This is a genomic window from Silicimonas lutimaris, from assembly GCF_047314965.1.
GTDB lineage: Bacteria > Pseudomonadota > Alphaproteobacteria > Rhodobacterales > Rhodobacteraceae > JAVJUV01.
Genome location: NZ_JBLBVK010000046.1, coordinates 1 through 113103 on the forward strand (window position 1 = coordinate 1; position 113103 = coordinate 113103).

General features: G+C 62.4%; 105 protein-coding genes (1 of these 105 only partly in view). 45 read left to right on the forward strand and 60 right to left on the reverse strand.

Annotation, left to right across the window (positions count from 1 at the left end; translation table 11 throughout):
- Positions 1 to 12: 12 nt before the first annotated feature.
- Together ACKLNI_RS08650 and ACKLNI_RS08655 are read left to right on the forward strand one after the other, a co-directional pair.
- Positions 13 to 135 (forward strand): integrase core domain-containing protein, encoded by a 123-nt coding sequence (locus ACKLNI_RS08650; protein WP_413716966.1) that lies wholly within the window; start codon positions 13 to 15, stop codon positions 133 to 135.
- 965 nt (positions 136 to 1100) lie between these two features.
- Positions 1101 to 1382: a hypothetical protein gene (locus tag ACKLNI_RS08655; RefSeq protein ID WP_413718665.1), complete on the forward strand. Its 282-nt coding sequence runs from the start codon at positions 1101 to 1103 to the stop codon at positions 1380 to 1382.
- 439 nt (positions 1383 to 1821) lie between these two features.
- Here the strand turns inward: ACKLNI_RS08655 and ACKLNI_RS08660 are convergent, their stop codons facing one another.
- The 11 genes from ACKLNI_RS08660 to ACKLNI_RS08710 all read right to left on the reverse strand — a co-directional run bounded on the left by ACKLNI_RS08660 (position 1822) and on the right by ACKLNI_RS08710 (position 12103).
- The gene (locus ACKLNI_RS08660) at positions 1822 to 3582 is read right to left on the reverse strand and encodes an FAD-dependent oxidoreductase (protein WP_413718666.1); all 1761 of its coding nucleotides are present in this window, start codon (positions 3580 to 3582) and stop codon (positions 1822 to 1824) included.
- A gap of 64 nt (positions 3583 to 3646) precedes the next feature.
- Positions 3647 to 4579, reverse strand: a complete 933-nt coding sequence (gene kce / locus ACKLNI_RS08665) for a 3,5-dioxohexanoate:acetyl-CoA acetone transferase (protein WP_413718667.1) — start codon at positions 4577 to 4579, stop codon at positions 3647 to 3649.
- Positions 4580 to 4583: 4 nt separating this feature from the next.
- Positions 4584 to 5591: a branched-chain amino acid ABC transporter permease gene (locus ACKLNI_RS08670; RefSeq protein ID WP_413718668.1), complete on the reverse strand. Its 1008-nt coding sequence runs from the start codon at positions 5589 to 5591 to the stop codon at positions 4584 to 4586.
- The gene (locus tag ACKLNI_RS08675) at positions 5588 to 6454 is read right to left on the reverse strand and encodes a branched-chain amino acid ABC transporter permease (RefSeq protein ID WP_413718669.1); all 867 of its coding nucleotides are present in this window, start codon (positions 6452 to 6454) and stop codon (positions 5588 to 5590) included. The genes ACKLNI_RS08670 and ACKLNI_RS08675 overlap by 4 nt, the downstream gene beginning before the upstream one ends.
- Positions 6451 to 7161, reverse strand: coding sequence for an ABC transporter ATP-binding protein (locus ACKLNI_RS08680; RefSeq protein ID WP_413718670.1), 711 nt, complete (start codon positions 7159 to 7161; stop codon positions 6451 to 6453). Before ACKLNI_RS08680 ends, ACKLNI_RS08675 begins: the two co-directional genes overlap by 4 nt.
- A complete protein-coding gene (locus ACKLNI_RS08685) occupies positions 7154 to 7882 on the reverse strand; it encodes an ABC transporter ATP-binding protein (protein WP_413718671.1) in 729 nt (242 codons plus the stop codon). The genes ACKLNI_RS08680 and ACKLNI_RS08685 overlap by 8 nt, the downstream gene beginning before the upstream one ends.
- Positions 7883 to 7888: 6 nt before the next feature.
- Positions 7889 to 9160 (reverse strand): ABC transporter substrate-binding protein, encoded by a 1272-nt coding sequence (locus tag ACKLNI_RS08690; RefSeq protein WP_413718672.1) that lies wholly within the window; start codon positions 9158 to 9160, stop codon positions 7889 to 7891.
- Positions 9157 to 10098, reverse strand: a complete 942-nt coding sequence (locus ACKLNI_RS08695) for a 3-hydroxyacyl-CoA dehydrogenase family protein (protein ID WP_413718673.1) — start codon at positions 10096 to 10098, stop codon at positions 9157 to 9159. The genes ACKLNI_RS08690 and ACKLNI_RS08695 overlap by 4 nt, the downstream gene beginning before the upstream one ends.
- Positions 10095 to 10880: an SDR family NAD(P)-dependent oxidoreductase gene (locus tag ACKLNI_RS08700; protein ID WP_413718674.1), complete on the reverse strand. Its 786-nt coding sequence runs from the start codon at positions 10878 to 10880 to the stop codon at positions 10095 to 10097. The genes ACKLNI_RS08695 and ACKLNI_RS08700 overlap by 4 nt, the downstream gene beginning before the upstream one ends.
- Positions 10877 to 11230, reverse strand: a complete 354-nt coding sequence (locus ACKLNI_RS08705) for a cupin domain-containing protein (protein WP_413718675.1) — start codon at positions 11228 to 11230, stop codon at positions 10877 to 10879. The genes ACKLNI_RS08700 and ACKLNI_RS08705 overlap by 4 nt, the downstream gene beginning before the upstream one ends.
- Before the next feature lie 33 nt (positions 11231 to 11263).
- Positions 11264 to 12103 carry a cyclase family protein gene (locus ACKLNI_RS08710; RefSeq protein WP_413718676.1) on the reverse strand — a complete coding sequence of 280 codons (840 nt, stop codon included), beginning with the start codon at positions 12101 to 12103 and terminating at the stop codon, positions 11264 to 11266.
- A gap of 179 nt (positions 12104 to 12282) precedes the next feature.
- Between ACKLNI_RS08710 and ACKLNI_RS08715 the strand changes: the two genes are divergently transcribed.
- Positions 12283 to 12984, forward strand: coding sequence for an IclR family transcriptional regulator (locus ACKLNI_RS08715; RefSeq protein WP_413718677.1), 702 nt, complete (start codon positions 12283 to 12285; stop codon positions 12982 to 12984).
- 172 nt (positions 12985 to 13156) lie between these two features.
- Here the strand turns inward: ACKLNI_RS08715 and ACKLNI_RS08720 are convergent, their stop codons facing one another.
- Positions 13157 to 14377, reverse strand: coding sequence for a LeuA family protein (locus tag ACKLNI_RS08720; protein WP_413718678.1), 1221 nt, complete (start codon positions 14375 to 14377; stop codon positions 13157 to 13159).
- Between the two features lie 211 nt (positions 14378 to 14588).
- Here ACKLNI_RS08720 and ACKLNI_RS08725 point away from each other — a divergent pair, with 211 nt between their 5' ends.
- Positions 14589 to 15251 carry a GntR family transcriptional regulator gene (locus ACKLNI_RS08725; protein ID WP_413718679.1) on the forward strand — a complete coding sequence of 221 codons (663 nt, stop codon included), beginning with the start codon at positions 14589 to 14591 and terminating at the stop codon, positions 15249 to 15251.
- On the opposite strand, the gene ACKLNI_RS08730 is transcribed toward ACKLNI_RS08725, so the two are convergent.
- The 6 genes from ACKLNI_RS08730 to ACKLNI_RS08755 are packed head-to-tail and all read right to left on the reverse strand — an operon-like array spanning position 15248 to position 20217.
- Complete coding sequence (locus tag ACKLNI_RS08730) at positions 15248 to 16114, reverse strand: dioxygenase family protein (RefSeq protein ID WP_413718680.1); 867 nt, start codon at positions 16112 to 16114, stop codon at positions 15248 to 15250. The genes ACKLNI_RS08725 and ACKLNI_RS08730 overlap by 4 nt on opposite strands.
- 11 nt (positions 16115 to 16125) lie before the next feature.
- Positions 16126 to 17433, reverse strand: a complete 1308-nt coding sequence (locus tag ACKLNI_RS08735; RefSeq protein ID WP_413718681.1) for a TRAP transporter large permease — start codon at positions 17431 to 17433, stop codon at positions 16126 to 16128.
- On the reverse strand, positions 17430 to 17972 hold the full coding sequence (locus tag ACKLNI_RS08740) for a TRAP transporter small permease subunit (RefSeq protein ID WP_413718682.1): 543 nt from the start codon (positions 17970 to 17972) through the stop codon (positions 17430 to 17432). The genes ACKLNI_RS08735 and ACKLNI_RS08740 overlap by 4 nt, the downstream gene beginning before the upstream one ends.
- A gap of 4 nt (positions 17973 to 17976) precedes the next feature.
- Entirely contained in the window at positions 17977 to 19059 is a 1083-nt protein-coding gene (locus tag ACKLNI_RS08745; protein WP_413718683.1) for a C4-dicarboxylate TRAP transporter substrate-binding protein, read from the reverse strand.
- Between the two features lie 25 nt (positions 19060 to 19084).
- Positions 19085 to 19567, reverse strand: a complete 483-nt coding sequence (locus ACKLNI_RS08750; RefSeq protein ID WP_413718684.1) for an OsmC family protein — start codon at positions 19565 to 19567, stop codon at positions 19085 to 19087.
- Positions 19552 to 20217: a malonic semialdehyde reductase gene (locus tag ACKLNI_RS08755; RefSeq protein WP_413718685.1), complete on the reverse strand. Its 666-nt coding sequence runs from the start codon at positions 20215 to 20217 to the stop codon at positions 19552 to 19554. Before ACKLNI_RS08755 ends, ACKLNI_RS08750 begins: the two co-directional genes overlap by 16 nt.
- A gap of 159 nt (positions 20218 to 20376) precedes the next feature.
- On the opposite strand from ACKLNI_RS08755, the gene ACKLNI_RS08760 reads away from it, so the two are divergent.
- Genes ACKLNI_RS08760 through ACKLNI_RS08770 form a run of 3 tightly spaced genes read left to right on the forward strand, consistent with a single transcriptional unit; the run spans position 20377 to position 22834 of the window.
- Entirely contained in the window at positions 20377 to 20763 is a 387-nt protein-coding gene (locus tag ACKLNI_RS08760; RefSeq protein WP_413718686.1) for a YciI family protein, read from the forward strand.
- A gap of 10 nt (positions 20764 to 20773) precedes the next feature.
- Positions 20774 to 22009 carry a malonyl-CoA decarboxylase gene (locus tag ACKLNI_RS08765; protein ID WP_413718687.1) on the forward strand — a complete coding sequence of 412 codons (1236 nt, stop codon included), beginning with the start codon at positions 20774 to 20776 and terminating at the stop codon, positions 22007 to 22009.
- A gap of 9 nt (positions 22010 to 22018) precedes the next feature.
- Positions 22019 to 22834: a glutathione S-transferase family protein gene (locus ACKLNI_RS08770; protein WP_413718688.1), complete on the forward strand. Its 816-nt coding sequence runs from the start codon at positions 22019 to 22021 to the stop codon at positions 22832 to 22834.
- On the opposite strand, the gene ACKLNI_RS08775 is transcribed toward ACKLNI_RS08770, so the two are convergent.
- On the reverse strand, positions 22814 to 23725 hold the full coding sequence (locus ACKLNI_RS08775; RefSeq protein WP_413718689.1) for a LysR family transcriptional regulator: 912 nt from the start codon (positions 23723 to 23725) through the stop codon (positions 22814 to 22816). The two genes, ACKLNI_RS08770 and ACKLNI_RS08775, sit on opposite strands and share 21 nt — an antisense overlap.
- A 104-nt stretch (positions 23726 to 23829) precedes the next feature.
- Between ACKLNI_RS08775 and ACKLNI_RS08780 the strand changes: the two genes are divergently transcribed.
- The 4 genes from ACKLNI_RS08780 to ACKLNI_RS08795 are packed head-to-tail and all read left to right on the forward strand — an operon-like array spanning position 23830 to position 28278.
- On the forward strand, positions 23830 to 24858 hold the full coding sequence (locus ACKLNI_RS08780; protein WP_413718690.1) for a type 2 periplasmic-binding domain-containing protein: 1029 nt from the start codon (positions 23830 to 23832) through the stop codon (positions 24856 to 24858).
- On the forward strand, positions 24855 to 25385 hold the full coding sequence (locus ACKLNI_RS08785) for a TRAP transporter small permease (RefSeq protein ID WP_413718691.1): 531 nt from the start codon (positions 24855 to 24857) through the stop codon (positions 25383 to 25385). Before ACKLNI_RS08780 ends, ACKLNI_RS08785 begins: the two co-directional genes overlap by 4 nt.
- Entirely contained in the window at positions 25382 to 26677 is a 1296-nt protein-coding gene (locus ACKLNI_RS08790) for a TRAP transporter large permease (protein ID WP_413718692.1), read from the forward strand. Before ACKLNI_RS08785 ends, ACKLNI_RS08790 begins: the two co-directional genes overlap by 4 nt.
- 5 nt (positions 26678 to 26682) lie before the next feature.
- Entirely contained in the window at positions 26683 to 28278 is a 1596-nt protein-coding gene (locus ACKLNI_RS08795) for an alkaline phosphatase family protein (RefSeq protein WP_413718693.1), read from the forward strand.
- Positions 28279 to 28797: 519 nt separating this feature from the next.
- Here the strand turns inward: ACKLNI_RS08795 and ACKLNI_RS08800 are convergent.
- The 13 genes from ACKLNI_RS08800 to ACKLNI_RS08860 all read right to left on the reverse strand — a co-directional run bounded on the left by ACKLNI_RS08800 (position 28798) and on the right by ACKLNI_RS08860 (position 38796).
- Positions 28798 to 29025, reverse strand: coding sequence for a hypothetical protein (locus ACKLNI_RS08800; protein ID WP_413718694.1), 228 nt, complete (start codon positions 29023 to 29025; stop codon positions 28798 to 28800).
- 14 nt (positions 29026 to 29039) lie between these two features.
- Complete coding sequence (locus ACKLNI_RS08805; RefSeq protein ID WP_413718695.1) at positions 29040 to 29765, reverse strand: Crp/Fnr family transcriptional regulator; 726 nt, start codon at positions 29763 to 29765, stop codon at positions 29040 to 29042.
- Positions 29762 to 30340, reverse strand: coding sequence for a c-type cytochrome (locus ACKLNI_RS08810; RefSeq protein ID WP_413718696.1), 579 nt, complete (start codon positions 30338 to 30340; stop codon positions 29762 to 29764). The genes ACKLNI_RS08805 and ACKLNI_RS08810 overlap by 4 nt, the downstream gene beginning before the upstream one ends.
- Positions 30330 to 30758: a copper chaperone PCu(A)C gene (locus ACKLNI_RS08815; protein ID WP_413718697.1), complete on the reverse strand. Its 429-nt coding sequence runs from the start codon at positions 30756 to 30758 to the stop codon at positions 30330 to 30332. Before ACKLNI_RS08815 ends, ACKLNI_RS08810 begins: the two co-directional genes overlap by 11 nt.
- A complete protein-coding gene (locus ACKLNI_RS08820; RefSeq protein ID WP_413718698.1) occupies positions 30755 to 31348 on the reverse strand; it encodes an SCO family protein in 594 nt (197 codons plus the stop codon). Before ACKLNI_RS08820 ends, ACKLNI_RS08815 begins: the two co-directional genes overlap by 4 nt.
- Positions 31345 to 32181 (reverse strand): ABC transporter ATP-binding protein, encoded by an 837-nt coding sequence (locus ACKLNI_RS08825; RefSeq protein ID WP_413718699.1) that lies wholly within the window; start codon positions 32179 to 32181, stop codon positions 31345 to 31347. The genes ACKLNI_RS08820 and ACKLNI_RS08825 overlap by 4 nt, the downstream gene beginning before the upstream one ends.
- Positions 32174 to 32839, reverse strand: coding sequence for a hypothetical protein (locus ACKLNI_RS08830; protein WP_413718700.1), 666 nt, complete (start codon positions 32837 to 32839; stop codon positions 32174 to 32176). Before ACKLNI_RS08830 ends, ACKLNI_RS08825 begins: the two co-directional genes overlap by 8 nt.
- On the reverse strand, positions 32839 to 33741 hold the full coding sequence (locus ACKLNI_RS08835) for an ABC transporter permease (protein ID WP_413718701.1): 903 nt from the start codon (positions 33739 to 33741) through the stop codon (positions 32839 to 32841). The genes ACKLNI_RS08830 and ACKLNI_RS08835 overlap by 1 nt, the downstream gene beginning before the upstream one ends.
- 67 nt (positions 33742 to 33808) lie before the next feature.
- Positions 33809 to 35179 (reverse strand): ABC transporter substrate-binding protein, encoded by a 1371-nt coding sequence (locus ACKLNI_RS08840; protein ID WP_413718702.1) that lies wholly within the window; start codon positions 35177 to 35179, stop codon positions 33809 to 33811.
- A 316-nt stretch (positions 35180 to 35495) separates the two neighbouring features.
- Positions 35496 to 36449 (reverse strand): HEAT repeat domain-containing protein, encoded by a 954-nt coding sequence (locus ACKLNI_RS08845; RefSeq protein ID WP_413718703.1) that lies wholly within the window; start codon positions 36447 to 36449, stop codon positions 35496 to 35498.
- Positions 36450 to 36457: 8 nt separating this feature from the next.
- Positions 36458 to 36700: a 4Fe-4S dicluster domain-containing protein gene (locus ACKLNI_RS08850; protein ID WP_413718704.1), complete on the reverse strand. Its 243-nt coding sequence runs from the start codon at positions 36698 to 36700 to the stop codon at positions 36458 to 36460.
- A 5-nt stretch (positions 36701 to 36705) separates the two neighbouring features.
- Positions 36706 to 38451 (reverse strand): fumarate reductase/succinate dehydrogenase flavoprotein subunit, encoded by a 1746-nt coding sequence (locus ACKLNI_RS08855; protein WP_413718705.1) that lies wholly within the window; start codon positions 38449 to 38451, stop codon positions 36706 to 36708.
- Between the two features lie 57 nt (positions 38452 to 38508).
- On the reverse strand, positions 38509 to 38796 hold the full coding sequence (locus tag ACKLNI_RS08860; protein WP_413718706.1) for a gamma-butyrobetaine hydroxylase-like domain-containing protein: 288 nt from the start codon (positions 38794 to 38796) through the stop codon (positions 38509 to 38511).
- 122 nt (positions 38797 to 38918) lie between these two features.
- On the opposite strand from ACKLNI_RS08860, the gene fdxA reads away from it, so the two are divergent.
- Positions 38919 to 39260, forward strand: a complete 342-nt coding sequence (fdxA, locus tag ACKLNI_RS08865; protein ID WP_413718707.1) for a ferredoxin FdxA — start codon at positions 38919 to 38921, stop codon at positions 39258 to 39260.
- 9 nt (positions 39261 to 39269) lie between these two features.
- Positions 39270 to 40064 (forward strand): ferredoxin--NADP reductase, encoded by a 795-nt coding sequence (locus tag ACKLNI_RS08870; protein WP_413718708.1) that lies wholly within the window; start codon positions 39270 to 39272, stop codon positions 40062 to 40064.
- Here the strand turns inward: ACKLNI_RS08870 and ACKLNI_RS08875 are convergent.
- The 7 genes from ACKLNI_RS08875 to ACKLNI_RS08905 form a co-directional block, all read right to left on the reverse strand.
- A complete protein-coding gene (locus ACKLNI_RS08875; protein ID WP_413718709.1) occupies positions 40054 to 40749 on the reverse strand; it encodes a DsbA family protein in 696 nt (231 codons plus the stop codon). The two genes, ACKLNI_RS08870 and ACKLNI_RS08875, sit on opposite strands and share 11 nt — an antisense overlap.
- A 175-nt stretch (positions 40750 to 40924) precedes the next feature.
- Positions 40925 to 41611, reverse strand: a complete 687-nt coding sequence (locus ACKLNI_RS08880; RefSeq protein ID WP_413718710.1) for a D-lyxose/D-mannose family sugar isomerase — start codon at positions 41609 to 41611, stop codon at positions 40925 to 40927.
- Between the two features lie 136 nt (positions 41612 to 41747).
- Entirely contained in the window at positions 41748 to 42566 is an 819-nt protein-coding gene (locus ACKLNI_RS08885; RefSeq protein ID WP_413718711.1) for an ABC transporter substrate-binding protein, read from the reverse strand.
- 31 nt (positions 42567 to 42597) lie between these two features.
- On the reverse strand, positions 42598 to 43353 hold the full coding sequence (locus tag ACKLNI_RS08890) for an ATP-binding cassette domain-containing protein (protein ID WP_413718712.1): 756 nt from the start codon (positions 43351 to 43353) through the stop codon (positions 42598 to 42600).
- Entirely contained in the window at positions 43346 to 44053 is a 708-nt protein-coding gene (locus ACKLNI_RS08895; protein ID WP_413718713.1) for an ABC transporter permease, read from the reverse strand. The genes ACKLNI_RS08890 and ACKLNI_RS08895 overlap by 8 nt, the downstream gene beginning before the upstream one ends.
- Before the next feature lie 255 nt (positions 44054 to 44308).
- Complete coding sequence (locus ACKLNI_RS08900; protein WP_413718714.1) at positions 44309 to 45079, reverse strand: SDR family NAD(P)-dependent oxidoreductase; 771 nt, start codon at positions 45077 to 45079, stop codon at positions 44309 to 44311.
- 115 nt (positions 45080 to 45194) lie between these two features.
- Positions 45195 to 45923: a PIG-L deacetylase family protein gene (locus ACKLNI_RS08905; protein WP_413718715.1), complete on the reverse strand. Its 729-nt coding sequence runs from the start codon at positions 45921 to 45923 to the stop codon at positions 45195 to 45197.
- A 131-nt stretch (positions 45924 to 46054) separates the two neighbouring features.
- Here ACKLNI_RS08905 and ACKLNI_RS08910 point away from each other — a divergent pair, with 131 nt between their 5' ends.
- Positions 46055 to 47215, forward strand: coding sequence for a LysR family transcriptional regulator (locus tag ACKLNI_RS08910; RefSeq protein WP_413718716.1), 1161 nt, complete (start codon positions 46055 to 46057; stop codon positions 47213 to 47215).
- 13 nt (positions 47216 to 47228) lie between these two features.
- Here the strand turns inward: ACKLNI_RS08910 and ACKLNI_RS08915 are convergent, their stop codons facing one another.
- Genes ACKLNI_RS08915 through ACKLNI_RS08930 form a run of 4 tightly spaced genes read right to left on the reverse strand, consistent with a single transcriptional unit; the run spans position 47229 to position 53065 of the window.
- On the reverse strand, positions 47229 to 47972 hold the full coding sequence (locus ACKLNI_RS08915; protein ID WP_413718717.1) for an SDR family NAD(P)-dependent oxidoreductase: 744 nt from the start codon (positions 47970 to 47972) through the stop codon (positions 47229 to 47231).
- 13 nt (positions 47973 to 47985) lie between these two features.
- A complete protein-coding gene (locus ACKLNI_RS08920) occupies positions 47986 to 49632 on the reverse strand; it encodes a hydantoinase B/oxoprolinase family protein (protein WP_413718718.1) in 1647 nt (548 codons plus the stop codon).
- Positions 49629 to 51707: a hydantoinase/oxoprolinase family protein gene (locus ACKLNI_RS08925; protein ID WP_413718719.1), complete on the reverse strand. Its 2079-nt coding sequence runs from the start codon at positions 51705 to 51707 to the stop codon at positions 49629 to 49631. The genes ACKLNI_RS08920 and ACKLNI_RS08925 overlap by 4 nt, the downstream gene beginning before the upstream one ends.
- The gene (locus tag ACKLNI_RS08930) at positions 51707 to 53065 is read right to left on the reverse strand and encodes an NAD(P)/FAD-dependent oxidoreductase (protein WP_413718720.1); all 1359 of its coding nucleotides are present in this window, start codon (positions 53063 to 53065) and stop codon (positions 51707 to 51709) included. Before ACKLNI_RS08930 ends, ACKLNI_RS08925 begins: the two co-directional genes overlap by 1 nt.
- Before the next feature lie 15 nt (positions 53066 to 53080).
- Between ACKLNI_RS08930 and ACKLNI_RS08935 the strand changes: the two genes are divergently transcribed.
- Together ACKLNI_RS08935 and ACKLNI_RS08940 are read left to right on the forward strand one after the other, a co-directional pair.
- Complete coding sequence (locus ACKLNI_RS08935) at positions 53081 to 53488, forward strand: rhodanese-like domain-containing protein (protein ID WP_413718721.1); 408 nt, start codon at positions 53081 to 53083, stop codon at positions 53486 to 53488.
- Between the two features lie 139 nt (positions 53489 to 53627).
- Positions 53628 to 53948, forward strand: a complete 321-nt coding sequence (locus tag ACKLNI_RS08940; RefSeq protein ID WP_413718722.1) for a hypothetical protein — start codon at positions 53628 to 53630, stop codon at positions 53946 to 53948.
- A gap of 183 nt (positions 53949 to 54131) precedes the next feature.
- On the opposite strand, the gene ACKLNI_RS08945 is transcribed toward ACKLNI_RS08940, so the two are convergent.
- On the reverse strand, positions 54132 to 54770 hold the full coding sequence (locus ACKLNI_RS08945) for a pyridoxamine 5'-phosphate oxidase family protein (RefSeq protein ID WP_413718723.1): 639 nt from the start codon (positions 54768 to 54770) through the stop codon (positions 54132 to 54134).
- Between the two features lie 333 nt (positions 54771 to 55103).
- Between ACKLNI_RS08945 and ACKLNI_RS08950 the strand changes: the two genes are divergently transcribed.
- Both ACKLNI_RS08950 and ACKLNI_RS08955 read left to right on the forward strand, forming a co-directional pair.
- On the forward strand, positions 55104 to 55469 hold the full coding sequence (locus ACKLNI_RS08950) for a DsrE family protein (protein WP_413718724.1): 366 nt from the start codon (positions 55104 to 55106) through the stop codon (positions 55467 to 55469).
- Between the two features lie 190 nt (positions 55470 to 55659).
- Positions 55660 to 56001 (forward strand): DUF1330 domain-containing protein, encoded by a 342-nt coding sequence (locus tag ACKLNI_RS08955; RefSeq protein WP_413718725.1) that lies wholly within the window; start codon positions 55660 to 55662, stop codon positions 55999 to 56001.
- 139 nt (positions 56002 to 56140) lie between these two features.
- Here ACKLNI_RS08955 and ACKLNI_RS08960 read toward each other — a convergent pair whose 3' ends face one another.
- Positions 56141 to 56629 (reverse strand): DUF805 domain-containing protein, encoded by a 489-nt coding sequence (locus ACKLNI_RS08960; RefSeq protein WP_413718771.1) that lies wholly within the window; start codon positions 56627 to 56629, stop codon positions 56141 to 56143.
- Positions 56630 to 57054: 425 nt separating this feature from the next.
- Here ACKLNI_RS08960 and ACKLNI_RS08965 point away from each other — a divergent pair, with 425 nt between their 5' ends.
- The 3 genes from ACKLNI_RS08965 (at position 57055) to ACKLNI_RS08975 (ending at position 60271) form a co-directional block, all read left to right on the forward strand.
- Complete coding sequence (locus ACKLNI_RS08965; RefSeq protein WP_413718726.1) at positions 57055 to 57927, forward strand: glucosamine kinase nucleotide-binding domain-containing protein; 873 nt, start codon at positions 57055 to 57057, stop codon at positions 57925 to 57927.
- 148 nt (positions 57928 to 58075) lie between these two features.
- Positions 58076 to 59209, forward strand: a complete 1134-nt coding sequence (gene nagA, locus ACKLNI_RS08970; RefSeq protein WP_413718727.1) for an N-acetylglucosamine-6-phosphate deacetylase — start codon at positions 58076 to 58078, stop codon at positions 59207 to 59209.
- 174 nt (positions 59210 to 59383) lie between these two features.
- Positions 59384 to 60271 carry a substrate-binding domain-containing protein gene (locus ACKLNI_RS08975; RefSeq protein ID WP_413718728.1) on the forward strand — a complete coding sequence of 296 codons (888 nt, stop codon included), beginning with the start codon at positions 59384 to 59386 and terminating at the stop codon, positions 60269 to 60271.
- A 4-nt stretch (positions 60272 to 60275) separates the two neighbouring features.
- Here ACKLNI_RS08975 and ACKLNI_RS08980 read toward each other — a convergent pair whose 3' ends face one another.
- Complete coding sequence (locus tag ACKLNI_RS08980) at positions 60276 to 61193, reverse strand: dihydrodipicolinate synthase family protein (RefSeq protein WP_413718729.1); 918 nt, start codon at positions 61191 to 61193, stop codon at positions 60276 to 60278.
- An 82-nt stretch (positions 61194 to 61275) separates the two neighbouring features.
- Entirely contained in the window at positions 61276 to 62304 is a 1029-nt protein-coding gene (locus ACKLNI_RS08985; protein ID WP_413718730.1) for a LacI family DNA-binding transcriptional regulator, read from the reverse strand.
- Between the two features lie 166 nt (positions 62305 to 62470).
- Between ACKLNI_RS08985 and ACKLNI_RS08990 the strand changes: the two genes are divergently transcribed.
- From ACKLNI_RS08990 to ACKLNI_RS09020, 7 genes are all read left to right on the forward strand, one after another.
- A complete protein-coding gene (locus ACKLNI_RS08990) occupies positions 62471 to 63496 on the forward strand; it encodes a sterol desaturase family protein (RefSeq protein WP_413718731.1) in 1026 nt (341 codons plus the stop codon).
- The gene (locus ACKLNI_RS08995) at positions 63493 to 64500 is read left to right on the forward strand and encodes a Gfo/Idh/MocA family oxidoreductase (protein ID WP_413718732.1); all 1008 of its coding nucleotides are present in this window, start codon (positions 63493 to 63495) and stop codon (positions 64498 to 64500) included. Before ACKLNI_RS08990 ends, ACKLNI_RS08995 begins: the two co-directional genes overlap by 4 nt.
- 27 nt (positions 64501 to 64527) lie before the next feature.
- A complete protein-coding gene (locus ACKLNI_RS09000) occupies positions 64528 to 64836 on the forward strand; it encodes a MocE family 2Fe-2S type ferredoxin (RefSeq protein ID WP_413718733.1) in 309 nt (102 codons plus the stop codon).
- A 101-nt stretch (positions 64837 to 64937) separates the two neighbouring features.
- Entirely contained in the window at positions 64938 to 65921 is a 984-nt protein-coding gene (gene iolG, locus ACKLNI_RS09005) for an inositol 2-dehydrogenase (RefSeq protein WP_413718734.1), read from the forward strand.
- Positions 65922 to 65948: 27 nt separating this feature from the next.
- Complete coding sequence (locus ACKLNI_RS09010; protein WP_413718735.1) at positions 65949 to 67841, forward strand: bifunctional 5-dehydro-2-deoxygluconokinase/5-dehydro-2-deoxyphosphogluconate aldolase; 1893 nt, start codon at positions 65949 to 65951, stop codon at positions 67839 to 67841.
- Between the two features lie 78 nt (positions 67842 to 67919).
- Entirely contained in the window at positions 67920 to 68726 is an 807-nt protein-coding gene (iolB, locus tag ACKLNI_RS09015; RefSeq protein ID WP_413718736.1) for a 5-deoxy-glucuronate isomerase, read from the forward strand.
- 82 nt (positions 68727 to 68808) lie between these two features.
- Positions 68809 to 69645 carry a bifunctional allantoicase/(S)-ureidoglycine aminohydrolase gene (locus tag ACKLNI_RS09020; protein WP_413718737.1) on the forward strand — a complete coding sequence of 279 codons (837 nt, stop codon included), beginning with the start codon at positions 68809 to 68811 and terminating at the stop codon, positions 69643 to 69645.
- 81 nt (positions 69646 to 69726) lie between these two features.
- On the opposite strand, the gene ACKLNI_RS09025 is transcribed toward ACKLNI_RS09020, so the two are convergent.
- The gene (locus ACKLNI_RS09025) at positions 69727 to 72096 is read right to left on the reverse strand and encodes a methyl-accepting chemotaxis protein (RefSeq protein WP_413718738.1); all 2370 of its coding nucleotides are present in this window, start codon (positions 72094 to 72096) and stop codon (positions 69727 to 69729) included.
- Between the two features lie 112 nt (positions 72097 to 72208).
- A complete protein-coding gene (gene bhcR, locus ACKLNI_RS09030) occupies positions 72209 to 73039 on the reverse strand; it encodes an HTH-type transcriptional regulator BhcR (RefSeq protein WP_413718739.1) in 831 nt (276 codons plus the stop codon).
- A 160-nt stretch (positions 73040 to 73199) separates the two neighbouring features.
- Here bhcR and bhcA point away from each other — a divergent pair, with 160 nt between their 5' ends.
- From bhcA to bhcD, 4 genes are all read left to right on the forward strand, one after another.
- On the forward strand, positions 73200 to 74390 hold the full coding sequence (gene bhcA, locus ACKLNI_RS09035; RefSeq protein ID WP_413718740.1) for an L-aspartate--glyoxylate aminotransferase BhcA: 1191 nt from the start codon (positions 73200 to 73202) through the stop codon (positions 74388 to 74390).
- A complete protein-coding gene (gene bhcB, locus ACKLNI_RS09040; RefSeq protein ID WP_413718741.1) occupies positions 74390 to 75361 on the forward strand; it encodes a beta-hydroxyaspartate dehydratase BhcB in 972 nt (323 codons plus the stop codon). Before bhcA ends, bhcB begins: the two co-directional genes overlap by 1 nt.
- An 11-nt stretch (positions 75362 to 75372) precedes the next feature.
- The gene (gene bhcC / locus ACKLNI_RS09045; protein WP_413718742.1) at positions 75373 to 76536 is read left to right on the forward strand and encodes a 3-hydroxy-D-aspartate aldolase BhcC; all 1164 of its coding nucleotides are present in this window, start codon (positions 75373 to 75375) and stop codon (positions 76534 to 76536) included.
- Positions 76537 to 76616: 80 nt separating this feature from the next.
- The gene (gene bhcD / locus ACKLNI_RS09050) at positions 76617 to 77582 is read left to right on the forward strand and encodes an iminosuccinate reductase BhcD (RefSeq protein ID WP_413718743.1); all 966 of its coding nucleotides are present in this window, start codon (positions 76617 to 76619) and stop codon (positions 77580 to 77582) included.
- Here the strand turns inward: bhcD and ACKLNI_RS09055 are convergent.
- Positions 77579 to 78376, reverse strand: a complete 798-nt coding sequence (locus tag ACKLNI_RS09055; protein WP_413718744.1) for an N-acyl homoserine lactonase family protein — start codon at positions 78374 to 78376, stop codon at positions 77579 to 77581. The genes bhcD and ACKLNI_RS09055 overlap by 4 nt on opposite strands.
- A 146-nt stretch (positions 78377 to 78522) precedes the next feature.
- On the opposite strand from ACKLNI_RS09055, the gene ACKLNI_RS09060 reads away from it, so the two are divergent.
- From ACKLNI_RS09060 to ACKLNI_RS09070, 3 genes are read left to right on the forward strand one after another with little or no spacing between them, the layout of a single operon-like run.
- The gene (locus ACKLNI_RS09060; RefSeq protein WP_413718745.1) at positions 78523 to 79617 is read left to right on the forward strand and encodes an isocitrate/isopropylmalate dehydrogenase family protein; all 1095 of its coding nucleotides are present in this window, start codon (positions 78523 to 78525) and stop codon (positions 79615 to 79617) included.
- Positions 79614 to 80642 carry a Gfo/Idh/MocA family protein gene (locus tag ACKLNI_RS09065; RefSeq protein WP_413718746.1) on the forward strand — a complete coding sequence of 343 codons (1029 nt, stop codon included), beginning with the start codon at positions 79614 to 79616 and terminating at the stop codon, positions 80640 to 80642. The genes ACKLNI_RS09060 and ACKLNI_RS09065 overlap by 4 nt, the downstream gene beginning before the upstream one ends.
- Positions 80639 to 81304, forward strand: a complete 666-nt coding sequence (locus tag ACKLNI_RS09070; RefSeq protein WP_413718747.1) for a GntR family transcriptional regulator — start codon at positions 80639 to 80641, stop codon at positions 81302 to 81304. Before ACKLNI_RS09065 ends, ACKLNI_RS09070 begins: the two co-directional genes overlap by 4 nt.
- Here ACKLNI_RS09070 and ACKLNI_RS09075 read toward each other — a convergent pair.
- From ACKLNI_RS09075 to ACKLNI_RS09095, 5 genes are all read right to left on the reverse strand, one after another.
- On the reverse strand, positions 81301 to 82605 hold the full coding sequence (locus ACKLNI_RS09075) for a TRAP transporter large permease (protein ID WP_413718748.1): 1305 nt from the start codon (positions 82603 to 82605) through the stop codon (positions 81301 to 81303). The genes ACKLNI_RS09070 and ACKLNI_RS09075 overlap by 4 nt on opposite strands.
- Positions 82606 to 82607: 2 nt before the next feature.
- Positions 82608 to 83105, reverse strand: a complete 498-nt coding sequence (locus ACKLNI_RS09080) for a TRAP transporter small permease (protein WP_413718749.1) — start codon at positions 83103 to 83105, stop codon at positions 82608 to 82610.
- A gap of 13 nt (positions 83106 to 83118) precedes the next feature.
- Entirely contained in the window at positions 83119 to 84090 is a 972-nt protein-coding gene (locus ACKLNI_RS09085) for a TRAP transporter substrate-binding protein (RefSeq protein ID WP_413718750.1), read from the reverse strand.
- Positions 84091 to 84209: 119 nt separating this feature from the next.
- Positions 84210 to 85619 (reverse strand): vanillate/3-O-methylgallate O-demethylase, encoded by a 1410-nt coding sequence (ligM, locus tag ACKLNI_RS09090; protein ID WP_413718751.1) that lies wholly within the window; start codon positions 85617 to 85619, stop codon positions 84210 to 84212.
- A gap of 22 nt (positions 85620 to 85641) precedes the next feature.
- A complete protein-coding gene (locus tag ACKLNI_RS09095) occupies positions 85642 to 86376 on the reverse strand; it encodes a GntR family transcriptional regulator (protein WP_413718752.1) in 735 nt (244 codons plus the stop codon).
- A 201-nt stretch (positions 86377 to 86577) separates the two neighbouring features.
- Here ACKLNI_RS09095 and ACKLNI_RS09100 point away from each other — a divergent pair, with 201 nt between their 5' ends.
- The gene (locus tag ACKLNI_RS09100; protein ID WP_413718753.1) at positions 86578 to 87213 is read left to right on the forward strand and encodes a nucleoside/nucleotide kinase family protein; all 636 of its coding nucleotides are present in this window, start codon (positions 86578 to 86580) and stop codon (positions 87211 to 87213) included.
- 244 nt (positions 87214 to 87457) lie between these two features.
- On the opposite strand, the gene ACKLNI_RS09105 is transcribed toward ACKLNI_RS09100, so the two are convergent.
- Both ACKLNI_RS09105 and ACKLNI_RS09110 read right to left on the reverse strand, forming a co-directional pair.
- Positions 87458 to 89887, reverse strand: a complete 2430-nt coding sequence (locus tag ACKLNI_RS09105) for a GcvT family protein (protein ID WP_413718754.1) — start codon at positions 89885 to 89887, stop codon at positions 87458 to 87460.
- Between the two features lie 18 nt (positions 89888 to 89905).
- Entirely contained in the window at positions 89906 to 91291 is a 1386-nt protein-coding gene (locus ACKLNI_RS09110; protein ID WP_413718755.1) for an MmgE/PrpD family protein, read from the reverse strand.
- A 159-nt stretch (positions 91292 to 91450) separates the two neighbouring features.
- On the opposite strand from ACKLNI_RS09110, the gene ACKLNI_RS09115 reads away from it, so the two are divergent.
- Together ACKLNI_RS09115 and ACKLNI_RS09120 are read left to right on the forward strand one after the other, a co-directional pair.
- A complete protein-coding gene (locus ACKLNI_RS09115) occupies positions 91451 to 92359 on the forward strand; it encodes a LysR substrate-binding domain-containing protein (protein ID WP_413718756.1) in 909 nt (302 codons plus the stop codon).
- Positions 92360 to 92391: 32 nt separating this feature from the next.
- On the forward strand, positions 92392 to 93327 hold the full coding sequence (locus tag ACKLNI_RS09120; RefSeq protein ID WP_413718757.1) for a hypothetical protein: 936 nt from the start codon (positions 92392 to 92394) through the stop codon (positions 93325 to 93327).
- Here ACKLNI_RS09120 and ACKLNI_RS09125 read toward each other — a convergent pair.
- From ACKLNI_RS09125 to ACKLNI_RS09135, 3 genes are read right to left on the reverse strand one after another with little or no spacing between them, the layout of a single operon-like run.
- A complete protein-coding gene (locus ACKLNI_RS09125; RefSeq protein ID WP_413718758.1) occupies positions 93324 to 93974 on the reverse strand; it encodes a 4'-phosphopantetheinyl transferase family protein in 651 nt (216 codons plus the stop codon). The genes ACKLNI_RS09120 and ACKLNI_RS09125 overlap by 4 nt on opposite strands.
- Positions 93974 to 98578, reverse strand: a complete 4605-nt coding sequence (locus ACKLNI_RS09130; RefSeq protein ID WP_413718759.1) for a MupA/Atu3671 family FMN-dependent luciferase-like monooxygenase — start codon at positions 98576 to 98578, stop codon at positions 93974 to 93976. Before ACKLNI_RS09130 ends, ACKLNI_RS09125 begins: the two co-directional genes overlap by 1 nt.
- A gap of 60 nt (positions 98579 to 98638) precedes the next feature.
- On the reverse strand, positions 98639 to 105013 hold the full coding sequence (locus tag ACKLNI_RS09135; protein ID WP_413718760.1) for a type I polyketide synthase: 6375 nt from the start codon (positions 105011 to 105013) through the stop codon (positions 98639 to 98641).
- 1026 nt (positions 105014 to 106039) lie between these two features.
- Between ACKLNI_RS09135 and ACKLNI_RS09140 the strand changes: the two genes are divergently transcribed.
- The 7 genes from ACKLNI_RS09140 to ACKLNI_RS09170 form a co-directional block, all read left to right on the forward strand.
- Positions 106040 to 106804, forward strand: coding sequence for a tyrosine-type recombinase/integrase (locus ACKLNI_RS09140; protein ID WP_413718761.1), 765 nt, complete (start codon positions 106040 to 106042; stop codon positions 106802 to 106804).
- A gap of 253 nt (positions 106805 to 107057) precedes the next feature.
- Positions 107058 to 108200, forward strand: a complete 1143-nt coding sequence (locus ACKLNI_RS09145) for an NAD(P)H-dependent glycerol-3-phosphate dehydrogenase (protein WP_413718762.1) — start codon at positions 107058 to 107060, stop codon at positions 108198 to 108200.
- A complete protein-coding gene (locus ACKLNI_RS09150) occupies positions 108197 to 108976 on the forward strand; it encodes an HAD-IIB family hydrolase (RefSeq protein WP_413718763.1) in 780 nt (259 codons plus the stop codon). Before ACKLNI_RS09145 ends, ACKLNI_RS09150 begins: the two co-directional genes overlap by 4 nt.
- A gap of 10 nt (positions 108977 to 108986) precedes the next feature.
- Positions 108987 to 110480 (forward strand): glucosylglycerol-phosphate synthase, encoded by a 1494-nt coding sequence (ggpS, locus tag ACKLNI_RS09155; RefSeq protein ID WP_413718764.1) that lies wholly within the window; start codon positions 108987 to 108989, stop codon positions 110478 to 110480.
- A gap of 87 nt (positions 110481 to 110567) precedes the next feature.
- Positions 110568 to 111452: a UTP--glucose-1-phosphate uridylyltransferase gene (locus tag ACKLNI_RS09160; protein WP_413718765.1), complete on the forward strand. Its 885-nt coding sequence runs from the start codon at positions 110568 to 110570 to the stop codon at positions 111450 to 111452.
- 246 nt (positions 111453 to 111698) lie between these two features.
- Positions 111699 to 112007 carry a hypothetical protein gene (locus ACKLNI_RS09165; RefSeq protein WP_413718766.1) on the forward strand — a complete coding sequence of 103 codons (309 nt, stop codon included), beginning with the start codon at positions 111699 to 111701 and terminating at the stop codon, positions 112005 to 112007.
- 296 nt (positions 112008 to 112303) lie between these two features.
- On the forward strand, positions 112304 to 113103 hold the 5' portion of the coding sequence (locus tag ACKLNI_RS09170; protein WP_413718767.1) for a zinc-binding alcohol dehydrogenase family protein. 178 nt of this gene lie beyond the right edge of the window; 800 of the gene's 978 nt are visible here — the first part of the coding sequence; it begins with the start codon at positions 112304 to 112306; its stop codon lies off the right edge, out of view.

The window sequence follows — 113103 nt, forward strand, 5'->3', positions numbered from 1 at the left end:
GCTCAGATCGTCATCAATCACTGGCTCAGGCAGTACAATCACACCCGGCCGCATCAGGCACTCAACATGCGCCCGCCCGTTCCTGAAACCCTATTAGAGAAACCCCTGATCAGTGGCCCATACACAGGGGGCTAGACAAGAGCATCAAAGGTATTTTGGTGAAATGCCCCATATTCAAAAAGCTGGAACGGCAAGGCAATTATCGACTGTCGAGATCTCATGCGTTCGCGCGTACGGCGCTACCGTTTCCGGCGTGCGCCTAAACTACTGCAGTTAAAATGTGCACGAAGCCGCTGTTCTTGCCAGAAAACCTCGGCAACTTCGTAAGCAAAGCGAACCTGCATGAAGCCCACTTCAAACGGCTGTTTTCAGCAGGAGATGTAACTCCTGCGAACGAGTCATTCTCAAATGCTCGCCCCCGACGAACACTATGAGGCTCCGAAAAGCCCAATCTTTGCCAAAGCACAGAAATGCTCACGATGCAGTGCGAAATCACGCGATCGAAACATAAACACGCATTGCACACGACGCCTGTCAAGAAATTGAAATTAATGCCTAATCTCCACCATCCATCATCGGAGAAGCAGCCAACAGCGCGGTCCCGGTGGCTGCGCTTTCAGGCAATCAGCGTTCTGCTCAGGTGCGCCCTCTACCGGAACGGACCCGCTTTGCACACCATACGCACCGAGGATGCACTTCGCCACCCTGCCCCGCGCAAGAACATGCAGGCGCGGTTGCTTGGTGCGTCTGACATCTGCCCCATCTGAATACTGAATTCGGTCCGGTTCCAACGCTGGACGAATTTCATCACCCGCAGGCTCAGGACACTTAGCCTTTAGAAGACGAGTGCCGAGAGCACTATCGCCGACAGAAAGACCTTTGGATGGCGGTCATACCGTGTCGCGAACGAGGACCGTCCTGATCACTGACCCAAAACAGAGGGCTGAACCGATTAAAGCGGACCAGACCATCGTGATGGCAAGAGCAATGCCGGCTTTGCGTCACGGACGAAGCAGACGTTCATGGACGCACCGCTGATACATAAGCACGGCACCCCATCGGACAGCGTTCGCTTGCCGATGGGCTCCAAAAGGAAATCGATGGCCTTGAAGAGGGTCCGGGGCACAGCCGTACTGATGCTCACGGCTTCGATAGCGATTACGAACTACTGGTACTTTGGCATCTACCGAGCGTCTGAGGTAAGGCTTTTCGTCTCGAACGGTCTGTCTCCCCTTGGAGATGCCTGGAAAATCTTGTGCATCCTTGGCGCCTATTCGCACGACAACAGTACCGCAAAAGAGGTCACGGGCATCGAGATCGAAAGCCGTGGCAGAAGCGTCAAGTACGACACGCATTCTCCAATGGTCACAATCAACGACTAGGACAGCTATCGGCTGTTCGATGTCACCGGTCATCCTTCAGACTTCGCAAAATTGCACTCGGCGTGCTGACCATATGAAACGGAGTTCCTTGTCGATCCCGGGGGTCTTGGCACTAAGTGCTTCCTCCTGGCGGCAATTGAGTGCGCCCTGCAACCTTCCCGAGTTCCGGGTCGGAGTGTGGTCACCAGCTTCAACCTTCCCCTAACCTCAAGGATGCCTTTGAAGCGCGGGCCATCCCTGCGATATTTTCCGGGATGATTCAGGCTACTTTCGGCCCAGGCTGGGCGGTATCGATCTGCTTGAAGGAGAACATCTGGTTCCGCATTCGCCGCTGAAAGAACGAATGACAGCTGCGAGGAATTGGTGTGTCGTCTCACGCAAACCGGCCCAAGCAAGGCGACAAGAACAAACTGGACAAGAGGACCTTCCGGGTAACGCGTCAGCTCCGCGCAAGAACCTTTTTCAGAACCCGGATGAGGTCACCAGTTGGATCGTCCGTCTTGGTTCGGGCCCGCCACGCGACATGGTGGTCGGGCCGCACCAAGATGCATCCGGTATCGCTTACCTCGCGCGCCCGCGCCCAGTCGCCCACGTGATCGGCGTGAGCCTGGCGCGGGCCGATAACATGACAAACGATGTCAATACCCATCGACTTCCCGACTTCCGCCGCCGCATTGCACCAGTCTTCGCCGCCGATCCCGGTGATAAGGGTGAACCGTCCCTTCCCGCAGAGGTCGAGCGTCGACACCTCTGCACCGGTCGCGTTGTCAAAGACCCAGACATGCGGCAAACGCGCGCCGGGCCATGTCGTCGGCTGATAGTGCAGTTCGGCATCACGCTCGAAGGCCGGCTCGGGGTCACCGTCAGTCACAACCGCGTCTGATTTGTATCGCTGGTTCATCTCGACACCGTGCGCGTCGAATTCGTACTTCTTGAACGCGATCGCCTGGCGCAGCGCCTCGCGCTGTTTCTCCCCCGCCGCACTTGGATCGCAGCGCGCGTCCATGCTTGCTCTGATTTTCTCGATATCCGCGCCACCGGTCATGCCGAGTGCCGCAAAGATCGGGCCGAATTCGCCAATGGACTGGTTGGCGCGAGTGACGATCTGCTTTGCGATCGGCGCCCGCTCGCTGGTGTAGGTGTCGAGCAGCGCCTCGCCGGCCTGCCCCTTCAACACCGCCGCCAGCTTCCATGCCAGATTGAACGCATCCTGGATCGAGGTGTTGGAGCCAAGCCCGTTCGACGGAGGGTGCCGATGCGCGGCATCTCCCATGATGAAGACCCGGTCCTTCTGCAGATTCGTCGCGTAGGCGTCGTTCACGGTCCATGTATTGGCGGAGAGAAGCTCGATCTCCAGGTCCGGGTCGCCGACCAACTGGCGGGCGACATTGGTCGCCATCGCCTCGTCGACCTCCGGCGCAGGTTCATTGATGTCGTAACCCCAGACGATCAGCCATTCGTTCCAGGGCCGGATCATCCGCACCAGCCCCATGCCGATGCCGCCCACATCGGCACCCGGCTGCATCACCCAGTAGAGGACGCTCGGACGGTGCGCGACGTACTTCGAAAGGTCCGCGCGGAACAGGATATTCATAGACCCGCCGACACCCATCTTGCCCTCGATGGGGGCGCCGATGTGGTCTGCAACCAGTGAATTGCCGCCATCGGCGCCGACAAGATACTTGGAGTACACCTGAAATTCGCGCCCCGACAAGCGGTCTCTCAATGTCGTTGTCACGCCTTCGGCATCCTGTTCGTGGCTGACATACTCGGTCGACATCCGGCCCTGCGCCCCGCGTTTGCAGGCCGTGGAATAGAGAATCGGCTCCATGAAAGTCTGCGGAAGATCATTCATGTGGCTGGGTGACGACAGCATGTGCTCGGCGCGGGAGAGCGGGTGCTTGCCCCAACTCTTCATTCGCCCGATTTCCTCGCCCGCAAGGCTCTCGCAGAAGACATTCTCGCCCATCAGATCCTGCTCGGTCGCATGCAGATATGCTTCTGCCTCCACCTCGTGGCCGAGGTCGCGCAGCACCTCCATCGTCCGTTGGTTGGTGATATGCGCCCGCGGGGTATTGGCCAGCCAACGGTAGCGGTTCACCACCATGTTCTCGATACCGTAGCTGGCCAGCAGCGCCGCCGTGGCCGAACCTGCTGGCCCCGTGCCGATGATCAGCACATCGGTTTCGATTTCCGCCATGTCCTTTTTCTCCTTGTCGTCCGGCTCCGCGTCCGGCCCATCTCATCAATCCAACGTGCTTGCCTCAGAAACCTACTCGGTCGCCGCCCTTCAGATCGAGGATCTCGCGCGCCTCGTCGGGCGACGCGATCTCGGCACCCAAGTCTTCGATGATCCGACGGATCTTCTTGACCTGTTGTGCGTTCGATGTCGCCAACTCGCCGCGTTTGATGAAAAGGCTGTCCTCCAACCCGACCCGCACATTGCCGCCCATCTGGCTCGCGGTCGTCGCCATCGGCATCTGCGCGGCCCCTGCGGCCAAAACCGACCAGCGGTAGTTATCTCCGAAAAGCTTGTCGGCGGTCTTCTTCATAAAGACGAGGTTCTCGATATCCGAACCGATACCCCCCAGAATGCCCATCACGAATTGCAGGAACACCGGCGGCTTGAACAACCCGATATCCATGCAAAACTTAAGGTTATAGAGGTGACCGACATCATAACACTCATGCTCGAACTTGATGTTATGGGGTGCCAATCGTTCCGCCGCTTCCTTAATGTCGGCGAAGGTGTTGCGGAAGATGTTCGCCTCCGATCCCTCGATATATGCCTTTTCCCAGTCGTATTTGTAACTCTCGTAGCGTGCGGCGAGTGGGTGGAAGGCGAAGTTCATCGACCCCATATTGAGCGAACACATCTCGGGGCTGAATTGCTCCGCCGCGCGCAGCCGTTCCTTGATCAGCATCGTAGGCGCCCCGCCCGTGGTGATGTTGACGACGGCGTTCGTCGACTGCTTCACGCGCGATAGGATCGAGGTGTAGTGCTCCGGCTCTACCGAGGGCCGGAAGTCCCCGGGATCTCTTGTGTGCAGGTGCAGAATCGCCGCGCCTGCCTCGGCCGCCTCAATGGCCTGATGTGCGATGTCGTCCTGCGTAATCGGAAGATGCTCTGACATTGTGGGGGTATGAATGGCCCCGGTGACAGCGCAGGTGATGATCACTTTCGGCGTTTTCGCCATGGTCTCAGTCCTTTTCTCTGACGCGGTAACTGAGCGGGAAAAGTTCAAGGTCAAACCGCTCGCGTATCAGTCCCCAGACACCCTTCGGCGCCTTCAGCATCACGACGATGGCAACGGCACCCAGCACCATCAAATAGATCGTTCCGTAGTCGGCCAGCAGTTCGCGAAGCGCGAAAAACATAAGAGTGCCGATAATCGGCCCCTCCAGTGTGCCGATCCCGCCGATCACGACGATGAAAATGACAAACGCCGTCCAGTCGTTGACACTGAAGGCGGCATCAGGCGAAATCCGGAGCTTTTGCAGAAATATCAATCCACCGATGATCGCCGTGAAGGCCGAGGTCACGACGTAGACCGCCAGTTTCGTGCGCCAGATGTTGATGCCAAGGCTGCTGGCGGCAATCTCGCTGTCCCGGATCGCCGTCAGAGCGAGACCGCGCCGCGACCGCAGGAAGACATAGACCGCCAGCAGTACGAGGACGGCCGCACCCAGCGCCAGCCAGTAGGACGTCGCTTCCCGAGCCGCTTTCTTTTCGCCCAGTTCCCTGACCACCGCGACCGGCAACGACGACCCCGACCCGCCACCAAGCGCGTGGATCTGCGCGAAAGACAGCCTGAAGACTTCCGCCACAACCCATGTCCCGATTGCGAAATACGCGCCTTTCAGGCGGAAGATCAGTGTCGCGATCGGCACCGAAAGAACCGCCGCGAGGACCCCCCCCAACAGGATCGCGACCACCGGGTTCAGGCCGCCGAATACCGTCAAGGCAAAAAGCATGTATCCGCCGAAGCCGACATATGCCTGCTGTCCGACACTGACGAGTCCGGCGTAACCTGCCATGAGGTTCCAGAGGCAAGCCAACGAAAGATAGAGAAAAATCTCCCCCAGTAGCCGCATCTCGGAGCTGCTGGCCCACCAGGGGGCGGCGGCAAGCAGGACAACGGCCAGTGCGCCCAGAAACATCGCGACCCGCGACGTTGGCGTCGACCGGGTGACCGTGGGCGCTCTCAATGCTCCACCCTCGGGAAAAGACCGTTCGGACGGATCGCCAGCACGATCAGGAACGCGACGTGTCCGGCAAGGATCTGAAAGCCCGGATCGATCTTGGCGCCGATCGTTTGCGCCACGCCAAGGATCACGCCACCCGCCAGCGTGCCCCAGAGGTTTCCAAGCCCGCCGATGATCACTGCCTCGAACCCGAAGATCAGACGCCCACCGCCGATGGCCGGATCGAAACTTGTGCGCATACCCAAAAGTATGCCCGCGATCGCCACCACCGCCAGCGCAAGCGCCATCGCGAGGCCGAAGAGATGCGCCTTGTTCAGCCCCATGAGTTGCGCGATGTCCTGGTTATCGCTGACCGCCCGGAAGCCACAGCCCAGCGACGTACGGTAGAAGATGAACTGCAGCCCCGCGATCACCACGACCGCGATGGAGAAGGTAAGAAGCGGCAACACGCCCACCGCGATGCCGCCGAGATCAAGGCTGGCGGTTTCGATGGCCCCGCCGTTCAGCTTTTGCGGATCGGCAGTGTAGGCCTCAAGAAGCACGTTCTGAATGATGACGGAAAGGCCGAAAGTCACCAAGAGAGGCGGCAGGATGTCCGGCCCCAGGGTCTGGTTCAAGACCAGACGCTGCAATGCATAGCCAAGCGCCGCCATCGCGGGCATCACGATCAGAAGCGCCACTAGCGGATGCAAGCCCAACATCACAGTCGTCGAAAGCCCCAAATAGGCCGCCAAGACGATCAGGTCGCCATGCGCGATGTTGACAAGCCGCATCACGCCGAAGATCAACGACAGCCCGGCGGCGAAAAGAGCGTATAGTCCGCCAAGCAGCACCCCCTGCACGATGACGCCGGTCCACTCGATCATGCGTCCATCCCGAAATAGGCCTTCGTGATCTGATCGTGAGTAACGTCGCCTGTTGCGGCTTCGAGAGAGATGCGGCCTTCTTGCAGGCAATAGACGCGGGACGATACTTTCAGCGCCTGCGCAATATCCTGCTCGACGATCATCGCGGTCATCCCCTCGCCCACGATCCCCGGCATCGCCTCATAGATCTGACGGATGACAACAGGGGCGAGGCCGAGGCTGATCTCATCGAAAAGGATCAGTTCAGGGTTCGCCATCAACGCACGCCCGATGGCAACCATCTGCTGCTGTCCGCCTGACAGCGAAGTGGAAGCCTGTTGGCGCCGCTCTTTTAGAATGGGGAAGAGATCATACACCGAGGACAGCGACCATGGGCCTGCCCGTCCGACCTGGCCACCGATCAGCAGATTCTCCTCGACCGAAAGCGACGGGAAGAGTTGCCGCCCCTCGGGCACCAGCGCGATGCCGCGCGCGGCCACCTGATCTGCCCGCAGCGCGCCGATGGGTTCGCCCCGAAACCTGATCGCGTCAGCCCGGTTCTTCAACAGCCCGGAAATCGAGCGCATTAGTGTCGTCTTGCCCGCCCCGTTCGCTCCGATGATGGCGATGACCTCGCCGTCCGAAACCGCCATGTCGAGTCCATAGAGCGCCTGGAAATCTCCGTAGTGGGCGTCGAGGCCGCTGATTTGAAGCCGGGCCTCAGGCATCGGGGTCCACGCCGAGATAAATCTCTTTTACTTCAGGACTTTCCATGATGGTCTTCGGGTTACCTTCTGCAATCTTCTTGCCGAAGTCGATGACGATGATCCGCTCGACCACGGCCAGAAGCGCATGGATGACGTGCTCGATCCAGATGATGGTGGTACCTCGTTCGTGGATGGTCCGGATCGTCCCGATCAATGATTGGCACTCTGCTTCCGTCAGCCCGCCCGCGATCTCGTCCAGAAGCAGCAGCTTCGGCTTCGCGGAAAGCGCCCGTGTCAGTTCAAGCCGCTTGCGCTCAAGGAGCGTCAGCGTCCCGGCGCGCACGTTTGCCTTTGACAGCAACTCCGTTTCTTCCAGCACCGACAGGGCAAGGTCTTCGGCTTCCCGCCCATTGAGTCCTGCACCCTGCGTGGCGCCGACCAGCGCGTTCTCGAAAACTGTCATCCCCCCGAACGGTTGGGGGATCTGAAACGACCGCGCGATGCCCATCTTGCACCGCGCGGCCGCTGTTTGCGTTGTGATGTCACGTCCTTCAAACCCGATCCGGCCAGCATCGGCCCTAAGCGTTCCGGTGATCAGGTTGAAAAGCGATGTCTTGCCCGCGCCGTTCGGACCGAGGATGCCCACCGCCTCACCCCTCGCGACATCGAAGGAAGTGGCGTCGGCGACCACGATGGCGCCGAAGGACTTTTTCAGTCCAGTGACGGACAGGAGCGCAGACAAGTCGCCCTAGCCGAGCAACTGCAACTCGCCGCCGACCGGGATCTGCGGCGCGTGGCTGTTGTTGGTGATCACCAGTTCGACGCCGTCGCCCGCCTTCTGCCACTGGCCCGAGACCAGCGGCGTCTTCGACACGTTCGGAACCGGCCCGGACGACCAGTTTACGTCGCCGACGATGGTAGACATGTTGGTACCCTTGATCGCAGCCGCGACCGCTTCAACATCATCGAGATCCTCGGACCGGGCGATCACGTCAGCCACGACCTCGAACAGCGCGTGCTTGAACCCGATGGGCTGGGTCCAGGGTCGTCCGGTGGCGCGTGAATATCCGCCCGCCAGATCGCCCGCCGAGATGCCGGTTAGCGATGAGTTGAACGGATGGTTGGGAGACCACCAGATCTCGGTCGTGAGCCCGACACCCCGGTCACCCAGCGCCTCTATCGCCGACGGGAACAAGAGCGCCTTGCCGATGGTAGCGACCTTCGGGTTGAACCCCTGCTGGGCCGCCTGGCTCCAGAAAGTGCCGAAATCGGGCGGGATCATCACTCCCGTTACGATCTCGCAGCCCGCATCCTTGAACGCGCTGATGTAATTCGAGAAATCGTCAGACAGCGGCTGGAACCGACCCGGATCGATCAGTTCGAACCCCTGCTCGGCCAGCGGCTTCGGCAGGCCAAGCTCCGCGTCACCCCAGGCATTGCCATCAGCATCGTTCGGGAACAATCCGCCGACCTTCTTGGCAACCCCGCTATCGTTCCAAAGGCCCGTGAAATTGGCAATCACGTCCTCCAGCCCCCAAAAGAAGTGATAGGTATAGGCGAAGCCTTCGGCTGGGTTACCGCCCCTCCCAAAAAAGTAGGGCTGCCACGGAGCGTCGGTGGTGATGCAGGGGATCTCGTTGATCTCGGCCTGGTCCGCGACAGGGTTCGTGGTGTCCGGCGTCGCCGCGGCGGTGATGATATCGACTTCATCATCAAGGATGAGTTCGGCAGCGACTTCAGCCGCTCGGTTCGGGTTCGACTGGCTGTCCTTCTTGATAATCTCGATCTGGTAGGACTTGCCATTATTCTCGATGCCCCCCGCGAAATGAGCGCGAAGACCTTCGAGAATGTAGTCATCCGCCTCGGCAAAGCCGGCGAGCGGCCCGGTCGATGGCGTGACGAAACCAACCTTCAGGGTTGGCGATTGTGCATAGGCCCGCGTCGAACGCAGGATGGCCGGTGCCGCGACACCAGCAGCAATGCCGCCCAATACGCGGCGGCGTGTCGTCGAACGTTTCATGTTTTTCCTCCCATGTCGGACCTGTCAGGCAATATTGCCTCCAGCTTTCTCAGGTGATCCGCAACCCGTTCCTTCGTTGCTGCAACATCACCGTCTTTCCAATCGCGGAACCCTGCCCCGGCCGCCATGCCGGTCCGCCCCGCGTCGCGCAGCTTTTGCAAATACTGCGAGGGTTTCGTACTTCGATCCAGATCAAAGAGGACCTGGTCGTGAATGTCCTGCGTCAACTCGATCCCAACAAGATCGGCGTTCTCCAAAGGTCCCAACACAGCCAGCCGCCGCCCGAAACTGGCTTTGACGACGTCATCGACGGCCTCGGCTGTGCAGATGCCGTTCTCGACCAGGCTGATCGCTTCGCGCCATAGGGCATGCTGCAAACGGTTGCCGATGAAGCCCGGCACATCTTTCTCGACCATCACTGGCGTCTTGCCGACTTCGGTCAGCAATGCGTGCATGGCGTCTGCAACGCTCGCTTCGGTCCATGCGGTTTTGACCACCTCGACCAGCGGGATCATGTGTGGCGGGTTCCACCAATGCGTGCCAAGCGCACGGTGGCGGCTGGAAAGACCAGACATGATCTTGGTGATCTGAATCACGGAGGTGTTGGACGCCAGGATCGCATCTTGCGGAGCATGAGCTTCTATCTCGGCAAAGAGAGCCCTCTTGAGATCGAGTTTTTCCGGCGCAGCTTCAAAGACATAGTCCGCCGCCTTCACGGCATCCGGGATCCCCTGAAAAGTGGCGATACGGTCCAGCGATGCCGCGACTTCATTCACAGGCGCCCCAAGAAGCGTCAGGCTTTCGCGCACCCGATCCTCGAGGCTTTCCCGCATCTCGGCGACCGGCTCAACCACGGATACGTCGTGGCCGCCGCGCGCAAAGGTAAGCGCGATACCGTGCCCCATGAGGCCGCCGCCGATGACAGCAATCCGGCTCATCCTGCGGTGTACCCGCCATCGGCATAGAGAATGTGACCGGTATAAAAGTCACTGGCCCGGGATGCGAGAAACAACAAAGGCCCTGCCAGGTCCTCGGGCTCTCCCAAACGCCCCTTGGGCACGCGCGCAAGAAAGCCGGTCCGCACAGTCTTCGCGTGGTCGTCATCCCCAAACATCCAGGCCGTCAGTGGCGACCGGAAGACTGTCGGCGCAATCGCATTGACGGTGATCCCCGTCGGACCAAGCTCACATCCCAGCGCCTTGGTGATGCCGTCCACAGCCGCCTTTGAAGCGCAGTAGGCCGTATAGCCCGCCGGGTGCCCCAGCAGCCCGCGAGCCGAGGACATGAGTACGATCTTGCCCCCGTCGCCCTGCGCTTTCATCTGCCCTGCCGCGGCGCGCGCCATCAGCCAGGACTGGGTGACATTGGCGTCCATGATGCCCTCGAACGTCTCGGGCTCCATGTCGTTGATCAGGGCCACCTTGTTCATGCCGGAGGCCACGACAAGGATATCGAGGCGCCCGAACGCCTCAACCGCTTTCGCCACCAGCGCATTGCAAGCCTCTTCGCTGTCGGGACGGGCATTGACCTGAACGACCTCGCCCTTGCAGCGCTCTGCCACCTCGGCCATGGCATCGGCATTGCCCGCAGCCAGCACCAGCTTGCAGCCCGCGCCGGATAGCGCCTCGGCCGCCACCGCGCCAAACGCACCTGAAGCGCCGGTGATCAGGGCCACCTTACCGGTGACATCGAACATTTTCAGAGGATCGGAGAGGCTCATTTCGGACGTCCTCCCTCGGGATACGGGATCACAACCAGCATCTTGCAGACGTGGTTCGATTTGTTTTCGATCCGTCGGACCTGACCCGGTGGAACCGTGCAACTGTCCATTGGCCGAAGCACCTCGGTCTGGCCGTCCCACTCGATGGTCATTTCGCCTTCAAGCACGACATAGACCTTCTCGAACGGAGTGCTGTCAGGTCCGGCCCCGCCGCCGGGCAGAAACTGGCTGAACCCGATCCACTGGTTCTCGGGGCCGCCATCTTCGAACCCCTGAAGCCGCAAGCCGGTCACGCCCCAGTGGTTCGGAGCCTCATAAACCTCGGCCTCTTCAAATCGCTTGATCAACATCGCGGGCCCTCCCAAACCGGCGATGGCGAGGGCTTAGAAGCTCTCGCCCGCTTCGATCCGGTACTTCTGCCCCCTGTCGATCATCGCGACCAACCGGATGATGCAGCCATCGCCACGATCCCAATTCCACGGGAAGAAGGCGAATGTGCAGCGCTTGCCGGTTACGGCATCCAGATCACCGCCCACGTTTTCGATGCCCAGAATACCGTTCTTGAACAGGATATTGTGCACTGGCTCCCATTCCGGGAAAGCCTCATCCCACGGAATGCCCCCGGACCATTTCTTGTATTCCTCTGCGAGGTGCGGATGAAGCGGACCGTTCCGGTGCGGACCAATGGCGGTGGCAAGAGGATGGTCGTTGGCTTGTGTGTCGTGGCCGACGACCTTGATCCCTTTTTCAACCATCCATTCCCCCGCCGAAGGCACAAGTCCCGGGCAATGCGTGAAATAATCGCCGTCCTCGTACTGGTGGTGCCAGCCGGTGTTGATGATCAGCACATCGTTCTTCCGGATCGCGTGACCGCAGGCCTTCTCCAGATCGTCGGCGGTGATCGGTTCCCACATCTTTTTCGGGATCGAGACCACGAGGCCCGATCCGAAGAAATGCGGAAGCGGAACTTCGTCGATAAATGGCGTGCCCTGAACCACATGCGCCGGGGCGTCGATATGGGTGGTGACGTGCATCGTGGTGGTAAGTGTCTGGCTCAGGACGCCCGACTTTGCCATGTAATGCATCCGCTCGATCTGAACGTCACGGAAATAGGGCCAGTTCGGGCACTGGAAACCATAGCGGTGGCTGAGGTTGTAGAACTCCAGCCCCATGTCGTTGTCGGTGTTGTCCTGAAATTCAATCCCACGAACTGTAATCGGCATCGTCGCTGCCCTCCCCGCTGCGTCATTCGTCCTGCATCATGGTGCAACTGTATCGTAATTCGGTCAATGGTTGATTTGCACCGCATTGCGGGTTACCGTGAAACTCACATGAACCCCAGAACGGATCGGAGCGGAAGCGCGTGAGGCCGGAAAAAACATCCGAAAAATCAAACATACAAGTGATTTCTAGAGCGGCTGACATCCTTCGCGTTCTCGCGTTGCAGTCCGATGGATTGAGCCTTGGTCAGATTGCAAATCGGGTCGAACTGCCCCGTTCTACGGTACAAAGAATAGTGAGCGCATTGGTCGCCGAAGGCTTCGTCCATTCAGACGGGTCCAGTCGCAGCCTGCGGCTTGGTCCAGAGATTCGCAGCCTCGCCCAGGCCTCGGCAGGCGACGTTAAGGAACGGATGCGACCCATCCTGCGCGACATTGCGAACAGGACGGGGGAGACCGTGGACCTGGCCGTTCTGAAACGCGGACGGATGCATTTCATCGACCAGATCGTCGGCAGCCATCGTCTGCGCACTGTTTCGAGTATCGGCGACAGTTTCCCATTGACCACGACAGCAAACGGCAAGGCAGCGCTGGCCTGCCTCGATCAGGCTGAGGCCGCTCGACTTGTCCTGTCGGAGCTGGAGTCGGAGGGCGACGAGAACCGGCTGATGCCGGTCCTTGCCGAGCTTGAGACAATTCGAAGTGGCGCTTTGGCAACTGACGAGGACGAGCACACCGAGGGTGTATCGGCGATCGGGTTCGCCGTTCGCGACACGGCGGGCGACGTCATCGCTGTTTCGGTCCCCGTTCCGACCAGCCGCTACCCAAAAGTCAGGGAAAAGCTTGCGCGCGTGCTTTCGGAAACGAAATCACTGCTCCGATAATCACCGCCTCCGGGAAATGAGCTTTTGCGTTTCGGCAGGTGCGTCACGCTGGATGAGGCCATAAATCAGAACGAACCCATTCAAGCCGGCCACCAAAGTGGCCAGCCTCGATGCATGCGTTCGACTTATTCCCGCGCCTGCCAGAAATCGCTGCGTCCGGGAAGGCCTCGGCTCAGGCGGCGTCCTGCGTTCGCACGGCCTCGACGATTTCCCGGAATTCAGCGTCACTCAGGATATCGCGCTTCTCGATGCCCTTGGCCTTGACCTGGGCGAGAACCTCGGCCGCCTGATCATCGTTCAAGTCACCCAGGCCCAATTCTTCCATCTTGTAGGCGATCGAGGCCTTGCCGCTCTTCTTGCCCAGGACGACCTCGCCGGATCGACCGGTCAGCGCCGGATGCGTACCGAACATCACCAGCGGATCGTGCATCACATACTGGATACCGATGCCGCTTTCGCGGATGAAATTACCATCGCCCAACACCGGTTTGTTTCGGGCAATCGGGATGTTCGAAAGTTCCGACAAGAGCGCACCAAGTTCGGGCAGCTTATCAAGGCGGTAGCCCGTCTCGTAGCCATAAAGCAGATCGAGCCCAAGCATCAGTTCCTCTAGCGCCGCGTTGCCGGTGCGCTCCCCGAGACCATTGCCGCAAGAATGCACGCATTCGGCGCCAGCCGTTACGGCGGCAAGTTCGGTTGCGACACCCATCCCGAAATCGTTATGCGTGTGAATCTCAATGGGTAGGCCGGTCATGCCCTTGACCCACTTGACCATGTACTTGATCGCCTCTGGCGTCGCGCAGCCCATGGTGTCGACGATACCGATGGCGTCGGGCGGGCTTTCCGCCATAATGGCATTGCACAGGTTGGTCAGATCGTCAGGCCGGGCCCGGGTCGTGTCGTAGGGAAAATAGACCGCGTGCAATCCGTTTTCGCGAGCGTAGTTGATCACGTCACGGCTTTTCTTGAATACGTCTTCCCAGGTCCATCCGAATTGCGTGACCAGTTTGGGATAGCCGATGGGCACCTCGATGATCACGCCCTGCGCGCCACATTCGAGCGCCATGTCGATATCGGCCTTCATTGCACGGGCGAAGGTGTAGATTTTCGATTTCAAGCCGAGCTTCGAAATCTCCTTGATCGCCTCGGCGTCCATGGGAGACACTGCAGGCATGCCCGCCTCGATCCGGTCGACGCCGATTTCGTCCATCTTTGTGGCGATACGGATCTTGTCATCGATCGAGAACACAACGCCCGGTGTCTGCTCGCCGTCGCGCAGCGTGGCATCGTGGATTTCGACTTTTGGTGGCAAGTTCAGCGATTGGCGCACCTCATCGACGAAATTGTATGGGCTCACCCAGTATTTACCGTCTTCAAAATGCGTGCTGCGCATCAGCTTGACCCCTTTGAGAATTCTAAACTTGAAAAAACTATACCCATTTTTTTCCGTGTTCCAACAAAAAACCCACTTTTTTTTCGCTCAAAAATGACCTGGCAACCATCCGCAGCGGCCATCAACATCAATCGGAGGTGGCGACAAATATATGACACTCGAAAAACCGATATTATTTGCCTATTGGCCAGATCGGTGGCAATTTCGGTGCATGGATAATTCTGTCACTCCCCAAACATCGTCGCAGTCTTCGACGCAACGCGCATATCTCGCACTGCGCAACGACATCATTTTCGGTCGCATCCCACCGGGCCAGCGTCTGAAGATCGACACGCTGAAAGAAAGCCTCGATACCGGAGCGTCACCTGTGCGCGAGGCGCTCAGCCTGCTGACATCGGATCAATTGGTCGACCGCATCGATCAGCGCGGCTTCCGCGTAGCCGCCACCAGCCGCGAACAGTTCCAGGAGATCCTCGATCTGCGCTGTCGGCTCGAAGAGCTTGCCGTACGCGACAGCATTGCCCACGGTTCAGCGGGATGGGAAGAGGCGCTGGTGCTGTCGCATCACTATATGGTCCGTGCCCGGAAGACTGACCTCGAGACATTCGAGACTTGCCACAAGGAATTCCACATGGCCTTGCTGGCGGGCTGCAAGTCACCGATACTGCTCAGGTTTTGCAGCCAGCTCTACGATCTGAACGTGCGCTACCGATATCTTGCCGGAAAGTCCAAGAGCTATGCCCGGCGCGACGTGGACGCCGAACACGCGGCAATTCTCGAAGCCGCGGTCAACCGCGAGACGGAAACGCTCTGCACCCTCCTGATGGCGCACTACAGGAATACGGGTGCGTTCCTCGCAGAGCAAATCGACTAAACGGGTACCAACTTCAGGTCGAAATCGGCGACAAGGTAGGGCTCGTTCACCTTGCCCGAGAGCGCATATCCTTCGGGGAAGGTTTCCGGCGGTTGTTCGACATACTTCATCACGAGATCTTCACGCACGCCGAAGACGGTATCTTCGTCCAGATAGGGATCGTCGTCGGGGAAAATTTCAGTCACCAGCGGCCGATATCCTTCGGCTTTGATGACGTAGTGAAGGTGCGACGGCCGCCATGGATGCCGCCCCGTCGCTCGCAGAATATCGCCCACCGGCCCGTCGGTCGGCACCGTGTAGCTAACGGGTTTCACTGTCGTAAAACCGTAAGTGCCGTCCGCCCTCGTTGTCTGGATTCCGTGAAAGGAATACGTGTCCTGATCCGGGTCCTGACTGGAATAAAGTCCGTTCGGCGCCGTCTGCCAGATGTCGATCTTGGCGCCCGCGATCGGGTTACCCTGCGGATCGGTGACCCGGCCCCGCGCCAGAAGTATGTCACCTTCGTAATCCCGTTTCATGTCGAAACCGAACGGGATATCAGGGGCACCAGAGATGTGGAACGGGCCAAGAACGCTCGACGAAGTTCCTTCGGGCACAGAATTGATCATGTCGATCAGGGATGACAGGCCAAGTACGTCCGACAGAAGAACGAACTCGTGCCGCTCCTTATCGGATATGTTGCCCGCCCATTCGAGAAACTCGATTCCTTTCTGCCACTCGGCATGGGTCAGCTTCACTTCCTTTGCGAAGGCGTGCAGGTGATCAGCGAGGCTCTGCATCACCTCGCGCAGGCGGGGGTCGGTGTCCGGCCCGAAATACCCCATGAATACTTCGGTGATGTTGTCCTTGGTGACGGTGCGCATACCGGGATCTCCTAGTTCAGAATGGCGGTGCTGAGCGACGGGAACCGGATCAGCAGGATAAGGACTATCAGCATGACGACAGCGAAAGGAAACGCGCCCACGAAGACATCCCTGAGCGTGATCCGGTCGTCGTTCAACGTCGCCTTGATGACGAAACAGCTTATGCCAAGCGGCGGCGTAAGCAAGCCAATCTCGGCTCCGACGACAGTGACGATCCCGAACCACACGAGGCTGAGGCCCATCGGCTCGATCAGCGGCAGGAAAAGCGGAACCACGATCAAGATAATGGAGGTTGTGTCGAGGATAGTTCCGAGAAAAATCATCAGCAGGACGTAGAATACCATGACCCAGAAATAGCCAAGCTGGCTCTGTTCGAGGTAGTCGCCGAGTTGGTTCGGCAGGCCGGCAAGACCCAGCATCCGCGAATAGATCGACGCCGCCGTGATCAGGAACAGGATGGCCGCCGTGATATGTCCGGTCTCGAGCAGCGCTTCCCAGAAGCCCTTGAGCGTCATGCTGCCGCGCGCCACGGCAATGACAAGACCCAGGAGTGCACCCGCCGCGCCGGCCTCGACCGGGGTCAGCCAGCCGGTGTAGATTCCGCCGAGGACCACAGCGATCAGACCAGCCGTGGGCAGCGTCTTTGCCGCGATTTCGCCCGGGCTCATCCATTCGAGATCGTCGCTTTTTCGCCCACCGACATACGCCGGAGCGAAACGTCCCATCGCCCAGATCGCGATCACATACGCCACAGCCAAAAGGATGCCGGGAACGATGCCAGCCAGAAACATGTCACCGACTGACTGTTCAGCCACGAAGGAATAGATGATCAGCATCGCAGAGGGTGGAATGATCATGCCCAGCACGCTCGATCCTGCGACGACGCCCACGGCGAATCGCGGGTTGTAGTCATAGCTCAGCATCTGCGGAACCGAGACCTTGGAAAACACGCTGGCCGAGGCGATGGACGATCCGGTGACGGCGGCAAAGACGGCGTTCGCCCCGACGGTTGCCATTCCGATGCCGCCCTTCACCTTGCGAAACCCCGAATTCATCACCTGATAGATATCGGCGCCCAGGCCCGCCTTCGACACGATCAGCCCCATGAACGTGAACAGCGGCACCGTCGCGAAGGTGTATTCCATCACGCTATCGCTGACGGCGACTTTCAGCAGCGCCATCGACAGGTCGAAATTGTCCCGCATCAGCCAGATCGAGACAAAGCTGACCACGCCAAGCGCGATCGGGATGTATAGGCCGATATAGACAAGGACGACTATCGCGGCGACGGAGGCCATTCCGATTTCGACCGGTGTCATGCGTCGTCCCCTTCGGGAAGCCGAACCGGCGGGACGTCCTCGTGGGACTTCAGGACTTTCAGGAAAAAGATCACGGCGCAAAGCGCGGCGCCGGCGAAGATGGCAAGCTTGATCGGCCACCATGGTGCGGTAAAGACGCCGGGCACACCGAAATAGTCCTGCGTTTCAAACATCTTCAGGAACTCGGGCCAGATCGCTATAGCGATCAGCGCCATAAAGACGGCCGATACGAAATTGATTGCATGCCGCAGCGCATTTGCCGTCCTTGGGCGGCGCCCGCCAAGGATGGTCAGAAACCCATCCGAGCTCGTAAGCCGGTTGACCCGGCAGACATCGGGCAGTTGCAGGAAGACGATCAGAACCATTGAGAATTGAACGACCTCGACAGCCCCCAGGAACGGCGCGTTGAAAAGGCTGCGTGCGATGGCGTCAAAGTTCACCACGCCCACCAGCGCCAGCACCACAAGCGTGCCGATGGCATTCGCGAAGATCGCGATGCCATCGACCAGTCTGGAAACCGCAGTGAGCGCGGAACCCATCACCTCAGTTGGTCGCCGCTGCCGACCAGTCGCGCACGGGCTTAAAGCCTGCCGCTTCCAGCTTCGCGATATACGCCTTCAGCATCTCGCTGCCCGGCTCGCCCCTGCCGTCGAGTTCGGCTGCCCATTCGCCAGCGATATCAGGCATCGAAGCCGCGAATGCCGCGCGTTCTTCGGGCGACATTTCGACCACGGTGCCTCCGCCATCGACATAGGCCTGCAGGCTTTCGGCGGCCTTGCCCATCGCCAGCCCTGCCACGTGGTCGCGGTAAAGCACGGCGACCTCCTGGAGAACGCCCTTCACTTCGTCCGGGAGACTTTCCCAGTAGTCCTTGTTGACCGTCACGGTCTTCGAGTTCACCGCGCCCAGGTCTGCCTTCAGCATGTAGGGCGCGACCTCGGCGATCTTGAAGGTGGCTGCGGACTCGGGCCACAGCATTCCGCCATCGGTGAGACCGGTCTGGATCATGTTGTAGAAGTCCGTCAGTCCGCCGCGCACGCCCGCGGCGCCCGGAATGCCTTCCAGATACCGCAAGTTCATGCCCGCACCCGCAATTTTCCGGCCTTCAAGATCGGCCAGCGAATTGACCGGCTCCTTCGTGAAGATCTGATAGGAGTCGAGTACGACACCGGTGGCCAGATAAACCTGGTTCTGCGCATCGAACTCCTTCTGCATCGTTGGGAATTCCTTGGCGATCTCGTCGACCGCCTTCGCGACCGCGACAGAATCGGCCGCGATCATCGGCGTCACCGCCGAGATCGACTGGCTCGGCAGCTTGGAGCTGTGGAAGATGGTCGTCACGATGCCAATGTCGCCGAGGCCAAGCTGGATGCCTTCCAGCACGCCGCCCGGCTTGACGATAGAACCGCCATAGCTCTCCTGCCATTCCATCTTGTAGTTGCCGGTCTCGGCCAGCCGCTTGTCGACTTCCGGAATGAAGAAGTTGGTAAACTCCTGCACCCAGAGTGCACGCGCCGGATAGCCGTCAATCACCACCGCCTTTATCGTCTCGGTAGCCATCGCGGGCGCCGCGACGACGGCCAGCGAAAGCGCAAGTGCGGTGCGCCGTGTCAGTTGTGCAATCATTGCAAGTCCTCCCATTTCGGCGCAGTCAAATTTTGCGCCATGTCACTGTTAGGTTGGTTCCAGATCGTTCGTAAAGCTTTGATATCGGACAAAATTTCTCTGTCTCCTGCGCCACGCGGGCGAGTTCTTCCTCGCTCGCCGCTCCGTCGGACGTCACTGTCAGACGGATCGCCTTGAAAGGCACCTCGACCTCTTCCATCAGAAGCACACCCCGGCGGTCGAAGTCCACTTCCATAGCGAAGCTGAGGTGCCCGATATCGACACCCAGCTTGTCGGCGCATTTGTTGCCGATGACGTTCGTACAACCGATCAGCGCAGAATAGGCGGTGACGGTAGGCGACGGGCCTTCGTTGGTGCCGCCGCGCGCAACCGGTTCGTCGATGACGATTGTAAGCCCGTCTGCCTCGGTCTCGCTCCGGGTATGGCTGTTGCCGCGCCCGGTCAGCTTGATCGTCATTTCGGTCTTTTGCCGGATCGCCATGTCACTGGACCTCACGCAAAGGAGCATACCTCGTCGAACGTGAAGCGCGGCAGCTTTTGGAAAAGCGCAGTCTCATCCGCGTAACCGAGATTGATCAGGAAGTTTGACTTGTGGCTCGTACCCGCAAAAAACTCCTCGTCGACGACCTCGTTGGAAAAGCCCGACATCGCTCCGACATCAAGGCCAAGTGCGCGTGCTGCAATCATGAAATAGGCGCCCTGAAGGGTACCATTCCGGAACGCTGTGCTTTCGATGAACGCAGGTTTGCCTTCGTACAAATGACGGCGGTCCTCGTGCGGGAAAAGAAACGGCAGATGCGTCCAGAATTCGAGATCGTGGGCGACGATTACCGTGACCGGAGCAGTCTGCATCTTCACCACGTTGGCAGGCTTCAGAGCCTTGGCCAGCCGCGCCTTGCCCTCTTCGGACGTCACGAAAACGAAGCGGCCCGGACAGGTGTTCATGCTTGTCGGCCCGGCGGCGACGATTTCGTAGATCACCTCCAGAATCTCGCGGGCAACCGGACGATCGCTCCAGGCATAGTGGCTGCGCGCCTCGCGCAGAATCAGATCGATACTCTCATCATCCAGAGTGGACTTTCGCGCGCGCAGATCGCGGACAACCTCTTGCGCCTTTTCCCGCAGTGCTACGAGATCGCGCTCCATCGCTGAGCTCACTTGACTCATCCTAACCTGAAAGGCCGGTGGCGGCATTGGACATGGTGCAGTGACTCCTCGACTTGGACTTGATGTCTTGAAATAATTTTTGCCGACGTTTCTTTTGCTTGTCAAATAAAATCGATATTTTAAACTGGCACAGCAAATCTGGAGGGAAGAATGGTTGCCTGGACCGATTACAAGGCCGTCGCCCGCGACCGGGGCGCTCTGGCATTCGAAGTATTCGTGGCGGAAAGCACACCGCAAAAGTCCCCCGAGGAGGTCAAGGCGGTGCTGCCCGACCACCTCGCCTACGTGAAGGGTCTGGAAACCTCTGGCAAACTGATGTTGGCCGGTCCGCTTTCGGACGACAGTGGCGAGGAAATGCAGGGCGCCGGCATGCTGGTCTTCCGCGCGGCCTCAATCAATGAGGCGCGCGAACTGGCAGAGAACGATCCCATGCATAAATCCGAGGCCCGTACTTTCCGGCTTCGCAAGTGGCTGATCAACGAGGGCAGCCTTTCGATCACCGCCGGACTGTCGTCGGGACATATCGTCATTAGTTGAGTAAAGAATCATGATTGCGACCAAACCCCTGAGCGAATTGCTTTCGACACTGCTTGAACGCCGAACGTTCGGCCGCAGGCCAGCGGACGGTCGCCGCATAAAGGAAGATTGCCAGAAACTGCTTGCCGAAAGGGCCGAGATCACGGGGTTGCAGCTCGCTTCCGACATATTCGGACAGTACCACGCACTCAGTGACGCGGAGCGTGTCGCGTTCTTCGAATTCCTGAACGAAGATCTCGATATCGACCCGACTTTGATCGCGACTCTTGCGAAAGCTTACGGCGAGACGCCCTCGCCCGAAAATTACAGGGCACTGTCGCGAGCTGGCGAACCGGCGCGTCAACGCCTGTTCCGCCGCCTCAACGAAGCACCAGGCGCGACGGCCGAGATCGTCGCAATGCGACAGCATCTCCTTGGACTCCTCAAGGATCATCCGGACCTTGCGCGCACAGATCACGATTTTCGGCACCTGCTCAGGAGCTGGTTCAATCGGGGCTTCCTGGTGATGCAGCAGATAACTTGGGACAGCCCGGCCACGATCCTCGAAAAGATCATCGCTTATGAAGCAGTTCACGAGATCCGCAACTGGGACGATCTGCGCCGTCGCCTGCAACCCCAGGACCGCCGCTGCTTTGCCTTCTTCCACCCCTCGATGCCAACCGAGCCGCTGATTTTCGTCGAGGTCGCGCTCACCAAGGGGATACCTAACTCGATCCAGGCGCTCTTGGCCGACGACCGTCATCCCATGAATTCCGCCGACGCCGACACTGCCGTATTCTATTCGATTTCAAATTGTCAGTCCGGGCTGGCGGGCGTCTCGTTCGGCAATTCGTTGATCAAACAGGTGGCGCGAGACCTTTCGCGCGATCTGCCTAAACTCAAGACTTTCGTCACGCTGTCGCCCATCCCGGGCTTTTGCCGCTGGCTGAAATCGGAAGGGAAAGAAAAGGAAGACGCGGAGCCTGCGAAACTGGAGCAGCTTGCCGCGAAATACCTGCTGACCGCCAAGGATGCCCACGGGCGGCCAATAGATCCGGTTGCACGCTTCCACCTTGGCAACGGGGCGCAGGTCCATGCCGTTCACCATGGCGCGGATATCTCCAAGCGTGGACAGGACCAGTCGGCCAGCATGATGGTCAACTATCTCTACGATCTTGCGCGCATTTCCCAGAACGCAGTGCAATTCTCCCAGCATGGCGATATCGCGGCCTCGGCCGCGGTCAAATCCCTCGTCAAACGCGCATGAAAGGGACCTATGCTTACACTCTATAACGCCGCAACGAGCGTCTGTTCGGTCAAAGCCCGGATTGGTCTTGCCGAGAAGGGGCTCGACTGGGAAGACGTGCTGCTCGTGCTGCCCAATGGCGACCAGCACCAGCCGAAATACCGCAAGCTCAACCCGAACGGCGTGGTACCAACGCTGGTCGATGGCGACACGGTGGTGATCGAATCAAGCGTCATTCTGCAATACATCGACGATATCGGCGATGGGACACGCCTGATTCCCGATGACAAGGCGATGCGTGCGGAGACACTGGTCTGGCTGCTGCGCTGCCTTGAAATACATCAGGCGATCAACACGATGAGCTTCGCCACTGCGAACCGCGACAAATGGCTGAAGTCGAAGACGCCTGAAGAAATCGATGCCTTGATCGCAGCGATGCCGAACCCGCGCCTCGCCGCCAAACGACGCGACCTGATCGACAACGGCGCCGCCTCCGCTAATGTCGAAGCCGATTTCCATGTTTTGGCGGGCGTCTTCAGAGACATGGACGCGGCGCTTCGGACGCGCCGTTGGATGAACGGAGAGAACTTCGGGATGACCGATGTCGCGCTTCTCGCCTATATCGATCGCCTCGACCGCATCGCGATGTCGGGGCTCTGGCACAACCGGATGCCTCGTATCACCGAATGGCTTGAGGCCGGCCGGGCCCGCCCCTCCTATGCCCGTGCGATGGACCGTTACGTGACCGCCGAGGCGCACGCCAAGGCGCGCGCGGTCGGTGAAAGGTTCTGGCCCGAGATCGAAACGCGCTGGCAGGCCTTCCTCTCAAGCCGCGAAACGGTCTGAGACATACCTCCTGAGATGCCCTTTGAACTCGACGACAAGCTTGGTTTCGTCCCGATCGGCAAGACTCATCATCGCGATCGTCTGCTCCGCTGTCGGCAGGCCGATGGGCAGGATCGCCAGCCCGTCCGTCAGATCGGCTCGAACCGCGTAGCGTGGCAGGATCGTCAAGTAATCGCTGCGGCGCACGAGCTCTAGAACAGCGCCAGCGGATTCGCTCTGGAACGCGAAACGGATGTTCCGGACCCCCATCAGGCGCAGCGCCGTTTCCATGTCATGACGCAGCATGCTGCGGTCCGAGTGCCCCACCCACGCCATTTCAGACAGCGCATTGTCGTCAATCTCACGGGTCAGTAATGGATGAGCGGCGCGACAGACGATCACATTCGTGTCCTCGAAGAGCGGCTCGAACAAGAGATCCGAATTGCCGGGATCAGCGGATTTCGCTGGTCCCAGGATGATATCGATCTGGTTGTGGAAAAGTCGCTGATACAGCCCCGGGAAGTAGTCGGGAACGAGATCGACGCGAATCGCTGGCCGACGCGCTAGAAATCCCACGATGGCTTCGGAAACCAGTCGCTCACAAAGAAAAGGCGGTGCGCCGATCTTCAGAACGCCGAAGAAGCCTTTCTGTCCCTGATCCACAAGTTCGACCGACCGCTCGCGGGCAATCAGGATCGTCCGGCCCTGGCTTGCCAGTTCCCGGCCGAGCGGCGTCGGGCGCAAGGGACGGCGCTTCGGTTCGAAAAGTGCAGCACCGACGCGGCTTTCCAGTGTTCGGATCATGCGGCTGAGCGCCGGTTGCGAGGTGCCGATCTGGTCGGCCGCCCCCTGCAAGGTGCCGGCATCGACGATGACGGAGAGCTGCTCAAGATGCCGGGGATCGATTCTCATATCCAAACCTCATAATAACTTACCAAAAAAGCATTGGACTGATATGTTCTTTCCGTCAATCATCTCAACCAAGCATGGAAAATCGTTTTTTTTGGAGGAAAGAGATGTATTTCAAACCGCTCGCCATCGGCGCGCTAGCAACTCTGGCGCTGTCCGGCATGGGCTCAATGGCGTCGGCAAACACGCGGATCATCGTGAACTGCTTCTGGCCGCCGCAGCATTTCGTCTGCCAAGAAGTGCTGCCGGGCTGGCTGGAAGAAGTTGAGCGTGTCACCGATGGCCGCGTCAAAGGAAACATCCCGCCAAAGTCGGTAGCTCCGCCGCCCGAGCAACTCGCCTCGGTCGAAAAGGGCATCGTCGACGCCGCGGTCCAGTTCAACGGCCTGATCGGCAACCGCGTCAACGGCGCTCTGACCGGGATGCAGCCCTTCTCCGGCTCCATGGACGGCAAAGCGATGACGCAGGCGGCCTGGGAAACGCGCGAGAAGTTCTATCCCGATGAGTTCGATACTGTCGAACTCCTGTCGCAATGGGTGATAACGCCGGGCCAGCTTTTTTCGAACACCGATACACCAATCGTGACTGTCGATGACTTCAAGTCGCGCAAGATGTGGGCCCTGCCTGGCCCGCTCGCCAACATGGCCAAGGACATCGGCGCAGCAGTCGTCGCCACACCGGCGGTGAAGTCGAACGAGGTGATCGCCAACGGGGTGGTCGATAGCCACTTGGGCCTGGGCGGCGATGCCATCCAGTCTTTCCAGGTGATCCCCTATACGAAGTCGCTGACGAAGTTCTCGACGGGCGTCTACACATCGACATTCTCGTTCGTTATCAACAAGGACAAATGGGCCGAGATCTCGCCTGAGGATCAGGAAGCCATACGCGCGATCAGCCAGGAAAAGGTCGGAATGGTCGCCACGGAGCTTTGGGACACGGTCTCGGCCGACGTCTATTCCCGTTTCGGCGAGTTGGGCATCGCCACCGTCGAGGCCGACCCGGCACTGGAAGCAACGCTGATCGAAGCCGCAAAGCCGATAACGGCTGCCTGGGCCGCGAAGGCCAAGGAAGCGGGCATCGATGGTGAAGCGGCACTTGCCTACTATCGCCAGCGCGTCCAAGAACTGTCGAAATGAGCGAGGCGCCCGCAGATAAGGGCGCCGTCCGCTCCATCCTGAAGAAATCCCTCACCACGCTCGAAACCATTTCCTGCGTGGTGATCTTCATCATGATGGTGCTGACCTTCGTCGATGTAATAGGGCGCTATGTCTTCCACAAACCTATTTTCGGCGGCACCGAAATCATTTCGGCGCTTCTTGCGCTGACAATCTTCTCTGGCCTGGGCGTCATAAATGCACGCGACGATCACATCACGGTCGAGCTGTTCGAAGAACAGTTTCGAGCTCTGCTTTCACCCGTGTTCTACGAAATCGTCATTCAGGTCTTCTCGGTCTTCGCAATGACGCTGATCGCCGCCGTTCTGATCGAGCATGCGTGGGAAAGCTACAAGGTTAAAAAGCTGACTGAAGTTCTTGAAATGCCGACATATTATGTGTCCGGTACAGTCGCCGGGTTCGCGATCCTCAGTGTCCTGTCGCAAGTCACCGGCGTCGTGCTGAAGGTTCTTGACCTAGCCGCAGGACGGGCGCGCGGAGAGACATGACAACAGCACTGATCGGCTTCGGCGTCCTTCTGGGATTATGCTTTTTCGGCTTTCGCGTTGGCTTCGCCACGCTGGTCGTCGGCTTCGTGGGCTTCGCATTGGAACGCGGTTGGTTCGCTTCGCTGGCGATGGTCGCGCAACAGGTCACGGAAGACGCACAGAGCTACAACCTCTCCGTCATCCCGCTCTTCATCCTGATGGGTGTTTTCATCTACAGGTCCGACATCAGCGCCGATCTTTACGACGCGGCTTATGCGGCGCTTGGCCGGTTCAAGGGCGGGCTTGCGTTGGCTACCGTACTGGCTTGCGGCGGGTTCTCGGCAGTTTGCGGTTCTACACTCGCCACGGCGGCGACCATGTCAAAGGTCGCCATGCCGCAGATGAAAGCTTACAACTATTCCGACAAACTGGCCGCCGGCACCATCGCCGCTGGCGGCACACTCGGCATCATGATCCCGCCGTCGGTGCCACTGGTTATCTATGGCATAATCGCCGAACAGGACATCGGACTGTTGTTCATTGCAGGTATCCTCCCTGGCGTCATGCTGGTCCTGCTGTTCCTTCTGGCCGTCGCCATAATGGTCCGCCTCGACCCGAATTCCGCGCCCGAGGCGGCTGAACTCGATGCCGAGCGCAAGCGCAAGGCGGTCCGCGGCACGACGCCCGTGCTGGTCCTGTTCGTTGTTGTGCTTGGGGGCATTTATGGCGGCATCTTCACGCCGACCGAAGCATCGGGCATCGGGGCCACCGGTGCCGCAATCATTGCGCTATTGCGCGGGCACCTCAGAACGTGGTTCGAATGGCGCGCCTGTCTGGTCGAAGCGGCGATGACGACGGCCAAGATCTTCATCGTACTTTTCGGCGCGGTGGTCTTCACCCAGTTCATAAACCTGTCCGGCATGCCCTACGACCTGCTGGATACCGTTGACGAATGGGAACTCGACGCCCGGGAACTGGTCATCTTCATCTGCGTCATCGCTCTCCTGATGGGGATGGTCTTTGAAAGCATCGGCATCATCGTGCTTCTGGTTCCCGTGTTCCTGCCCGCCCTCTACGCCACTGGCGTCGACATGATCTGGTTCGGAATCATCGTTGTCCTGGTGACCGAAATCGGTTTGATCACACCGCCCATCGGCATGAACGTCTTCGTCGTGAAATCGGTGCTGCCGCAAGTGCGGTTGGCCGACATCTTTCGAGGTGTGGGCTTCTACATTGTGGCGTTGGGCATCGGGCTGGTTGCTGTCTACCTCGTCCCGTCGATCGCCACCTTCCTTCCCTCAATAGCCCGCTAGGTCAAATGTCTAACATAAAGAACATCCTCTTCATCATGGCCGACCAGTTGCGGTGGGATTACCTGTCTTGTTACGGACATCCGCATTTGAAGACCCCAAACATCGACCATTTGGCCGAGAGAGGCGTCCGTTTCGACCGGGCCTATGTTCAATCACCGGTTTGCGGCCCGTCGCGCGCGTCGTTCTACACCGGGCGTACTGTCTTCAGCCACGGCGCGACCTGGAACCACGTACCCCTGCCGATCGGCGAGTTGACCCTCGGCGACTACATTCGACCTCAAGGCGTCAAGACCGCCGTCGTTGGCAAGACCCATATGGTTGCCGACGGGGAGGGCATGGCGCGGCTGGGCCTGAACGAGACGGCAGATATCGGTTGCCTCGTTAGCCAACCCGGCTTCGACCCCTACGAACGCGACGACGGCTTGCACCCGGACGCCGGTCTTGAAAAGCGCGGCGGAAAACTGCGCTACAACGACTGGCTGCGCGAGCGCGGCTACGACAGCGAGAACCCGTGGAATGATTACGCCAACGCCGGCGAAGGGCCCAATGGCGAGATCCTTTCGGGATGGTACCTGAAGAACTCCAACCTTCCTGCCCGGGTCAAGGAGGAGCATTCCGAGACCGCCTACATGACGATGCGCGCGCGCGAGTTCATCGCTGAAATGGGTTCCACACCCTGGCTTTGCCATCTCAGCTACATCAAACCGCACTGGCCTTATATCGCACCAGCGCCATATCACGATATGTACGGGCCGGAGACATTCCAGCCACCTATTCGTGACCCGCGCGAAAAAGAGGATCCGAACCCGGTCTTTGGCGCTTTCATGGGGATGAATGTCAGCGAGACTTTTTCGCAGCAGGGCGTGCGTGAAACCGTCCTGCCCGCCTATATGGGCCTGATCAAGCAAATCGACGACCACCTTGGCAAACTCTTTGACTGGCTCAAGGAAACCGGCCGGATGGACGACACCATGATCGTCTTCACTTCGGATCACGGTGATTATCTGGGCGACCACTGGATGGGTGAAAAGGAACTGTTCCACGAGGTCTCGGTCCGTGTGCCGCTGATCATTGTCGATCCAAGGCCCGAGGCTGACGCCACACGCGGCACCGTTTCGGAGGCTTTCGTCGAAGCCATCGACCTTGTACCCACATTCATGGAGGCGACTGGTGCACCGCCCGCACCGCATCGCCTTGAAGGACGCTCGCTGATGCCGCTGCTGCACGGGGTGACACCGCCCGACTGGCGAGATGCGGTTTTTTCGGAAATCGACTATGCGTTCTATGCCGCGCGCCAAGCGCTTGGTGTCGGCCCGTCTGATGCACGGGGCTACATGATCCGGACGGAAAAGTGGAAATACGTCTACTTCAAAGGCTATCCCCCGCAACTTTTCGATCTTGAGAACGATCCCGATGAGTTCACAGACCTCGGTCGGCACGAGGCGTACGAAGATATCAGGCGAGACATGCACAACAGACTCACGGACCGCCTGACCGACCGGAAGAACCGTGTCACCATGACCGACGACGCAGTCCTTGCGATGCGCGCGCGCGAATCCAAAATCGGCATAATCATTGGCGTGTGGGACCAACCCGATTAAAGCGCGTGAAATCAGTGACATCGACGCCTCGGGCAACGCTGCTTGAATGATACGCCCGCAAAGACCCGATGGCGTCAGCGAGCCTGACCGCATTACGCCACGCCTGTACGCAATGCGGTCCAGATATCTGAAGTCAATCACCGAAGCGTTGCGTCCAAGTTCGTTTCAACGGTGCAGAACGAAGTCGCGCGTGATTTCGAAGTTCCAGGCCGAAATCCACCAAGGATAAAGTTGCAGGCAAAGATTGCAGTTCGCTTGGCGAGTTGCCGGGACCCTGTTTCGAGCGGCATGCCCATCAGCGCCTGTCGCCCTCTCCAGTTGCGCCAAGGCGGGATGGTCGACCCGGCTCGATCGCCCTGCTCCGAGCAAGCGGTACGGATTCCAAACTCGCCAGCTTCGCACTCACCTTCGAAAGGAAGACGGAACTCCTGACCGCAGCGCCGTCTCAGCCGCGATCCGACGAAATCGCCATCGCCGTCTGCGGCGCGCATATATCTGACCTCCCGTTAAGCCATGAGCTCACATCTCGCGGCGGGCGGTTCCCCGAGGCCGGGTCTCCCGCGCTCCGAAAAAGGAAGCGATATCGACCTCGAAGCCTGGGCGCGCCCCAAAGCCGCCGTGGGCGAAGTCCATCACCCATTCCGGCGGATGGCGCGGGTATTTCGGGACCGAATCAAAGTCGCCTCCGATCGGCGCGGGGTGAACGCCGCTGTAAGGCGACCCGCTTCGTGCCAGCGCAGACGCCATCGCCGGCTTGGACCTTATTCCTCGAGACTTTCGAGGTTGCGAATGACGATCTCCGTCCGGGTGATCTCCAGAACCCCCGCCGACTTGAGCTTGTCGAGCGACTGCGTCACCCACTGCCTGGTGGCGCCGACGATTGCGGCGATCTGCTCATAGGTCAGGGTCCGGTCGATGACGATGCTGTCACCCTCGTTGCGGCCATGGGCATCGGCGAGGATGACCAGCAATTGCCGAAGCCGCTCCGACACCGTGCGCGTCCCCAGCATCTGGATCAGCGCGGAATAGCTCTTTCCCTTGGCCACAAGCCCGTCGATCACGGCGAGCGCAACCTCGGGAACCTGCTGGACCAGCTGGCGCAGGCTGGTCCCGGACAGGAACAGAAGCTGGCAGTCGTCGAGTGCATCGGCCGACCAGACGTGCCGCCCGCGCCCGAAAACCTCGGGACCGCCCACGAAATGCCCTGCACTCCAATAGGCCAGCGTGATTTCTCGACCCGAGGGGCCTGTATAGAAACTGCGCACGCGCCCCTCTTCGATGATCCAGACGCCGGTGTGGGCGGCACCCTGATGAAAGATGCCATCCCCCTTCCTGAAGTTGCAGCGCGTCCCCTGCTTGCGTACGGCCTTCCGGCCCTCCTCGGACAGACCGGCAAGGAAACCGGCGCCTTCGTTCAGCTCAAGGAAATACTCCGAAAGATAGATGGCACCGGGGCCGTCATAAGCGGCTGCATTCTCATCCTTCATGGCCGCGCCACCGACGAGAGATAGGCCGCGATCGCAGCGATGTCGTTGTCCGAAGCCGTCATCAAAGGCCCATGCTGAAGGGCGCTGCCGCCAGTCGCGCGCCGGCCATCGCGGAAATCGGACATCTGTTTGGCCAGATACCCCGCATGCTGTGACGTGAGATGCGGTGTGCCGGGCGCCAGCGACAGATCCTCGTGGCAATCTGCGCAGTTCTCTGCCTGGTACAGCGACTTGCCGGCTTCGGTGTCCTCACCCGAAACCGGCTCGGGCGGCTCTTGCGATGCGAACCATTCGACCACGACGGGGATGTCTTCTTCCGTGAGTTCGGTCACGATCTGCACCATCTGGCCGCCGTCATTCTGGCGTCCACCCGACAGAAACGCACGTATCTGCGCCTCCAGATATACCGGGTCCTGCCCGCCCAGATGCGGGAAACGGGCCATCGCCGAGACGCCGAAGAGGCCGTGGCACAGCGCGCAGCGTTCGTAGGGCGGATAGCTCGCGGCGTCGAACTCGGCCCAGGCCGGCACGGCGAACAAAACCACCACCGAGCTCAGTGCCGCCCTAAGACCCATGCGCCATCCGTGTAACGACCGCGGGCACATTCAGCGAAGTGCCATCGGAAAACTCCAGCGTCAGAACCACGATATCGCCCTCCGACGCCCGACCCTCGGGGTTCATCAGCATCACGTGCAACCCGCCCGGGGCAAGCACCACGCTCTGACCAGGCGCGACCTGAAGCGCGTCGATCGGGGACATCGTCGCCACGCCGTCCCGATGCTCCGAACGATGAAGATGCGCCATCGCATAGCCCTCGGCGCCAATCCCGATCAGCTCCCGAGGCTCATCGCCCGCGTTTGTAAGTGTGAAATACGCGGCATGGGCCCTGGCACCCGGCGGCGCCAGAAGCACCCTTGGGTCCGAAACCGTCAGCTCTCCGGACCATGCGGAGACAGGCAGCAAAGCAAGCAAAACCGACCAGATGCGTATCATTGCGAAAGTTCCCTCCGGTACGAAATCTGCAGCCTCGCCAGGAACTCGGCTGTCATGCCGGGATCGAAGGGCGGCTGCAGCTTGGCGCGCAACGTGCCATCCGGTGCGATGACCGACACAGACGAGCTGTGCTGCACTTCGTAATAGCCCGTGTGATCTGGCTTCATCAGGCGGTAGAAACTGTCGGTCGCCTCGATCAGCCCGTCGATCTGGTCCCGCTCTCCCGTAAAACTGGTGAAGTCCGGATGAAAATACTTGGCGTATTCGCTGACCACCTCGGCATCGCGCGCCGGATCGACCGAGAGAAAGACGACCCTCGGAACGCTGTCCGGCCCCACCCTCATTCCGGTTTCCGCTACGGCGGCCTCAAGGTTTCCCAACGTGAAAGGACACACATCCGGACAGGACAGGAAGCCGAACATGATCAATGTCCATCTGCCTTTCAGATCCTCATCCGCGAAATGCTCGCCCAGTTCATTCGTGAATTCGAAATCGGGCAACGAAAGCGGCTCGTCCAGCATGACACCCTGCACCTGCGCCAGGACAGGCGTTGCCGCGAAAGCCAGCAGACACGCCAGGATCTTCCTCATGGGTTCTGATCCTCGAAGGCTTTGCGGCTTTCGGCCTTGATCGTCTCCAGGCAGGTTTGCCGCGCTGTCATGTATTCCGCGGAAGTCGCCATATCGGTGGACCGAGGCCGCGGAAGTTCGATCCTGACCTCCTCGATGATGCGCCCCGGCGAAGCGCTCATGATCAGCACGCGGTCAGCGAGGAACACCGCCTCGTCCACGTCATGCGTCACGAAGACAACCGTCGTGCCGAACTTCCGCCAGATGTCCAGGAGGCTCTCCTGCATCATCAGCCGGGTCTGCGCGTCAAGCGCACCGAACGGTTCGTCCATAAGAAGAACCGAAGGATAGTTGGCAAGCGCCCGCGCGATCCCGACGCGCTGCTGCATGCCCCCGGACAGCTCGGCCGGGTAGCGGTTTCCGAATTTCTTGAGACCGACCAGTTCCAGAAACGTGTTTGCCGTCGAACCGGCCGTGGCGCGGTCGTGCCCCGCCATCTTCGGCCCGAAAGCCACGTTCTCGTAGACCGTCTTCCAGGGCAGAAGCGAGTACTGCTGGAAGACCATGCCGCGATCCGGCCCCGGTGCCTCGACACGCACGTCGTCAACCGTCACCTCGCCGGTGGAGGGCTTCACATAGCCGGCAATGGCATTCAGAAGCGTGGACTTGCCACATCCCGAGGGTCCCAGAATGCAGACGAACTCCCCTGCCCTGATATCGATCGATGTGGTTTCGACGGCCACATGCGTCTCGGCCCCGGACCCGAAGCGGATCGAGACGTCCTTTACGGCGATGCGACCCTTTCCGGTGGAGCTCGCCTTCGACGGCCCTTTGAATTTCAACACGTCAAGCATGGGCATTGACTCCTTTGATCGCTGGTGACGGACGGGACTTGCGCCACGCGAGATACATGATCGTGGCGACCAGAAGACCGAACCCTCCGAAGGTCAGGACAGGCCCCATGGATTCGAGAGCGAGAGAGGTCGACACCCCGAGGCCCAGCATGGCAAGGCCGACCACCCAACTTGGCGTGGCGCAACAGACGACCCAGCTCATGGTCGCGTTCGTCGTGGCAACGAACAATGCACCCAGCCCCGTGGTCGCGCGCAGCGATCTCGAAGTGGCAAGCGCGCAGTCGTCCCGTCTCAGAAGCGCGAAGCAGAGCGAGACCATCGCGCCGAGCACGAACAGGACCAGAAGGCGTGACGGCACGACATTGAGGCTCCATTCCGAAATGCCGGACCCATAGTCGTAATTCATGTGACCGATCTCGATCAGCCACTCCTCCCAGATAATCGACAGGATATCCCGCCACGAGGGGGTCGACTGGATGATCCACGCCGCGTTGCCGAACCAGTCGTAGGTGGTGACGTAATTCGGCAAGGCCTGGAACCGGACGATCAGTGCCACCAGCATCAGGACCTGGAACAGAAGCGCGACCGCCAACCCGGTGACGACCATTGCTTTCCAGTTGAGGCGGATGTCGGACCACAGCGTCGAGAACATGGTCATCAGCGGGTCCTCTTCTGCCATTTGAGCATCGGACGCGTGATCGCCTTGACGGCCGCGGTCGAGCCGGTGCCGAGAAAGCCGATCATCAGCATGCCGACGACGATGTCCTGGTAATTGATCAGGCTATAGGCATTCCATGTGAAGTAGCCGATGCCGTACTGACCCGAGATGATCTCACCCGCCAGCAGCGAGAACCAGCTGACGCCCATTCCGATGGCAAGCCCGGCGGCAATGGACGGGAGCGCGGCCGGGATGACCACATGCCGGAAGACGGCCCAGCGCGGCGCGCCAAGCGACTGGACGGCCCTGACAAGCACTTCGGGCGTCTGTTCGACGCCGTGCAGCGTGTTCAGGACGATGGGGAACAGCGCGCCAAGAAAGGTGATGTAGATGATCGAGCTTTCCTCGGTCGGCCACATCAGGATCGCAAGCGGAATCCAGGCGACCGCGGGAATGGGCCGGATCACCTCGATATAGGGCATGATGAAGGCGCGCGCGATCCGGGACCGACCCATTACAAGGCCGATGGAGATGCCAAGGACCACCGCAAACGAGTAGCTGATCAGGATCCGCCGCATCGAGACGCCGATATGCGTCCAGAAAATCTCGGTCTGGATATGCGCGAGGAAGGCCGTGAAGACGGTCCAGGGCGCGGGCACGTTCTCGAAGTTGATGTAGAAATCTAGGTTGATCGCCGTGACGAAGTGCCAGAGCAGAACGCCGATCGACAGCGACAGGATAACGGTCCCGACGGTGCTCAGATGCTGACGCGTAATCCTGGGAAACGGGATGGCAGGCATGAGATCACCGCTGGACACCGCAACGAGCGGCGATCCTTGCCCGGCGGTTTCCGTTTCTGAGTTTTCTGCTGTTTCCGGTTGCGTTTTCACTGCGGTAGCCATGTGTGCCCCCTGGTCCAATCGAACGGCCCGGGGCATATCCTGCCCCGGACCAGAGAGTGCGTGTGGCTCAGCCTTCGGTGACGAAGTCCGCGACTGCCTCGTCGAAGCTGATCAGTGCGCCGCCGTTTGCCGCCGCATAGGCTTCCGCTTCGCCCTTTCTCAGGAACGTCGCGTACTCCTCGCCCGCCTTCACCCAGAAGGCCGTCTTACCGAAGAGCTTCAATCCGGTCTCGATGTCATAGACGTAGGTGGCGTTCAGCTTTGCCCCCGTGCCCTGCATCGCGGCAACCGCGGTCAGGAACTCCGGGAGGGTCGGATAGGACGTGACACCGTCGCGGGCATGCCAGATCTCCATGGGCAGTCCCTTGTTGGCCTCGACCGGATCGACAAGGCTGGCTTTCTCCGCCTCGTAATCAAGCCCGAGATCTGCATAAGCGGACTTGATGTAGTCCTCGGTGATCCAGGCGTCGAAATCCAAGGGCGGAATGGCCTGTTCCTTGACCAGTACGCCGTGGTTGAACTTCAGCGCATCGACCCACTCGGGCTTGATGGTGGGTTCAAGCGTCAGGTGTCCGCCTTCCGAGAAGTAGAGGTACAGAACCTCCTTCTCCACCCCGGTCCAGCCTTCCATCAGCGAGACGGCCTGCATCGGGTCCGAGCGGATCCATTCGCCGGCTTCCCAGACCGCCTTGATGAAGGCTTCGACGACTTCCGGGTATTCCTCCGCGAAGTCCTGGCGGACGACGACACCATGCAGATACGGCACGCCGGTTTCCGACCCGTCATAGATCTTGCGGCCCGTTCCACGGAACTCCATGATCTCGGACCACGGGCAGAAGTCGCTATGCGCGTCGATCTTGCCGGCCGCGATGTTGGCCGCACCCACGGCGGGGCTCTGGTTCTTCAGAACATACTCGGACGCGGGGATGCTGTTGTCCTGCATCGCTTTCAGCAGCATGCCCCATGCCGCCGATCCGACCGGCGTCGACACCTCTTTTCCGACAAGATCGGTGATCGAGTACATGTCGCTGTCGACAGGCACGACGATCGCGTTGCCCGAGCCCTTGAGGTTATAGCCGGTGCCGGCCACATAGACGGTCCGGAGACTGTCGGTCTCCTGGAACTTCGCGCCGTTCACGATCAGCGGATAGTCCCCCATCACGCCGAAGTTCAGCTTGTTCGCCAGCATCTGGTTTGTGATCGGACCGCCCGAGCTGTAGTCGGCCCAGGACACGTCATATTCGGCGTCGGCGTACTTGCCATCCGTCGGCAGGTACTTCTCAAGAAGCCCCAGCTCTTTCACGACAATGCCGGCCGTATAGGTATCGGTACACATCGACTGGTGGCCGATGGCGATGCTGATTTTTTCCGCCCATGCCATCGAGGCAACCGGCAGAAGCGCCGCAGCAAGGAAAGCGCTCTTGGTCAAGTGTTTCATAACTACCCCCTGTTGGAGTTGAAGAGAACCAATGCTCTGCGGGTAGTCTCCATCCGTTTTCTGCATCTGCAAAATGCGCGAACGGAAATCAGGGCCAGTTTTGGGGTGACTTTTTCAGATGCATGTTTTTGATGCACCAATTGAAGCAATTGAAAGCAAAACTGACGCAGATCAAACGAGTTCAGACGCGAATCGGATTCTATTTTAATTGTTTAATATCAATTACTTGAATCATATACCTGAGACGCAGCTTCACCTCCACGAACAGTGTTCGGGAGATGAAACAATTTGCTGCTTCTGGCAGTGGAACTGCCTGTCAGGCCGCGAGTTTTTCCAGGGCCCAGCGGACATTCTTGCGAACGTCCGGATCCGTGTCGTCTGCGTACTTCTCCAGGAACTGAGCGGTCTCGGGGACAGCCAGCTCGCCCAGCACCGCCGCGCATTCCTTGCGCAGGTTCGGAACGGGGATTTCCATCATCGGCCCGATTTCCATCGCGGCCTCGGTCGCTCCCAGTTTTCCAAGGGACCGCACCGCCTTCAGCCGCACCTGCCAGAAGTCGTCGTCGAGAACCCCGCGCAGTGCCGACACGCAGCCGCTGCCACCGGTTTTCGACAAGGTCTCGGCCGCCGCCTCGCGCACCATCCACTCCGGATCGGCAAGACCGCCGATCAATGTCGTCTCGGCATGTTCGGACCGGGAAAAGCCAAGAGCGGCAAGCGCGGTCCGGCGCACTCTCACGTCAGCATCCTTCGCCGCTTCCCGCAGGGCCGGAAGGGAGCCTTCGTCCCGCAGCCATCCGATGACACCGACGGCCTGAACCCGAACTTCCGCGGAAGGATGCGCCAGGGCGGCAATTGCCGGCCCCATGGCCTCGGGACGCCGCAATTCCTTGATCCCCGCGAGGCAGGCGGTCAGCTTCACCTCGTCGGCGCTGTCGAGAAAGGGCAGGATCGCATCGCCGGCCCCCGGGTCTTTCAGCTCCGTCAGGCTCAACGCCGCGGCTTCGATCACCGCCGGATCGCTGTCCGTCAGGGCCGACACCAGCGCGGCCGCGGTATCCGGTCCGTCGAAATCGGTCAGCGCCTGGGCCGCCTGCTTGCGGACACCCGCATCCTCGTCCGCGATCGCGCGGGCAAGATAGGGAATCGCGGAGGGATCCGCGCTTTCGGCCAGTTCGATCACGGCCATGATACGCGCTCCGGGCGACGGGTCGTCCAGTCCCTCGGCAAGCTCGGAAATATCGTCGAAGTCTTCGAAAAGCGCGCTCACGGTCGGCCTCACTTCAGCAGGTAGGGAAGATTGACGGTGACGGCGCCGGTCGGGCAATCAGCCTCGCACGGCATGCAATACCAGCATTCGTCGTACTTCATGTAAGCCGTTTTCGTGCCGTCGTCCTTTTCGGCGATGCGCAGCACGTCCAGCGGGCAGACATCGACGCAGACGGTGCAGCCCTTGTCGGCGATACAAAGGTCATCATTGACGACAACGGGAACCATCGTGGCGGTTTGGGCGAGTGGCATGAGTGTTACTCCGCTGCGACCGACGACGCGCTGACGCGCTGGTGGTAATACGCGTCCTTCTCGTCCTCGGCGATTTCGACGATGTAGGGTTTGACATCCTGTTTCCGGTGCGCCGGCTTGCCGTCCTCTCCCTTGGTCAGGATGGTGTGGCAGAACCAGTTCTCGTCATCGCGCTCGTACTCGACGCGGTTGTGATAGAGACCCCAGCGGCTTTCGGTCCGGTACATCGACGCAGCCGCAGCCATTTCGGCGCAATCGAGGATGGTCGAGGCTTCAAGCGCCCGCATCAGTTCATGGGCGTCCCGGACATACATGCCCGTCTCCATGTCCTCGCGCACCTCGTCGAAACGCTTCTGCGCCAACTCCATTTTTGCAGTAACTTTGGGAGGTTGCAGGTAATCGTTCACAAGACGCCGGGTCTTGTACTCGATCTGGTTCGGCGGGATGCCGTCCTCGCGCTTGGTCGGTGCCAGGACACGGGCGCGCTCGATTTCGACCTCGCCTTCGTCGAAGGCGGCAAAATCGACATCAGCCATGAAATCCGCCGCATCCAGCCCGGCAAAAGCACCATTGGTGAAGGCGCCCAGCATGTAGTTGTGCGGGACGTTCGCCATGTCGCCGGCAGCGTAGAGACCGGGGATCGTGGTCCTCGCGTGCTCATCGACAAAGACGCCGGAAGCCGAATGGCCCGAGCAGAAACCGATCTCCGAGATATGCATCTCGATCATCTGCTTGCGATAGTCGGTGCCGCGCCCTTGGTGGAAATGGCCCCGCGTCGGGCGCTCGACGATGTGCAGCACGCGCTCGATCTCGGCGATGGTCTCTTCGGCAAGATGGTTCAGCTTCAGGTATACCGGCCCCTTGCCGCCCTGCAGCTCGTCGAAGAACTCCTGCATCATCTGGCCCGACCAGTAGTCGCACTCGATAAAGCGCTCGCCCTGCGCGTTCGCCGTGTACCCGCCCATCGGCCCCGCCACATAGGCGCAGGCCGGACCGTTATAATCCTTGATCAGCGGGTTGATCTGGTAGCATTCGAGGTTCGCGAGACCGGCGCCCGCATGATAGGCCATCGCATAGCCCTCGCCCGAGTTCGACGCGTTCTCGTAGGTGCCGTAAAGGTATCCGGAAGTCGGCAGGCCCAGACGTCCTGCCGCGCCAAGCCCCATGATGACAGCCTTGGCCCGCACGACCAGGAACTCCGCCGATCGCGTGTTGACGCAAATCGCGCCCGCCACCCGGCCTTCGCCGGTCAGAAGCCGTGTCGCCATGAAGCGGTTGATGATGTTGATCCGCGCCTTGCGAAGCTGGCGATAAAGCGCCTTCTTCACCGTGTCGCCATTCGGCATCGGCAGAACGTAGGTGCCGATGTGGTGCACCTTCTTGACGTCGTACTCGCCGTTCTGATCCTTCTGGAACCGGATGCCGAAGCTGTCGAGCTCCTCGATGATCCCGAAACATTCCTGCGCATAACGATAGACCGCGGCCTGGTCGCAGATACCGTCGTTCGCGATGGTGATTTCCTTGGTGTACTGCTCGGGCGTGGCGTAGCCGGGAATGACCGTGTTGTTCAGCCCGTCCATGCCCATCGAAATCGCACCCGACCGCTTCACGTTCGCCTTGTCCAGCAGGACGACATTTGCCTCGGGGTTTTTCTTCTTGGCTTTCAGCGCCGCCATCGGCCCGGCGGTGCCGCCGCCAATCACGAGGATGTCGCAATCGATTTGCGTCAGACCGTCGAGAATCTCGTCCATGATAGGGCTCCCGTGTTTTCAGACAGACTGCGCTGCAGCGCAGAATCGATATGTCAATTACTTGTCAAAGCGGTCGGAAAGTTCGCGCAGGTAGGGAAACGGATAGATCGCCTTGTCGTGCCCATCCGAGAAATGGATGTTCACGCCGTTCCCGATCTGCGTCAGACCGGTGATCCTGATTCCCTGCGCAACCGAGACTTCGCCATTGTCGATCCGTTCGCGAATCGACCATGCATCCTTGGCTTCTTTCCGCAGGCAGGCCGCGGAAAGAACCGTCTCTTCACCGCTCTCCCAGGTCACTGTCAGGTGTTGGCAGTCATCACTTGCAACGAGGTTATCGATCATCTTCGTCTCCGGCTTGTCTCCCCAAAGCTGCCGGAAGCCGGGCGCGCCCAATAGCAATTAGTTGACGGACAGCCCTGCTGCAGCGCGGCAATCTCCCCCGAAACCGAGAAGGAATCGCGCCAATGACATTCGTCGTCACCGACAATTGCATCGCCTGCAAATACACCGACTGCGTGTCGGTCTGCCCGGTCGACTGCTTCCATGAAGGTGAGAACATGCTGGTGATTCACCCCGACGAATGCATCGACTGCGGCGTCTGCGAACCCGAGTGCCCGGCGGACGCGATCCGCCCCGACACCGATCCCGGCATGGAAGTCTGGGTGGACTTCAATCGACAGTACTCGGCGCTCTGGCCGGTCATCGTCGAAGCCAAAGAGCCGCTTCCGACCGCCGACGACATGGACGGCGTCGCCGGCAAACTCGACACGCATTTTTCCAAGAATCCAGCAGCCGAAGCCGCCTGAGGACCTCTTATGAACATCCAAGCATCCGAACGGATCATGCCCGACGCCCAGACCGTCACCTCGGTCAGGCACTGGACCGACACGCTGTTCTCGTTCCGGGTGACACGGCCGCAAAGCCTGCGCTTCCGCTCGGGCGAATTCGTCATGATCGGGCTACTGAAGGACGACGGTAAACCGCTCCTGCGCGCCTACTCCATCGCGTCGCCTTCCTGGGACGACGAACTGGAGTTCTATTCGATCAAGGTCCCCGACGGCCCTCTGACCTCGCGGCTCCAGAAGATCAGCGCAGGCGACCAGATCATCCTGCGCCCCAAACCGGTGGGCACGCTGGTGCTCGACGCGCTCCTTCCCGGCAAGCGCCTCTGGATGATTTGTACCGGCACCGGCATCGCGCCCTTTGCCTCACTGCTGCGCGATCCCGAGACGTGGGAACGCTACGACCAGGTTGTCGTCGCGCATACATGCAGAACGGTGGACGAGCTTGCCTATGGCGCCGGGATCGTCGAGGCCCTGCCCGATGATCCGCTGATCGGCGAACTGGTTGGCGACAAACTGAAGTACTATCCGACCACCACGCGGGAACCCTCCGCCATCGAAGGGCGCATCAGCGATCACATCCGCGACGGACGCGTTTTCCGGGCGCTGGACCTTCCCGAATGGTCGCCCGAGACGGACCGCGTGATGATTTGCGGCAACCTCGCGCTCAACAAGGACATCATGTCCCTCTGCGAGTCGTTCGGCCTGAGCGAAGGCGCGAATTCCGACCCCAGGCACTTCGTCGTCGAGAAAGCCTTCATCGACTGAGCCAGACCTCGGCCAGTTCGTCGACATCTGCCTCGCCGAACCGCACGCTCACCGGCGTGACGAACGCCGGCGTTCCGAGGATTTCCAGGGAGATCGCCACGTCGCGGTTATAGGATATCCGCGCCGAGACGGCATCGCCGTCCATCTCGGCCGCGATCGCGCCGAAATCCAGTCCCAACTCGGCGGCGATCCTTTCGAAAGAGGCGTCGTTCAGCCCGCCACGGGGGGCCCAGAGCAGGTCGTGGACCTGCGCATAGGCCGCATCGCCCGCAACCGCCAGCGTGGCCAGCGCAAACCGGGCCGCCCGTTCCGACCCCGGAGAGAGGATCGGCAGATGCCGCATCTCGATCCTGATCTCAGGCCGCCGCTCCACCAGCTCCACGAGCCTTGGATGCATCGCCTTGCACGGCACACACCGATAATCGAAGAACTCGATGACGCGAACCGGGGCATCCGGATCGCCCAGGCCGTGCCGCGGCACGTCGGCAAAGAGTTCCGGAAACGCCTCCAGCCGCCGCTCGACCGAGGCCTGCGCCTCGCGCTTCGCAAGGATATCCAGCGCCTCCAGAATGACCTCGGGGTTTTCCAACAGGTATGCCCGGACACGATCGCCGAAATCATCCGCCTCCGCAAAGGCGGGATATCCCGCCATCAACGCGACAACGCATAGAACGGAGCGGATCATCGGCTCTCTCCTGCCACCACGTTCGCAGCAGAGAAGACCGGCACGCTTCCGCGCAACGCTTCGAAGCACGCATTGAGCCCTCGGCAGCCGGAAAGCGGAAATTTCAGGCCCGCTTTTCCGAATTGCCCTGATGTTGAACTTTCCAGGCGCGCGGGATCACGCGCCCGGACAGGCGTTACCCCAGCCGCGCGGCATAGTCGCTGACAAGCAGGTGAGTCGGCGGCCTATCCTCCTCGATGGTCGAGAACCGACCGATCGGCTCCCGGAAGATGTTGTCGGTCTCATCGTCGTTGACGGTTGAAACCTCGCCAATCAGCACATCTCCGCCCTCGCCCCAGAACGCGTGCCAGTCACCCGGACGCAGCGTGACGCTTTCGCCCGGCGCGAGTTTCAGCTTCTGGCCCGGGGCATAGTCCACCGCGATGCCGTCACACCAGACCCGCCCGCCGCGATCCTCGGCGAACCTGCCCGCGTCGTCCGAACCGAACAGCTCGACGACCAGCGTCGCGCCACCCCTGTTGATGATGTCCTCGGCCTTGATGACATGGGTATGCATGGGCGACAGCTGACCTTCCTTCGAAATCAGCAGCTTCTCCGCATAGCACATACCGCGCCCCGCGGTCAGGTCGGACAGGAGCCCGTTCCGCAAGGTGAACAGGAACAGCCCCATCTCGTCATAGCGTCCAGCCCCATAGTCGGTGATATCCCAACCGCAACGAGAATCGATCACGTGGCGCGCGATATCCGCCTTCGACACGAACTCTTCCGGCGTCCAGTAGGCGAAGGGTGGCAGAGTGAACCCGAAACGGCGGATCATCTCGTCGGCTTCAGCCATGATTTCATTGATGCGCGAGCGTTTCATCGCCTCTCTCCTCCTTGAATGCACAAGACCGCACAGACACCTTGTGACATGCCTGAACCCGCGCGCCAATATCACCCGCATTCATGGAAGACAGCCCCACCGGGGCCGGACCTGTCAGGCCGCCCCGGTCACACCTTCACTTGTCCGGCGCGTTCGGGAAAAAGAGCTGCTGATCGGCGACCTTATAGCCGGCAATGGCATCCTGACCCTTATCGGAAACCAGCCAGTCGGCAAAGGTCTGCGCGGCATCGACATTGACCGACGGGCATTTGGCCGGGTTCACGGGGATCACGCCATACTGGTTGAACATGTCCTCGTCGCCCTCGACCGCGATCCTGTAGTCCTGCTTGTTGCCAAAGCTGATCCACGTCGCCCGATCGGTCAGCACGTAGGCGCCCATGCCGATCCCGGCGTTCAGCGTTGCGCCCATGCCGGACCCGGTCTCGCGATACCAGCCGCCGCTGGACTCCGTCGGGTTCACGCCCGTATCGGCCCAAAGCGTCATCTCCTTCTTGTGCGTCCCGCTATCATCCCCGCGCGAGGCGAACAGCGCACCCATCTCCGCGATCTGCGCAAGCGCCCCCTGCACGTCGTTCGTGCCTGCGACGCCGGCAGGGTCCGCAGCGGGGCCCACGATGACGAAGTCGTTGTACATCAGGTCGGTCCGCTCGGTGCCAAAGCCCGCGGCGACAAACTTCTCTTCTGACGGCTTGGCATGCACCAGCAACACGTCGCCATCGCAGTTCTCGGCATTCTTGATGGCCTGGCCGGTCCCGACCGCCACGACGTTGACCCGGATACCGGTCTTCTCCTGGAAGATCGGCAAAAGGTAGTCATAAAGCCCGGAATTCGCTGTCGATGTCGTGGACTGAACGATGATCGACTGGTCCTGCGCCCAGGCACCCCCCGTCAGAAATAGTGCCGCCATCGCCGTGCCGAGTATTTTTCCATGCATTCGGGTCTCTCTCCGGTTCAGGTCGGGAACTTCAGACAACAATTCTGCCGTTCAGATAGTGACGCGCCGCATCGCTTTGCGGCTCGGAGAAAAAGCGCTCCGCGGAGCTGTGCTCGACCACCCGTCCCCATTGCAGGAACACGACATCGTCGGCCATTCGACGCGCCTGCCCGATGTCATGGGTGACGAAGATGACCCGCACACCGCGGTCGCGCGCCTCGCCGACGATGCTCTCGATCGCCAGCCCGGAGGCAGGGTCAAGGCTCGCGGTCGGCTCGTCGAGGAACAGCACTTCAGGGTCGGTCGCCAAGGCGCGGGCCAGGGCCAGCCGCTGCGCCTCTCCGCCAGAAAGGAGACGCGCCGGTTGGCCCGCCTTGTGCGCCAGTCCGACGTGGTCAAGCAACGCGTCCCGGCGCGCCGGGTTCTTGCCGCGCGACTTCAGGACAAAGTCGATGTTCGCCGCCACCGAACGGCGCAGCAGAACTGGCTTCTGGAACACCAGCGCCTGCCGCGCCGTCACCTCGGCAGGGGTCAGGCCGCCCCAGTCGATCCGTCCCGCGGTCGGCTGCATCAGCCCATGCAGAAGCTTAAGCAACAGGCTCTTTCCTGCCCCGTTGGGCCCCATCACCATCGTACAGCCGGTCGGCCCGAGATTGAGCGTCAGGCAGTCGAGTATGGTGGCTCCGCCCAAACGAAGCTCGAGGTCGCGAACCGACAGAGGCAGGATCACGGCCCGGCCCGCCCGTGGCACCGCCGGAAGGGAGGTGATGACCGCCGCATCAGACATAGGCCTGCCGTGCCGCCGTCATGCGGACCGAATGAACAATGGCATTCACGCCCAGAGCGACGACCAGAAGGATCAGCCCCAGCGCCAGCGCCAACCCCAGATCGCCCTTGGACGTCTCGAGCGCGATCGCGGTGGTCATCACCCGCGTGAGATGATCGATATTGCCGCCCACGATGATGACCGCGCCCACTTCGGCCACGGCGCGGCCGAACCCGGCCAGACCGACCGTCAGCAGCGAATATCGCGCATCCCAGAGCAGCGCCTGCACCGTCTGCAACCGGGTCAGACAGAGAGAACGGAACTGCTCGGCATACTCCGCATGCAGATCCTCCAGAACCTGCCGCGATAAGGCGGCCACGATCGGCGCGATTAGGATGGTCTGCGCGATGATCATCGCGGTCGGCGTGTAGAGGAGCCCGAGAAATCCAAGCGGACCGGAGCGGGAAAGGTGCAGGTAAACCAGCAGGCCCACCACCACCGGAGGCAATCCCATCAGCGCGTTCATCACGATCAGCACGGCATTGCGCCCCGGAAAACGTCCAATCGCGACCAGCGCGCCGATCGGCAGGCCGATCACGCAGGCAAGCACCGTCGCCGTCAGGCTGACACGCAGGGACAGAAGGACGATCTCGACCAGATCCGCGTCGCCAGACAGCACGAGCGCGACAGCCAGTCCGAGCGCCTCCCCGATGCTCTGCAAATTTTCCTCCCACCCGCATATTTTCCGCGTTTTCAAAATTTACGCAGGTTGAAAACGGAAGTTCAAGACTGAACCGGCCTCGAATTATCCATCTTTCGAATGGAATTCGGCCACAGGACAAGCCGCCGGACATCCGGAAAGTCACTGCAAAATTTCCCAACCATGCCCGATTTCAGGGTCTCCCGCCCGCAAAAGCCACGAAAGACGTCCTCAGCCAGCGTTTGACCGCCGCATCCGACGAACGCGCGGACAGGCTCAGCGCGGCGCCATCCGGATCGCTCCGTCCAACCGGATGACCTCGCCGTTCAGCATCGGATTCGACACGATATGCAGGACAAGCGCCGCGAATTCGGACGGATCGCCAAGGCGCGGCGGAAACGGAACCTGCCGGCCAAGGCTGTCTTGCGCCTCCTGCGGCAGGCTTTCCAGCAGCGGCGTCAGGAACAATCCCGGCGCAACCGCGCAGACCCGGATGCCCTTGTCGGCCAGATCGCGCGCCATGGGCAGCGTCATGCCCACGATGCCGCCCTTCGAGGCCGAATAGGCCACCTGCCCGATCTGCCCGTCGAAGGCCGCAACCGATGCCGTGTTCACGATAACGCCCCGCGCACCATCCGGCCCAACGGGCTCGGCACCAGCCATCCGTGCCGCCACCTGCGAAGCGCAGTTGAAGCTCCCGATCAGATTGATCCGTACGGCCCTGTCGAACACCTCCGGATCATGCGGCGCGCCCCGCGAGACCGTCTTGCCCACCGGCGCGATGCCAGCGCAGTTGACCAGCACACGCGGAACCCCGAAGGCGGCTTCCGCCGCTGCAAGCCCCTCGGCGACCGAGGCCGGATCGGCCATATCTACCCCACAGAACAGCCCGCCCAGGTCCCCGGCAAGCGCCCGCCCGCGATCCTCGTTCAGATCGAAGATCACCGGCCGCATCCCGGCTCCCGACAGCGCCCGCGCCGTCGCCGCGCCAAGCCCGGATGCGCCGCCAGTAACGACGGCGCCCATGCCCTCGAATATCCCTGTCATCTCGCCTCGCTCACACTCCCGGACATCACCGTGCACAGGATCAAACGCACCCGCGCAGGTTCGTCAAGGATCGGCGCCGACCGTCTCGGGTCTCGTGGAGCCGCACGGCCCGGCGTCAAAGCTCGTCCACGGTACGCGGAAAGACGGACTGGAAACCCTCGGCGTACTTGCAATCCCGGCCGCCGGCCTGCCCGCCGGAATTCCGCTTGAAATGGTTCGCGCGCTGCTGCGCGACCCGCGTGTAGTAGTCCCAGAGATGAACCTGCCCGTTCATGCACTCCATCGCAGCGCGCTTTTTTTCCCAGACCGGCGTGATGTCGAGGAACGTGTCCGGCTTCCAGCCCATCTGCTCGGTCTGATGCGGCTCGAACAGGTACAGCTGAGGGGCGCCCAGCACCTTTTCGCCGGGGTTGTGGCCCCAGGCCTGCGCGATCATCCGGCACTCCAGCGCAACCTGCGTCGTGTACATGTGATCGGTGTTGTAGGGATCGTATTGCGAATGGCTCATCATGAAGCTGGGCTGCACCTTTCGGATCACGTCCACGACGCGATCCCTGTCCGACCGGTCCAGCTCCAGCGGATAATCTCCAAGGTCCATGCAGATCAGCTCATGCACGCCCAGCGCCTCGGCGGCAGCTTCCGCCTCGCCGCGCCGCGCGGCCTTCACCTTCTCGAGCGTCATGCCCTCCTCTTTCCACAGCTTAGCGCTCTCTCCGCGCTCGCCGAAGGAAAGGCACAGGACCGTGACCTCGTAACCCATGCCTGCATGAAGTGCGATCGCGCCTCCGCAGCGCCAGACGAAGTCGGCCGCATGCGCGCTGATGACGAGAGCTGTCTTGGTCAAAACCGTTACCCCGGGCCAGTGAACAGCCCCCGGCATGCCTTGCGCCGCGAAGAAATCCAATTCAGAAACAGGTGACCCGATATAAGTTTTGCCTATGTGCGCTCCCTGCTGAACGCCGGAGACATACTGGAATGAACCTGAATCTCCGCCATCTCCGCCTCGTTCTCGCCGTCGCCGAAGGCGGCAGCGCCTCCTTTGCGGCCGAGCGGCTCCGCATCTCGCAGCCCGCCGCGACGCAGGCCATCGCCGGATTGGAAAGGACACTGGGCCATGCCCTTTTCCAGCGCACACCCTCCGGCCTTCATGCGAACCGCGCGGGAGACCTGGTGGTCCTCAGGCTCTCCCGCGCTCTCGCCAGGCTGGACCCGGCCCTTGCGGCCATATCTCCGCGGCTCAAGCTGACCGTGACCACGCCACAGCTGCGCGCCCTCGTCGCTGTGGTGGAAGCCGGAAGCGTCACGCTCGCGGCGAACCGGCTCGGCCTTTCGCAGCCCTCGGTGCAGCGCGCGATCAGCCAGATCGAGAGCGAAGCGCAACGCCCGCTTTTCGAGCGGACCTCGCAGGGTCTGCGCGCCCGGCGCCCGGCCCGCGATCTCGCCCTCGCCGCAAGCCTCGCCTTCTCCGAAATCGATCAGGCCATGGGCGACCTCGCGGCACTCTCGGGCGGTCAGGGCGAACGGATCGTGATCGGCGCCATGCCGCTCTCCCGCGCCGCCCTCCTCGGCCCGGCGCTGTCGCGCTGGCGGACCAAGCATGCCGATGTGCCTGTCCGGATCCTCGAAGGCCGCTACGACGACCTTCTCTCAGCGCTTCTTCGCGGCGAGGCGCAGTTCCTCGTCGGCGCCCTCCGCTTGCCCCCGCCCAGCCCCGACATCACCCAGCGCGAGCTTTTCACAGACAGGCTCTCCATCGTGCACCGCCCCGGCCACCCGCTTGCCGGCAGGGCGACAAGCGGAAACGATCTTGCGAAGGCATCCTGGGTCATCGCCGCGCCCGGCGCACCCGCGCACGCGCATTTCACCCGGCTGTTCGGCCCCGAGGCCGCGCAGGGCGCAATCGAGACAAGCTCCCTGATCCTGATGCGCGAGATCCTTTTGTCATCCGACGCGCTCAGCCTGGTCTCGGAGCGGCAGATCGCGCCGGAAGTCGCCCGCGGGACGCTGGAAGTCCACGGCTTCCGCCCCGAAGGCACCGAGCGCCCGATCGGCCTGACGCATCGCGCCGACTTCCTGCCGACGCCCGCCCAGTCCGCGCTGATCTCGGTCATCCAGGACGTCGCCGCCGCGGGCTGACGCCCGGCGCCCCTTACACGGTATAGTTCAGACCAAGACGCCCGCCGTCGACATAGATCGTCTCGCCGGTGATATAGCTGGCCTTCTTCGAGACAAGGAAAGCCACGACGTCACCGATCTCGCGCGCCGAACCGACCCGCCCCAGCGGCGTCCGGCTCATCACGCGGGCCATCGCCTCGGGATTGGCGTTGACGCCGGCCATCATGTCCGTGTCGATCGAACCGGGGCCGACTGCGTTGACGCGAATACCCTTCGGCGCCAGCGCCAGCGACATCGCCTTGGTCAGCTGCATCACGCCGCCCTTGGACGCGCAATAGGCGGGGATCGCCGGGATCGCGACCTGCGCATTGATCGAGGACATGTTGACGATGGCGCCTTCGATGCCCGCCTCCACCATCATCTTCGCGGCGCGCTGAGAGGCCACAAAGGTGCCGACCAGGTTCACGTCGATCACCTTGCGGAAATCCTCCAGCGCATAGTCCAGCGGATCGCCGGGCATGGCGATGCCGGCATTGTTGACCAGCGCGTGAAGCGGCCCGTGATCGGCCGCGATCGTGTCGAACATCGCCCCGATCTGGTCCGCGTCGCTCATGTCGCAAGTCATCGCAATGCCGCCCAGACGGCTGGCGGCCTCCCGGACCTTGTCGGTCTGGATGTCGGCCAGGATGCAGCGGAACCCGTCCTCGGTCAGCGCCTCGGCGCATGCATATCCGATCCCCTGAGCGCCGCCCGTCACAAGTGCCAGTTTTTCCGTCATGTCTTCTCTCCCATTAGTCATCCAGACCATAGTCTGACTTTGCCTGTTCATCGGTGATGTATCCGGCCGCCACGTCCGACCGCACCTTGTCCCGGTCGCGGGACGCCGGGTCGCCATATCCGCCGCCGCCGGGCAGGCTCAGGACCAGGCGTTCGCCCGCCTCGACCTTCTGGCGGCCCTTGCCCTTCAGTTTCGTTCCATCTGACAGCGCCACGCCACCGGGCGCGCCCTGCCCGCCGCCCTCGCGGCCCCGCGCGGGGTTGTCGATCCGGTCGAACATCGCGTTGAAGAAGAACTGATACCCGTCCCGCGCCTCGATCTCGATGATCTGGCCCAGACCACCGCGCGATTCACCCGCCCCGCCCGAGCCCTCGCGCAGTTCCTTCCGCCAGACGACGATCGGTCCGACGTGCTCGGTCGCCTCCACGCTCATGGTCGAAACCCCCGAGGGGAAAGCCGTCGCCGACAGACCGTCCAGAGCGGGCCGCGCGCCCGTTCCGCCCGAGTTGAACATCAGCACTTCCGCCGATGGCAGGTTGCTGCCCGCATCCAGAGGCCGCGCGCTGATCTGGATGTTCCAGAGCGCCGAGGCCCCCTCCGCCGGCACCACGCCCGGCAGCGCATGGTGCAGCGCGCCAAGAACAACATCCGGCACCAGATGCCCGATCACGTGGCGCACCGAAACCGGCGCAGGACGGCGCGCCGCAAGGATCGACCCCTCGGGCGCGGTGATTTCGAACGGATCGAGCGAGCCGGTGTTGTTCGGCACCTCGGGCGCGATCGAGCATTTCAGCGCATAGCAGGCATAGGCCCGCGTATAGACCTCCGGCACGTTCACACCCAGCTTCGACATGCCGCTCGTGCCGTCGAAATCGGCCACAAGACGGTCCCCCGCCACGTCCAGCTGGACGTGCATGTCCACCGGCGCGTCATAGCCGTCGACGCGCATCCGGTTCCGGTAGGTGCCATCCGGCACGGCGGCAATGGCCTCGCGCGTCGCCTTGCGGCTGGCTTCGATGATGTACTCCGACAGTCCGTCGAGATCGTCGAGGTCGAACTCGTCCAGCATCGCCTGCAAACGCCGGTTCCCCGCCTCGTTGCAGGCCGCCAGCGAATACATGTCGCCCACCGTCTGATCCGGCGTCCGCACGTTGGCGCGCACCATCTTCACCATGAAGTCGTTGACCGCGCCCCGTTCCGCAAACTTGGAAATCGGGATCAGCAGCCCTTCCTCGTAGACCTCGCCCGCATCCGGGCCAAAGCCCCGCCCGCCGACGTCGACCACATGAGCCGTACAGGCGAAATACCCGATATGAATGCCTTTTCTGAAGACAGGCGTGACCATGGTGATGTCATGCAGATGCCCCGTCCCCATCCAGGGATCGTTGGTGATATAGACATTGCCCTCGAAGATGTTCTGCGCCCCGATCTCGCGGGCGAAATGGCCGACACTCTCGGCCATAGCGTTCACATGCCCCGGCGTGCCGGTGACCGCCTGCGCGATCATCCGCGCCTGACGGTCGAACAGCCCCGCCGACAGGTCGCCCGCCTCACGCACCGAGGTCGAGAACGCGGTGCGGATAAGCGTCGTCGCCTGCTCCTCGACAACGGCGATCAGCCGGTTCCACATGATCTGGTAGTCGATGCTCGTGGGCGTCATGACCGCGCCTCCTTGCGTTCGATCAGCAATGCACCATCCGCCTGTGCCGTCAGCCGGTAGGCTGAAGTGATGATGGTCGAGGTCTCTTCCTCGATGACGATGGCGGGTCCGTTCACCGCTGCACCCGTCACCAGGTCGGCCCGCCGCACCTCGCGCGCGCCCACCTCCGAACGAAGCGCGGCATCGAACACCGGCCGCGACCGCAGAACCGGCGCATCGCTCACCTCCGAAGGTGCCATCACCGGCGCGACGGGCGGCGTCTCGGTCGCCACCGTCAGCCCCCAGTTCGTCACCTCGACGGCAATCCCCGCGATCGAGCGCCCGAACAGCACCGTATAGGCCTCCTCGAAAGCCGCCAGCAGCATCGCCGCGTCGTCCGCCTCGAACCGGGTCTTGGGGAGACGCACGGGAATTTCCCAGCCCTGCCCGGTATAGCGCATGAAGGCCACCAGCCGCGTCTCGGTCGGCAGCCCCCGCGCGCCCGCCTCGACAAAGCCGCGCGCCTCGGCTTCCAGTTCCTCCATCACCGCGTTCACCGTCCCGGCATCGAACGCATCCAGCCGCTGGAATAGCCCCCGCGTCGCCTCATAGCTGAAGGGCGCCCGAAGGAACCCGATCGCCGAGCCGACGCCCGCGCCCGGCGGTACGATCAGCCGGTCGATCCCCAGCTTCTCGCACAAGCGGCTCGCGTGGAGCGGCGCGCCGCCCCCGAAGGCGATCATCGTGAAATGCTCGATGTCGCGGCCATGCTCCACCGTGTGGACACGCGCCGCGTTGGCCATGTTCTCGTCCACCATCTCGGTCACGCCGAAAGCGGCATCGCTAACCGCCAGCCCCGTCTGCGACAGCGCCGCCTCAACGGCCTGCTTCGAAAGTCCGGGGTCCAGCGGAATGGCGCCCCCCGCGAAATTCTCGGGATCGAGCCGCCCCAGCAGAAGGTTCGCATCCGTCACTGTCGGATCACTGCCGCCCCGCATGTAGCACGCGGGCCCCGGCTCCGAGCCCGCCGAATGCGGACCCACCTGGATACGGCCCATCCGGTCGATCGAGGCGATGGAACCACCACCCGCCCCGATCTCCACCATCTCGACCACGGGCGTCGAGACCACCATGCCCGAGCCTTTCTTGAACCGATAGGTCCGCGCGATCTCGAAACTGCTCGCCGTCTTCGGCTGCCCGTCCTCGATCAGGCAGATCTTGGCCGTCGTGCCACCCATGTCGAAGCTCAGCGCCTTGTCGATCCCATGCGCGCGCGCGTAGCCGGCGGCAAAGATCGCCCCTCCCGCAGGCCCCGATTCCAGCAGCCGCACCGGCTGCTCCATCGCCGTCTCGACGCTGATCAGTCCGCCACCCGAATGTAGCATGAAGACCGGCGCTTCGACGCCACTTTCCCGCAACCTCGCCACCAGCCGGGCCAGGTACTGCGCCATCTGCGGCTGCACATAGGCGTTTGCGATCACCGTGTTGAAGCGCGGCAACTCGCGCATCTGGGGCGAGACGACGGACGAGACCGAAATCGCAAGGTCCGGCAGCGCCGCCCGCAGCGCCTCGGCCATGCGGCGTTCATGTTCGGGGTTGGCGTAGGAATGCATGAAGCCCACCGCCGCCGCCTCGTAGCCGCCCTGCTCCACCAAGCGCACAAGCCGCGCGATCTCGGCATCTTCCAGCGCCTTCAGAACCGTCCCATCTGCCGCCACGCGCTCGGCGGCGACATGGCGATGCTGGCGCGGCACCAGCGGCTCCGGCAGAACCAGGTTCAGATCGTACTGCTCGAACCGGTTCTCCGAGCGCATCTCGATCACGTCGCGGAAGCCTTCCGTCGTGATGAAGGCGGTCTTCGCCCCCCGGCGCTGGATCAGCGCGTTGGTGACCAGCGTCGTTCCGTGAATGACCTGCCCGATTTCTGCAAGCGGGATGCTCGCACGCTCGGCGGCCAACCGAATCCCCTCAAGGATCGCGGCCTCAGGCGCGGCATAGTCCGTCAGCACCTTGCTCGTGGCCAGCCCGCCCTCGTGCTCCAGCGCCACATCCGTGAAAGTGCCGCCGATATCCACGCCAACCCGAACCAGACCCATCAGAGACTTCTCCACATCTGTGTGGCCGCAAACGCGGCCCGGTAAAACCCGATCTTCAGCGCCCGGCCGGGAACCGGCTTCACATCCGTCAGCGCGACCGGCAGCGTGTCCGGATCGGCTCCGGTCAGGATCTCGGCCAGGGCGCGGCCGAACATTGTGCCCGTGGTGATGCCCCGGCCGTTATAGGCGATCGGCGTATAGAGACCCTCGGCCAGCCGGTGAATGCGGAAGATGTGGTCGGGCGTCATCGCGATCTGCCCATGCCACGCCTCTTCGAAGTCGACCGGCCCCAGGTCAGGGAACAGCCGGGCCATCTGCTTCGCGGCCCAGCGCCCCGACAATCCGCTCTTTCCGCCCATCACCGCGCCCATCGACCCGATGATCAGACGATCATGGGCATCCCGGCGCAGCGAGGTCATCACCTGCGCGGTATCCCATATGCCGCGCACCTCTTCTAGGATGCCGTCCAGTCGACCGGTCAGCGGCTGCGTCGCCACCTGGAAATACTCGATGGTCGTGAACGTGTCCTTCAGTCCCGGCCACAACTCGTCCGTGTAGGCGTTCGTACCCAGCACCACGCTCGTCCCGGTGATCTCGCCCTTCTCGGTCAGAACCCGCCAGCGGTCTCCGTCCCGTTCCAGCCCGATCACCTTGACCCCTGTGGAAATCGTCGCCCCCGCACCCAGCGCGGCACGGGCCAGCCCGCGCACGTAGCCCATCGGGTTGATGGTCCCGGCCCGGTGATCCAGAAGACCCCCGTGAAAGGCCCGCGTCCCCGTCCGCTCCGCCACCTCGGCGGCGCTCAGAAGGTCGACGGGCGCGCCCAAAGCCTTCCAGCCTTCGGCCCTGTGCCGCAGGTTCTCGAACCCCTTGGGCGAATGCGCGACGTGGATGCTACCGGTCTGGCGCGCCTCGCAACGGATCTGGTGCCGCTCGATCAGGTCGAACACGTAGCCCGGCATCTTGCCCAGCGTGTCCACCAGTTGCGCCCCCTTTCGCGCGCCGACAACGCCGGAAACCTCCTGCGGCGGAAGCCAGACGCCGGCATTCACAAGACCGACGTTGCGCCCCGATCCGCCAAAACCGACGGTCTGCGCTTCCAACACATGACAGGACAATCCCTTGGCGGCACAGTGCAGCGCAGTCGACAGCCCTGTGAATCCGCCACCCACGGCGACGACGTCGAAATGCCGTCCTTCCGGCAAGCTTCCTTCGACCGCGTCTTCCTCGGCGGTCCCGTCCCAAAGGGAAATCGGATTGGTTGGCATCAGAGCCCCTGCTATGGTCAGTTTGGCATCCCGGGGCGCGGAGGAGATCCAGCCCGGCAGGTGCGCCGCAGGCCAGAATAGACGCTTCACTTGGGGGTACAAGAGATGAGCAAGCTAAAGACGACTGCGGCGCAGATGGTCGCGAATGCCCGTGCCCGGATCGAAGAAATCGAAACCCCCGATCTGATCGCTAAGCTCGATGACCCGGACGTGGTGGTCGTCGATATCCGCGACGTTCGCGAACGCCAGCGCACCGGCTGGATTCCCGGCAGCTTCCACGCCCCCCGAGGCATGATCGAATTCTGGGTCGACCCCGAAAGCCCCTATTTCAAGGAGATCTTCGGACAGGATAAGACCTTCGTTTTCCACTGCGCCAGCGGATGGCGCTCGGCCCTCACTGTTGCAACGCTTCAGGACATGGGCTTCGAAGCCGCCCACCTGCGCGAAGGATTCTCCACCTGGAAGGACCACGGCGGCCCCGTCGAGATGCCGGAGGGCGGCAACTGGGAATAACCTCTGCCGGAGCCCGAGATTGTCCTAGAGACAGCGGGTCCGTCGTGTGGTAAACGTCTTAGAAACGTATGTGCTTGCATTAACGAGAAAAGCGCGGCTCTCGATGAAATTCGCCGCACAGTTGATTTGATAAGACCCCATGACGACTCAATACGACGACCTGATCGCCGAGGAAATTGCAGAAGAACTCCTCTATCGCACCGGTCGGGCGCTTTTGGACGGCGAGCTTGAAGGCGTCGAGGACTGCTTCACTCTCCCGCATTCCCTGGAAACGACCGAAGGGGCCAGGATCGTACGGACTCCGGACGATATTCACGGAATTTTTCGGGAAGTCCGGGCATACTTTGCCGAAACCGGCGTCGTGAACATGGTCCGCTCGGTGGTCGAGGCCAAGTTCATCTCGGAGACAGAGATCGAGGCGGTCCACGTCTCCCGCATCTGGAGACGCGGCGAAGAGTAACCGGGGTCGACATATCCCGTGTTCTGCGGCCTCAAGCTCTGCGACGATGGCAAGTGGCGGATTGCAAACAGCAACTATGCGATCACCGAATCGCGCCGCTTCTGCTCGGCACTCCTGTCGTGGCGGACAAAAGCGGAAACCTGAAGGCGGGGCTCCGCAAACCGGCCTCGTCCCGCCACAGGATCACTCGTCGTACAGACGGTTTTTATCGTTATCGTCGAACCACTTGGTGACCTGTTCAAGCGTATAGTCCCGGCCCGTGTGATCGACGTTCGCCTCGGCATAGGTGGGAAGCCCGTCGGTCGGCGCGGCCTTCTCAGGGGACCAGAGGCCCGAACGGATGATGGCCTTGCCGCAATGATAGAACGCCTCTTCCACGTGGACGAGCACGGCAAGCTCGGGAACCCGCCCCTTGATCGCCATGCTTTCCCGAAGCTGCAGGTCACGCACCACCTGTGCGGTGCCATTGACACGAACCGTTTCATTCCGGTTCGGCACGAAGAAAAGCAACCCCACACGCCCGGTCTGCAAGATGTTCAGAAAACCGTCGAAACGACGATTGCCCGGCCTGTCGGGTATCGCCAGCGTCTTTTCGTCGATCACTTTCACAAACCCGGCCGGATCGCCTTTTGGCGAGCAATCGAGTCGTCCCTCCAAATCCGAGGTCGTCATGACAAGGAAGGGTGACCGCTCGATCCAGACCCGGCAATGCCGGTCGATATGGTCGATGACCTTTACGTCCTGCGTCCCGTGCGGCGGCTTCGGAACGATCGATCGAAGATCCTGTTCAGTGGAAACCACGTCGGTCGGCTGATAGGACATGTGCGCTCCCCCCCAATGCGCATGTAACATATTGCCCCATTCCGAGCGAGACTCGTCAGCCCACCTGCGGCCAACATCAGTTCGGGCCCTCAAGCGTGACAGGAAACAAGAATGTTGCGTAAATTGAATTCATACATCACCATTTGACTATGCATTTCCATCCGGGCGGCAGTAGCGCCCCCGACAGACGGGAATGCCTCAACTCAGAACCCCGCAGGGGCAATTCGGGAGGAATACATGAAAGTAGCTCGGATATTTGTTTTCTTGGTCGCGTTGTGCTGGTCACTCGGCAGCAATCCCGCGTCAGCGCATGATGATGCGCCACCGCACGATATGCATCGGATCGTCATTCAGGTCAGCGACGACAGTCCGGGAACCTTCAACAAGGTTCTGAACAATGCGTCGAACATGTCGAGTTACTTCCTCGAGCGCGGCGAGGACTACGAAATCGAGATCGTGGCCTACAACGCCGGTTTGCACATGCTGCGCACGGATACATCTCCCGTGCTCGAACGCATCAAGGGATTCACCGACAGCGTGCCCAACGTGACCATCTCCGCCTGCGGGAACACGATCAAGGGCATGAGCAAGCAAGCGGGCAAGGAGATCGAGATCGTGCCGAACGCCCGGGTGGTCCCTGGTGGCATCGTTCGCCTCATGGAGCTGAGCGACCAGGGCTATTTCATGATCCGACCCTGAAAATCGCGGTCTGCTTCCCCTGAGGAAGTCCTATACAGGCCTTGGCGCGGTCCCGGGGGATCGCGCCCTTTATTTTGGCGGGTCGAGTTGGTATTGACGCCCGACGAAATCGTTGTGAAACATGGCACATATTGAGTTATCGAGCGATAACCATTCAAGACAGACTTTTTGCCGTTTCGGGAGAAATAGAATGCAACGAACCGCTGGTGCGCCACGCGTCGTAGAAGACACCAAGGAAGGTCCGGTAAAAGTGTTCGCGCTGGTGACTTTCAACGAAGATCAGGCTCTTGCGCTTGGGAAGTACCTGGAAATCACGGAACCGCTTTTGAAACGCGAGGGCGCAAGGATCATTGAGCGTTTCAGCCTCGAAGACGACGTCATCGGTCATCGCCCGGCGAAGTCGGTGATTATTGTCGAGTATCCAAGCCGGCAGGCCGTCGACAACGTATTTTCAAGCCCGGAATATGAAGCGGCCATTCCCTATCGCGATGTTGCCTTCGCGACCTACAGCGTCCACATCGCGGCGCAGTAACGGACAAGACCTCGCCCGATCCGGTCACATGACCTTGTCGGGCGCGTTTTTCCGATCGGGACAGCAAGACTCGCGCCGGTCTCTCGGAAAAAATCCCCAAAGCCGACATGCAGGTACAATCGACGAGGCCTCAGGCGGATCAGCGCACCGGAACAGGCCCGTAGGCGTTCGCGCCGGGTTCTGATGGCCGCGTCAGCCACCACAGCATCAGAATGGTCAGCACAAGCTGAACGATCGCAACCACGAAAAGGCCGCCCAGTCCCAGCACCGCCGCTGGCCCTCGGAGCGTCTCGGGGTCGGCCACGTTCTGCTCCATTACCCCGAAGGTGAAGATGCCGAAGAACAGTCCAACGATTGAGACCAGCGACACCAGCATCGGCAAAAGGATGTACCAGCCGGGTCGCCCTCCGTCCTGAAGCCGGCGCCAGCCAGCCGAAAGAAGCGGGATGAACATCGCCAGTTGCCAGAGCGGCGCCAAGGCACCTTGAGAGTTCCCTGTGGAAGCGTCTGCGCCGAAAAGCACGCCATCGAGCAGCGTGAAGACTATCGAACCAAGCACCACGAAAAGCAGGAACCACCAATATTTGGGACGAGAGGCCCGCCCGAAAAACGAAAAATACTTGGACAGACACGTCCTGACCGCAGCTGCAAAAAACTCATTTGTCCCCTCGTCCCGTCTGAAACGCGGTGTTCTTGAATTTCTCCGTGCCGAATTGTGCCGGATCAACCAGGAATTAGCCTTAACGCGCCGGTAACCATAGTGAACGTGCGCACCACATCTGGTGGCCGCGCGCATTCCGCCCCTACCCTTGCCATACGCTTTGCCGACGCTCTGCCGACGCTTTGCCGACCGGGGTCAGTCCGCCGATACCCAGCAAAACAAGGCCGTTAACCTTCGCATCCGCCCCACGCAACACCACCGCGCGCCCGTTGCCACCGCGCGCTCCTGTCGGCTTTCCAAGGGGGTTCGGGCGCGAGAAAATAAACCGCGCAAAATACCGCCGTCGGTCATCGCTCTTTCTTTTCGCACTCAGGCATTGCAAAGGTTGCATCATGACCAACCGGCCCGAGATCATCGCCATCGACGGCGGCGGCACCCGCTGCCGCGTGGCATGCCTGCGCTCCGGCAAGCGCACTCTCATCGAAGTCAGCAGCGCGAACGCGTCCACCGATCTGGCAGGAACGATCGAGCAGGTGAACAAGGGGCTTGCCCTTCTCGCCGAACGACTGTCGCTCACGACCGGCGACCTCGCTCAAATCCCTGCATTCGTTGGGCTTGCGGGCATGGTTGGCCCCGAAATCCGGCAGGCGATAGCGGACGGAATCCACCTTTCCCACGCGCGGATCGAGGACGACCGCCCCGCCGCCGTGCGCGGCGCGCTCGGCCGAGAGGACGGAGCCATAGCGCATTGCGGAACCGGCTCATTCTTCGCTGTCCAGCAAGACGGCGCGATACGCCTCTCGGGCGGCTGGGGACCGATCCTCGGTGACGAAGCCTCTGCGCAATGGCTGGGCCGAAAAGCCCTCCTGGCCGCGCTCGACGTCGCCGACGGCCTCCGCCCGCCCTCGCCGCTTGCCGAAGCCCTGCTGCGCGAACACGGCTCGACCGCCGGCATCGTCTCCTTCGCCGCCAGCGCGACACCGGCACGGTTCGGAGAACTCGCGCCCAAAGTAACCAAAGCCGCGCAATCCGAAGACCCACTCGCCCTGAAACTTCTCAAGCACGGCGCCGACCACATCGCCCGCACGCTGACCGATATGGGCTGGACTTCCCCCCTTCCCATCTGCCTGACCGGCGGCCTTGCGCCTCGCTACGAGCAATTTCTTCCCCACGACATGCGTTCGGCCATCGCACCGGCCAAAGGCGAACCGATCGACGGCGCACTATCGCTTGCGCAAGACCTGCGCCGGGAGATGTCGGCATGACCGGAGAAAGAACATCTCCGAAGCGAAGATCGGGTAAAAAACATACAATTTTATATCATAAAAACATAAGATTGAGCGACTTTTTTAAACCGACTTGCTCCATCATCCTCGCCGCGTCCCGGCACCTCGAAACGGCCCCCAAGACCCCATGAGCGCACATACCGTCATATATCGCGGAGGCTCCATCTTCGACGGTCAGTCGATCCTCGACGATCACTGCGTCGTCGTTCAGGGAGGGCTTGTGAAAGGGATCATCCCCGAACCCGCGAATACCGAAACCGCATCGGTCGTGAACCTGAACGGCGACATCCTTTCGCCCGGCTTCGTCGACCTTCAGGTCAACGGCGGTGATGGCATCATGCTGAACGACGATCCGTCGGTCGAGACGCTGCGGCGGATGGCAAACGCCCACCGAACCCTCGGTGCGACGACGATTCTGCCCACGCTCATCACGGATACGCGCGAGAAGACGCGCGCGGCCATCGCGGCCGTAACCGAAGCGATTGCGAACGGCGTGCCCGGCATCGCCGGCCTGCATCTCGAAGGTCCCCACCTCTCGGTCGCCCGCAAGGGCGCCCACGACGCCGGCCTGATCCGTCCCATGACCTCCGAGGACCTTGCCCTGCTTGTGGATGCCGCGAAATCGCTGCCGGTCCTGATGGTGACGGTCGCGCCGGAGACCACGACGACCGCCCAGGTCAGCGCCCTCGCACGCGTCGGCGCCATCGTATCGCTTGGCCACACAGATGCGGCGTTCGACACTTGTCGCGCCTACGCGGCGGCAGGTGCGCGGGTGGTTACCCATCTCTTCAACGCGATGAGCCAGCTTGGAAACCGCGATCCCGGCCTTGTCGGCGCGGCGCTCGACACGCCGGGCCTGTCCGCCGGGCTGATCGCCGACGCGATCCATGTCCACCCGGCCAGCATGCGCGCGGCATGGGCCGCGAAAACGGGACCGGGCAAGATCTTTCTTGTCAGTGACGCCATGGCCCCGGCAGGAAGCGAAATCGCCCAGTTCCATCTCGGAGACAGGCTGATCCGGCGCAACGACGGCCGCCTGACACTCGAAGACGGCACGCTCGCAGGCGCGGATCTCGACCTGGGAACCGCGATCCGGGTCCTGGTCGAAAAGACAGGCATCCCCCTTGAGCAGGCGCTGCGGGCCGCCACGTCCATCCCTGCTGATGTGGCAGTTCTGGGTCGCGGCATCGGGCGTCTTGTCCCGGGCGCGTCCTGTTCCATGATCCGGATATCTCGAGATTTCCGCGCCAGCCCCGCGTAAGCTTGAGACGCGCAACCCAGCATGCCCGCTTCAGAAAAAAGCGCGACCCAAGTCCCGAGAAAAGACTTCAAACCACCTGGAATGCGGCCGATAAGTGATCTTCCCGAGCGCCCCGGCCACCTGTTAGGCTTTGCCGGCGGTGCCTGCTAGATACCGTGCCGACGAAGGAATGAAATGACCCAGACTGGCGCCGACACTCACGAGTTTCTGACGGTCAAGGAATTGGCCGAGCTCCTGCGGATCAAGGAGCGCAAGGTCTATGACCTCGCGGCCTCAGGAGAAGTTCCCTGTTCGCGGGCCACCGGCAAACTCTTGTTTCCCGCCGCTGAAATCCGGGCGTGGATCGATCATGCGAAATCCGGCGGTACGGCGGCGGCGCTGAACCGCCCCGACATCTTCCTCGGAAGTCACGACCCTCTTCTCGACTGGGCCATCCGCCAGTCGCGCTGCGGTCTCGCGACATATTTCGATGGGTCCCACGACGGTCTGTCGCGCTTCCAGAACGGCGAAGGCATTGCGACCGGTCTGCATATCTTCGACGCGGAATCCGGATCATGGAACCTCCCGGACGCGTCCCGTGTCGCCCAGGGTCAGAACACCGTCCTGGTTCATTTCGTCAGCCGCCAGCGCGGCATCGTGTTCCGGCCGGATGGCCCGCGCCCGGAAAGCATCGCCGGGCTCAAGGGGATGCGCATCGCACCCCGGCAACCCGAGTCCGGGACCGCCGGGCTGTTCGAGAGGCTGGCACGAGACGCGGGCCTCGACCCATCGGAACTCTCGCTTTCCGAAATGGCCCGCTCCGAAGACGACGCCGTCCAGATGGTCCGCCATGGCGAAGCCGATGTCACCTTCGGGCTGCAATCGGTTGCGGAAAGCTACGGGCTGGGCTTCCTGCCCGTCATCGAAGAGCGCTACGACCTTCTCATCGACCGGAAAGCATGGTTCGACCCGCCCATGCAGACGCTTCTCGAATTCTGCCATAGCGACGCGTTTCGCCAGCGCGCCGCCTCCTTCCACGGCTACGATCTCTCTGACTTGGGCAAGGTAGCCTGGAACGCCTGATAGGCTACTTCCCCCAACTCAGCGCCAGAACGTCCAGATCGCGCGCCAGTTCCAAAAGCCGTGCGCGCGTCCTCTCCGACATCGGCTTCAGCGGATGACGCACGCGGTCGCTTCCGATCACGCCGCCCTCCGCGAACACCGTCTTGCAGGCTCGCAGACCGCATTGCCGGTTCTCATGGTTGATCAGGGGAAGGCAGCGCTGCCAGTGCGCAAGGGCGCCCTCCTTGTCGCCGGCAAGATACCGGGTGACAATGGGACGGATCTTTTCGGGAAACATCGCCGAAGACATGGTGCCGGTGCATCCCGCATCCAGATCGGCCAGCAGCGTGACCGCCTCCTCGCCGTCGAATGGGCCTGCGATGTGCTCTCCCGCCGCCTCGATCAGGGCCGCCAGCTTGTCTGCCGCGAAGGGGCATTCGATCTTCAGATAGCTGACCGCATCCAGCTCGCGCGCCATACGGGCCAGCAGCGGCACGGAAAGCGTCACGCCGGACAACGGCGCGTCCTGCACCATGATCGGGATCGAGATCGCCGCATCCACGGCAGCGAAATGCTCGAAGATCCCGGCGTCATCCGCCCTGAGGCCGGCCCCGTGATAAGGCGGCATCATCATCACCATCGACGCTCCCATGGCCTCTGCCGCCCGGGCCCGCTCCACCACGATACCCGTGTGGAAATGGCTGATCGTCACGATCACCGGCACGCGTCCCGCCACATGCTCGAGGCTCAGGCGCATCAGCGTCGCCCGTTCCTCGTCGGAGAGAACGAACTGTTCCGAATAGTTCGCGAGAATGCAGATCGCATCAGAGCCCTGGTCGATCATGCAATCAAGAACCCGGCGCATCCCCTCCAGGTCCAGGCTGTCGTTGTCATGGAACGGCGTTGGAGCAACGGGCAGAATGCCGGTCAATGGTGTCTGCATGGCGTAAGACTTCCTCCTGATTCTGGACCCAACTTGCACCCGCGGCCCCCGGCTGCCAAGTCGCCCCAATGACTGTAATGCTTCAGATGTTCTCGCGGGTGTAGATATCGAAGCTCAGAAGGACACTCTCCGCTCCTCCCGTGCCATCGGACGTTTTCATCCGCACCATGCTGTCCAGCGTTTCACGCGCCATGCGCGCAAAGGGGTGGGCCAGAACCACCGTCAGCGTCCCGTCCAGCAAACCGCCGCGGGTCGAGTCCATCAGGTCATATCCGATCACCCGCAACGTCCCCGACCGACCCATGCCCCGGATCGCCGCAAGAGCCCCCGTGATCCCGCCCCCGCAGACATAAAGCCCCGCCATGTCGGGATGATCGGTCAGAAGCCGTTCGGTCATCTCGCGGGCGATGGCCGTCGACTCGAAGGTCGGCAATGGCTCCAGAACGGTAAACCCGCTCTCATGTTCCCGCAGGTAGGACCGGAAGCCGCTCTCCTGCATATCCTGGTTCCGGTAGCGGTGACTGCCGACAAGCACGCCGATCTTTCCGGGCTCCCGGCAGATATTCTCGAAGAACCATCCGACAGTACGCCCGACCTTCCAACTGTCGAGGCCGACAAAACCGATACTCGTCTGCGCGGTCAGCGGCGAAATCAAGGCCAGCACAGGCGTTCCCATTGCGGTCAAACGGTCGATCGCCGCGCTGACGACCGGATGCTCGGCTGTCACCACGGCCAGCGCATCCGCGCGCGGACCAAGGTCAAGCATACGATCGGCGATGCGATCCGGCGACAGGTCGTTCATGAACTCCAGAACCAGATCGATGTCCCGTCCTTCGTAAGCGGACGCGGCCTGACGCAGGTGCTCGGCGACCGCCTCGTAGAACTGGCGGCCGGGTTGTTGCAGCAGAACCACGAAACGGTCGCGCGGGCGTGCCGCGTCCACCCGACTTCGGATGGCTCCCACTCCGTAGAAGCCTATGTCGCGCGCGGCATCCAGAACACGCTGCATCGTCGGTTCGCGCACCTTGTCCGACCCCGCCAGAACGCGGTTGACGGTCGAAGGCGAAACGCCGGCCGCAGTTGCCAGATCCCTGATTGTCGGACGTGCCATGTTGGCGCTCCCCGGTTCTGTATCATTTTATGTCATTTGATTGCAGAAAATGAAACAGATGAAACAAAATACTTCCCCGTGCCGCGCGGTATTGGTGAAGCGAGGAAGGCTCTGACAAACTGCCCGAGGGACGCAGACCGAGTCGGCGCGTCCCTGGGAGGACATCATGGACGATCTCGCCTTCGGCACGCGCGACAAGCGCGGCAACTGGGCGCCGAGCGAACCGCTCGACATTGCGCCTTTCTGGACATTGCGCCCCAGCCCGAGCCGGATCCTGCACTGGGTTCCCGGTTATTTCTTTCCGTGGAACCTGTCCTTCGCCCTTTTTTCCCTCGCCTATTGGTTCTGGATTCTGCCGCCCCTCGACACCATGCAGACACTCTCATGGGGATGGGCGCTCTACCTTTATGCAGTGAACATCATCGCCGTCTGCCTCTGGTACGGAGCCTTCGAGTTACGCCTTTACTGGCAGCGCGCCCAGGGCACACGCTTCAAATACAACGCGAAGTTTCCCGCCGAACATCCGAACGACGCCTTCTGGTTCCGCCACCAGGTCATCGACAGTGTTCTGCGGACCCTGCTCTTCGGCGTGACCGTCTGGACCGCCCTGCAGGTGCTGGTCTTCTGGGTCTTTGCTAATGGCTGGGTTCCCTGGCTCGGCTTCGCCGAACACCCGGTCTACCTGGCCCTCCTCGCGCTGCTCGTCCCGGTCATCCACGAGTTTCACTTCTTCTGCATTCATCGCCTGATCCACACGCCGTTCCTCTACAAATGGGTCCATTCGGTGCATCACAACTCGATCAACCCAAGCCCGTGGTCCTCGCTCGCCATGCATCCGGTCGAACACGCGCTCTATTTCAGCACAGCGCTCTGGCACCTCGTGATCCCCTCGAACCCTCTTCTCGCGCTGTACCAACTGCATTTTGCGGGGTTCGGCGCGATCCCCGGCCACGTGGGCTTCGACAAGATGGAGGTGACCGACGACATCGCCGTCGATAGCCACGCCTACGGCCATTACCTCCACCACAAGTATTTCGAGGTGAACTACGGCGACGGCCTAGTGCCCTTGGACAAGGTTTTCGGCACGTGGCACGACGGCTCGAAAGAAGCGGACGAACGGATGAAGGAACGCTTCCGCCGCAAAAAGGAACGCGCGGCCACGCGCAAGACCGCAGGAACCCAGAGACAATGACAATACGCCTTGCCATCATCGGCGCAGGAATAATGGGCGCCGATCACGCCCGGATCTTTGCCAACGACATTCCGGGCACCAGCCTTTCGGTGATCTGCGATGCCTCCGAGGCCCGCGCCCGGGAAATCGCCAAAGTGACCGGAGCGGCGGATATCGCGACCGATCCTCACGCCAGCATCAAGCGCCAGGATGTGGACGCCGTGCTGATTGCCAGCCCCGACGCCACCCACGCGGACCTGACGCTGGCCTGCATCGCCGCGGGCAAGCCCGTTCTCTGCGAGAAGCCGCTGGCCCCCACCACCGGCGAATGTCAGCGCATCATCGAGGCCGAGGTCGCGGCGGGCCGGCAGCTCGTACAGGTGGGCTACATGCGCCGCTTCGATCCCGCCTACACGGAAATGAAGGCCGCTCTGGATGGCGGAACGCTGGGCCGCGCGATTATGATGCACAACTTCCACCGCAACGTAGAGGTGCCGCCCTGGTTCACCGGCGCCATGGCGATCACCAACTCGGCGCCCCATGAATTCGATGCCGCCCGTTTCGTCCTTGGCGCCGACATCCGCAGCATCTCCGCCTCACAGCCGCGCAGGACCGACGATCTGGTCGCGCCGGTCGTCATGATCCTGCGGACCACCGATGACCAGCTTGTCACGATCGAGGTCAACAACAACGCCGCCTACGGTTACGACGTCCGGGGTGAACTGGTCGGCGAACGCGCCTCCGTCACCCTCGGCGCGCCGGTCTGGAGCCGGACCCACGCGAACTTTGGTGCGACCGAGACCTATGCCGCTGACTGGCGCCCCCGTTTCGCCGATGCCTACCGCTTGCAGAACCACGCGTTCGTCCGCTTCGTCGAAACCGGCCAGCCCTCTGCCGTTGCCGCGAACGCCTGGGACGGCATGCTCTCGACCCTGATCGCGGACAAAGGCTGTGAGGCGCTGGCAAGCGGCGCAACGGTGTCCATCGAGACGCCCGACGCTCCCGAACTCTACAAAACCGCCTGACAGGCCATCACATACGGACAGAATGGAATGCCCTGGATCGACGCCTGCTCCGCCGAAGACATAGACACCGAAGACGTGATCCGCTTCGATCACGGCGGGCGCACGTTCGCGATCTACCGCAACCATGAAGGCGCTTATTTCTGCACCGACGGGCTCTGCACACATGAAGACGTACATCTGGCCGACGGCCTTGTCGTCGAGAATACGATCGAGTGTCCGAAGCACGCCAGCATCTTCGACTTCACCACCGGCGAGGTCGAAACCCCGCCTGCCTGCGAAAACCTAGGCACCCATCCGACACGTTCGGAAAATGGCCGCGTGCTTGTTGAGCTGTAACCCGATGCTTCACCTCCCCCTATCGCTCCGTGTAAGCACGGATCAACCTCTCCCCGTCCGGCGCGATCCGGACAGGCGTTCAGTCTGAAAGGAACAATGAAATGAAAGTCGGTCTTCTTGGCGCTGGCCGCATCGGCCAGGTCCACGCAGTCAGCATCGCCGGACACCCGGAGAGTACACTCGCCGCAGTCTCGGACGTGCACGCTCCGGCAGCCGAAGCGCTTGCCGCGAAATTCGGCGCTGAAGTTCGGAGTTCAGACGAGATCATCGCGGATGACAGCATCGACGCCGTGCTCATCGCGACATCGACCGATACGCATTCCGGACTGATCGAAGCGGCAACGGCCGCAGGCAAGGCCGTGCTCTGTGAAAAACCCGTGGATCTCAGCCTTGAACGCGCCCGCGCCTGTCTTGCAGTCGCCCAGAAAAACGGCCAACCCGTGATGATCGGCTTCAACCGCCGGTTCGACCCCAGCTTCGCGGCGCTCAAATCCGCCTTCGACGCGGGCGAAATCGGCAAAGGCGAGCTTCTGGCCGTCACCTCATTCGACCCCGGCCCGCCGCCGATGGCCTATGTGAAGGTCTCGGGCGGCATCTTCCGCGACATGATGATCCACGACTTCGACATCTGCCAGTGGCTCATGGGCGGCACACCTGAAACCGTCACCGCCAAGGCCAGCTCGCTCGTCGATCCGGAGATCGGCAAGGCAGGCGATTTCGACACGGCCGTCGTCACCCTGACCTATTCCGACGGGCGTATCGCCACGATCCGCAACTCGCGCCGTGCCGCCTTCGGTTACGATCAGCGGATAGAGTATCTCGGCTCCGAAGGCATGCTCGAAGCGAAGAACATGCTGGAAAACCAGCTCGTGAAATCAACCGCAGCGGGCGTGACTGGCGCCAAGCCGATGCATTTCTTCCTCGAACGCTACATGCCCGCCTACGCCGCCGAATGGGACGCCTTCATGAAGGCTGTCGCCAGCGGCGCACGCATGCCCGTGACGCTGGAAGAAGGCGTCGCGGCGCTGGCAGTTGCCGAGGCGGCGACAGAATCCGCCAAAACCGGCAAGACCATTACCTTGTGACAGGGTTGAAAAAGCGCGTGTAAGCCCATGAAGGACCTCGATCTCATCACCATCGGCCGCTCCAGCGTCGATCTCTACGGCACCCAGGTCGGCGGCCGTCTTGAAGACATGGGCTCGTTCGAAAAGTACATCGGCGGCAGCCCCACCAACATCGCCTGCGGCACCGCAAGGCTGGGGCTGAAATCGGCGGTCATCACCGGGGTCGGCAACGAACACATGGGCCGCTTCATCGTTGAGCAGTTGCAGAGCGAGGGCGTGAATACGGACGGGGTCAAGACCGACCCCGACCGCCTGACCGCCCTCGTTCTTCTCGGCATCCGCGACCAGGAGCAGTTCCCGCTGATCTTCTACCGCGAGAACTGCGCCGACATGGGGTTGACCGTCGACGACATCGACCCCGCGTTCATTCACCGCGCCCGGGCCGTGGTCGCCACCGGCACGCACTTAAGCCACCCGCAGGTCGAGGCCGCCACGATCAAGGCCCTGGAGATCGCGCGCGCAGCCGGCATGCAGACGGCGCTCGACATCGACTACCGTCCTAACCTTTGGGGCGTGGCGGGGCACGGCGACGGCGAAAGCCGTTTCGTCGAAAGTGCGCGGGTCACGGCTAAACTGCAATCGACCCTGCATCTCTTCGACCTGATCGTCGGCACGGAGGAGGAATTCCACATCGCGGGCGGCACGACCGACACCGTCGCGGCGCTCCGCGCCGTGCGCGCTGTCTCGAAAGCCACGCTCGTCTGCAAGCGAGGCGCGATCGGCGCGGTTGCGTTCACCGGCGACATCGCCGACAGCCTCGACGAAGGCGAAGCCGGTCCCGGCTTTCCGATCGAGGTCTTCAACGTACTGGGCGCGGGCGACGGCTTCATGTCGGGCCTCTTGAAGGGATGGCTCGACGGCGAAGACTGGCCAACGGCGCTCAAATACGCCAACGCCTGTGGCGCATTCGCGGTCAGCCGCCACGGCTGCACGCCTGCCTACCCCTCATGGGAAGAACTCCAGTTCTTCTTCAAGCGCGGGATCAGGCGGCCGGACCTCAGGAACGATACCGAACTGGAACAGGTCCACTGGGCTACAAACCGCAAGGGCGACTGGCCGGTGATGCGCGTCTTCGCCTTCGATCACCGCGCACAACTCGAAGCGATCGACGGCGCAACGCCGGAAAGGATCGGTCATTTCAAGACTCTCTGCCTTGAGGCTGCACTTGCGGTCGCCGACGGTCAGCCCGGCCACGGAATTCTCTGCGACAGCCGCCTGGGCCGCCAGGCGCTCTACCGCGCTGCCGGAACCGGACTCTGGATCGGACGTCCCGTCGAATGGCCCGGATCGCGACCCCTGATGCTGGAACCCGAGATCGGCCCGGATTTCGGCGGCCTCGCCCAGTGGCCCCGAACCCAGGTTGTCAAATGCCTCTGCTTCGCGCACCCGGACGACGACGCGGAAACCTGGGCTGCACAGGAAGCGACCGTGCTGCGTCTCTTCCACGCTGCCCGGAGGAACGGGCTCGAATTCCTGCTCGAAGTGATCCCCTCCAAGGTAGGCCCCGTCGACGACGGCACGACAGCGCAGGTGATCCAGCGGTTCTACGATCTGGGCGTCTACCCCGACTGGTGGAAGCTGGAACCCTTCAGCACAGACACCGCCTGGGCAAACGCGGTCAACGCCATCGACCGGAACGACCCGCGGACTCGCGGCATCGTCGTCCTCGGCCTCGACGCGCCCGAGGACGAACTCGCCGCGTCCTTCGCGCTGGCCGCAAGACAGCCACTGGTTAGGGGCTTCGCGGTCGGCCGCACCATTTTCGCCGCCCCGGCCCGCGACTGGATGGCAGGCAGAATCGGCGACGCCGAAGCCGTCGCTCGCATGACAGACAATTACGCAAGGCTCTGCGGCATCTGGAACGAAGCGCGGGCCGGGTGACGCCACACCATTGACACCGGGAGCACCGGGGGCAGAAATGCGCCTGCCCTCGCGCTCTTGCCACGGAAAGGACGAACCATGCCCGATCTCCTGCTCAAACCCTTCGGAACCCATGGCAAGGTCCACCATGTCACGCCAGAGACCGCGGGCTGGCGCTATGTGGGCTTTTCCCTCTACCGGCTCCGCGCCGGAGAGACCGCGGCCGAGGCGACAGGCGGGAACGAGGTGATCCTTGTCATGGTCGAAGGCAAAGCCGCCTTCACCGGCGCCGGGCGGGACTGGGGCGTTCTGGGCGACCGGATGAGCGTCTTCGAGAAGACCCCACCCCACTCGCTCTATCTTCCGAATGGCACAGAGTGGCAGGCAACCGCCGAAACGGACTGCACCATCGCCGTCTGCGCCGCCCCCGGCAAAGGCGGACACGAGGCGCGCCGGATCGGCCCCGACGGCATCACCCTAACCGAACGCGGCAAGGGCACGAACACGCGGCTGATCAACAACATCGCCATGGAGAACGAGGATTTCTGCGACTCGCTTCTCGTGACGGAAGTCTTCACTCCTGCGGGGCACTGGTCCTCCTATCCCAGCCACCGACACGACGAGGACGACTTCCCGCGCATCACCTACCTGGAGGAGACCTATTACCACCGGTTGAACCCTGCCTCGGGCTTCGGGATCCAGCGCGTCTATACCGATGACGGGCGGCTGGACGAGACGATGGCGGTCTCGGACGGCGACGTGGTGCTGGTGCCGCGCGGGCATCACCCCTGCGGCGCGCCCTATGGCTTCGAGTTGTATTATCTGAACGTCATGGCCGGCCCGTTGCGGAAATGGCGTTTCGTTCCCGCGCCCGAGGTCGAATGGATCATGAAACGCGACGCCTGAGCCTGGCTATCAATGGAAAAACCGTGACAGCCAAGCGACTTGCAGCGCATAGTCGCGCAAATATCAAGAACAGGAACCACCGATGCCTCCCAAGTATTACGCGCCGAAAGGCGGCCATCCGGGACAGGATCAGTTGCTGACGGACCGCGCGGTATTCACCGAGGCCTACGCGGTGATCCCCCGGGGAACGATGCGGGATATCGTAACCAGTTTCCTGCCGCACTGGTCCGAAACCCGCGCCTGGATTCTCGCGCGGCCACTTGGCGGTTTCGCCGAGACCTTTTCGCAATACATCGTCGAAGTCTCGCCGGGCGGCGGCTCGGACAGACCCGACACCGATCCGGCCGCGCAGTCGGTGATCTTCGTGGTCGAGGGCGAGGCCGCGCTTACGTTTTCGGGCGTCACGCACCGGATGGAACCCGGCGGATATGCCTATCTTCCGGCCGGGCTGGACTGGAGCCTCAAGAATACGGGTGCTGAGGCGGTTCGCTTCCATTGGGTCCGCAAGGCTTATCAGGCTGTCGATGGAATCGACGCGCCGGAGCCATTCGTCACGAACGAGACCGAAATCGCGCCGAACCCGATGCCGGGAACCGATGGCAGGTGGGCAACGACGCGCTTCGTGGACCCAGAGGACCTGCGTCACGACATGCATGTCAATATCGTCACCTTCGAGCCCGGCGGCGTGATCCCCTTCATGGAAACCCATGTCATGGAGCACGGGCTATACGTGCTGGAGGGAAAGGCGGTCTACCGGCTGAACCGGGATTGGGTGGAGGTCGAGGCGGGTGATTTCATGTGGCTGCGCGCCTTCTGCCCGCAGGCCTGCTATGCCGGCGGGCCTGGGCGGTTCCGCTATCTTCTCTACAAGGACGTCAACCGCCACGCTCCGCTGCAATCCCCGCTTCGGATCGGCTGATCCCGACGGCTGACAGCATCGGGGCAATCGCCCGTACGGCCAGCCAACAGGAACGCGCCCGGCATCGGAATATCGCGCCTGTCACGAGGCCAGTCGCTCGCGCCCGTGACCTGTGTCCTCGGTCGTTTTGAAGAAATCGACCAGCATCTCAAGGCCCTGGATCTTGTCGCGCAGATTCCTGGAGCGCGCCGTGCCTTCTTCGGCCATCGATGCATTCTGCTGGGTCAAACGGTCAAGATCGCCGATCACGGTGGAAACCTCCGATATGCCGCTGGACTGTTCGCGGCTGGATTCCGCGATCTTCGCCGAGAATTCCGCGACCTGGGAAATCGAGCGGTGGATTTCGCGAAGCGCCTCGCCCGTCTGCGTGACCAGCCGGACCCCTTCCTCGACGCCCCGGCCGCTTTCCTCGATCAATCGGCCGATCCCCGATGCCGCTTCGTTCGCCCGCTGCGCCAGGGCGCGCACCTCCTGGGCGACAACGGCGAAGCCCTTGCCCGCCTCGCCGGCGCGCGCAGCTTCGACACCCGCATTCAGCGCAAGGAGATTGGTCTGGAATGAAATCTCGTCGATCACGGTGATGAATTCGCTGACTTTCCGCGCGTTCTCGTCGATCTTCTCGACCGCGGCGATCGCCTGAAGAACCACCTTTTCCCCGGCGCTTGCATGGCGGGACGCGTCGCCGACGCGTTCCACGGTCGCCGAACAATCCGCTTCGGTCGATTTCACCATCGAGGACATGCTGGTAATCGCCGCGTTCGTCTCCTCAAGCGAGGCCGCCTGAGAGGTCGACCTCTGGGACAACCTGTCCGAGCTTTCGGCCTGGTGCCCCACTTCGGAAGCAAGATCCCGGCTCACCTCGGACAGGGCGGCGCCGATCCGGATCAGCTCATCAAGGGTGGAATTCACGCTCTCCTGCATATCTCCAAACGCACCCTTGAATTTGCCGGACATTTTCCGGCGAAGATCACCCCGCGCAACGGCCGACATGACCGCGATCGTGGCGCCGATACCCTCGCTGACGGAATCGAGCATTTCGTTCAGGGTAAGGCCCAACTGGTCAAGATCCGCCTCCCCGGTCACGGTCTCGATCCGCTGATCGAACCGCCCGTCTCTTGCGGCATCGACGACGCGTGAGAAGTCTTTCCTGAACGAATCCGCCGCCTTGCTCCAGGCCTCTGCATCCTGGCGATGCTGATCGGCTGCCATCCGCGCGCGTTCGGCCTCCGACTGGGCGCGCTCGGCTTCAATCTGCTTCGCCTGCGCCGCCTCCCGCTCTTTCACGACGCTTCTTTCAAGCTCTTTCTGCCGAATGAACGCTTGGCGAAGGTCCTCCAGTTTCTCGCGAAGAAGCCCGATTTCGTCCGTCGTTCCCCAATCGGGTGCCGAAACCTCGAGATCCCCCGATGTGATCCGATCCATCGACTCGGCGATGATCTTCATCCGGTGACCCAGCGACCGGTCCAGCCAGCGCTGAAGGAAGAAGATCAGCGCAAGAAACGAAATCGCCGCAACGGCGGCCAGTTGAACCGCCATGCGGCTCATGCCCTCCTGCCTGGCAAGACCGGCAGCCATGCTGGCCCGGATCGCGGTTTCCGCCTGATTCGCAAACTCGACGAACCGGTCGTATTCGGCGTCGAATGCCGCATCCGCCTCGGCGAACGTCCGGGACAGATCGAGAGCCCGGTCATATCGTTGAACCGCGAGACCCCGAAGACGTTCAAGATCGGGGAGAATGGCTCGCAGATCGCCCGCAAGTTCCGGCGCCCGGACGGCCGCTTGCCCCAGGCGCTCTGCCGCCGCGTCGAAGGAACCGGTCGCTTCGCCGAAATCCTCGCCCAGATCGCCCCCGAGAATCTCGGCGACCAGAAGATGGCCGTGGGCCAGAAGATACCGCGCATCGCCGGTCAGCCGTTGAAGGTCGTGCGAAACCGAGCCCTCGGTCGCCGTGGCAATCCGATCCGTCAGGTCGTCGTAAAGCGCATCGAACTCGGCGTCGGCATCCGTACCGACACCCGTACGCCCGCTCAGAAGCCTGTACCGGTCTTCCGCTGACAGCGCGAAGGCTTCAAGGCTGCGCAGGACTTCCCGCATATTCCCGCGAACCAGCGGGTCTTCGGAAGGATGGATGACACCATCCGCCGTCTCCCCGCCATCGACGATCGCCTTCGCAAAGAATTGCGCGCGCTCCAGCCCGCCGATGACCTCGGACATGTTCCGGGTCGTATCGCCCGCCATGATCTCTTCCATCACCAGATGGGCATCCCCAGCGAAGATCTTGATCTCCATCGCCGCATCCAAAAGAGGCGCAAGCCGTGCGCCAACTTCCTCTCCGCTTCGGGTAATTCCGAACATCGACCAGAGAATGACCGCTCCGGCGGCGATTGCGAGACCGCCGATGGAGAGAAATGCGACAAGGATGCGCTGGCTGGCGCTGAGAGAACTGAACATTCGACACATCCCAAATTTGGTTCTGAATGGCCGCAATTGTTCACAGAGAGCTTAGGAAACTCCTAAGACACGCGCAGTGTTTCCACTGCAGTCCGAAAAATCTTCAAGAACCTCACGGATCAACAGCCCCCATCGCCGCCGACAGCTCGCGCGCCGCGCCGGCAACCGAAGTACCGAAGCGCTGGATTCTTTCGCCCGTAACGCGGCTGGTCGGTCCGGAGATGGACAGCCCCGCGATCGCTTCGCCGTGCATGTCGATCACCGCAGCAGCCACGCAGCGCATGCCCAGTGTCTTTTCCTCGTCGTCGATCGAATACCCGCGCGACCGGATCGCCTCCATCTCGCTCAGAAGCGCTCCGCGCTCGCAGATCGTGTGTTCGGTAAAACGCTGAAGATGCGCCCGCGCCAGAAACCGGTTCAGCGCCGCCTCGTCCATACGCGCCAAAAGCGCCTTGCCGATCCCCGAGGCATGCAGGGGCGACAGGGTGCCAGGCGGAAAAAAGGCGCGGATACTCTCGTGGGTTTCGACCTGACTGACGAACAGAACCTCCGTTCCCCTACCGATGCCAAGGTTGGCAGTTTCGCCGGTCTCCTCCATCAGCCGCCGCAAAATCGGGCGCGCACGTTCGACAAGACTTGTGCGACGGAGATACCGGGCACCGATGACAAAGGCCCGGGCGCCGATCTGCCAAAGCTGCTCGGCGCCATCGAACTCCACCAACCCCCGGCTCTCCAGCGTCACCAGAATGCGGTAGACGGTCGCCGGAGACTGATCCAGCGCGCCCGAGATCTCGGACAGCGTCGCGCCTTCGATCGTCGACAGATGCTCGAACACCTCCATAGCGCGATCCAATGACTTGATCGTGTTCTGCTCCGTCTTGTCGTGCCAGTCCCGCGGCCGCCCGCGTCCGCGGCGGGGGGATGAGTCAGGAAATCCGTCCATAGTTTTCTCGTTTCGAAAATTAATTTCATATTATGAAAAATTTAACCTACTGACAAGTATAGTATTTTCACAAGAAAATAATTTTGAAAAAATATTTCAAAAAAATTTCCTCCCCGTGGATCTCTCGCTACAAGGCCTCAACGAGCGAGGAGGACGCGCCATGAGTTTCCAGAACCCGGTCTTTATCCCCGGCCCCACCAACATCCCCGAGCGGCTGCGCAAAGCCTGCGACATGCCGACGATCGATCATCGATCGCCGCTCTTCGCGGAAATCCTGCATCCGGCCCGTGACGGCGTGCGCAAGGTTCTGAAATCCGCGAACGCGGAGGTCTTCATCTTCCCCGCGACCGGAACCGGTGGCTGGGAAACCGCGATCTCTAACACGTTGTCGCCCGGCGACACCGTTCTGGCCGCTCGGAACGGCATGTTCAGCCATAAGTGGATCGACATGTGCCAGCGCTTCGGTCTCGACGTGCGGTTCATCGAGGTTCCCTGGGGCCAGGGCATCCCCGTCGCGCGTTTCGAGGAAATCCTGTCCGCCGACACAAGCCACAAGATCAAGGCCGTTCTCGCCACCCACAACGAAACGGCCACAGGCGTGAAGTCCGATATTGCCGGGGTTCGCCGCGCGATGGACGCCGCCGGACATCCCGCGTTGCTCTTCGTCGATGGCGTCAGCTCGATCGGTTCGATGGACTTCCGGTTCGACGACTGGGGCGTCGATGTTGCCGTCACCGGCTCGCAGAAAGGTTTCATGCTGCATGCCGGTCTCGCCATCGTCGGCTTCAGCCCGCGCGCCGTTGCCGCATATGACACGGCCCGCCTGCCGCGCACCTTCTTCGACATCCGCGACATGACCAAGGGTTACGCGGCCAATGCGTATCCCTACACTCCCGCCGTCGGCCTGATGAACGGGCTGAACGAATCCTGCGGCATGCTGCTCAAGGAAGGTCTCGAGAACGTCTTCGCCCGCCACACCCGGATCGCAAGCGGAGTCCGCGCCGCCGTGGCGGCCTGGGACATGGAACTTTGCGCGGCGTCTCCGGACCTCTACTCGGACACGGTCAGCGCGATCCGCACGCCCGAAGGGTTCAACGCCTCCGATATCGTCGCCCACGCGGCGAAAGCCTATGGCGTCGCCTTCGGAACGGGTCTCGGCGAAGTCGCGGGCAAAGTCTTCCGGATCGGCCACCTGGGAAGCCTGACGGATGTCATGGCGCTTTCGGGCATCGCGACGGCCGAGATGGTCATGGTCGACCTGGGTCTGCCCGTCCGCCTCGGCTCGGGCGTCGCTGCCGCGCAGGAGGTTTACCGGGCCAGACCCGCCATCGCAAAGAAAGAGGCCGCGTGATGAAGGACATGAACGAGATGATCATTCCCACCTACGAGGACATGCTGGCCGCGCATGAGCGGATCAAGCCGCATATCCGCCGCACGCCGATCCTGACATCGGACTACCTGAACGAACTTTCCGGGGCCGAGCTGTTCTTCAAATGCGAGAACCTGCAGGAACCGGGCGCGTTCAAGGTGCGCGGCGCCTCGAACGCGGTCTTCGGCCTTGACGATGCACAGGCCGAAAAGGGCGTCTGCACGCATTCCAGCGGCAACCACGCGCTTTGCCTGTCTTACGCCGCGGGCCGCCGCGGCATCCCGTGCAACGTGGTCATGCCCCGCACCGCGCCGCAGGCCAAGAAGGACGCGGTCCGCCGCTATGGCGGCACGATCACCGAGTGCGAACCTTCGACCTCCTCGCGTGAGGCCGTCTTCGCCCAGGTTCAGGCGCGCACCGGGGGCAACTTCGTTCACCCCTACAACGATCCCCGCGTCATCGCCGGCCAAGGCACCTGCTCGAAAGAGATGATGGAGCAGACCGACGGCCTCGACATGGTCGTGGCCCCCATCGGCGGCGGCGGCATGATCTCGGGAACCTGCCTGACGCTCTCGACGCTGGCGCCCGAGGTGCAGATCATCGCCGCCGAGCCGGAACAGGCCGACGATGCCTATCGCAGCTTCAAGGCCGGTCACATAATCGCCGATGACGCGCCCGAGACCATTGCGGACGGGCTCAAGGTGCCGCTCAAGGACCTGACCTGGCATTTCGTCTCGAACCACCTCAGCGACATCATGACGGCCAGCGAGCAGGAGATCATCGACGCGATGAAGATTACGTGGAAATATCTGCGCGTCGTGATGGAGCCGTCCTGCGCGGTGCCGCTGGCGATCATTCTGAAAAACAAGGACCGGTTCGCGGGCAAGCGGGTCGGCGTCGTCATCACCGGGGGCAATGTCGATCTCGACACCCTGCCCTGGTTCAAAGGCTGAGGAGAGAGACCATGAAAGACATGAACGCACTCGACGAATACGAAGTGGGCTACGACATCCCGGCCAAGCCCGGCATGGACGAGGCCGATATCCAGACGCCATGCCTCGTTCTCGATCTCGACGCGCTGGAGCGCAACATCCGGAAGATGGGCGATTATGCCAAGGCGCATGGCATGCGTCACCGCGTGCACGGCAAGATGCACAAATCGGTGGACGTGGCGAAACTTCAGGTGGAGATGGGCGGCGCCTGCGGCGTCTGCTGTCAGAAAGTGTCGGAGGCCGAGGTCTTCGCCCGCGGCGGCATCAAGGACGTCCTCGTCTCGAACCAGGTGCGCGATCCCGCCAAGATCGACCGGCTGGCGCGCATGCCCAAACTTGGCGCGCGCACCATCTGCTGCGTCGACGACCTGGCGAACGTTGCCGATCTGTCGGCGGCGGCGGTGAAGCATGGCACCCAGATCGAATGTCTTGTCGAGATCGACTGCGGCGCAGGACGCTGCGGCGTGACCACGACGCCGGAAGTCGTGGAGATCGCCAAGGCCATCGACGCCGCGCCGGGTCTGAAATTCGCCGGCATCCAGGCCTATCAGGGCGCCATGCAGCACCTCGACTCCTATGACGAGCGCAAAGCCAAGATCGAGATCGCCGTGGCGATGGTGAAGGACGCCGTCGACACGCTGAATGCCGAGGGGCTGGAGTGCGACATCGTCGGCGGTGGCGGCACCGGGTCGTATTATTTCGAGTCGACCTCGGGCGTATACAACGAGCTTCAGTGCGGCTCCTATGCCTTCATGGACGCCGATTACGGGCGCATCCTCGACAAGGACGGCAACCGCATCGACCAGGGCGAATGGGAAAACGCGCTGTTCATCCTGACGAGCGTGATGAGTCACGCCAAGGCCGACAAGGCCATCGTGGACGCGGGCCTGAAGGCGCAATCGGTGGACTCGGGCCTTCCCGTGATCTTCGGACGCGACGACGTGAAATACGTCAAATGCTCGGACGAGCATGGCGTCGTGATGGACGAAGGCGGCGTACTGAAGGTGAACGACAAGCTGAAACTTGTCCCCGGCCACTGCGACCCGACCTGCAACGTCCACGACTGGTACGTGGGCCTGCGCGACGGCAAGGTCGAGACCGTCTGGCCCGTGTCGGCACGCGGCAAGGCCTACTGAGTTTCGCCGCCTTTGGCGGCGACCGACCGGGGGGCCTTGCCCCCCGGCCCCCCAAAGTATTTCTGCCAAGAGGAAAGCCCATGTGGATCGTCCCCGAGCGCGAGATCGCGGGTCTTATGACCCGCGAGGCGGCATTCGATGCCGTCGAGAAGGTCTTTGCCGCCATGGCGTCGAAGGATGCCTACAACTTCCCCGTCGTGCGTGAGGCCATCGGCCATGAAGATGCGCTTTACGGCTTCAAGGGCGGGTTCGACCGGGCGGGGCTGACGCTTGGCCTGAAGGCAGGTGGCTACTGGCCGCACAATCTCGAGACGAAGGGGATTATCAATCACCAGTCGACGGTGTTCCTGTTCGACCCGGAAACGGGTCGGGCAAAAGCAATGGTGGGCGGCAACCTGCTGACCGCGCTTCGGACCGCGGCCGCCTCATCGGTCTCTATCGCCCACCTGGCGCGGAAGGATGCGAAGGTGATCGGCATGGTCGGCGCCGGCCACCAGGCCACGTTCCAGTTGCGCGCGGCGCTGGAGCAGCGGGATTTCGAGAAGGTCATCGGCTGGAACTATCACCCCGACATGCTGCCCAATATCGAGAAGATCGCCACCGAAGCGGGGCTGCCGTTCGAAGCGGTGCCGCTGGAAGGGATGCGGGACGCGGATGTCATCATCTCGATCACCTCCTCCTTTGCGCCCTCACTTATGGCCGATCACGTGTCGCCGGGGACGCACCTGGCCTGCATGGGCACCGACACCAAGGGCAAGCAGGAGGTCGAGGCGGCGCTTCTGGCGCGTGCGACCGTCTTCGCCGACGAAATCGCGCAGTCCGTGTCGATCGGCGAGGCGCAGCACGCCATTGCCGCGGGCCTGATCGCAGAACGCGACATCGTCGAGATCGGCGCGGTCATCAATGGCGCACATCCGGGGCGGAGAAGCGCCGACGAGATCACTCTGTTCGACGGCACGGGCGTCGGCCTTCAGGACCTGGCTGTGGCCGCATCCGTGGTGGATCTGGCCATCGCGAAGGGCCTCGCGATCGAGGTGGATTTCTAGAACGGGATCGTCCCCGTCGGCCCACGGTCCAGCCGCGAGATATGGGGGGCCGGCCCTTCGGGAAAGATATGCCGCACAAGCGGGTCGTGGCCCGGCACGATCAGCTCCGGCCGCGAGGCGAGCCGCTTCAGCGTGGAAAAACCGCGCAGCATGTCCTCGAGATCGACCACGATCGGGAACGGCTTTTGCAGCCACAGGTTCTCGTAGAAATGCGTGGCGTCCGACGCCAGCACCAGCCAGCCCGCCGAGGTGCGCACGCGCACCGCCTGCAGCCCGCGGGAATGGCCCCCAAGGCAGTGAACGGTGACGCCATCCGCGATCTCGCCGTCACCCTCATGAAAGACAACCCGGCCCGAATAGACCCGCCTTACCGCTTCGCAGACGTGATCTGCCGTGAACGGCATCCGAAGCGTGTCGTGGCACATGCAGGGACCGGTAGCATAGGCCATCTCGGCGGCCTGCAGGTGCAGCGTTGCGTTCGGGAAAAGGTGCAACCCGCCCGCGTGATCATAGTGCAGATGCGTGACGATGACCTCGTCGATGTCCTCTGGCGTCACGCCGAAAGGGGCCAAGGCCGCGCCGGGATCAAGCCGTATGGGCCGGTCACGGCGCGCGCCTTCTTCGGTGTCGTATCCCGTATCGACGAGGATCAGCCGGTCGCCCTGCCGCAAAAGCCACATGAAATAGTCCATCGGATGCGGCTGGTCGTGATTGTCATCGAAAACGAAGCTGTCACCGCGGATGCGGGAATTGCGGTCCGCGTACTTGATCGCGAAAACGTCCCAGTCGCTCACGTCTCTGTCCTCTCTCGTCGCCTTGGTTCTCGCAGGAGATACCGCAATTCGCCTCAGTCGGTGCAGATTTCATCAGATGCTTCCATTGATGTCGACATTAATGTATGCATTAATTGGCGCAACAAAAAAGACATCAGGAGTCTCCCGTGACCAAAACCTTCGACATCGCCGTCTTTCCCGGAGACGGAATCGGACCGGAAATCATGACGCCGACACTGGAGATCCTGTCGGGCCTTTCGAACACTGCAGAAACCTACCGGCTGGCCTGCACCGAGCTGCCAGCGGGCGCCAAAACCTACCAGGAAACCGGCAATGCCCTGCCCGCCTCCTCGCTGGAGCGCGCGCGCTCCGCCGATGCCATCCTGCTGGCGGCCATGGGCCTTCCAAGCGTGCGATATGCTGATGGCACCGAGATATCCCCCCAGATCGACCTCAGGTTCGAACTGGACCTCTTTGCCGGGGTCCGACCCGTGTCCATCAGGCCCGGCCAGCCAACTCCGCTTGCTCTCTCCGGCGGGCAACGGGTGGATTTCGTCCTGATCCGGGAAAGCACGGAGGGGTTGTTTCACACCCGCGCCAAGGGCGAAGTGACCGAGACCGAAGCCTATGAGACGCTGAAGATCACGCGGGCAACCTCGGAAAAGCTGTTCCGTTTCGCCTTCGATCTCGCCGAGCAGCGCAAGGCGGCAGGCATCGGGCCGGGCCGCGTCACCTGTGTCGACAAGGCAAACATCTTCCGCGCATTCGCCTTCTTCCGAAAGATCTTCGACGAGGAGGCGGCGCGCCACCCCGGCATCCGGGCGGACCATGCCTATGTGGACGCCACCGCGCTCTGGATGGTCGAGAAACCCTGGGTCTTCGACGTCATGGTGACCGAAAACATGTTCGGCGATATTCTGTCGGACCTCGGCGCAGGGCTGATGGGCGGCCTCGGGATGGCGCCTTCGGCGGATATCGGCGAAAACCACGCGGTATTCCAGCCCTGCCACGGATCGGCGCCCGACATCGCGGGACAGGGCGTGGCCAATCCGATGGCGATGATCCTCTCGGGCGCCATGATGCTCGACTGGCTGGGCCACAAGCACGATCTGCCCGAGATGATCCACGACGGCCGAAGGCTGACCGACGCGGTCGATTCAGTGATCTCGGGGGCCCGCACCCTGACCCGCGACCTGGGCGGCACCTCCTCCACCGGGGAAGCGGCGCATGCTGTCGCGGCGGCACTCGGGTCCCGGGCATGACAACCACGATCAAGGTCGCCGGCGTCGGCGCCGGCTATTTCAGCCGGTTCCACTACGGCAGCTGGGCTCGGATCGACCGTGTCCGCGTCGTCGGCGTGCCCGACCCCGACCTGCCCCGCGCTCTGGCGACGGGGCATCCGGCCTTCGGCGATCTCGTGTCCATGGTCGAAGCCACGCGGCCCGATCTTCTGGACATCATCGTGCCGCCCGCGGCCCAGGCCAGGGCAATCCGAACCGCGCTGGCGCTCGGGGTGCGGACCTTCATCTGCCAGAAGCCCTTCTGCATGGACCTCGCCGAAGCCCGCGCCATCACCGCCGAAGTCAACGCGCTTGGCGCCCGACTGATCATCCACGAGAACTTCCGCTTCCAGCCCTGGTACCGCGCCATGCACCGCGAAATCGAGGATGGCACGATCGGTCATGTGCTGCAGGCCACCTTCCGCCTGCGCCCCGGCGATGGCCAGGGTCCGGACGCCTATCTCGACCGCCAGCCCTATTTCCAGAAGATGGAGCGCTTTCTGGTGCATGAGACGGGCGTTCACTTTGTCGACATCTTCCGCTTCCTCCTCGGCGATCCGGTGGCGGTCTATGCTGATCTCCGCCGGATCAACCCGGTCATCGCGGGCGAGGATGCGGGATATGTCCTCTTCGACCATGCGAACGGCGCCCGGGCACTGTTCGACGGCAACCGGCACCTCGACCACCGTGCCGACAACCTGCGCCGCACCATGGGCGAGGCTCTGATCGAAGGCACGACGGGCTCCCTGACACTGACCGGTGACGGCGCGGTGCATCGGCGCCGTTTCGGCACCGGCGAAAGCCACCTGGTTCTACCTCCCGACCGCTGGGACGGGTTTGGCGGAGACTGCGTCCATGCGCTGCAGACCCATGTTATCGGGGGGCTCTTGGACCGCGAACCGTTGGAAAACATGGCGTCCGACTACCTCAAGGTCGTCGCCATCGAAGAGGCGATTTACCGATCGGCCGCGGAGGGCCGCAAGATCGCACTGGAGACCGCAGCATGACGACCACGACCACCAACACCCAACGCGCCGCAGACGAAATGCGCCGGCTGATCTTCAGCGGCGACCTCGCCGCGGGCTCCGACCACCTGGAAACGGAACTGGCCGAGCGCTTCGGCATGTCGCGCACACCTGTACGCGAAGCGGCACTGATCCTCGAGGCACAGGGGCTGGTCTCGGTCCGCCCACGCCGGGGTGTGCGCATCCTGCCGGTCTCGCCCGACGACATGGCCGAGATCTACGACGTGCTGACCGAGCTTGAAAGCCACGCGGCCGGCCGCGCGGCGGCGGCTGGCCATTCCGAGGCAGAGCTATCGGGAATGGCGCGCGCGATCGACGACATGGACGCGGCCGTCGCCGCACAGAACCGCGAGGCATGGGCCGAGGCCGACGACCGTTTCCATTCCGAACTGGTACGCCTCGGCCGGAACCGCCGGATCGAGACCATCGTGGCCATGATGTCAGATCAGGTGCGCCGCGCGCGCTCCCTGACCCTCTACCTGCGCCCCCTGCCCCAGGGCTCGAACGACGATCACCGCGCCGTGCTCGAGGCCATCCGGAAGGGCTCGGCTTACACGGCCCAAAGCATTCACCGCGCGCACCGGGAGAGGGCGAAGGAGATGCTGATCAGCCTCCTGCGCAGCCACCGGCTGAACCAGGTCTAGTTGATCATCGTGGTCGGCAGGTAAAGGGCGATCTGCGGGAAGGCGATCAGGATCGCCAGCGTCACGATCATCATCAGCCAGAACGGCACCACGCCCCGGAAGATATCTGCCAGAGGCACCTTGGGCGCGACGGATTTCACGATGAACACGTTCAGCCCGACAGGCGGCGAGATCAGCCCCATCTCCAGCGCCAGCACGACCAACACCCCGAACCAGATCGGGTCGATGCCCATCTCCAGAATGATCGGGAAGAAGATCGGCAGCGTCAGCACCAGCATGGCGAAGCCTTCGAGGAAGCAGCCCAGCACGATGTAGATCACGAGGATCATCACCAGAACACCGGTCGGCGACAACTCCAGCGCATTTATGAAATCGCCCACAACCGACGGGATATGGCTCAGCGCCATAAAAGGGTTGATCATGTGGGCAGCGATCAGGATCAGCATCACCGTCGCGGTGGTGACGACCGAATCCTTCGCCGAAATCCAAAGCGCCCGCAGCGACAGCGTCCGCATCACCAGCCCGATCAGGATCACCGCCGCCGCGCCCACTGCCGCCGCCTCGACGGGCGAGAACAGGCCGCCGTAGATGCCCCCGATGGTCAGGACGATGATACCCACGATGGGCCCCGCCCCTGCCAGTGCCGCAAGCTTCTGTGATACCGACGTCTTGGGCCCGGCCGGCCCGTATTCCGGCCGAAACCAGCAAAGTACGGTCACCGCAAGAACGAACAGGGACAACAGCAGGATGCCCGGGAAGACCCCGGCAAGGAATAGGCGCCCGATCGACTGCTCGGTCAGGATCGCGTAGATCACGAACCCCGTCGATGGCGGGATCAGGATGCCCAGCGTGCCTCCGGCGGCCACGACCCCGGTCGAAAGGCGGGAGTCGTAATTGAACCGGTCCATCTGCGCCAAAGCAACCTTGCCCATGGTCAGCGCCGAGGCGACGGAGGATCCCGACAGGGCGGCAAAGCCCCCGCATCCGATGACGGTGGCCGACGCCAACCCGCCCTTCAGCGAGCCGATGACGGCATAAGCCGCGTCATAAAGCTGACGGCTCATCCCGGTCGCCGACGCTACGTTACCCATGAGGATGAACAAGGGGATCACGACCAGTTCGGGCGAAGACGCCAGGGTGAAGGACTCGGACGCCAGCAGGCTGATCGCGGCATTCGTGCCGTTCAGCGCCGCAATTCCGAAGAACCCGACCACGAACATGGCGAAGGCGACGGGAATCCGCAGCACGAGCAGGAAGAAAAGCGCGGCAATGCCGATTAGACCGATGGCTGTTCCGGACATGATCAGGCAGGTTCCTTCCGGATATCGCGCCCCGACACCGCCAGTTCCAGCGCGCGCAGCAGCATGCCCAGCGCCGTCATGACCGCCAGCGCGACAAGCGCCCAGCGGAACCAGTCGATCGGCAGGCCGAGAAGATTGGTCTTGGAACTGATCCCGAACCGCATATTCAGCATGACCACGCTGGAAACGGCCCAGGCGAGACCGAAGAAGATGATCGCTCCAACGAGCGCCGACACGATATCGATCAGCCGGTTCAGAGCCGCCGGGTAATACCGCTCGAAGATGTCCACGGCAATGTGCCCGCCGTTGCGGTCACACAGCGCCATGGCTCCGAAGACAAGGATGACCATCGTCATCGTGATCAGGTCCTGGCTGCCGTAAAGCGGCTTGCCCATGGCCCGGCCGATCACGTCGACCAGAATGACGACGACCTCGACCAAGAGGCCGAGGGCACCGATAGTCGTGGACAGGCCAATCAGCCTGTCCGCCCATTTTCGCATGAAAAGCAATGCGTTACTTCTGCATCGCCGCCAGCGCGGCCTCACCGCCGACAGAGGCGACATAAGACTCGGTCACAGGCATGACCAGCGCCGCAAAGGCCGCGGCCTCTTCTGCAGTCAGATCGACGAAGGTGTTCTTCGCGTCCCCGCGCGCGCGGGCAACCCCAGCCTCGCCCGTGGCGTTCCATGCCGTTTCGGCGCTCGTCGAGACGCCGCGACCGATCGCACCGTCCACAACGGCCTTGGCCTCGGCGGACAGCGCCCCGTAGGAGCCCTGGCCCATCACAGCGAAGAAGGCCAGGCGACCCAGCGGCGCACCGATGGTGAAGCTGTTGGCAACTTCGTCCAGTTTGAAATCGTCCAGCGTCGACGAACCGGTGAACACACCGTCGATCAGGCCGGTTTCAAGCGCGTTGTAGACCTGGTTGATCGGCATCTGCACGGGCGTCGCGCCCAGCGCGGTCGCCACTTCTGCCGCCGTCGCACCAGCCACGCGGATCTTCAGGCCCTGAAGATCGGCCGGAGTGCGGATGACCTTGTCGCGCATGATCATGATGTTCGGCTCCGAGGTCCAGAGCGCCACCGGGACCGTTCCCGGGAACTCGCCCTTGATCTCGTCCATCGCATCCCAAAGCGCGTCGCAGCCGCATTTTCCGTCCGGCACCACGCCCGGCATTTCCACGATCATCGTCTTCTGGAACTGCGACGAGGTATAACCCGGCAGGCCCCAGGTCATGTCTGCAACACCCTGAACGGCGCGCACGTACTGCTCGACCGGGCCTGCGCCCAGTTCACCGCCGTGATACCCGCGCACCGTGACGCTGCCACCCGACGCCGCGGACATATCCGCGTTCAGTTTCTCGATCACGCTGGCGTTCACCGTGTGGAATGGCGGCGTGAAATTGGCGAATTTCAGCTCCTGCGCGCCCGCCACAGACGCAGCCACGGCCATGCCCGCAGCGAAGGCGATTGATGCAAGTTTCATTGGTTTCCTCCCGATTGTATCGCCAAAGTCCTGATCGACCTTTCGGCGATTTGACAGCAGTCTATTGAGCGAAACCGGCGGAGGCCATTCATTTTCCTCCGCCGGGACATAAGTTTTGACTATTCGGCGCTCTTCGTCCGCCAGCTGCCTTCGGCATAGCCCTCGCGGACTTCGCTGGCATAAGGCGTCGGCGAAACGCGCACCCGGATCTCGGCCTGACGATGCTTTTCGGCCGAGGTCTTCTCGGTCTCGTCGGACTCGCCCCAGCGCAGGGTCAGCACGTCGCCGACCTCGACGCTCTGATGGACGACGCCCAGCGACAGAAGACGCCGTTCGTTGTAGCTGTAGCCGTTGAACATGCTCATGCCGACCATCTTGTCGCCATGCATGACCATGTCTGCCGAAGACGAGGCGTAGTTCGGCTGCGGGAAGTCGATCCACTTGTAGGGGGTACCCTCTTCGAAGGCCGAGGCGATGACCTTCAGCACATCCTCCGGGTTCCACTCGAAGGTGACTTTCTTGCGGTTCGAAGCGCTGCCCTTCATCGCGGCAAGTGCCTCCTTGCCGATGAAGTCATCCTTCTTCCAGCCGATATAGAAGCCATAGCCAAGCTCGAACGGGTTGACGTAATAGTCCTCGATATTGTCCGAGATGAAGCTGCCGCCGATCGCGCCCGCGGCTTCGTACATGTCGGCACCCAGCCAGTCGCGATAGTCGGCCAGCATGCCGTCGCCGGTATAGATGCCCGGCAGCGGAGACGGGATCCAACCCGATTCCAGCGTGTTCGTTGAATAGGCCCGGCTCCCGCACTGGACGAGCCGGACACCGGCATCGCGCGCGGCCTGAAGAATGGTCGAGTGAATGTAGTCCTTGTCCTTGTAGGGACCCCAGACTTCCAGACCCGGCGCGCCGGACATGCCGTGACGAAGCGCCTGCACCTTCTTGGAACCGATATTGATCCAGTCGACATGGAAGAACGGAATATCCGGGATCGGGCCGCCGTTCATCTTCTCGAAGATTTTCGGAGCGTCGGGCCCCTGGATCTGGAACCGGTAATGCTCGCGCAGAACGCGCTCACCCTCGGGACGGCTCGGCGAGCGCGGGTCATAGCGCAGACGCACGTTCCACTTGCCCCAAGCGGCAGCGAACATCAGCCAGTTCGAGGTCGGCGCACGGCCCACGAGAATATACTTGTCCTCGCGCTCACGGAAGATGATGTGGTCGCCGATCACATGGCCGTTGGGCGTGACCGGAACGAAATGCTTGGCGCGGTTCAGATCGAAATTAGCAAAGCTGTTGATCCCGTGATGCGACAGGAACTCGGTCGCCTGGGGGCCCTCGACGATCAGCTCGTCCATGTGGTGCGACTGATCGAACAGAACCGCTGTATGCCGCCAGGCCTCCTGCTCGACGCGCCAGTTCTCGAATTCCGGCGTCACGACCGGGTAGACATACATCCCGATCTTCGAGTTGCGCAGCATCTCGACCGGGTTTCTGTGTTTCGCCATCACGTCTGTAAGGCTCGGCATTTCCTTCATCTCCTCCTGAGGTTCAATCCGTCTCGACAAGGGCGAGCCCGGGCAGACGGCCCGCGAAACTCGCCTTCTTCTTCATCACGTATTCAAGATTGCGCCGCGCCAGACGCGCGTGCTCGCGCGCCAGCCCCTCGGCCCGCGCGCCTTCCCGGCGAACGATCGCGTCCAGAATGGCGCGGTGCTGCGACTGGGCAAGCGTCAGCGAGGCCTGGAAGTCCGGGATCAGTTCCTGCTCCTTCAGGAACGCCGAAGGCGAGGCAAGCGGCAACCGGCTGGCGCGGGCGACCTCGCGGCGCACCGTCGCGCTGCCCGACAGTTCGGCCAACACCTCGTGAAACCGTGCGTTCAGCGAGACATACGCCTCGAAATCGATTCCGCCCGGCACCGACAAGGCGTCGTCGATCCGATCGAGGAGACTCCCGGCAAGCCGAACCCCCTCGGGCGACGCGCCCCGCTCGGCCGCGATCCGTGCAGCCGTTCCCTCGATCACGCCGCGGAACTCGATGGCATCCTCGATATCCTCGATGCTGAACCGCGCGACCCGGCATCCGCCGGTCTCGATCCGCTCGAGCAGGCCCTCGCCCACGAGATGGTCCATCGCCTGCCGAAGCGGCGTGCGGGAGATGCCCAAACGCTCCGACAGGGCCACTTCCGGAAGGCGTTTGCTGGTCTCGAACTCGCCGCTCAGGACAAGCGAGCGAAGACCCATCAGGGCCTTGTCGAACTTCGACAAGTTTCGCGACGTCGCCATGCAACCTCCCGTTTGATGCGATTCTTTATGGCACCAAGATTGTCGCAGGATCTATTCTGTATACAATTTTAAGTCAAATGGAGATATATTCGACAAAAATGATCGATATTGCATACATTTCCGAGATGGTACGTCCAACTCCCCGGTTGCCCGCATCGCCCTGAACGTTCAAAAAGGCGTCCAGAAGAAACGGGCGGACAGATGACCGGCACGACACTCTCAGACCTGGACGAACTGGCGCGGATCGTTGCGGATCGCGGGCGGGAAGGACGAACGATCACGGCAATCGCCGGGGCGCCGGGCTCCGGCAAATCGACGGTCTCCGACATGCTGGCCGAACGGCTGAACGCGTTTGACCCCGGTAGCGCCGCCGTCTTTCCCATGGACGGTTATCACTACGATGATGCCATTCTCCATGCGCGCGGTCACCGCCCGCGGAAGGGTGCGCCCTTCACTTTCGACGTGGCCGGGTTCGGGCATATGCTGGCGCGGCTCCGCGCGAACACCGAGGACGAGATCGCGGTGCCGGTCTTCGACCGCGCGCTCGAGATCTCGCGGAACGCAGCCAGGATCATCCCCGGCACGGTGCGCCACCTGATCGCCGAGGGGAATTACCTGCTCCTGGACCGGGCCCCCTGGTCCGAACTCCGCAAGAACTATGACACCTCCGTCTTCCTGGACGTCCCGGAGGCAACGCTCGAAGCACGGCTTCTGGAACGGTGGAAGGATTTGGACGGCGAAGAATTACGCGCCAAGATGTATGACAACGACCTTCCGAACGCCTTGCTCGTGGCGCGCCAAAGCAGCGGTTGGGACTTTGTTCTGAAGAACGTCTGAGGCGGAGGCATGTGAATGGACGGGTCGGCACGAAAAAGGTGCCGCCGTGACCGCGCCGAGGAACATCGGCCGGAACCGCCCTGACGCTCGCTGGATAGGACGGTCCGGTCAAGTGTATCGAATGAAAAGCCGCGGCCGTCCGCGACATCTCCCGACGATTGAGACTCCCTTAACCCTGCGGGCAGTAAGTTAGGAGTGGGAGGACGGGGGAAAAACCGGCCGGGACAATTCGATTCGAATTTTCCTAATCGGCTGCAATTGGCCCCAGGTCGCGCAATCTCCGCCCGTCCGGGTCGAACGCAGGCCGCTCCAGAACCCGCGCCCGATGCGCCCGACCAAGGATCGCCACGTCAACCGCGTCACCAGGTCCGGCCACGCCGGCCTTGAGATAGGCGATCGCGAGAGACTTTCCGACGCTGTACCCATAGCCCCCCGACGACACCTGACCGGCCGGAGTTCCATCTGGCAGGAAAACCGGCTCGCCGCCTTGCGCGTCCGCATCGTTGGTCTCGATCTCAAGATAGGACATCACCTCGCGCGGAGCCCTGTCGCGGATCGCCAGCCAAGCCTCCTTGTTCAGGAACTCTTTGTCCTCCTTGATCAAGCCCGCCAGCCCGGATTCCTGCGGCCAGTATTCCGGACTGTAGTCCCGTCCCCACGACCCATAGCCTTTCTCGATCCGCAGGCTCATCAGCGCCCGGCTTCCGACAGGACCGGCCCCGACATCGCGCCCGGCCTCCAGCAGCGCCGAATAAAGCGCCACCTGATCCACCTCCGCGCAGTGCAGTTCCCACCCGAGATCTCCGGTAAAGGAGACCCGGATCGCCACGCAATCAACGCCCGCCACCGCGATCCGCCGCGACCTCATGAAGGGGAAACTCTCGTTCGACAGGTCCGCGTTCGTCAGCCGTCCGAGCAGTTCGCGCGACTTCGGACCCGCCACGTTGAAGCCCGCCACGCGCTCGGTCAGGCTCTCGAACACCGTCCCCTCCGGGCGAGGCACCGTGCGGAAGAACCGCTGGTGGAACCGCTCCGCCATGCCCGAGCCCACGATCCAGAATTCGTCCTCGGCCAGTCGCGTCACGGTGAAATCGCCTGCCACCCCACCCCGCTTGCCGATCAGCGGCGTCAAACAGGATCGCCCCACCGTTTGGGGCATCCGATTGGCAAATGTTGCATTTAGCCAAGTTTCGGCCCCAGAGCCGGCAACTCGGTACTTGGCGAAGTTGGAAATGTCTATGATCCCCGCCGCCTTGCGCAGCATCCGCGCCTCGCGCCCGACACTGTTCCACCAGGGCTGACGCCTGAATCCCGCGCTGTCAGGCGTCTCTCCGTCGAAATACAGGGGATGTTCCCAGCCATAGTTCAGGCCAAAGACCGCCCCCATCTCCCTTTGCATCTCATAAGCCGGACGCACCCGCACCGGACGGCCCGCCGCGCGTTCCTCGCCGGGGAAATGAATCTTGAAGCGATGCGCGTACTGATCTTCCACCCGCGCTTTGGTGAACGCCTTGCCGGCCCAGCGCCCGAACCGTGCCATGTCCCAGCCGAAGAGGTCCAGAGTCGGCTCGCCCTCCACCATCCATTCGGCGGCCAGCTTGCCCACGCCGCCCGACTGGCTGAACCCGGGGATCATCCCGCAGGCACAGAAATACCCCCGCATCTCCGGCACCGGCCCGAACAGAAGCGCCGAATCCGGCGACCAGATCATCGGGCCGTTGATCACACGCTTGATCCCCGCCTCGCCCACCACCGGCACCCGGTCGATGGCGCGCAGCATGTTCTCCTCGATGCGCTCCAGATCGTCGGGGAACAGCTCATGCCCGAACCCCTGTGGCGTACCATCCTCGGCCCAGAACCGCATATCGCGCTCATAAGCGCCAACGAGCAGACCCTTGCCCTCCTGGCGCAGGTAGTATTCGCCGTCCCGGTCAGCGACAGACGGCAGCCGCCGGTCCATGGCAGCGATCTCGGGAATGGTCTCGGTCACGAAATACTGGTGCTCGGTCGGGATCAGCGGCAGCGCAAGCCCGGCCATCGCGCCCACCTCGCGCGCCCAGAGACCGGCGGCGTTGATCACCCATGGCGTGCGGATATCGCCTTTCTCTGTCCGAACGATCCAGGTTCCATCCGACTGCGGCTCGGTGGCGGTCACGGGCGTGAACCGATAGATCTCCGCCCCTCGCTGCCGCGCGCCCACCGCATAGGCATTGGTCACGCCAGAGGGATCCACGTTCCCGCCGTCGGGCTCGTACATGATGCAGCGGATCCCGTCGAAATCGACCAGCGGATGCAGCCGCTCCGCCTCGTCGCGCGTGACCTCGTAGAAGTTCATGCCATAGCGCCGCGCCTTCGCCTCCTGCAGACGCAACTGGTGCTCCCGGTCCTCGGTCTGGGCCAGATAGAGCGAGCCCGGCTGGAACACCCCGCAGGACTGGCCGGTCTCGGCCTCCAGTTCCTTGTAGAGGTTCATCGTATAGTGCTGGAGCCGGCTGATATTCGTGCTGTCATGCAGCCCGTGAATATTCGCCGCCGCGTGCCAGGTGCTGCCACTCGTCAGCTCCGAGCGCTCCAGCAGCACCACGTCGCTCCAGCCCGCCTTGGCGAGATGGTAGAGAATCGAGCAGCCGATCACGCCGCCTCCGATCACGACCGCCTGTGCATGGGTTTTCATCTGGTCACTGCTCCTCTGTCAGACGGATGCGTAAAGATGCCGGGCCAGATCCGTGAACCGGCTCCCCGGTTCGGTCAGCCCCAACCCCGCCGCCAAAAGCGACTCGGCGCGCGCCTCCCCCAGCGCCGGGACGGCAAAGGCCCGATACTTGGCGATGATCTCATCATCGCTGAACTGCGTGTCCGGCCCGCCGCGGGCATCCACGTCACCCGAGGCCAGCACACGGCCATCCGCCAGAACGAGCTCCACGTCCGACCAGCGGCCCGCCGGGAACCGCGCCTCGTGCCGGGGTTCGACCCGCACCACGGTTTTCGCGACCAGCGCCGCAACCCGCGCATCGGTCAGCCCCGCGCCGGTGATCTCGTGCAGGCCAAGCCGCCCGTTCGCCAACATGGCGGCAACCGCGAAAGGCAGCGAATACTGCGCTTCCGATGTCGTCCCGGGCATTCCGGCGAACAAAGCCGCTCCGGCTGCGAAGGTATTGATCCTCACTTCCGCTATCTCCGCGGGATCGACCCCGTACCGCTCCCGAAGAAGCCGTGCGGCATCGACCGCGCCATGCCCCCAACGGCATGTTGGATAGGGCTTGATATACTGCTGATCGGTCAGCCAGACGCGCCCCAGATCGGCCCAGTATCCCGCCACCTCATCCGCCTCGACCGTGACCGCTGGCGCACCCGTGAACCCTGCCTCCGCAAGGATTGCGGCCGTCATTCCCGCCAGACCGCCCCAACCCGAGCCGTCATGCAGCATCGTCGGTGTCGCGATCTCACGCATCATCTGGCTGCGAGGTCCGTGATACTCGGCAATCCCCAAGGCCTGCCGCAGGCATTCGTCATCGCCGCCTCGCAGGCGTACCGCCATTGCGGCTACTCCCAGCGCGTTCCACGCCCCCGAGGTATGGTAATCCGCCACCGTTCCATGAAGCGCCACGCCTGCCCGGCTGGCGATCTCGTAGCCGACGACCAAAGCGGCCAGCGCGTCGGGTCCGCTTAACCTTGGCAACCCCTCGGCCAGAGCGGCGAGGGCGGGCACAACCGCCACGCCGACATGACCCTTGGCCGGATTGAACCCGTCATGGCCATCGAGATTGTCGGTCTGGGTCGCCGCCGCATAGACCGAACCCGCCATCGACACCGTTCGACCGTCGAACAGCATCCGCGCCGCATCCCCAGGACCGCCCGCCCCGAACAGGCGCGCGGTCGTCTCGCGTCCGATCCGCCCGGCCTCGATCGGGGCCGAGGCAGCACAGATCGCGAGCGTATCGAGAAGAAGAAGCGACACCCGGCGCCGTGTCGCGGCGGGGATATCCTCCGGCCTGACGCCCAGCACGAATGCCGCGACGCTCCGCAAGGACGCACTCCCTGCGGGTTTAGGCGAAATCTCCTTTCCGGCGTCTGGCATCTGGCAAGCTCCGAAGCGCCCCCCGAAGGGCACGGGGTCAGACTAGCGCCACGCGGCAACGGGAAGGCACGAAATATCCGGCGGCAATTCATAAAATTTATTTGGTCATGCGAGAAATTCCGGCAAGAATTCCACCGATATCAAAACAGAACCCATGCCATGAAACGTCCTCCGCCGCCCCTCCACCTGATCCGTTCCTTCGAATGCGCGGCCCGGCACCTCAGCTTTACCCGCGCGGCCGAGGAACTGGGCTACACACAGGCGGCGATTAGCACGCATATCCGCGCCCTGGAACAATACGTGGGCCGGAAACTTTTCATCCGCCGCGCCCGCAGCCTTGCCCTGACCGAAATCGGCGAGGCCTTTCTGCCAACGCTCCGTCAGGCACTCGATCAGATCGACCGGGCCACCGACGCGGTCGTGACCGGTTCGCGCCAGAAAAGCGTGGTGCTCGCCTGCCCTGTCAGCCTCGCGGAAAACTGGCTGCCGGACCGCCTGACCGCCTTCAACGCCACGCATCCCGGGATCGAGGTGCTGGTCCATGCCACGGTCTGGGGCAGCCCCGGCGACGACATCGCGGATATCTCGATCTCGATCCACCGCGACGGCGAGACGCCCGGGACCGCCACGCGGCTTTGGGACGAAACCCTCTCGCTCGTGGCCGCACCCGCCCTTGCCGCGCGTCTTTCGCGTCCCGAGGACCTGCTCCGCGCACAAAGGATCGGGGTCGCGGGCCGGCAGGACGTGTGGGCGGCGATGTTCGACGCCCTCGGCCTCGAAGAACCGGAAACCGGCCCCAGACTCAGGACAAACTCCACCAACGTGGCGCTGGAGCTGGCCACCTCCGGCGCGGGCGTGGCCGTTGCCTTGACGACGCTTGCCGAAACCTACTTCCGTCGCGGCCTTCTCGTGCAGCCGTTCGACGCCAAGCCGCCCAGCCCCTGGCATTACGCGATCCGCCCCCTCTCCGCGTCCCCCGGTCCTTCGGTCCGTCTGCTGCAGGACTGGCTGTGCGACCCGGATCCGGGCGCCGGGCGTGGTCAAACCGGCAAGGGCGACCTATATTGACGGCGTCGAATTCAGTTCCGAGTGATGGCCCGATGCGCTCCAGATACCTTCGCAGACTTCCGGCTTTTGCCCTTCTTTTCCTGTCCGCCTGCGGCCTTGTCCGCTGCGCCCCGTCCCCGGTCGACGGCGCGACACTCGAACGCATCTATGCCCAGCCGCTCACCCCGCCCGATAAAGCCGTCTCGGTCTTTTTCATCGGCCATTCCCTGATTGGGCGCGACATGCCCGCGATGCTCCAACAACTCGCGCCCAAGGATCACCGCTACGAAAGCCAGCTTGGCTGGGGCGCCGAATTGCAGGCGCACTGGGAGCCCGACATCGAACTGTCGGGCGGCGAGACCGAGAACGCCCACCCCCGTTTCCGCGAGGCCCATGACGCCGTGGGCAGTGGCGACTACGACGTTCTGGTGTTGACCGAGAAGGTCAGCCTGCGGGATTCAATCAAGTACCATGACAGCTGGCGCTATCTCTCGCTCTGGGCCCGCAAGGCCTGGGAGGCGAACCCTGACACGCGGGTCTATCTTTACGAAACCTGGCACAACACCGACACCGACGAGGGATGGCTGAACCGCATTGACGGCGATCTGGCTGAACTTTGGGAACGCGAGATCGTGGACCGCGCCCTGACGGAAACAGATGACCGTGCCATCCACGTCATTCCAGGCGGGCAGGTCATGGCCAGTGTGGTGCGAGAACTTGGCAGACAAGGTGGTGTCGATGGGCTGGCCTCCGAGAAAGACTTGCTGAAGGACAGGATTCACCCCAACGATATCGGGGCTTACCTGATGGCGCTGACCCATTATGCAGTCATCTACGGGCGCTCGCCTGTCGGCCTGCCCCATGAACTGGCCCGTGCCGATGGAACACCTGCACAGGCTCCCGGCCCTGACGCCGCCCGGCTGATGCAGGAAATCGTCTGGCAGGTCGTGACCTCCTATCCCCGAACGGGCGTCGCCGCGAACGGCTAGATGTCGTCCTGTCTCAGTACAAGCCCGGTGATCAGGCGATCTCCTTCGATCGCCAGACGGCCAAACCAGGTCTGCCCGGGCTGAAACGGTCCCAACGGTTGCTGAAGGCACGCCTCGAACGTCCCCGCCGCAAGGTCGGGACGCACGGTCGCAGCCGAGAAGCCGAAAACGAATCCCACATGCGGCGACAGCGCCTTGTACAGGCTTTCCTTTGCCGAAAAGACCGCACGCGCCTCGATCTCGCTCAAGTCCGCCTCGTCCTCGTGCCGCAGGATGTGGCCGCGGGTCGCTCCGGGCAAGGGCGCGGCTTCGGTCAGGTCCAGCCCAAGCGAACGCACCTCGCCCAGAAGCGCGACTGCGGCCAGTGCCAGGTCTCTGTCATGGGTGATCGACCCTGTCACGCCCTCCGGCCAGACCGGGGCGCGGTTGGGCCCGGCGGGAAGGTCGACGGCCTCGCGCCCGATCGAATCCAGCGCCCGGCGCGCTGCCCGGCGCCCGGCGGCGAACTCGGCCACGCGTTTCGGTACGGCCCTGGCCACCGCGATGGCTTCCACCGGGCGCAGACCCTCCGCGCCGGACACGGGCTCGACCCCAAGCCCGACACCGGGGCCAAGCACCCGCGACAGAACCGCTTCGACCTCAACCATCACTGTTCCGCCGTCCGTCCTGCCCGCAGCGCCCTCCGGCGCGAGACAAGCCCCGCGTCGGACACCGGCCTGGCGACGACCTCCGCAGGAGGTACAGTCACCGCATCGCGCCGCTGCGTCTCGGCCCGGACCTTGGAAACCGGTCCGGCACCAAGCCGCTGCACGACCGCATGAAGCCCGCCCAGTGTCGGCGCGCGGAAGATGTCGGCAATGGACAAGCCCTTGATCCCCAGATCGGATTTGAGCATCCGATGAACCTCGATCGCCAGGAGCGAATGGCCGCCAAGATCGAAGAAGTTATCCGCCGCCCCAGGGGCCGGCACGTTCAGAACACGCGCCCAGACTGCGCCGATCTCCTCCATCGTCACCGTGGAAGACGCCCCCGCGGACGCGTCTGCGGTCACCGGTTCAGGCGCGGGCACGGCGCGCGTCATGGCCGGATCGGGCAATGCCTTGCGGTCGATCTTGCCGTTCGGAGTCTGCGGAAAGCGCTCCAGAACCGTCAGGCGCGCCGGCACCATGAACGCGGGCAACCGCGCGGCAAGCGTCTTGCGCAGGGCCGTCTCGTCGACCGAGCCGGTCACGAATCCCAGGATCTGGCCAACGCCGCTGGCATCCTCGCGAACGACGGCCACGGCCTGAGACACACCCGGCACCGCCTCCATCGCCGCCTCGATCTCTCCGATCTCAATGCGATAGCCCCGGATCTTGATCTGGTTGTCACGCCGACCAAGGAAATCCAGCGTCCCATCGGGTCGCCATCGCGCCAGGTCGCCGGTCCCGAACATGCGCCCGCCATGGAACGGGTTCTCGACGAATTTCTCCGCCGTCAGGTCCTCGCGCCGCCAATATCCCCGCGAAACGCCCGCGCCGCCGATCCACAATTCGCCGGTCTGGCCGATGCCCACGGGCTCTCTCCGTGCATCGAGAACATAAAGCTGCGTGTTCGCGATGGGCTTGCCCACCGACACGATCGCATCCGCATCCGTGCCCGGCCCGGTCGCCGACCAGATCGTGGTCTCGGTCGGCCCGTACATGTTCTGGATACCTGCCCCTGTCACCGCCTTCAGATCGCGCACAAGGGCGGCCGGCAGCGCCTCGCCCCCGATCATCAGGTGCTTCACCCGGCCCAGGGCACGCGCTGCATCCGTGTTCTCGACCAGCATGCGCGCCATGTAGGGCGTGCATTGGAGATGCGTCACCCCGTGCCGCGCGATCTGCGCCGCCATCGAGAAGTCATGGTCATTGACCTCGGCATTCGCCGCACGGCGCACATCCGCCAGAAGGTGCAGACCATCCATGATCGTCTGTCGCGCAATCCCGTAATCGACAAGGCAGGCCACCTCGGTCACGCCGATCTCTTTCAGTTCGGCCACGCGCTCCAGCGCATCTTCCACCGTCCCGAAAAGTCCCGAGGTCTCGAAATAGCGCAGGAAGGCGAACTCGAGGATGTCCTCCAGTTCGTCCTCGGTCAGCCCGCCCAGGTCCAGCTGGTGCGGCGTCTCCACCCCGGCGGGTTTCTTGAACGCGGGAAAGGCCCAGGCGTATTGCTTGATCAGGTCGGCGGCGGCCTTCAGATAGGCCTTCATAGGCTCCCGCGCCACCTCCATCGACCGCTCCCGCGTCTCCGCGAGATAGGTGTGCAGCATCAGCGTGACCTTGTAATCCTTCGGATCGCGCCCCGAAGCCCGCAGCGCGTCGTGATAGATGCCGATCCGCTCCTTCACATCCGAGATCGACTGGCCCAGAAGATGAGTCAGCACATGCACGCCAGCCTCGCCGGCCTGCCGCCAGGCCTCCGGGTTGCCCGCGATGGTCAGCCACATCTCCAGCTCTTTCGACACCGGGCGCGGCTGGGTCACCTTCTCGACCACTGTGCCATCGGCCCGCGTCATCGCCAGAGGCTCGCCCGCCCAGAGCTTCCGCAGATCACGGATCGCGTCGAAGACGGCGGCCTTGTTGTTGGGCGGCGCGTTCTCGGGGCGCAGGACGAAATCGTCCGGGTGCCAGCCCGAGGCGATCGCCAACCCGGCCCGCCCGTTGGTCAGGTTGTCGATGACCGCCCATTCCTCGGCGATCCGCGCCGGATGGTGCAGGGGCGCGACGACCGAACCAGCCCGCACGGCGAGGTTCCGGGTCACGGCCGCCGCGGCCGCGCCGGTGACCGACGGATTGGGATAAAGCCCGCCAAAGGCATGGAAATGCCGCTCCGGCGTCCAGACCGCCTGAAACCCGTTCTGGTCGGCATATTGCGCGCCTTCCAGCAGCACCGCGTATTTGTCGCGGCCCACGGCGTCGTCGTTGCCCCAGTAAAAGAGGCTGAACTCCATGCCGCCCGGCAACCCCTTGCCTGCGGTCTCGCCACCGCCATCGGCGACCATTTTCTCGTCCCCCAACAGAACGACCTTGAAGCCACGCGCCAGCGTCCAGAACAGCTCCAGTACCGAGATGTCGAACGAAAGCGATGTCACCGACAGCCAGACATCCCCCGTCTCACGGTCGATGCGCCGGTCCATGCCCGTGAAGAAGTTCGAGACGTTCCGGTGCTCGATCATCACGCCCTTGGGGGTCCCGGTCGACCCGGAGGTGTAGATTAAATAGGCCAGATCCCCGCCCCCGACCCCGGTCTCGGGATTGGTGGCAGGCGCCGCCGCGATGCGCGGATCGGCATCCGCCAACAGGCGCACGGCCCCTTCGGGCACCGGATCGGCAGGCAGCCCGGTCTCGGACAGGATCACCCCTGCACCGCTGTCGGCGGCGTAGAACGCGATGCGCTCGGCCGGATAGCCCGGGTCCAGCGGCACATAGGCCCCACCTGCTTTCAGGATGGCAAGAGCGCCCACGACCAGCCCGGTCCGGCGCGTCATGTGCAGGCCAACGGCCTTCCCTGGCCCGACGCCCATTCCGATCAGCACATGGGCCAGCCGGTTGGCGCGCGCATTCAACTCGCCATAGGTCAGCGCCATGTCCTCGAAGACGAGCGCGGTCGCGTCCGGCGTCCGTGCCGCCTGCGCCTCGAAGGCCCGATGGATGCAGAGATCGGCGTCATATTCCGCCGCCGTGTCATTGAAACCGGCCACGACCGTCTCGCGCTCCGCCTCCGGCAGGATCGGTAACGCAGAGACCTCGGCATCGGGCGCCAGCGCGCCCAGCCGGGCCAGCAAGTGCGACAGCCGCGCCGCGATCCGCGCGACCTCGCCGGCCGACACACTCGCGGCATCGCCAAGCAGCCGCATCGCCCCGTCACCGCCCAGAACCAGCGTCACAGCCGCGCCCTCGACAGCACCTGCAGAAGAAATCGCCGCAGCCGGCATCCGACGAGGTTCCAGCCCCGCGATCCGCGCCGGCAGATCGAAAGCGAACGGTCCGCGAGCCTGCGCCGCCTCCATCTCTTGCGAGGACGCCGCGAAGGCACGCGACCAGCCGCCATCGGGATCGAAACGCACCGGCATCCAGTGCGCGGCAACCTTCGAACCACTCTCGCTGGCCAGCGCAAGATCGATCGCTTCTCCCCCGGACATCCGGGCCACAAGTGCGGCAAACGCCGCCGCGACCGTCTCCGCCTTCTGGCCCGCCGGGTCGATCACCGCATCACCCGCGCGCGCATCGCCGTCAGGCCATATCGGCCAGTCGGCCGGGCGATAGTCGGACATGCGCGCGCGCCATTCCGCCTCGCCCGAGGCGACGTCTGACAGCGCCCGTTCCTGTCCGTCTCCGTCCCGAACCGGCTCCAGGGTCTCGCCGACCCCGGCGACATCCGAACCGCGCAGCGCAGCGCCGAGTGGATCACGAAGCCCCGACAGCCGAAGCGCCCCGCCCGAGGCCGCGACCACCAGAGCGTTTTCGCCGATCTCCAGAACCTCACCCGGAGCACCCTCGCCGTCGACCTCCTCGGCATGACCGACCAGGACCGGACCGCTCGCCGCCCTGATCCACGCAGAACCGACCGGGTTGTCATAGCCGCCATGATCCAGCGCGCGCACCAGTCGCGCGATCTCTCCCGGCGACGCCGTGAAATCCAGACAACCGCCTGCAATGGGGCGATGGGTTCGGCCGAAATAGCTGCGCTCGGAGAAATCCTGGGCACGCCGTCCCGGCAATCCGGCCTCGATCTCGGCCAGCACCGCGTCGAAGCTTTCGACACCGGCAGCGAAGCATTTGGCGTTCAGGGTAAAGGCAGTCTCGTCGTCCGCGATCGGCACCTCGCGCTGGACGAGAATATCGCCCCGGTCCGCGCCCGTTGCCATCAGGTGCCATGTGATGCCATGCGACGTCTCGCCGGCGGCGATCGCCCAGACAGGCGCGTTCAGCCCCGCATACCGTGGCAAAGGACCGTCGTGGAAGTTGACCGCCCCTGACTCTGCCCGCGCCAGGATGGCGTCGGGGATCATCTGAAGATTGGCGACCGAGAACAGCCAGTCCACCGGCCCGTCCGGCAAAGCGTCCAGCGCGCCGCAAACCTCCAGCCCAGCGCCCCGTGCCCAATCCGCGACCTCTGCCCGATGGCTGGCGACTGCGCGAATCTCATGGCCCGCCGAAAGCAGACGCTTCCCGCATTCGATCGCAAGGTTCTCGTGGCCAATGAGAAAACAGGACAACCGCATCACTCTTTACTATCCTTCATCGCCTGAACACGACACCCCCGTCCAACATGGACGGACGTATCACTCGGCAGCGTGCAAATCTTCGAAATCCGCAGAGCCTCGCTCCTTGTCTGCCGCCTCGAGCAAGGCGCGCATACGGCTGGCAAGCACCCTGACGTTGGGCTCGAGAACCATCGAATCATGGTCACCTGGAACCTCGATAACCTGCAGATTGGGCACGTACTGATCCCAATCGTTGGTGTGGTCGGCATACTGACGTCTTTCATTGACGAACCGGCCCGGCGCGACCTCGTAGCGCCGCGACAGCGGCGGCCGCAGCAGCGTCATCGGGCCCGCCCAAGGCTCTACCTCGTACACGGAGATCGCCCGCAGGAAACCAGCCTGGATGGCAGCGTTGTGGAACTCGGTTTCGCCGGCTTCGATTTCCACCGCGCGACGCTTCTCGAACTCCCATCGGATACGCTGCCGCGCCCAGTCGAACGGATAGGCCGCGCCCTGTTCGCGCAGCTTCAGGAACTGCAGTTTGAGACGGTCCTGCCGGCTCAATGGGCGACGGCGTGGCAGCGGCGTGTCCAGAAGAACCAGCGCAGCAACCTCTTCTCCCGCCGCCTTCAACTGGCGGGCCATCTCGTAGGCCGTAATTCCGCCTCCGGAGAAGCCACCGATCATGTAGGGACCTTCAGGCTGCACCTGCCGTATTTCGGCAATATAGTCGCGCGCGGCATCGCCCAGGCTCTGATGGGGCTGATCCTCCCCATACAATCCCCGCGCCTGAAGCCCGTAGAACGGCCGTTCCGTGCCGATCAGATGCGCCAGATGACGCAGGTTCAGAACGTTGCCGAACATGCCCGCAACCATGAAGAAGGGCGTCCCGGTCGCACCGTGCCGTTCCTGCATCGCGACGACATGGCGGAACCGCCTCTGATCCGGCTTTTCCACGGTCTCGGCCGGACCTTCCAAACTGGTCTGCATATCGGTCTGAGAGGCAATCAACTCGGCGCATTTCCGGATCGTCGGAGCCTCGAACAGAACCGAAATCGGCATATCGATCGAGAACTCGGACTTGATCTTGGCAAAGAGCCGGACCGCGATCAGGCTGTGTCCGCCAAGATCGAAGAAGTCATCCTCCACACCGACGTTGGCAACACCCAGAAGTTCGGACCAGAACCCTGCCAGCCGGCGCTCCAGATCATTGGCCGGTTCGACGAAGTCGCTGTCCAGATCGGGGCGTTCGAATTCCGCACCTGTACCCGGCAGGGCTTCGGCGGTCCGCTCGACCTCGGCGATCATGGTGTTCAGGTCAAGCGAGGAAATCACAAGCTGGCGTTGATCGGAGGCCATGGCCCGGAAGAACATCTCCGCCCCGTCCTCGGGAGGAATACCTTGCTCGACAAACCGGCGCAGACGCGCTTCGCCCGGACTGAGATCGCGGCCCGCTCCCCGGCGCGTACCGGCACTGGCACCTGCAAAAACCTGACCGGCGCTCATGCGGTGCATGGTAAAGCATTCGATCTCGACAAGGACCCGGCCATCCGGCGCCGCCACGGTGATGTCGAAACGCGCCGTCTTGCCAGCTGCACTGTTCTCCGGCGCACTTCTGATCCAACTGACGGTTTCGCCCTGGATCGGACCGTGGACCCTGACGCGTCCATAAGACAGTGGCACCCAGAACTGGTCAGGCTCATAGCCATCGACCAGCGGCAGGCCGAAGCCGGTGGCGATATCCATCACGCCCGGATGCAAACGGTAACCCTCGTCGCGCGTGGTCAGGCGCAACTCGGCCATGCCCTCGTTCTCGCCGAAGCGGCGCTTCCGCATAACCTGCCAGCGCGGGCCAAGTTGCAGATGCTGGGCCTGCGGCGTGGGCAGGACCGACAACTCGGGCGCGGTCTCTGCCGGACCACAGCGCCGAGCGATCTTCGCAACATCGATCCTGGGCGCCTCGCTTGCCTTCAGCAGCCGCAGGCTGGCTTCCGCATTCAGTTCATAGCCCTCTTCGCCCTCGGAAGACTCGACGCGCACCCGGTACCCATCCGGCGCGCTGTCAAGCGTGACACGTACCGCAACGGCAGTGTCGTCTGGCGCACGCAGCGGGCTGATGAAGGTCAGGTCGGCGATCTCGAACGGACGGGTCTCACCTTTCGCGGCCAGTGCCTCGGCGAACAGCTCCAAATAGCCGGTTCCAGGCAACAGCGCATCGCCATGGCTGGTACGGTGCTCGTCCAGAACCCATTGATCGGCCGTCGACCAGCGCGCATGGAACGTCGCCGAACCGCCACCGCCGGCGAATGCGGACGCAATGAGCGGCTGATGGACCTCCTGCCCGATCGCCAGCGAGGTCTCCGAGACACCCTCCAGCGCGTTGAAGGCCATGCCGACCTCAGCCCAGGGGCCCCAATTGATCACGCGAACCCGCGTGCGCTCGTTGTCAAGCTTCTGGGCGCAGGCGTTCAGATACTCGTTCGCCGCCACGTAATCGACCTGTCCCGCAGGTGCGGTCACCGTCGAAACGGAAGAGAACAGGGCGATCCATTCCGGCATCTTGTCTGCGAAAAGGCGCATCAGGACGTTGGTGCCATGCACTTTCGGCGTCAGCACGTCGCTGATCTCCAGCATGTCCTTTGCCAGGATCGGCGCGTCCTGCATCACGCCAGCCGCGTGAATCACTCCGGAGACAGGTCCAAGCGATGCCCGGATTTCCCCCAGCGCGGCCTGCATTTCCTCTAGGTTCGAGACATCGGCGGCCATCACCCTGATCTCGCCCAGCGCCTCCAGTTCGATCAGATGCGACAACCGGCCTGCCAGCCGATCTCCAACCGGCGCAAGCCGGATGATGCGCTCCCATTCCGAGCGTTCCGGCAGCGCGCGCCGCGACACGATCGCAACCTTGGCGCCCCGTTCACGGATCAGCGTTTCGGCGAGCGTCAGGCCGATGCCGCCAAGGCCGCCCGTGATCAGAACCACCTGGCCCTCGGCAATCCGGAATTCCGAGGCCGGCGGGATCGCCACCGGGCGCCAGCTCTGAACATATCTCTTGTCGCCACGCACCGCCGCGATGGTGTTGGACGGGCCCGCAAGCAACTCCTCGATGACATGCATAAGCGCAGGGTGCTGTCTGCCAGATGGCGCCGGGATATCCATCGTCGCGCAGGTGATCCCGGGGAATTCGCGCGGGATTACCCGCGCAGGACCGGCGATCGTCGCCTTCTCGGGATAGCGCAGCGGTTCGGCTCCGACACGGACCGCTTCCGAGGTCACGACATTGATATGCAGCGGACCGCCGCCGTGCTCTTCCCAGGCACGGGCAAATTGGAACAACGACCAGAACCCCTGCTCCTGCACCCGGTGGAAGAACGAGGAACCGGGCCGCGCGCGTTCGTCTGCGGTTACCAGCCAGAGATGCGCCAGGCGCTCCGGCATCCTTCCGCGCGCTTTCAGGTCTCGGATCATGCCGTCGAAGGAGTCCTGCCCGCGCTCGACAGCCAGAATGTAGCCATCCTCGCCATCACGGGAAAAGACGTCGCCCGGACGTGCCGAAACCACGTCGTGACCGGCCGACCGCAAACGCTTGCAGAGTTCCGCGCCAAGCCCCGTGTTGTCCTCGAAGACAAGCCACGTCTTCGGAGAACCGGCGCCGAGGCTCTCGATATCCTCGGGATCGCACTTGGAATACGCCGGGGTCCAGATCGGCCTCCAGGCCCACTGGTCGCGGTCCTGAAGACGGCTCAGCTCTGGCTCTTCCCCCACAGGAATGCTCTTGGCGGGCTCGATGAAATAGCGGCTGTGCTGGAACGGATAGGTCGGCAACGGCACCCGGAGACGGCGCGCACCGGCCCAGATCTGGCTCCAGTCAAACGACCCGCCCGCGGCCCAGACCCGCGCCAGCATACCCATGAAATGCACATCGTCCGCCACCGGATCCTCGGGATGGCGCAGCGTGCCGATCACCTGGTTCGACGTGATGACGTCATGCTGACCTGCCAGCGAGGCCAGCGCCACACCCGGCCCGACCTCGATGTAAAGCCGGTCGGCCTTGTCGGACAGCGTGGTCAGACCATCGCGGAACCGGATGGTGTTTCTCAGATGGCCGACCCAGTACTCCGGGTCCGTTGCCTCGGAATCGGTGATCCAGTCTCCGGTGCGGTTCGACACGAAGGGTATCGCGGGCGCCTTGAGATCGAGCGTCCGCAGGAACGCCCCGAAATCGCCGAGGATCGGCTCCAGAAGACGGCTGTGCGCGGCGATGTCGATCTGGATCCGGCGGCTCTCGATGCCGTCCATAACCAGTTCTTCGGCAAAGCGGTCGAGCGCGGCCTGGGTTCCCGAGACCACGCAAAGCCCCGGCGCGTTGACCGACGCAATGTCCAGATCCTTCGGAAGGCGCGTGCGCAGATCTTCTTCCGACAGCGGCACCGACAGCATGCCGCCTCGCTCGACGGTTTCGAAAAGCCTGCCCCGCAACAAAACGAGGTTGACGCATTCCTCCAGCGTCATCACGCCCGAAAGACAGGCTGCGGTATTCTCGCCCATCGAGTGGCCGATCAGCGCGGCGGGCTTCACGCCCCAGCTCATCCAAAGCTGCGCCAGCGCATACTCGACGATCATGATCAGCGGCAATTGCACCGATGGCGCCTGCAGGCGCGCGTTTGCCGCCTCCTCACCGCCCGGCTCGGGCAGCCAGACGGCGCGAATGTCGAAATCAAGCTGAGGCTCCAGGATCGCCAGCCCCTTGTCCATCCAGTCGCGGAACACCGGCTCGGTGTCGTAAAGCTCGCGCGCCATGCCAGCGTATTGCGCGCCCCCGCCCGGGAACATGAAGACCACATCGGGATCGTCGCCCACGACGGTATGGCTGAAGACGCGCCGGGGATGGCACTCGCGCAGCAGCGCCGCCGCCTCTTCGGCGCTTTCGGCCACGACAACACGGCGCCGGTCGAAACCGTGACGCCCTTCCTTCAGCGTGAACGCGATATCGGCCAGTGGCTGGTTCGCGCCCGGCCCCTCGAGATGCGCCGCCAGGCGGTCGGTGGCGGCATCCAGCGCCTTCTTCGATCGCGCCGACAGAACCAGCGGATGGAACGGCCAATCGCTCTCTCCCGAAGGATCGGCCAGCGGCGGCTCCTCCAGAACGGCATGGGCATTGGTGCCGCCCACGCCCAGCGAGTTCACGCCCGCACGGCGGGGCTTGTCCCCGCGTGGCCAGGCCGTCAGCTCGGCATTCACCCGGAAGGGCGAACCCTCGAAACCGATCGCCGGGTTCGGCGCTTCGAAATTCAGCGAGGCCGGGATCTCTTCGTTGTGCAGCGCAAGCGCCGCCTTCACGAACGAGGCCACGCCGGCGGCGGTGTCCAGATGTCCGATGTTGGTCTTGACCGAACCGATCCGGCAGAAATCCACGGCATCCGTCGTCTCGCGGAAGGCATCGGTCAGAGCCGCCACCTCGATCGGATCGCCCAGGTAGGTGCCGGTCCCGTGGCACTCGACATAACCGACCGAACCCGCATCAACCCCGGCTGCCCTGTGCGCCTTGGTGATCGCCGCCGCCTGCCCCTCGACCGAGGGCGCCAGGTAACTGGCCTTGACCGCGCCATCATTGTTGATGGCCGAGCCCTTCAGAACCGCCCAGATGTGATCGCCATCGGCAATCGCGTCCTCCAGCCGGCGCAGAACAACAACGCCCGCGCCAGAGCCGAAAACCGTGCCACCCGCCTTGTGATCGAAGGCGCGGCACGTGCCGTCGGGCGAAAGGATCTCGTTTTCCTTGTAGACGTATCCCCGCCCCTGCGGCAGTTCGATCGTCACGCCACCGGCCAGCGCCATGTCGCAATCGCCCGACTGCAGCGCCTGCGCGGCATAGTGGATGGCCACCAGCGAGGTCGAACACGCCGTCTGCAATCCGATCGACGGCCCCTTCAGGTCGAAGGCGTGGCTGACACGGGTCGACATGAAATCCTTGTCGTTCCCGGTATGGCGCAACAGGAACATGCCCGTGTCAGCGACAAGGTCGCGGTTCGAGCAGACGTTGAAATAGAAATAGCTGCCCATCCCGCAGCCGGCATAGACGCCGACGTTTCCGCCGACGCTCTCGGGCGGATGGCCCGCATGCTCCATCGCCTCCCACGCGGTCTCCAGGAACTGGCGGTGCTGCGGGTCCATGACCGCGGCTTCCTTGGGCGACAGGCCGAAGAACTCGGCATCGAAATCGGCAAAACCGTCCAGTGGTGCGGCGAAGGGCACGTAATCGGCGCCGCCGGACTTGCTTTCCGGCACGCCGGCCGCCGCCAGCTCATCCTTCGAGAGTTCCCGGATCGAGGACAGACCACCACGCAGGTTCGACCAGAACGCATCCACGTCCCCGGCGCCCGGAAGGCGCACGGCCATACCGACGACAGCAATATCGTCACTACGCCTCTGGTCGGTCTTTCTGTCCGTCATCCTGCCGTCACCATTATCACCAAGCAAACACGACTAAGGCCTACCTGGTCACCCCCGAGTAAAACACCACCAAGGCGATATTTGGACTTTATCCAGATATTGTGGCCAATCGTTGGTTCCATCAAGACCTGTCGGAAACACGAACCACACTGTATCTTGACGAAAGACATTGTGTACAGTTTTGAAATGCTGTTTCCCCTCAGAAGCCTGTCCCTGAACATCCAAAGAAATCTTTGGCGGTCAGCTGCCGGAAAAAACACGTATTCGACGAGTATTTCGGGCCTGGTGAGAGGTAAAATCCCGGATTCGCCACCGAATTCCGCGCGAATCACGACAGAATCGTGGCAAGCGCCGGCCGTTTCTCCCGGAAAGTTCCGTCCGCCGACATGAGCCGCCCCGCCTTGCCATTCCGTCGAATCGAACGGCTCTCAATGGGATCGCCCCCGGCAAAGGAGACCCGGACCTCCCCCGGCTGTCGCGAAAAAGCGATCCGCTCGAAGACAGGCCGCGTGGCAGAACCACGGGCACGCGAAACTCTGGGAAGAAATGGCCCGGTCATCGAGCGCGGAACGCCCCCCGTTCGACCCGGATTGCCGTCCTTCCTGTTTCCGGAAACGCCACCTTTCACATGGTCCGCTGATGAGCCCGAAACACAATGAAGAGATCTGAAATCTCAGGTTAATGCCCGAAAATGTTCGAATTCCGTGGTAAAAAATGCTGCCCCCAGAGGGCATCCAGAGTCTATATCTTGATGCCCCATCTTGCACCGTTCGCCCAATAAAATGGGGGATAAACTCTAAATTTCCTGTTCCAACCTATCCCAGCCCGCCCCATGATACCCCATATATTAAGGGGGATTGAAACGGGGACGAACAATGGTCCGCGCACTTCACCGCCTCACGGCATCGGAACTCAAGGGCAAAAGTCCAGGCAAGCACGCGGATGTCGGCGGTCTTTGGCTAAAAGAGACAGGACGGCGGCGCTCAATAGGTTCTGCGCTACACTCTCTACTCCCGCCGCCACGAAATGGGTCTCGGAGCCTTCCCTGAAGTCTCTTTGAAGGAAGCGCGACAGGAAGCCGAGAAATGGCGCGCGGTCGTTCGATCCGGCAAGGACGCCATCAAGGAACGCGAACGCCAGCGCCGAGAGGCTGAGCGCAACATGCATCTTCTGCGGGATATTGCCCTTGATGCATTCGAGAGCCGCAAGGCTGAACTCAAGGGCGATGGCAAAGCGGGACGCTGGTTCAGTCCCCTGGAACTGCATGTGCTGCCCAAGCTGGGCGGTATGCCAGTAGGACAGATCGACCAACGTGACATCCGGGACACCCTCGCCCCTATCTGGCACACGAAAGCAGACACCGCCCGAAAGGCCATGAACCGGCTTGGCATCTGCCTGCGCCATGCAGCGGCGCTGGGCCTCGACGTGGACTTGCAAGCGACAGACAAGGCCAAGGCGCTTCTGGGCAAGCAACGCCACACGGTGAAGAATGTGCCCGCGATGCCTTGGCAGGATGTACCTGCCTTCTATCGGAGTTTAAGCGGCGGAACAGCGTCTGAACTGGCCCTGAAGCTACTGATATTAACAGGGGTCCGGTCTTATCCCTTGCGCCATATGCACGAAGGCCAGATCGACGGCGATGTTTGGACAATTCCAGCAAAAGCCATGAAAGGGCGTCTCGGCGCGACAAGCGATTTCACAGTGCCTCTATCGCAGGAAGCCCAGCGCGTGATTGGTGAACTCCGCCGAAATTGGGGCGATGGAGCCAGCCCGTCAAACGCTGTCGGTTAATGACTGTTGTTTGGGCAAATATCGTATAAATAATTGATATTAATGTTTTTTATGAATTTCTGAGGGTGCGTGCGTGCTGAAAAAACCGGCAATCCTGCACTCTTCACCACAATTTTCTGCATCGCAGCATTGACTTGGTGACCGCAAAGAGTACGTTTGCGACATGAATGTTCTGTAAGCGACATATTTGGCGCTAGAAAAGCCAGCGCCCGGCGTAACCGCCGCATACCCAGCCCCTTCCCATGAGGTCATCATGCAGCATCAGTCTTTCGATGCAGGCGGTGTGCCGTCTGCAGTCCAACCTTTCAAGCGTCCGGCAGTGATCGGCATCGGCTCCTGGGGCACGGCCCTCGGCGCGACGCTCGCTGACAACGGGACTTCGGTGCGGATATGGGGTCGGAAGGCGGAGGCCATTCAGGACATCAACGCCAACAATCGCAACGAAGCCTACGTCGCAGAAGCACCGTTGCCACCGTCTTTGCACGCCGTTCACAAGATGGCCGATGCGGTGCGAGATGCCGATGTTGTGTTGATCGTCGTGCCGTCGAGCGCCATCCGTTCGGTATCGCGTCAGGTTGGAGAGTATCTCGCGCCCGGCACACCGGTGGCGATCTGTGCCAAAGGGATCGAAGCCGAGACGGGACTTCTGATGACCCAGATCTCGGAGGAAGAATTGCCCGGGCATCCGATTGGCTGCGTCTCTGGCCCGACATTTGCACGCGAGACAATCCTTCGCCATCCCACCGCGGCAACGGTCGCCTTTCCGTTTTCGCCGCTCGACCGGATTTCGCCCGAGAAGAGCCCGGCGGTACGCCTTGCCGTGTCGCTTACCACCGAGCATTTCCGGGCTTACGTCTCGGACGACCTTGTGGGCGTCGAAATCGGCGGTGCGGTAAAAAACGTGATCGCTCTGGCCTGCGGGATGATGACCGGGGCGGGCTTTTCCGACAATACCCGCGCGGCGCTGATCACGCGCGGGCTGGACGAGATGAAGCTGTTGAGCGCTGCCTTGGGTGGGCGGCGCGAGACCCTGACGGGTCTCTCGGGCCTGGGCGATCTGACGCTGACCTGCAACAGCACCACCTCCCGGAACATGTCGCTAGGCCTGCAACTGGGCGCTGGCACACCACGAGCTGAGTGTTTCGAAGGCCGTCCTGTCGTCGTGGAAGGCGAGGCGAATGCTGTCTCGATTACCGATCTGGCCCGGAAGCTCAGCATCAGTATGCCGATCTGCGAAACGGTTCGGGCCATCCTCCATGAGGGCGCTGACCTGGGGCAGGCATTTGCCGCGCTTTGGGCACGCCCCCTTGAAGCCGAGCCGATGGCGATGGAGTTCGCTATTGCCCACCCCGCAACCGACAAAGACATAGCAACGCTTGCAGAAAGGATCTCATGACCCGGCACGAAACGTTCGCCGTCACACCCATTTCCGAAAAGGACATGGTTCTTGCAACCGACCTTGATGGGACTTTCCTTGGAGGGACCGACAAGGAACGGGGACAGTTCTATTCCTGGATTGAAAACAACCGACACCAGGTCGGGCTGATCTTTGTGACGGGGCGCGATCCTGGGTTCATCTCGAATGAGGTGAAAAACGGTCTGCCCGCCCCCGATTACGTGATCGGTGATGTTGGCACGACAATTGCCAGCTTCGACACGGACGGCCATGTGGCCCCGATCCAGGAACTGGAGGCCGAGATTGCCGAAGCCTGGGGCGCCGCTGGTATGAAAGTGTCGAACGCGCTCCGCTCGATAAGGGGGCTGACGCCGCAATCATCGGCTTTTCGCTATCGCATAAGCTATGACATGGACCCCGAGACGTTCGACGCCAAGGCTCTCGATATCGTCGCCAGTTTTGGGCTGGATTCGTTGATCTCGGACAACCGGTTCTTCGATGTATTGCCGAAGGGAGTGAGCAAGGGACCGTCTCTTCTGCGGCTGCTGACCTATCTCAGCGTCGACAACTCGAAGACGCTGGTGGCTGGCGACACGCTGAATGATCTTTCGATGCTGGATTTGGGCTTGCCGGCGGTCGCCGTTGGCGGTTCGGAGCCTGGGCTCATCGAGAAGGTCAAGGATTTGCAGCACCTTCATTGTGCCAAGGGTGTCGGCGTGACCGGGATTGCCGAGGCGATCCTGCATCACGGCTTTCTGGCGCAGAACCCGGCCTAAGGAGACGGCTATGTCATCGGATCTTGTCATTGTCTATCACCGCCAGCCTTACGAGGAGGCTATTGAAAACGGCAAGCTCGTACGTCGGGTGAACAAAAGCCCGAACGGGATCGTGCCGACGCTGAAGAGTTTTTTCGGAAGGGTGGATCACGCTTCCTGGATCGCCTGGAAACTGGCCGACGATCCGTCGGCGCCAGAGTTCGAACAGAAGGTCGAAATCAGCGACGAGTACGGGCAATATACCGTTTCACGTCTGGCGCTTTCGGAAGACCAGGTGCGCGAGTTCTACCATATCACCTCGAAAGAGGCGTTCTGGCCGATCCTGCACGCGTTCAAGGAGCGGTACAATTACGACCCCGTCGATTGGGAGAATTTCCGGGATGTGAACAAGCGCTTTGCCGAGTCGGCGGCGGAAGAAGCTGCGGAAGGTGCCCTTGTCTGGGTGCATGATTACAACCTCTGGCTGGTGCCGGGGTATCTTCGAAAGATGCGACCTGACGTGCGGATCGCGTTTTTCCATCACACGCCGTTTCCCTCAGCCGACATGTTCAACGCACTTCCCTGGCGACGGGAAATCATCGAGAGCCTTTTGGCCTGCGATGATGTCGGCTTCCACATTCCACGCTATGCGGCGAACTTCGTTTCCGTGGCGAGTAGTCTCTTTGACGTGGAACTCGGCGACACAGTCGCCGTGGACCCCGCCTTTGTGAGCGAGGCGACAGCCCTGACCGAGCGGTCGATCCGCGAAACGATCGCTCATAACGGGCGGAAGACCGCGATAAACGTTTGTCCTGTCGGGGTGAACACTGACTATCTGGATAAGGTAGCCCGCGCGCCTGAGACAAATGCGCGGCTGGCCGCAATCCGCCAGGAACTTGGCAAGAGCCAATTGGTCATCTCGGTCGGGCGCACCGATTACACAAAAGGAGGCGTGCAACAGCTGGAAGCGTTTGAACGCATACTTGAGGCAAACTCTGAGTTGCGCGATCAGAAGTTGCGATTAATGCATATCTCGGTCTCGGCCAACCGAAACATGACGGCCTATGCCGAGATTCAGGCCGAGATCGAGCAGGTCGCCGGGCGGATCAATGGCAGGTTCGGCACCTTCGACTGGCAGCCGGTGACGCTGGTTTCGCGCGCGCTCCCGCTTGAGGAACTCGTGGCCTATTACCAGGCAGCCGATGTTGCGTGGATCACGCCTTTGGCGGATGGAATGAATCTTGTCTGCAAGGAATATATCGCTTCCCGGCATGACGAGGACGGGGTTCTGGTTCTGTCGGAATTCGCCGGGGCAGCGGTACAGCTGCATGATGCGCTTGTGACCAATCCGTTTTCGCACCGTTCCATGGATCGCACGATCCTAGAGGCGCTAAGAATGGATTCACTGGAGCGTAGGCGACGGATGAGGCGGCTGCGGGCGGCTGTCAAATCCGATGACATCAGAACATGGCAGCCGGGGACGCTGGAATTGAGCGGCCCAACCAAAAACACGGCCGCGGCCTGAAACGCACGCCGGAAAACACCCACAGAACACCTTCCGGATCGCGCACCTTCCTTTGCGCGACCGGTGGAGAATTGAGAGGATCTTGCAATGACAACTCAGGTTCGAACCGCCATTTTCCCTGTTGCTGGCCTTGGCACCCGCTTTCTGCCGGCCACAAAAGCAACACCCAAAGAGCTGCTCCCGGTACTCGACACGCCACTGATTCAATACGCGATTGACGAGGCCCGGGCCGCCGGGATCGAGCGGATGGTCTTCGTGTCGCACAAGTCGAAGCCTGCAATTGAACGGCATGTGATGGACGACATACGCCTTCGCCGCGAGCTCGAGGCCCGAGGCAAGCCACAGCTTGCAGAAGAGCTGAAGGAGGCAGCGTTCTGCCCGAAGACCGATGATGTCGTCTTCACGATGCAGGACGAGCCGAGAGGGCTGGGCCACGCCGTCCTCTGCGCCAGGGAGCATGTGCTCGATGGGCCCGTCGCGGTGATCCTGCCCGATGACTTGATTCTTGGCACGCCCTGCCTTGGCGAGATGATCGAGGCCTATGACGGCGGGCACTTGGTTTCGACGATGGCTGTGGCGGCGGAAGATGTCTCGAAATACGGAGTGCTTGCCGTGACCAGTCAGCAAGGGCGCATCACCCGTGCTCACGGCATGGTCGAAAAGCCGGCCGTGGAAGACGCGCCTTCCCGTCTAGCCGTAATTGGCCGTTATGTGCTGGACCCCGACATCTTCCACGCGCTCGAGACCCAGGCGCCAGGCGCGGGCGGCGAGATCCAGCTGACCGACGCGATCGACGCGCATGCGATGGAGCGTCCGATTTCCGGATTCCGCTTTTCGGGAACGCGATTCGACTGCGGTTCTAAATCGGGGATGCTGGAGGCGACGCTGCATCTGGCCGGACAGGATCCGGAACTGGCCGAGGTACTGGATGCCTATACGGGCAACCGGAACCACGCGAGGAGCGCGGCTTAATCCCACCTCCGAGGTGCGGCGCTCTCGCCGCCCGAGACCCAATACACGGGGGAAAACGCGTTCGCGCGGATGTCAGCTGTATGTTAGCCCTCAATGCCCCAAGCGCAGTTTCGAGGTGGTGCACCGACTTTGTCACGAGTTAGCCGGCGCACCTCCCCACAATGGCTCCGATAAAAGGCCACGAAACTTCTACTTTTCAATCTCTTCTATTCAGGGACTGGCCAAAGCAAATTGCGCGAGGCGTCCTTGGCGACTGGCATCGGCGTGGCGGTCGCTCTGTTTCGATCGCGGAACTACCTTGCCGATTTCGACGCGATCTACGCACAGCTTGGATCGACGATCAGGATGGTCAGCGTCGCCAGTGCCAATCTGACCCCCGAGTTCGTTTCAAGACTCGAAGAACTGGGGATTGTGCTGACGATAAGTTCCGGTGGCCCCGAGGATTCGGCCTTGGTCAACGGCAATGATACGGGTCTCTGGCGCACAGTGCTTGATTGCGGGTTCTCCGCGTCCATAGATCAACCGGACCTCGTGCTGAAGCTCCTGGGCAAGTGAGACGAGAAAGGGATGGTCTCCAGTTTGCCTGTCACGGCCGCCGTACGGCCTTCGATTGAATACCCGCTTCGTCCCGCAACGCAGACATAGCCCCACATCGGCTCACGGTACGCTTCTCGCAAGAGCGGTCGTTGGAGTTAGAAGCCGAACATGGCTTCGCCGCCGACTGGCCGTGAGCACCAGCAAAGCGCAGCAAACCGATCATCTGACTAGATCGCTCAGATGACGCAATCGAGCCCGCCTTGGACCGTCGCCCCGGTCATGCTAGCATGCAATCTCTGTCCGGGAGGCGTCAGATGAGCGGCATGAAGGCAGTTGTCATTCGGAAGGCCGGTGGACCCGATGTTCTGCAGCTCGAAACTCTGCCGATCCCTGAACCGAGACCGGGCTGGGTGTTGATAAGAGTGCGGGCCTTCGGTCTCAACAGGTCGGAGTTGTTCACCAGACAGGGTCACTCCCCGAATGTGCCATTCCCACGTGTTCTAGGCATTGAGGCTGTTGGCGAAGTCGTTTCCGCGCCAGACGGTGGCTTCGAGAAAGGCGACACCGTTGCAACCGCAATGGGCGGCATGGGACGGCAGTTCGATGGGGGATATGCGGAATACACCCTTGTGCCTGCCGGGCAGGTCCAGAAGGTCACCACCACGCTTCCATGGTCGGTTCTCGGAGCCCTTCCCGAAATGGTTCAGACTGCATGGGGATCTTTGAACACCGCGTTAGGTGTCAAACCCGGCGAGACCCTACTGATCCGTGGCGGAACCACCTCGGTTGGACTGACGGCTGCGATCTTGGCCAAGCAGGCTGGACTGCACGTCCTCGCCACATCCCGGCGGGAAGACCGACGAGACATGTTGCTGAGGAATGGCGCAGATGAGGTATTTGTTGACGGAGGCGAGATAGCGCCTGCCGTGCGCAAGGCCCATCCAGCAGGCGTCAACAGGGTCCTTGAACTGGTTGGGACCACGACCTTGTTGGATAGCCTGCGATGCGCGGCCATGGGCGGGTCAGTCTGCATGACCGGCATGGTCGGAAACGCCTGGGAGATCGAGCGATTTAGTCCCATGGGGTCAATTCCGACCGCTGTGAACCTGACGAC

What these genes read in the sequence shown, in the direction of transcription:
- ACKLNI_RS08935 (WP_413718721.1), top strand. Translation starts at nt 53,081, where the DNA reads ATGAGCAAGCTAAAGACGACTGCGGCGCAGATGGTCGCGAATGCCCGT.
- ACKLNI_RS08840 (WP_413718702.1), bottom strand. Translation starts at nt 35,179, where the DNA reads ATGAAACACTTGACCAAGAGCGCTTTCCTTGCTGCGGCGCTTCTGCCG.
- ACKLNI_RS08790 (WP_413718692.1), top strand. Translation starts at nt 25,382, where the DNA reads ATGACAACAGCACTGATCGGCTTCGGCGTCCTTCTGGGATTATGCTTT.
- ACKLNI_RS08880 (WP_413718710.1), bottom strand. Translation starts at nt 41,611, where the DNA reads ATGAAACGCTCGCGCATCAATGAAATCATGGCTGAAGCCGACGAGATG.
- nagA (WP_413718727.1), top strand. Translation starts at nt 58,076, where the DNA reads ATGAGCGCACATACCGTCATATATCGCGGAGGCTCCATCTTCGACGGT.
- ACKLNI_RS08955 (WP_413718725.1), top strand. Translation starts at nt 55,660, where the DNA reads ATGCAACGAACCGCTGGTGCGCCACGCGTCGTAGAAGACACCAAGGAA.
- ACKLNI_RS08675 (WP_413718669.1), bottom strand. Translation starts at nt 6,454, where the DNA reads ATGATCGAGTGGACCGGCGTCATCGTGCAGGGGGTGCTGCTTGGCGGA.
- ACKLNI_RS08785 (WP_413718691.1), top strand. Translation starts at nt 24,855, where the DNA reads ATGAGCGAGGCGCCCGCAGATAAGGGCGCCGTCCGCTCCATCCTGAAG.
- iolB (WP_413718736.1), top strand. Translation starts at nt 67,920, where the DNA reads ATGCCCGATCTCCTGCTCAAACCCTTCGGAACCCATGGCAAGGTCCAC.
- ACKLNI_RS08850 (WP_413718704.1), bottom strand. Translation starts at nt 36,700, where the DNA reads ATGCCACTCGCCCAAACCGCCACGATGGTTCCCGTTGTCGTCAATGAT.
- ACKLNI_RS08750 (WP_413718684.1), bottom strand. Translation starts at nt 19,567, where the DNA reads ATGCTCCTTTGCGTGAGGTCCAGTGACATGGCGATCCGGCAAAAGACC.
- ACKLNI_RS08910 (WP_413718716.1), top strand. Translation starts at nt 46,055, where the DNA reads ATGAACCTGAATCTCCGCCATCTCCGCCTCGTTCTCGCCGTCGCCGAA.
- ACKLNI_RS08835 (WP_413718701.1), bottom strand. Translation starts at nt 33,741, where the DNA reads ATGGCTACCGCAGTGAAAACGCAACCGGAAACAGCAGAAAACTCAGAA.
- ACKLNI_RS09075 (WP_413718748.1), bottom strand. Translation starts at nt 82,605, where the DNA reads ATGTCCGGAACAGCCATCGGTCTAATCGGCATTGCCGCGCTTTTCTTC.
- ACKLNI_RS08760 (WP_413718686.1), top strand. Translation starts at nt 20,377, where the DNA reads ATGGTTGCCTGGACCGATTACAAGGCCGTCGCCCGCGACCGGGGCGCT.
- ACKLNI_RS09150 (WP_413718763.1), top strand. Translation starts at nt 108,197, where the DNA reads ATGACCCGGCACGAAACGTTCGCCGTCACACCCATTTCCGAAAAGGAC.
- ACKLNI_RS09100 (WP_413718753.1), top strand. Translation starts at nt 86,578, where the DNA reads ATGACCGGCACGACACTCTCAGACCTGGACGAACTGGCGCGGATCGTT.
- ACKLNI_RS09145 (WP_413718762.1), top strand. Translation starts at nt 107,058, where the DNA reads ATGCAGCATCAGTCTTTCGATGCAGGCGGTGTGCCGTCTGCAGTCCAA.
- ACKLNI_RS08710 (WP_413718676.1), bottom strand. Translation starts at nt 12,103, where the DNA reads ATGCCGATTACAGTTCGTGGGATTGAATTTCAGGACAACACCGACAAC.
- bhcB (WP_413718741.1), top strand. Translation starts at nt 74,390, where the DNA reads ATGAAGGACATGAACGAGATGATCATTCCCACCTACGAGGACATGCTG.
- ACKLNI_RS08730 (WP_413718680.1), bottom strand. Translation starts at nt 16,114, where the DNA reads ATGCGCACCGTCACCAAGGACAACATCACCGAAGTATTCATGGGGTAT.
- ACKLNI_RS09105 (WP_413718754.1), bottom strand. Translation starts at nt 89,887, where the DNA reads ATGAAAACCCATGCACAGGCGGTCGTGATCGGAGGCGGCGTGATCGGC.
- ACKLNI_RS08820 (WP_413718698.1), bottom strand. Translation starts at nt 31,348, where the DNA reads ATGAGGAAGATCCTGGCGTGTCTGCTGGCTTTCGCGGCAACGCCTGTC.
- ACKLNI_RS09160 (WP_413718765.1), top strand. Translation starts at nt 110,568, where the DNA reads ATGACAACTCAGGTTCGAACCGCCATTTTCCCTGTTGCTGGCCTTGGC.
- ACKLNI_RS08855 (WP_413718705.1), bottom strand. Translation starts at nt 38,451, where the DNA reads ATGGACGAGATTCTCGACGGTCTGACGCAAATCGATTGCGACATCCTC.
- ACKLNI_RS09000 (WP_413718733.1), top strand. Translation starts at nt 64,528, where the DNA reads ATGCCCTGGATCGACGCCTGCTCCGCCGAAGACATAGACACCGAAGAC.
- ACKLNI_RS08995 (WP_413718732.1), top strand. Translation starts at nt 63,493, where the DNA reads ATGACAATACGCCTTGCCATCATCGGCGCAGGAATAATGGGCGCCGAT.
- ACKLNI_RS08765 (WP_413718687.1), top strand. Translation starts at nt 20,774, where the DNA reads ATGATTGCGACCAAACCCCTGAGCGAATTGCTTTCGACACTGCTTGAA.
- ACKLNI_RS09120 (WP_413718757.1), top strand. Translation starts at nt 92,392, where the DNA reads ATGCGCTCCAGATACCTTCGCAGACTTCCGGCTTTTGCCCTTCTTTTC.
- ACKLNI_RS09135 (WP_413718760.1), bottom strand. Translation starts at nt 105,013, where the DNA reads ATGACGGACAGAAAGACCGACCAGAGGCGTAGTGACGATATTGCTGTC.
- ACKLNI_RS08815 (WP_413718697.1), bottom strand. Translation starts at nt 30,758, where the DNA reads ATGATACGCATCTGGTCGGTTTTGCTTGCTTTGCTGCCTGTCTCCGCA.
- ACKLNI_RS08920 (WP_413718718.1), bottom strand. Translation starts at nt 49,632, where the DNA reads ATGACGCCCACGAGCATCGACTACCAGATCATGTGGAACCGGCTGATC.
- ACKLNI_RS09125 (WP_413718758.1), bottom strand. Translation starts at nt 93,974, where the DNA reads ATGGTTGAGGTCGAAGCGGTTCTGTCGCGGGTGCTTGGCCCCGGTGTC.
- ACKLNI_RS09025 (WP_413718738.1), bottom strand. Translation starts at nt 72,096, where the DNA reads ATGTTCAGTTCTCTCAGCGCCAGCCAGCGCATCCTTGTCGCATTTCTC.
- ACKLNI_RS09110 (WP_413718755.1), bottom strand. Translation starts at nt 91,291, where the DNA reads ATGCCAGACGCCGGAAAGGAGATTTCGCCTAAACCCGCAGGGAGTGCG.
- ACKLNI_RS09080 (WP_413718749.1), bottom strand. Translation starts at nt 83,105, where the DNA reads ATGCGAAAATGGGCGGACAGGCTGATTGGCCTGTCCACGACTATCGGT.
- ACKLNI_RS09140 (WP_413718761.1), top strand. Translation starts at nt 106,040, where the DNA reads ATGGGTCTCGGAGCCTTCCCTGAAGTCTCTTTGAAGGAAGCGCGACAG.
- bhcR (WP_413718739.1), bottom strand. Translation starts at nt 73,039, where the DNA reads ATGGACGGATTTCCTGACTCATCCCCCCGCCGCGGACGCGGGCGGCCG.
- ACKLNI_RS08940 (WP_413718722.1), top strand. Translation starts at nt 53,628, where the DNA reads ATGACGACTCAATACGACGACCTGATCGCCGAGGAAATTGCAGAAGAA.
- ACKLNI_RS08830 (WP_413718700.1), bottom strand. Translation starts at nt 32,839, where the DNA reads ATGACCATGTTCTCGACGCTGTGGTCCGACATCCGCCTCAACTGGAAA.
- ACKLNI_RS08885 (WP_413718711.1), bottom strand. Translation starts at nt 42,566, where the DNA reads ATGCATGGAAAAATACTCGGCACGGCGATGGCGGCACTATTTCTGACG.
- bhcD (WP_413718743.1), top strand. Translation starts at nt 76,617, where the DNA reads ATGTGGATCGTCCCCGAGCGCGAGATCGCGGGTCTTATGACCCGCGAG.
- ACKLNI_RS08890 (WP_413718712.1), bottom strand. Translation starts at nt 43,353, where the DNA reads ATGTCTGATGCGGCGGTCATCACCTCCCTTCCGGCGGTGCCACGGGCG.
- ACKLNI_RS08660 (WP_413718666.1), bottom strand. Translation starts at nt 3,582, where the DNA reads ATGGCGGAAATCGAAACCGATGTGCTGATCATCGGCACGGGGCCAGCA.
- iolG (WP_413718734.1), top strand. Translation starts at nt 64,938, where the DNA reads ATGAAAGTCGGTCTTCTTGGCGCTGGCCGCATCGGCCAGGTCCACGCA.
- kce (WP_413718667.1), bottom strand. Translation starts at nt 4,579, where the DNA reads ATGGCGAAAACGCCGAAAGTGATCATCACCTGCGCTGTCACCGGGGCC.
- ACKLNI_RS08900 (WP_413718714.1), bottom strand. Translation starts at nt 45,079, where the DNA reads ATGACAGGGATATTCGAGGGCATGGGCGCCGTCGTTACTGGCGGCGCA.
- ACKLNI_RS08980 (WP_413718729.1), bottom strand. Translation starts at nt 61,193, where the DNA reads ATGCAGACACCATTGACCGGCATTCTGCCCGTTGCTCCAACGCCGTTC.
- ACKLNI_RS08770 (WP_413718688.1), top strand. Translation starts at nt 22,019, where the DNA reads ATGCTTACACTCTATAACGCCGCAACGAGCGTCTGTTCGGTCAAAGCC.
- ACKLNI_RS09070 (WP_413718747.1), top strand. Translation starts at nt 80,639, where the DNA reads ATGACGACCACGACCACCAACACCCAACGCGCCGCAGACGAAATGCGC.
- ACKLNI_RS08735 (WP_413718681.1), bottom strand. Translation starts at nt 17,433, where the DNA reads ATGACACCGGTCGAAATCGGAATGGCCTCCGTCGCCGCGATAGTCGTC.
- ACKLNI_RS08780 (WP_413718690.1), top strand. Translation starts at nt 23,830, where the DNA reads ATGTATTTCAAACCGCTCGCCATCGGCGCGCTAGCAACTCTGGCGCTG.
- ACKLNI_RS09010 (WP_413718735.1), top strand. Translation starts at nt 65,949, where the DNA reads ATGAAGGACCTCGATCTCATCACCATCGGCCGCTCCAGCGTCGATCTC.
- ACKLNI_RS08810 (WP_413718696.1), bottom strand. Translation starts at nt 30,340, where the DNA reads ATGGGTCTTAGGGCGGCACTGAGCTCGGTGGTGGTTTTGTTCGCCGTG.
- bhcC (WP_413718742.1), top strand. Translation starts at nt 75,373, where the DNA reads ATGAAAGACATGAACGCACTCGACGAATACGAAGTGGGCTACGACATC.
- ACKLNI_RS09095 (WP_413718752.1), bottom strand. Translation starts at nt 86,376, where the DNA reads ATGGCGACGTCGCGAAACTTGTCGAAGTTCGACAAGGCCCTGATGGGT.
- ACKLNI_RS08705 (WP_413718675.1), bottom strand. Translation starts at nt 11,230, where the DNA reads ATGTTGATCAAGCGATTTGAAGAGGCCGAGGTTTATGAGGCTCCGAAC.
- ACKLNI_RS08655 (WP_413718665.1), top strand. Translation starts at nt 1,101, where the DNA reads ATGGCCTTGAAGAGGGTCCGGGGCACAGCCGTACTGATGCTCACGGCT.
- ACKLNI_RS08875 (WP_413718709.1), bottom strand. Translation starts at nt 40,749, where the DNA reads ATGATCCGCTCCGTTCTATGCGTTGTCGCGTTGATGGCGGGATATCCC.
- ACKLNI_RS08740 (WP_413718682.1), bottom strand. Translation starts at nt 17,972, where the DNA reads ATGGGTTCCGCGCTCACTGCGGTTTCCAGACTGGTCGATGGCATCGCG.
- ACKLNI_RS08800 (WP_413718694.1), bottom strand. Translation starts at nt 29,025, where the DNA reads ATGGCGTCTGCGCTGGCACGAAGCGGGTCGCCTTACAGCGGCGTTCAC.
- ACKLNI_RS09130 (WP_413718759.1), bottom strand. Translation starts at nt 98,578, where the DNA reads ATGCGGTTGTCCTGTTTTCTCATTGGCCACGAGAACCTTGCGATCGAA.
- ACKLNI_RS09065 (WP_413718746.1), top strand. Translation starts at nt 79,614, where the DNA reads ATGACAACCACGATCAAGGTCGCCGGCGTCGGCGCCGGCTATTTCAGC.
- ACKLNI_RS08700 (WP_413718674.1), bottom strand. Translation starts at nt 10,880, where the DNA reads ATGAGCCTCTCCGATCCTCTGAAAATGTTCGATGTCACCGGTAAGGTG.
- ACKLNI_RS08925 (WP_413718719.1), bottom strand. Translation starts at nt 51,707, where the DNA reads ATGGGTCTGGTTCGGGTTGGCGTGGATATCGGCGGCACTTTCACGGAT.
- ACKLNI_RS08975 (WP_413718728.1), top strand. Translation starts at nt 59,384, where the DNA reads ATGACCCAGACTGGCGCCGACACTCACGAGTTTCTGACGGTCAAGGAA.
- ACKLNI_RS08860 (WP_413718706.1), bottom strand. Translation starts at nt 38,796, where the DNA reads ATGATCGATAACCTCGTTGCAAGTGATGACTGCCAACACCTGACAGTG.
- ACKLNI_RS08870 (WP_413718708.1), top strand. Translation starts at nt 39,270, where the DNA reads ATGAACATCCAAGCATCCGAACGGATCATGCCCGACGCCCAGACCGTC.
- ACKLNI_RS08695 (WP_413718673.1), bottom strand. Translation starts at nt 10,098, where the DNA reads ATGAGCCGGATTGCTGTCATCGGCGGCGGCCTCATGGGGCACGGTATC.
- ACKLNI_RS08795 (WP_413718693.1), top strand. Translation starts at nt 26,683, where the DNA reads ATGTCTAACATAAAGAACATCCTCTTCATCATGGCCGACCAGTTGCGG.
- ACKLNI_RS08720 (WP_413718678.1), bottom strand. Translation starts at nt 14,377, where the DNA reads ATGCGCAGCACGCATTTTGAAGACGGTAAATACTGGGTGAGCCCATAC.
- fdxA (WP_413718707.1), top strand. Translation starts at nt 38,919, where the DNA reads ATGACATTCGTCGTCACCGACAATTGCATCGCCTGCAAATACACCGAC.
- ligM (WP_413718751.1), bottom strand. Translation starts at nt 85,619, where the DNA reads ATGCCGAGCCTTACAGACGTGATGGCGAAACACAGAAACCCGGTCGAG.
- ACKLNI_RS08945 (WP_413718723.1), bottom strand. Translation starts at nt 54,770, where the DNA reads ATGTCCTATCAGCCGACCGACGTGGTTTCCACTGAACAGGATCTTCGA.
- ACKLNI_RS08985 (WP_413718730.1), bottom strand. Translation starts at nt 62,304, where the DNA reads ATGGCACGTCCGACAATCAGGGATCTGGCAACTGCGGCCGGCGTTTCG.
- ACKLNI_RS09115 (WP_413718756.1), top strand. Translation starts at nt 91,451, where the DNA reads ATGAAACGTCCTCCGCCGCCCCTCCACCTGATCCGTTCCTTCGAATGC.
- ACKLNI_RS08680 (WP_413718670.1), bottom strand. Translation starts at nt 7,161, where the DNA reads ATGCCTGAGGCCCGGCTTCAAATCAGCGGCCTCGACGCCCACTACGGA.
- ACKLNI_RS09085 (WP_413718750.1), bottom strand. Translation starts at nt 84,090, where the DNA reads ATGAAACTTGCATCAATCGCCTTCGCTGCGGGCATGGCCGTGGCTGCG.
- bhcA (WP_413718740.1), top strand. Translation starts at nt 73,200, where the DNA reads ATGAGTTTCCAGAACCCGGTCTTTATCCCCGGCCCCACCAACATCCCC.
- ACKLNI_RS09020 (WP_413718737.1), top strand. Translation starts at nt 68,809, where the DNA reads ATGCCTCCCAAGTATTACGCGCCGAAAGGCGGCCATCCGGGACAGGAT.
- ACKLNI_RS08745 (WP_413718683.1), bottom strand. Translation starts at nt 19,059, where the DNA reads ATGATTGCACAACTGACACGGCGCACCGCACTTGCGCTTTCGCTGGCC.
- ACKLNI_RS08805 (WP_413718695.1), bottom strand. Translation starts at nt 29,765, where the DNA reads ATGAAGGATGAGAATGCAGCCGCTTATGACGGCCCCGGTGCCATCTAT.
- ACKLNI_RS08690 (WP_413718672.1), bottom strand. Translation starts at nt 9,160, where the DNA reads ATGAAACGTTCGACGACACGCCGCCGCGTATTGGGCGGCATTGCTGCT.
- ggpS (WP_413718764.1), top strand. Translation starts at nt 108,987, where the DNA reads ATGTCATCGGATCTTGTCATTGTCTATCACCGCCAGCCTTACGAGGAG.
- ACKLNI_RS08725 (WP_413718679.1), top strand. Translation starts at nt 14,589, where the DNA reads ATGGATAATTCTGTCACTCCCCAAACATCGTCGCAGTCTTCGACGCAA.
- ACKLNI_RS08965 (WP_413718726.1), top strand. Translation starts at nt 57,055, where the DNA reads ATGACCAACCGGCCCGAGATCATCGCCATCGACGGCGGCGGCACCCGC.
- ACKLNI_RS08950 (WP_413718724.1), top strand. Translation starts at nt 55,104, where the DNA reads ATGCATCGGATCGTCATTCAGGTCAGCGACGACAGTCCGGGAACCTTC.
- ACKLNI_RS08915 (WP_413718717.1), bottom strand. Translation starts at nt 47,972, where the DNA reads ATGACGGAAAAACTGGCACTTGTGACGGGCGGCGCTCAGGGGATCGGA.
- ACKLNI_RS08990 (WP_413718731.1), top strand. Translation starts at nt 62,471, where the DNA reads ATGGACGATCTCGCCTTCGGCACGCGCGACAAGCGCGGCAACTGGGCG.
- ACKLNI_RS08825 (WP_413718699.1), bottom strand. Translation starts at nt 32,181, where the DNA reads ATGCTTGACGTGTTGAAATTCAAAGGGCCGTCGAAGGCGAGCTCCACC.
- ACKLNI_RS08775 (WP_413718689.1), bottom strand. Translation starts at nt 23,725, where the DNA reads ATGAGAATCGATCCCCGGCATCTTGAGCAGCTCTCCGTCATCGTCGAT.